This window comes from Paraburkholderia sp. UCT70, assembly GCF_050434085.1.
Taxonomy (GTDB): Bacteria; Pseudomonadota; Gammaproteobacteria; order Burkholderiales; family Burkholderiaceae; genus Paraburkholderia; species Paraburkholderia tuberum.
In genome coordinates this window covers 1839144-1953321 of record NZ_JBNPVZ010000004.1, presented here as the reverse complement: position 1 = coordinate 1953321, position 114178 = coordinate 1839144, and the positions used below count along the sequence as shown (strand labels likewise).

The following is a 114178-nucleotide window of genomic DNA, read 5'->3' as shown; positions in this document are numbered from 1 at the left end:
CTACGCGGGGCACATGGGCGACATCGACCGTATTTCCGGGGTGCAATTGCCGAACTCGGTGAAGTATCAAAGCCCGACCTACGGCGGCTTCAGCTTCGGCGGCATGTGGAGCTTCGGCAACGTGGCGGGCAACTTCAAGCAGAACAGCGCGTGGAGCGTAGGCGCGGGCTACAAGAACGGCGGCTTTAGTACGGCGGCGATCTACGAGCGCCTTTACGACGTCGACATCTATCCTTATGCGCAGTTCGGCGTGTTCAATTTCCTCGGCCAGACGGTCGCGACGCGCAACTCCGACGGCAGCGTGACCGATCTCTTCTACTCGTCGCCGTTTACGGTCGACAGGCAGTCGGAGTTCGGCGTCGGCGCGAGCTACACGCTCGACAGGCTCACGCTGTCGGCCAACTTCACGTCGACCCATCTGCAAAGCACCACCGGCAGCGCGACGATGAACGTCTACGAAGCCGGCGCGATGTATTTCGTGCGGCCCGATATCGCGCTGATCGGCGGCTATCAATACACGACCTGGGATCACACGCACTGGCATCAACCCACGCTGGGGGCGCAGTATTACTTGAGCAAGCGCACGAACTTCTACGTGAACGTGTCGTACCTGCATGCGCAGCCGGGCGTCGACGCGAACCAGGGGGCGGGCTTCTATTCGCTGCCGTCGAATTCAAACACCCAATTGACTTCCCGCATCGCCGTGATTCATCAGTTCTGACGCCGTCCGGCCCGCGTGCGAAAGGCAGAAATGCGTGCGCGCGCCGACAAGACAGCCTGGTTTTGTCCTCTTAATCTGATGCCATGCCGTGAGGTTTCACGGCTCTAGCGGCAACGAGGCGCTTCGCGCAAAGAACGGATTTCTCCATGACTACACGCAGAAACTTCATCCAGATACTGGGCGGTACGTTGGCGGGACTCGCCACGCCGGCCGCCGGCACCCTCGGCGGCCTCGGCGCACTGACGGCGAGCAGCGCCGCTCTCGCCGCGAACGCGCCACTCACCATCGCCTTTCCTACCGACGTGCCGTCATGGGACCCGCTCGTGCGCGTCGCGCCGAATCCCATCTCGATCTACCGCAGCGTCTACGACGCGGCGCTCGACATCGACGCGAAGGGCAAGCTCGGCCCGGGCGTCGTCACCGCGTGGCGCTGGAAGGACACGGCGGGCAAGGTGCTGGAGCTCGACTTTCGCAGCGACGTGCTGTTCCACAACGGCGACAAGTTGACCTCCGACGACTTCAAGTTCACGCTATTCGATCGCCTGCAGGCCGACAAGTCGCTGCAACTCGGCGGCATCTGGTGGGCGCTCGAAGCCATCGAAACGCCGACGCCCACGCGCGCGGTGATGCACTTCAAGGTGCCGATGGTCACCGCGCCCGCGTTCCTCGGCTACATGGGCAGCTACATCCTGCCCCGCAAGTACTTCGAGCAGGTCGGCGCGACCGGCTTCATCGCGAAGCCGGTGGGCTCGGGGCCGTACCGGCTCGTCGCGTATGAGCGCGATTCGCGTATGACGCTCGCCGCATTCGACAAGCACTGGCGCGGCACGCCGAAGATCCGCGATGTCGTGTTCCAGGTGGTGAAGGACCCGACCGCGCGCGTCGCGGCCGTGCAGGCGGCGCAAGCGGATGTCTCCGGGATGCTGCCGTTGCGCGAGGCGGTGCGTCTGTCGCAAGGCGGCACGCACGATAGCAAGATTACGCCTACCATCGATTCGTATCTGATCCATATGATCAACGGCGGCCCGACGCAGGACCGCAATGTCCGCCTCGCGATGCATCACGCGATCGACAAAGAGGCGTTGGTGCGCGCGTTCTTCAATAACGTGCCGGCGCCGATGTCGACCCCCGCCGCGCCCGGCACGCCTGCATTCGATCCGGACTACAAGTTCGCTTTCGACCCCGCGCGGGCGAAAGCGTTGCTCGCGAAGAGCGGCTATTCGACGGACAAGCCCGTGCGCGTGAAATTTCTCGCGACCAACGGTGCGTATCCGAGCGATTACGACATGGCCCGCGCGATCCAGCAGATGTGGAAGAAGGTGGGCATCGAAGCGGAGCTGAGTCCGATCGAAACCGCGCAGTTCTTCTCCCAGGCCGTCGCGGGCACGCTGCCCGGCCCGACCTTGTGGATGTGGCAGAACGGCAGCGGCGACCCGGAACTGTCGGCGGGCTCGTATCTGAATCCGAAGACGGGCTTCTCGGTGTGGCGCAGCGCCGACGTGTCGCCGCATCTCGATCCGCTGCTCGTCGAACTGGATGAAGCGAAGCGCATCGCGGGCTACAAGGAATTCCACCGGTGGGCGGTCGGCGAAGGTTACGCGCTGCCGCTGATGCAGGGTATCGCCACGGCGTCGTATCGCAAGGGCGTGCGGTACACGCCGTTCCTGAGCGGCTGGATGCTGCCCGCTTACTGGAGCGCGTGAGCGCGCGCCGTGGATCCATCAGAGAGATCAAGAGAATTGGCAATGGTCAACAAACCCTTCAATCCGAAGTTTGACGCCGCTTTCTTTGCCGCGCTGGAGCGCTCCGCCGTGCATGTCAGCCAGGCGGAAACGCTGCCGCCTTCGTGCTATACGGACCCCGACTTCTTCGAGTTCGAGAAGGAAGCGCTATTCAATCACGAATGGCTGTGCGTCGGACGCGAAGATTGGATCAGCAATCCAGGCGACTACTTCACGACCTCGATCGTCGGCGAGCCGCTCGTCATCACGCGTAATGCGAAGCGAGAGATCAAGGCGATGTCGTCGGTGTGCCAGCATCGCGCGATGGTCATCGCCGAGGGTTTCGGTAATGCGCGCGCGCTGCTGTGCCCATATCACCATTGGGCCTACTCGCTCGACGGCGAACTGATCGCCGCGCCCGCGATGGACGAGACCAAAGGCTTCGACAGGAAGGACTTCTGCCTGCCGACGATGCAGGTGGAGTGCTGGCAAGGCTTCATCTTCATCAACTTCGATCACGCCGCGCCGCCGCTCGCGCCGCGCCTCACCGCGCTCGACGCCGTGCTCGGCAACTTCGACCTGAAAAGCGCAGAAGGCCCGCGCCCCGAGCGGCCGTTTCACTTTAAGTGGAACTGGAAGGTGATGTTCGAAAACAATAACGACGGCTATCACGCGAACCGTCTGCATCACGGGCCGTTGCACGACTTCGTGCCGAGCGCGCTCGCGACTTTCCCGCCAGAACTGCCGCAGGACACGGCAGGTTATTACCGCTTCAACGGCACACTGCACGTCGACGCCGCGTTCAACCCGACGCAAAAGGCGTTGTTTCCGCGCTTTCCCAAGCTCACGGACGAAGAGCGCAAGCGCATGCTGTTCGCTAATCTCCCGCCGACGCTCTCACTCGTCGTGACCGTCGATAGTGTGATCTACATGATCCTGCGCGCCGATTCCGCGGGCACGCACTATCTCGATCAGGGCGTGCTGTACGCGCCCGGCACGATGAAGGATCCGCTTTTTGCCAAGCGTGTCGAGATGAGCACGAGCGCAGTATCGGACATCATTGCGCAAGATCTGCATGTCGACGAGATGGTGCAGGTGGGCCTGCAATCGCGCTATGCCGTGCGCGGGCGCTACTCATGGCAGGAGCGAGCGCAGCAGGAACTCAACGCGTGGCTCGTGCCGCGTTATCGGGCCACGTTCCAGCGCATGAGCGAGACTGCCGCCAGCGCGCAGGGCCGGCTCGCCGCGATCGACGTGGTCGTCGCGGACTGACGAAGAGACGCCTATGAGCACGTCCATCGAAGTGAGCACGCCGCGTGAGCGTGAATCGTTCGTACAGCATCGAGCCGTGAAGTTCTCGCGGCGCGTCGCACGCCGGGTCGTCATATTGCTGGCGGTGTCCGTTGTGATTTTCGCCGCGCTGCGGCTGTTGCGCTCGGACCCGGCGGCGATGCTGCTGCCGCCGAACGCGAGCATCGCGCAGATCGCCGAAGTCAGACACACGCTCGGGCTCGATCAGCCGCTTGCCGTGCAGTACCTGCACTGGGTCGCGGGCATGCTGAGCGGCGACTTCGGCCGCTCGGTGCAGAACGGGCAGCCGGTCGGCGCGCTGATCGCGAGTGCATTGCCGACGACGTTGCAACTACTCTTTGGCGGTCTGCTGCTCGGCGTCCTCGCAGGCATCGTGAGCGCGGTGTATGCGTTCAGCCGGCGCGATACGCTTGCCGAGCGCCTCTGCGAAATGCTCAACGGCCTGGCGATGGCGGTGCCCGATTTCCTGTGGGGCATCCTGCTCGTCTTACTGTTCGGCATCGCGCTGCGATGGCTGCCGTTCCTCGGGCCGATCGATAACGCGTATACCGTCGCGCGTCACACGGGCTTCCTGCTCGTCGATACGCTGCTCGACGGTCAGTGGGCCGCGTTCGGCAATGCGCTCCAGCATCTCGTGCTGCCGTGCGTGGCGCTCGGCATGGGCATCGCGCCGCCGCTCATGCGCATCCTGCGCTCGAGCCTGCTCGATACCTACGCCGAGGAATACATCCACGCGGCGCGTTTGCGCGGCCTCACCGAAGCACAGATTCTGCGTCAGCACGCGTGGCGCAACGCGGCCCTACCGACGCTGAACATTCTCGCGATGCAAGTGAGTCTCTTGATTGGGGGCACGCTGCTCGTCGAAAAAGTATTCGGTATGCCAGGCATCGGCACGCTGATGATCAACGCGATCGGCGCGCGCGATTTGCCGGTGATCGAAGCCCTGGCGCTCATCTACGCCGTCGTCGTCCAATGCTCGAACGCCGCCGCCGATGCGCTCGAAGTCCTGCTCAATCCGCGTCTGAGGGTCGCATGAATACACCTTGTGTTTCTCAGGCGGCCGTGCAGCCATCGTCGCTTTCGCGCGCCACACTGCGGCGCATCGCACGCGAGCCACGGGTGCTGTTCGGGGCGTGCGTGCTTGTGATGCTCGTGCTCGCCGCACTGCTCGCGCCCGCCATCGCGCCGTTTCGTCCGGACGATCAGGATCTGCTCAGCACCTTGCTGCCGCCCGCGTGGGCGCCGGGCGGTTCGAGCGAACACCTGTTCGGCACCGATTCGCTCGGTCGCGATGTGCTCAGCCTCGCGCTGTACGGCGCCCGCATCGCGGTGCTGGTGGGCTTCATCGCGCCGCTCGGGACCGCGCTGATTGGCGGCGCGCTCGCGCTTCTCGCGGGCTGGTGCGGCGGCAGGATCGACTGGGCGGTGCTGCGCGTGGTGGAAGTCTGGATGTCGTTCCCGGCGGTGGTGCTCGCGCTCGTGCTGGTGGTCGCGCTGTCGACGAGCATCGCCAACGTGATCATCGCGCTGATTTTCGTCGACTGGACGCGCTTTTGCCGCGTGCTGCGCGCGGAGGTCGTCGTGATCCGACGGCGCGATTACGTGGCGGCGGCGCGCATCGCGGGCGCCGGGCCGCTCGCGACGATTCTGCGCGACGTGCTGCCCGCGCTGCTGCCGACGCTCATCACGCTGATGAGTCTCGAAGTCGGCATCGCGATCGTCGCGGAGTGCAGCCTGTCGTTCGTCGGGCTCTCGGCGGACGCGAGCCAGCCGAGCTGGGGCAGCATGATTTCCGATGGTCTTGCCAACGTGTTCAGCTCGCCGTGGGGCCTGATCTTGCCGATCGTCTGCATGGGCCTCTCGGTCCTCGCGACGACCTTCCTCGGCGAAGGCTTGCGGCGCTCGACCGACGCTCGTCTTCTCGAACGCTCGGAGCAACGCGCATGATCGGGCTGTTCAAGACTTCATCGCGACCGGCGGCCGTCGCGACTAGTGCGGGCGCCATCGACGATGCGCTGCTCACGCTCGTCGCGCTCAATGTCGAGCGCGACGGCGTCGCGTTGCTGCGCGATATCGCGCTCACGGTGCGGCGCGCCCGTATGCTGGGCCTCGTTGGCGAATCCGGGGCGGGCAAGAGCATGCTCGGCCGCGTGCTCGCGCGCAGCCTGCCGCGCGGTTTCGAATTGAACGCGCAGACGCTGCGTTTCGCGGGCATCGATCTGCTCGGCGCGAGCGCGTCGCAACAGCGTGCGCTGCTCGGCAAGCGGATCGCCTACATTCCGCAGGAGCCGATGAGCGCGCTCGATCCGATGCTGTCCATCGGCAAGCAGTTCGCGCTGCATCTCACGCGGCTCGGCGTCGCGGGGCACGAGCGCCGTCAGCGCAGCATCGACGCGCTCGCGGAAGTGCTGCTGCCCGACCCGGCGAGTTTGCTCGCGCGCTATCCGTTCGAGCTGTCGGGCGGCATGTGCCAGCGCGTGTGCATCGCGATGGCATTCGCGAGCAATCCGGAACTCGTCATCTCCGACGAAGCCACCACCGCGCTCGACGTGACTACGCAACGCCACGTCGTCGAATTGATGCGCGAGATGCAGGCGCGGCGCGGCACCAGCGTGATTTTCGTGACGCACGATATCGGTCTCGCACTGCACGCGTGCGACGACATCGCTGTGCTGTACGCGGGCGATCTGGTGGAGTGCGGTCCGGCTCGGGAAGTGGTTGCCTCGCCGAGCCATCCCTATACGCGGGCGCTGTTGCGCGCCGATCCGATGCTCAAGGGCGAACGCGTGCGCGTAGAGCCACTGAACGGCCACATGCCGGGTTTCGAGGAACTGGCCGCGTTGCGCGGCTGCCGCTTCGCCGCGCGCTGCGCCGCTGTCACGCCCGCCTGCGAGAGCGCGCCGATCGCGTTGCGTGACGACACGCGCGCCGGCGACGCGCGCGCCGTGCGCTGCCTGCGCGCCGGTGCACTACCTGACGACCCCGTGCGCGCGCCGCTCGTCGAGCGCACGGTGATGTCGGCCGCCCCGTTCCTTGAGTTGCGCGGCGTCGGCAAGCGCTATGAGAAGTCGTCGGCGGCCGCGTTGCGACCGCTCGATCTGAGCGTCGCGCCGGGGGAATTCATCGGCGTGGTCGGTGAAAGCGGCAGCGGCAAGAGCACGCTCGGGCGCCTCGTCATGGGTCTCGAAATGCCGAGCGAAGGACAGATTGTGCTGGACGGCACGCCGCTCGACGCGAGCCGCGCGATGTGGCGCAAGCGCATCGACGCGATCCAGATGATCTTTCAGGACGCTCGCGCCGCGCTCAATCCGCGCCGGCGGCTCGCGAGCATCGTCACGCAGCCGATGGAGAGCCGTCCGCATCTACACGTGGACCGCGCGCGCCGCGCGCTCGATCTGCTGGACGAAGTCGGGCTCGCGCAGAGCTACGCCGCTCGGTTCCCGTCGCAACTATCGGGCGGGCAGCGACAGCGCGTGAACATCGCGCGCGCGTTGTGCGAAGTGCCGCGTCTCCTGGTTGCCGATGAAATCGTGTCGGGGCTCGACGTCTCCGTGCAGGCCCAGATCATGGAGCTGCTGCTCGCGCTGCGCGAGTCGCACAAGATCGCGCTGATGCTGATCTCGCACGACCTCGCCGTCGTCCGCTACCTGTGCTCGCGCGTGATCGTGATGCAGCGCGGCGTTGTGGTCGAGGCCGGGCCGACCGAATCCGTGCTCGCGAATCCGCAGCATCCATACACCCGCAGCCTGATCGACGCGGCGCCGCACGTCGCGCAGGCTGCTTCACTGTTCCGGCTCGAACGCCTGAACGTATAAGCGCATAACGACCATGTCCCTGAACCCGACCCGCATGCCCGTGATGTTCTTCGGCCACGGCAGCCCGATGAATGCACTCGACGACAATCGCGCCACCCGCGCGTGGGCGTCGATGGGCACCGCCGCGGGTACGCCGCGCGCGATCCTGATGATTTCCGCGCACTGGCTCACCCACGGCACGGCCGTCACCGCGATGCCACAACCGCGCACGATCCACGATTTCGGCGCGTTTCCGCCCGCGCTGTTCGCGCAGCGCTATCCCGCGCCCGGCGATCCCGAACTAGCGCAGCGCATCGTGAAGTTGCTCGCGCCGCTGCCGGTGGCGCTCGACGAGCGCTGGGGTCTGGACCACGGCGCGTGGTCCGTGCTGCTCAAGGCGTTTCCCGCTGCGCAAATTCCGGTCGTGCAACTGAGCATGGACCGCAATCGCGATGCGCGTTACCACTACGAACTGGGCCGCGCGCTGCGGCCGCTGCGCGACGAGGGCGTGCTGATCGCGGCGAGCGGCAATATCGTGCACAACCTGTCGGCGATGGACTGGGGCACGCCCAACTCGGGCTACGGCTGGGCGCAGACGTTTCACGATCACATCGCGAGCGCGATTGCCGAAGACCGGCCGGCCGACGTGATCGACTACGAGCGCATGGGCGCGCCCGCGCTGCGCTCGGTGCCGACGCCCGATCACTACTGGCCGGTGCTGTACGCGCTCGGCGCACGTCACGCGGGGGAGGCCGTGAACTTCGCCAGCAACTTCCTCGAATACGGCTCGCTCAGCATGCTGAGCTTCACGCTCGACGAGTCGGCCGACGCACGTCTGCGGGGGACCGCATGAACCTGCACGAGGCACCGCATCTGCAGGTCGCGGCGCGCCTGAAGTTGCGCGTCGTGAGCCGCGCGAAGATCGCGCGCAACATCGTCGCGTTCGAGTTCGAAGCGGCCGACTATCTGTCGCTGCCGGCCTTCGAGGCGGGCGCGCACCTCGAGATCGACTGCGACGGCCTCGCGCGGCAATACTCGCTGTGCAGCGATCCCGCCGACGCGAAGCGCTATCGCGTCGCCGTCCAGCACGACGAGGAGGGCCGGGGCGGCTCGCGTTTCATGTGCGAACGGGTGCAGGTCGGCGACACGCTCGACGCGCTCGGCCCTCGCAATCATTTCCCGATGACAATGGCGCCGCTGCCGCCTTTGCTGATTTCGGGGGGCATCGGCATCACGCCGATGCTGTCCATGGCGTGGTCGCTGCACGCTGCGGGCGCGCGCTTCGCGCTGCACGATTTCGCGGCCGCGCCCGAGCGCCAGGCCTTCGTCGACGAGATCGCGCGGGCGCCGTGGAGCGCCAATGTCACGCGTCACCTCGGGCGTTGCGACGACTTCGCGCCGCTGATCGGCGGTTTCGAAGCGGGACGGCATCTATACGTCTGCGGACCGTTCGCGATGATCGATGCCGTGCTCGACACGGCGCGCGCGCTCGGCTGGTCCGACGATCATCTGCACTGCGAACGCTTCGCCGCTCCGTCCTCAACGGGGCGCGAAGCGCCTGCACGCGCCCGCCTTCCGTTCGACGTGGAACTCGCTTCGACCGGACGACGCGTGAGCGTTGCGGTAGGGCAGAGCGTGTGCGCCGCGCTCGCGGACGCCGGCGTGCATGTGCCAATGTCTTGCGAGCAGGGCGTGTGCGGCTCGTGCATTACGCGCGTGCTCGACGGCGTGCCCGATCATCGTGACTGGATATTGAGCACAGAAGAGCAGGCCTCCGGCAAGGTGTTCACGCCGTGCTGCTCGCGCTCGAAGACTCCGCTTCTCGTACTCGACCTCTAACTTTCGACGAGCAATTCCATGGCATTGATTCCGACCGAAGGCGCAGCCCGTGCCCATATTGAACCCAGCGCGCTGCACACCTTGCGTGCGACGCGCGAGAACGTCCACTGGGGCTATTTCGACGCATCGCTCGCGCCCGCATTGACAGTGCGAAGCGGCGATCTCGTGTATGCCGAAGCGCTCACGCATCACGCGGGCGACGCGCCCGATCTGATGATGGACGAGGCGATGCGCGCACTCTGGCGGGCTATTCCCGAACACGACCGCAATCCGGGCGTGCACATCATGACCGGCCCGATTCATGTCGAAGGCGCGCAGCCGGGCGACATGCTCGAAGTGCGCTTTCTGCATATGACGCCGCGCTGCCGCTACGGCTCGAACCTCGCGGCGAATTGGGGCTATCTCTACAAGGAGATGGGCGAGAAAGAGCGCGTGACCATCTATGAACTGGACGAAGGCGCGAACCATGCGTCCGCCTTGTACGCCTACGATTTCAAGGGCAAGTATCTGACGCCTGGCGCCATCACCGATTGCCCGGTCTGCGACCGTCAGCCAGCGCTCGACGGCGTGCGCATTCCCGCGCGCCCGCATCTGGGCACGGCCGGCGTCGCACCCGCCGTCGATGGCCGGGTGAGCACCATTCCGCCCGGACGCCACGGCGGCAATATCGACAACTGGCGCATCGGCGCCGGCGCGACGATGTATTACCCGGTGCAGGTGGCGGGCGCGTTGTTCTCGATCGGCGATCCGCACGTCTCGCAGGGCGATGGCGAAATCAGCGGCACGGCCATCGAGTCGTCGCTGAACGTGACGATGCAGATCGTCGTGCGCAAGGACTTTTCGTTTCCGACGCCGCTGCTGGAAACCGCCGACAGCTGGATCGTGCACGGCTTCGATCCGCAGCTCGAGCGCGCCTTGCGCAATGCGTCGCTCGATACGATGCTGCTGCTCGAAGAACATGTTGGGCTGTCGCGCAACGACGCGTATTCGCTGATGAGCGTGGCGGGCGATGTCGGCATCACACAGGTCGTCGATTCGACGCTCGGCGCGCACGTGCGGCTGCCGCGCGGTATCTTCCCGAAGCTTGGCAAGAAGTGAACCGACTGCGTGAGATCGAATCGTTCGTGAGCGTCGTCGATGCGGGCGGTTTCGCCGCGGCGGCGGATGCGAGCGGCGTGTCGCGCGCGCTGGTGTCACGGACCATTCAGGGCCTCGAAGCACGCCTCGGCGCGCGGCTCCTGCATCGGACCACGCGCAAGGTCGCGTTGACCGCGGCGGGCGAGGCCTACTATCGCTCGTGCCGCGACATCCTTGAGCAGCTCGATACCGCCGAGCGGGCCGCGCAGGACGAGCGCAGCCGCGCGTCGGGCGAGCTGCGCATCAGCGCGCCGGTCAGTTTCGGCATCGCGCATCTCGCACCGTTGTGGGCCGGGCTGTTGCTGCGCGCGCCCGACGTGCGGCCGGTCATTGCGCTGTCCGACGCGCTGGTCGATATCGTCGCCGAAGGATTCGATCTGGCCATTCGCATCGCCCGGCCGGTGGCGTCGTCGCTCGTGCATCGCCGGCTGGCGAGCACGCCGCTCGTGATGTGCGCGTCGCCTTCGTATCTGGAACGGCATGGCGTGCCCGGCACGCCGGCTGATCTGTCGGCGCATCAGTCGGTCGCATATGGCTACTTCAGCGAGCGGCACGAATGGCGCATGCGCGAGCGCGCGACGGGGCGCGAGCATACCGGCCGGCCGCGTCCAGTGATGAGCGCCAACAACGGCGAGACCTGCGTCGCCGCAGCCGAAGCGGGCGTCGGGCTGGTGCTGCAACCTGCGTTTCTCGTTATGGACAGCGTCGCGCGCGGGCGCCTCGTGCCGGTTCTCGACGAATTCACGCCGCCGCCCATCGGCATCTATGCCGTCTATCCCAGCCGGGTGCAATTGCCCGCGAAGACGCGTGTGGCGGTGGATTACCTCGCCGAGCAATGGCGCGATGCGCCGTGGACCGCTGCGCCTGCGCGCGATTGATCACGACGGTGCAGCGTGCACAAACAAGAGTCAGACGGATCGTTCGCGGGGCAGGAATCGCGGCAAACGGGCCTGCTTATCATTCATCTGACATGGTGCGGCAATTGCATACGTTGACGAAGATCAATGAATGTCGGAGAGCAGGGTATGTCGCTGAAATCCTGGCACTTTTCCACGCAGGCGATCTCGACCGAAGAGCGTCCTCAGGTCTGGCGTGACGCGATGAACGCGGCGTGTCTGCCACACGACGCCGCGCCGATCAATGAGGGCTTCGAGGGCGACGTGGTTGGCATCGTCTCGCCGACGGGCATCGAGTTCTCGCGCGTGCGGGCCACGCCGCTGACCATTTCTGGCAGCTTTCGCAATCAGCAGGCGGCGCTGTGGCTCGCGTTGCTGCTCGAAGGGCGCTCGATGTTTCTCGGTTCCAACGAGCGGGTGCCCGTCGCACGCGGAGACATGCTCTACGGACCGTGCGGCAGGGAATCGACGCTCGAGTTGCGCGCGGATTTTCGCCTGCTTTACGTGCGCGTGCCGACCACTTTACTGCACCCTGGGCTCGTCGATCCGCGCCGACTTACGTGCGGCGTGCTGCCGGGCGACTCGAGCCTGACGCGCGTGCTGGCGGCGATGCTGCGGGCCGTCGGCGACGAGCTGGAGGACCTGGACGCCGAGGACATTCACCCGATCGAGGTGGCGCTGTCGGAGTTTCTGGTCGCGAGTCTCGCGAACCATCACGCGGTGCACACGCTCGGTGACCGCAAGCGCTCGGAGCATTTTCTGCGCATCTGTCAGTCGATCGATCAGCAGCTCGGCGATGTGGAGCTGTCGCTGAACACGATCACGGAGCAGCAGCGCGTTTCCTCGCGCTACGTTCAGAAGCTCTTCGAGGATGCGGGCATGAGCTTTACGGGCTATGTGCGCGACCGGCGGCTCGAGCGTTGCCGGCAGGAGTTGATGAGCCCGGCGCATCGGGGCCTGTCGGTGTCGGAGATCTGCTTTCGCTGGGGTTTCAACGATGCCGCGCATTTCAGCCGCAGCTTTCGCGCGAAGTTCGATATGACGCCGCGTAGTTGCCGCAAGGAGAGCGCGGTGAGCGGTGACGTGTGAGGCGTGAAGCGTGAGCCCTCGGCCGTGAGACCGACGGCCTGACAAAAACGCAAAACCGCCTCTGCCGGTCAGGCAGAGGCGGTCCGCATCGACAGAGTAAGTGGCTGGATCAGCGTTTGATCCACGTCGGCGAGATCTGCACACCGAGACCTGCCCCATAGCCAAGATAGATGTTCAGTCCCGCGACGGCTTCGAGATAACGCGCGTTCTTGAGGCGACCTGCATCGACGCTCGAAAAGCCCATCGACTCGGCAACGGCGGCGACTTTCTGCTTTGCGTCCGGTATGTCGCTCGCGACGAACACCGAAGCCGGCTGCGACGGGAACGCCGCGCCGCCGTCGAGCACTTGAGCGAACAGCGTGTTGAACGCCTTGACGACCGACGCGCCGGTGAGCTTCGCGATTTCCTCGGCGGCCGACGTGGTGTGACCGATGGTGAGGCCCATGTAGTCGTCGGTCAGCGGGTTCGTCACATCAACCAGCACCTTGCCTTCGAGCGATCCCAGTTCGGCGAGCGCGGCGGCGGCATTGCCGTACGGCACGGCGAGCACGACGAGTTCGGCCTCTTTCGCGGCACCAGCCAGCGACGCGCTTTTGGCGCCAAATTGCGCGGCCACTTTTTCTGCGCCTTCGGGCTTGCGGCCGGTGACTTCAACCTGGTGACCGGCAGCGCTCAACTGCTTGACCATCGCCGCGCCGACATTCCCATATCCGACTACCGTGATTTGCATTTCGCTTCTCCTTGTTGAGTTTCGTTGGAGAAGAATTTACGTGAGGTGTCCGATACGATAAATGCCGAGGATGTTGACAATGTGTTGACCGGTGAGTCGTTCGGGAGCACGAATATTCTTGAGCATTGCTGTGCTGTGCTGCGCCGTGACGAGATCGCTTTTGCGGGCGGGACTTTCCATTGACTTTGGTTCGCACCGCATGTGTGCCTACGTCCTCACGTTCCTGGTCCTAATGCTCGAGCAGCATGCGCGACGGCTTTGTCACCCATTGAAAGGCCGTTGCAAAGCGGTACAACGCTATCCACAAGGCGCGGCCTTGCGTTGTTGCGAAGCGGTCGCAGGCCCCATGCGAAGCGAAGCGTCGCGGCGCATCCGGTATTTCGTTCATCTGATTGCGGAACTGATCCGCACCAGTCACCCATCGGGTTCACGGCGGGTGCCGGTGTTCTGGCCTTCGCCCCTGGCTCACGTGGAGCCCTCACCAACTAGAGAAATGACGCAGCAGGTGTCGTTTGAGTCCGGCCATTGGATCGCCGAAGCCGGGCAGGGTAGGACAGCGCGATACCCACACACCTTGCCGGAGCGGGCGTCAACCCGGCGGTTTTTGACGACATTATGGTCCGGCGACGCAACGAGCATTTGCGAGATTTGGCGCGTTCATTGCCGGGCAGCGCCGGCCGATGCAAGCCGTACACCTGGCCGGATGGCGGCGGCGCGTGTCTGAGCGCGGCCATGTGTGGTTGTCGATCACGCTGGTTGAAGCAAGCGGCTGCGCCGTGCACAGCCGCCGTGAATCAGTGCACCGAAGCACACCGCGAAACGGTCCACGATGAAGCGCGCCTAGTTCTGCGCCGCGCGACCGCGCCGTCAGGAAATAGTCGTCGATAGTCGCAAAGCCTTTCCGGATAAGCATTTGCGGTCAATGCCAGCAAATCTGGCACGAAGCCTGCATTCCATCGCTCAACTTGTATTCAAGATTGAACTCATGGAACGCAATGCTCCGTTCAAGGTTCGCGCGCTGCTAGACGCTTATCACCAAGGCGAAACATCGCCATGCGACACGGTCGCCACAGTGCTGCAACGTCTTGCCACCACGCATCGTCCAGAAGCGTGGATCCTTCGCGTGTCCGAAGCCTCGCTCGTCGCGCGCGCCACCGAACTCGAACGTCTGCTCGCCGACGAAGGCCCGGCGCTCTTCGCCCGCATGCCGCTCTTCGGCGTGCCGTTCGCGGTGAAGGACAACGTCGACGTCGCAGGGCTGCCGACCACCGCCGCATGCGATGCCTTCGCCTACACGCCGGACGAAACGGCGTTCGCGGTGGCGCGTCTGCTGGACGCGGGCGCGATTCTCGTCGGCAAGACCAATCTCGATCAGTTCGCGACGGGTCTCGTCGGCACGCGTTCGCCGTACGGCGCGGTGCGTCAGATCACGCGCGATGAATACGTGTCGGGCGGATCGAGCTCCGGTTCGGCGATTGCGGTCGCGACGGGCATCGTCGCGTTCTCGCTCGGCACCGATACCGCGGGTTCGGGACGCGTGCCTGCGGGCTTCAACGGGCTGGTGGGGCTCAAGCCGTCTCTCGGGCTCGTCAGCAAGCGCGGCGTCGTGCCGGCGTGCCGCACGCTCGATACGCTGTCGGTGTTCGCGCACGACGTCGCCGATGCTTGGCAAGTGCTCGACCGGCTCGCGTTCTACGACCCGCACGACGGTTACTCCAGGCCGCTGCCCTCGCGCGGTTTGCAGCACGCGCCATTGCGCATCGCGATTCCCGACACGCTCACGTTCTTCGACGACCACCACGCATCGGCCGCCTTCGCCGCGACCATGGATGGCATCGCCAGGCATCTCGCGTTGACGCCGTCGACATTCGCCTTCGCGCCGTTGCAGCAGGTCGCCGCGCTTCTTTACGACGGCCCGTGGGTGGCCGAGCGCCGCGCCGCGCTCGGGACGTTTTTTATCACGCATCACCACGATATCGACACAACCGTCGCGAAGGTAATCGGCCAGGCGGAGCGTTTCGATGCGGCCGCCGCGTTCGACGGGCAGTACGCGCTTGCGAGGCTGGGGCGCCAAGCCGCAGCGCTTTTCGAGCACGCCGACGTGCTGATCGTGCCGACCACGCCGACGCACCCGACCATCGCCGACGTGCAGGCCAATCCGGTGGAGGTGAACAGCCGTCTGGGCGTCTATACGAACTTCGTCAATCTGCTCGATCTGTGTGCGCTCGCCGTGCCCGGCGTGCCGCGCGCCGACGGTCTGCCTGCGGGCGTGACGCTGATCGGCCCATCGGGCGCGGACCAGCAGCTCGCGTTGCTCGGCGCGCGTATTCAGGCGCTGTTCAGCGAAGCCGTCGAGCAACGCGATGCCGACGCGATCGCGAGCCAGCCGCTGCCGATCCAGGAACCGGTCGTCATGCTCGCGGTGGTCGGTGCGCACCTGCGGGGCGAGCCGTTGAACTGGCAACTGCTGCAGGCCGGCGCACGCTTCGTCGAAGCCACGACGACCGCGCCTCGCTACCGGCTCTATGCACTCGCCGGCACGTTGCCGCCGAAACCCGGCCTCGTGCGCCGGACGGGCGACGCCGCAGGAGGCGAAGCCATCGCTATCGAACTGTGGGAAGTGCCGCTGCGCACCTTGGGCGCGTTCGTCGCCGCCGTGCCCGCGCCGCTCGCCATCGGCACGCTCGAGACCATCGACGGACGCAGCGTGAAGGGCTTCGTCTGTGAGCCCTCGGCGATCGCGCACGACGCGGGCGCCCTCGACATTACCGCTTACCGCGGCTGGCGCGCGTATCTCGCGCACCGCGCGCCGCAGCCGAACGCCTGATGCCCGTCATCGGAAATCCAGCATTCAGAACGCAGTGAACGGCCAACTCAAGGAAACCACACCATGACTCAACGTCGCGACTTCATCAAGCAGGCGGGCGCGCTTGCGCTCGGCAGCCTGCTGCCGCTCGAAAGCGTGTTCGCTGCCGAAAAGCTCACCGTCGGCGTGATCTACGTCGGCTCGAAGGGCGACTATGGCTACAACCAGGCGCAGGCCCAGGCCGCCGCGGTCATCAAAAAGATGCCGAACGTGAAGGTGGTCGAAGAAGAAAATGTGCCGGAAACGGTGGCCGCGCAGAAGTCGATGGAAGCCATGATCGAGCAGGACGGCGCGACGCTCGTTTTCGCCACCTCGTTCGGCTACTTCGATCCGCACGTGCTGAAGATGGCGGCCAGGTATCCGAAGGTGCGTTTCGCACATTGCGGCGGCCTCTGGAAGCAGGGCAACCCGTCGAACATCGCGAGCTACTTCGGCTACATCGACGAATGCCAGTACCTGAACGGCGTCGTCGCGGGCCACATGAGCAAGAGCAAAAAGCTCGGTTTCGTCGCGGCCAAACCGATTCCGCAAGTGCTGCGCAACATCAACGCGTTCACGCTCGGCGCGCAGTCGGTCGATCCGTCCATCACGACACACGTCATTTTCACGGGCGACTGGTCGATGCCGGTCAAGGAAGCCGAAGCGACCAACAGTCTCGTCGATCAGGGTTGCGACGTGCTGACCTGCCACGTCGACGGTCCGAAGGTCGTGATCGAAACGGCGGAGAAGCGCGGCGCGATGAGCTGTGGTTACCACGCGAGCCAGGCGGCGCTCGCGCCGAAGGGCTATCTGACGGGCGCCGAGTGGGACTGGGCGACACCGTACAAAACGCTCGTCACTGACGCGCAGACCGGCACGCCGCAGCCGAACATTCTGCGCGGCGGCCTCAAGGAAGGTTTCGTGAAGATGTCGCCCTATGGCGCCATGGTGACGGCCGCCGCGAAGACCAAAGCCGACGCCGTCAAGGCGCAGATGATGGCCGGCCAGTTCGTCATCTTCAAGGGCCCGCTGAAGGACAACAAGGGCGGCACCGCGATCGCGTCCGGCACGGCCTACGCTCAGACCGACATCACGCTCGAAAGCATGAATTATCTCGTCACGGGTGTGGTGGGCCAGATCTGATCCAGCGTGCTGACAGCGCAATTCGCGCAACTGAAGGAGAGACCATGCGTGCTCATGCTTCCACGGTGACGTCGCCCGGCATTGCCCGCGCGCTGCTCGGCGTGCTGCCCGCACTGCCGACGCTCGCGGCGGTCGCCGGCACGCTGCTGCTGTTCGCGATCTTTCTGCTCGTGCAGGGCCAGCCCGCGGGCGACGCGATCGTGCTGATCGCGCAAGGCGCATTCGGCTCGGCGTTCGCGTGGCAGAGCACGCTGCTGCGCGCCGCGCCGTTGATGCTCACCGCGCTGTGCGTGGCACTGCCTGCGCAGGTCGGCCTGATCGTGATCGGCGGCGAGGGCGCGCTCGCGCTCGGCGGACTCGCTGCGGCCGTCACGCCGCAACTGCTGCCGCACGGCACGCCGTGGTTCGTCGCGACGCCCGCGATGGCGCTGGCGGGCATGATCGTCGGCGGTGCGTGGATCGGCACGGTCGGCGCGTTGCGGCAGTGGCGCGGCGTGAACGAGACCATCAGCTCGCTGCTGATGTCGTATATCGCGATTGCGTTGTTCAAGCATCTGGTCGAAGGGCCGTTGCGCGATCCGGCGAGCCTGAACAAGCCGTCGACGCTGCCGCTGCCCGCTGCGTTCACGGTCGGCTCGCTGCCGGGACTCGATGTGCATTGGGGACTCTTCTGGGGCGCGCTCGCGTGCGTCGGCGCGTGGATCTTCGTGCGTCACAGCACCAAGGGTTTCGCGATGCGCGTGACGGGCGGCAACGCGCGCGCCGCGCGCCTCGTCGGCCTGCCAGTCAACTCGCTCGCGTTGACCGCATGCGTGCTCGGCGGCGCCGCCGCGGGACTCGCCGGCATGTTCGAAGTCTCGGCGGTGCAGGGCAGCGCGAACGCGTCGTTGCTCGCGGGGTACGGCTACGCGGGCATCCTCGTCGCATTCGCTGCACGGCAGAATCCGCTCGCGATCATCGCGTGCGCGCTGATGATCGGCGGCATCGAGGCGAGTGGCAGTCTGCTGCAACGCCGCCTCGATCTGCCCGACGCAACGACGCTCGTCTTGCAAGGCCTGCTGTTCGCAAACCTGCTCGCGTGGGAAGCGCTCGGCGGTCGGCTCGCCGCGTGGCGCGTGAAGTTGCAGGCGGTCGCGCAATCCGGACTGCCGCATCCGCTGGAGCAAACTCATGCCTGATCTGCACTCGCCCGTTGCCGTGCTGCTGCTCTCGCTCTTTGCGGGCGCGATTCGCGTCAGCACGCCGTATCTTTTCGTGAGCCTCGGTGAATGCCTGACCGAGAAGGGCGGTCGCGTGAATCTCGGGCTCGAAGGCATTCTCGTGTCGGGCGCGATGAGCGGTTACGCAGGCTCGTACCTGACCGGTTCGCCGTGGCTGGGCGTGCTGCTTGCCGGATGCGCGGGCCTGCTGCTCGGCTGCCTGCACGGACTCGTCTGCTCGCTGCCGCGCGTGTCCGACATCGCGTTCGGTATCGCGTTGATGCTGTTCGGCACCGGCCTCGCGTTCTATCTCGGCAAGCCGTTCATCGAGCCGCAAGCGGCGATGCTGCGCTCGTTCGACTTCGGCGCGTGGAGCGCTTCGCCGCAATTGCATAACGCGCTGCACGTGAATCCACTTTTCCTGATCGGCGTCGTGCTTGCGTTCGTTCTGCAATGGGGTTTGCGCTCCACACGCTGGGGCATGACGCTGCGGCTCGTCGGCGAAAACGCGGAGAGCGCGCGGGCGATGGGCTATCCGATCACGCGCGTACGCATCGCGGCGACGGCGGTCGGCGGATTTTTCGCGGGCGTCGGTGGCGCGTATCTGTCGCTCGTTTATCCGGGCAGCTGGAACGAAGGTCTGTCAAGCGGTCAGGGGTTGATGGCCGTCGCGCTCGTGATCTTCGCGCGCTGGCAGCCACTGCGCTGTCTGTGGGCGGCGCTGCTGTTCGGCGCGGCCGGCGCACTCGGCCCCGCGCTGCAGGCGATCGGCGTGACGAGCGGCTACTACCTGTTCAACGCCGCGCCGTACATGCTCACGCTCGCAATCATGATCGTCAACTGCCGGCCGGATCGCACGCTCGCAGGTGCGCCCGGCGAACTGAGTCTCACGCGCTGAAACCGCCGAAGCGATCCACCTACTTTTCGTCTCTCCGGGAGTCCGACATGGCCCGTTTCATCGAAGCCCGACCGTATCCGTGGCCCTACGACGGCGCGCTGCGCGCCGACAATACGGCGCTCATCATCATCGACATGCAGACGGACTTCTGCGGCATCGGCGGCTATGTCGACAAGATGGGCTACGACCTGTCGCTGACGCGCGCGCCGATCGAACCGATCAGCCGCGTGCTGGCAACGATGCGCGAGCAGGGTTTCACCATCATCCATACCCGCGAAGGACACCGGCCCGATCTGTCGGATCTTCCTGCCAACAAGCGCTGGCGCAGCCGCCGCGCGGGCACGGACGGCATCGGCATCGGCGACGACGGTCCGTGCGGCAAGATCCTCGTGCGCGGCGAACCGGGCTGGGACATCATCGACGAGCTGGCGCCGCTGCCGGGCGAGATCGTCATCGACAAGCCGGGCAAGGGCTCGTTCTGCGCCACCGATCTCGAACTCATTCTGCGCACGCGCGGCATCGTCAATCTGGTGCTGACCGGCATCACGACCGACGTGTGCGTGCATACGACGATGCGCGAAGCGAACGACCGCGGCTTCGAATGCACGGTTCTCGCCGACTGCTGTGGCGCGACCGACAAGGGCAATCACGACGCGGCACTGAACATGGTGCTGATGCAGGGCGGCGTGTTCGGCACGGTGTCGGATTCCAGCGCGCTGATCGCGGCGCTCGGACGCTGATCATGTCGACGCTCGCCAGAATGAAACCGCTGCCGTCACACACCGGCGCGCTCGGCATCGAGGTGCTCGGCGCGAGCAAGCGCTTCGGTGCTTTCCGCGCGCTCGACGACGTGACGCTCAAGGTGCGCGCCGGCACGCTGCACGCGCTGCTCGGCGAGAACGGCGCGGGCAAGAGCACGCTCGTGAAAGGTCTGGTCGGTTATGGCGTGCTCGACAGCGGCCAGATCGCCGCGGACGGCCGCGAAGTGCGCATTGCTTCGCCCCGCGATGCGCAGGCGCTCGGCATCGGCATGGTGTACCAGCATTTCACGCTGGCGGCGGGTTTGTCGGTGGAAGAGAACCTGCTTCTCGCGCGTGGCCGGATGCCGTGGAAAATCGACTGGCAAGCCGAACGCAAGGCGCTCGGCGCGTTCATGCGCGGCATGCCGTTCCGGCTCGCACTCGACACGCCGGTGTCGAGTCTCGCGGCCGGCGAAAAGCAGAAGCTCGAAATATTGAAGCAACTGTATCTGCGTCAGCGCTTCCTGATTCTCGACGAACCGACCTCGGTGCTGACGCCGCAGGAAGCGGACGAAGTGCTCGGCCTCATGCGCGATCTCGCGACGCGCAGCGAACTCACCGTGCTGATGATCACGCACAAATTCCGCGAAGTGATGGCCTACGCGGACGACGTCACGGTCCTGCGCAAGGGCCGCTTAGTCGGCAGTTGCGCGGTGCGCGACACCGACCGCGACCGCCTCGCATCGTGGATGATGGGCAGCGACGCCGGTTTCGACGCGCGCGCGACAGCTGGCATCGACGACGTGCGTCCTGCGCGCCGGCCGCTTGTCGCCGATGCGCCGGTGGCGCTCGAACTGTCGGCGCTGACGGTGGTGGACGATCGCGGACACGTGGCGGTGCGCGATGCGTCGCTCGCGGTGCGCGCGGGCGAGATTCTCGGCCTGGCGGGCGTGTCGGGCAATGGCCAGAAGGAGCTGATCGAGGCGCTGGTCGGCCAGCGGAGCGTGCGATCGGGCGACATGCGCGTGAAGGGAGAAGCGTACCGCGCGACGCGCGAAGCAATGACGCGTCTGAAAGTCTTCGCGTTGCCCGAGGAGCCGCTGCGTAATGCGTGTGTCGCGAATCTGAGCGTCGCGGAAAATCTCGCGTTGCGCGACTTCGATCGCTCGCCGTTGCGCGCGGGCGGCTGGCGGCTCAACCGTCGCGCGTTACGCGAACGCGCCGAACAGCGCGTTGCCGAGTTCAACGTGCTGCCGCCGGTGCCGGAGCGCGCGATCGGCACGCTGTCGGGCGGTAACGTGCAGCGCGCGGTACTGGCTCGCGAACTCGGCCAGCCGGTCGATGTGCTGATCGTCGCCAATCCGGTGTTCGGCCTCGACTTCGCGTCGGTGGCCGATATCCACGCGCGCATTCTCGCGGCCCGCGACGCGGGCGCGGCGGTGCTGCTGGTGAGCGAAGACCTCGACGAATTGCTGGAACTGGCCGACCGCATCGCGGTAATCGCGGAAGGGCGGCTCGTTTTCGAAACCGCCGTGGAAAACGCGGACCGCGTGGTGCTCGGGCGCCACATGGCCGGCCACGGCGACGATCGGCAACCCGAAGCGGCGGAGACCGCCGCCGCCTTTCATGGAGCATGACAGATGAGTTCGAGTGGACTCGGCGGATTGAACCGCTCGCCCGCGGGCGTCGTAATCGGCCTCGTGCAATTGCAGAATCCCAATGTAGAAACGCCCGCGCAGCTCGCGGCGCAGACGCAGCGCGTGGTCGAAGTGATCGGCAAGGCGCGGCGCAACAACGCGGCGATGGATCTCGTCGTGTTTCCGGAATACGCGTTGCATGGCCTTTCCATGCGCATCGACGACGCGATCATGTGCAGCCTCGACGGCCCCGAAGTGGCCGCGTTCAAGGCGGCGTGCGTCGAGCACCGCATCTGGGGCTGCTTTTCGATCATGGAGCGCAATCCAGGCGGCAATCCGTACAACAGCGGACTGATCATCGACGACCAAGGCGTGATCCAGCTCTACTACCGCAAGCTGCATCCGTGGGTGCCGGTCGAACCGTGGGAGCCGGGCAATCTCGGCGTGCCGGTCTGCACCGGGCCGCGCGGCGTGAAGCTCGGCCTCATCATCTGCCACGACGGCATGTTTCCGGAGATGGCGCGCGAAGCCGCCTACAAGGGCGCAGAAGTGATTCTGCGCACGGCGGGATACACCGCGCCGATCCGCCACGCGTGGCGCATCACCAATCAGTCGAACGCGTTCCAGAATCTCGCGCAGACCGCGAGCGTCTGTCTGTGCGGCAGCGACGGCACGTTCGATTCGATGGGCGAGGGCATGTTCTGCGATTTCGACGGAACGGTGATGGTGGAGGGCAGTCATCGCCCGGACGAGGTCATCGTCTGCGAGATGCGGCCCGATCTCGTGCGCGAGGCGCGTATCCATTGGGGCGTCGAAAACAACATCTATCAGTTCGGACACCGCGGCTACGTTGCGGTGACGGGCGGCGCGCAGGATTGCCCCTATACGTTCATGCATGACATGGTGCGCGGCGAATATCGTTTGCCTTGGGAGGCCGAGGTGCGCGTGACCGATGGCACTCCTTGCGGCTTCGCACCGCCGGAACGCACTTACAAGGGTTGACTGCCATGCCGACCGTCAACCAGGCGTTACCGTCGCCGTTCGCGTTCGAGCCGTCGAAGACGGCGCTCGTCGTGATCGACATGCAACGCGATTTCATCGAGCTGGGCGGATTCGGCGCGGCGCTCGGCAACGACGTGTCGCTGCTCGCGGACATCGTGCCGGATGTCGCGCGGCTGATCGCGCATGCGCGCACGCACGGCTGGCACGTCGTGCACACGCGCGAATCGCACGTGCCTGATCTGTCCGATTGTCCGCCGGCGAAACGTCTGCGTGGGCAGCCGCGCGCGCGCATCGGCGACAAAGGGCCGATGGGACGCATACTCGTGCGAGGCGAACCGGGTAATGCAATCATCGAAGCGCTCGCGCCGATTGAAGGTGAACTCGTGATCGACAAGCCGGGCAAGGGTGCGTTCTACGCGACGCGGCTCGGCGAAGAGCTTGCGATGCGCGGCGTCACGCATCTCGTGTTTGCGGGCGTAACGACTGAAGTGTGCGTGCAGACCTCGATGCGCGAAGCGAATGATCGCGGTTACGACTGTCTCGTGATCGAAGGCGCGACCGCGAGCTACATTCCCGCGTTCAAGGAAGCAACGCTGGCGATGATCCGTTCGCAAGGCGGCATAGTCGGCTGGACTGCGACGCTCGAACAATTGCTGGAGGCCGACGCTTGACCACATCGCCAGTCATCAACGACCCGGCGATCGTCGCCGAAGTGACCGCCGTGTTCGAAGCCTACGAACGCGCGCTGGTCGATAACGACATCGGCACGATGAACGTGTTGTTCTGGGACGCACCGGAAACGGTACGCTATGGAATCGCCGAAATCCAGCACGGCGGCGAGGAGATTCGCGCGTGGCGGGAATCGTGCGTGCCGGTGCCGGCTTCGCGCAGACGGCATCGCACGGTCGTGACGACGTTCGGCCGCGACTATGCGACGGTCAGCACCACGTTCACCAGCGACGCGACGCCGCTCGTCGGCCGTCAGATGCAGTCGTGGGCGCGGCTTGGCGCGCACGATGCGCCGTTCGCCGGCTGGATCGTCGTTGCTGCGCACGTGAGCCTGATCAAAGCGCCCGATGTGCCCGACGTGCAAGCCGCCCACGGGAAACGCGGATAATGCGGGGACGATTTGCATGAGACTGGTCATCGAACCCAAACGGCTGACCGAAGCTAAAGACCCGCTCGACGAACCCGACGACGTGGCGCCTGATGCGTCGAGAGTCGTCTATGGCGCGAACCCGCTTGCCGAGCAGGTGTATCTGCAACTCAAGCAGGACATTTTCGACTTCCGGCTGTTTCCGGGCGATCGCTTCTCGGAGACTGACATCGCGCAGCATTACGGCGTGTCGCGCACACCGATGCGCGACGCGCTGTTCCGTCTGCTACGCGAAGGCTATCTGGAAGTCGGCTTCCGGCGCGGCTGGAAAGTGTGCAACATCGACTTCGAGCGGCTCGATCAGCTGTACGACCTGCGCATCGTGCTCGAACTGGCTGCTATAGAGCGTGTGACGAGCGGCTCGAACAATCGCGCGATCGACGCGCTCAAGGCCATCTGGTGCGTGCCGCGCGACGCACGCGAGACCGATCCGGCGCGCATGTTCCGGCTCGACGAAGGCTTTCATCGCGGGCTGGTGGAAGCGACGGGCAACGCCGAAATGCTACGCGTGCATAACGAAGTGACCGAGCGCATTCGCATCGTGCGACGACTCGATTTCCTGAAGCCGCATCGCACCGACGCAACCTATGACGAGCACGCCACGATGCTCACGCTGATCGAACGCGGAAAGCTCGCCGAAGCCGGCATTATGCTGCGCGCGCATGTCACGCAGAGCAAGCTCGAAGTCCGCAAGATCACTGTTTCGATGCTCGCGCAGGCGCGGGACAGCAAGTTGCCGTTTGTGAGTTGAGGTAGGACGGGGAGCCGGCAAGAGGCTTTATCGAAATGTCGTGTTCTGGCTACCTTGAAATGACCCGCCCCAGGCGCCGACCGGGGCAGCAACGTTGCATTTCGTGAAGGCTAACCAGTCCTTGAGAGGTCGCATGGTTATATCCTGGGATGATCACGATGACGATGACGATGGCGATGCGTGAGTTCGACCCTTGGGACGTTGTTGAGGACATCGCCGACGTCACCAAAGGAATTGTTGCCTCGTGGCCGGATGAGGGGTCACTGATCGAAGGTCTCGTATGTCGTTGGAACTCGAAGAGCAAGGTAACCAGGTCGTATGAACTGGAAGCCACATAGGCGCTTTCGAACATCCACACCGCGTGGCCCATTCTGGACCCCTGGTGCACTCGACGAATAACCAGACGTAGCAATGCGCCGACGAATCGTCGTCCATGGACGAGTGGCGGTAAACGGCGACCGTTCCAATTGATGACGGAATATCTCGCGCGCTGGAAGGCGACGGCTTCGGCTAGACGGATCATTTGACGACACTCGCTTGTCGCGCCGCGGCGCCCAAAACCGGCGCTAGCCTACACCGGTCGCCGCATTTCGTCATTGGTGCATCGGCCAAAGTGCGCAAGCGCGCCTATCCCGAAGGTGCAATTGTTCGCTACGTCGTTGTCGTAGCGAAGGACAGCGCCCTCGTGCATCCGCAATGCAGTCCATCCGGCATCGGTCAACTTTTTTGATTCGTTTGGCAGGCTCAGCTCCTCAAGAACAGGCGAGTGCAATCTAGCAGACTTGTCACCGGCACGCGGTCGCATTCGCAAGCGCACACGAATCACAGCCCTTGAGCCCCCAACGCCACAAACCGCTCCAGATGATGATCCTCATCCCCAAGCTGATGATCGATCATCACGAGCCGCTTCGCGTAATGCGCGAGCGGCAGTTCCCACGTCATACCGATCCCGCCGTGCAACTGGATGCATTCCTCCGCGACTCGCGTGCCGATCCGGCCGATGCTGTACTTCGCCGCCGACACCGCGCGCTCGCGCGCGTTTCGTTCCCCGTCGAGCGCCGCCGCCGCGTTGATCACCGCCGAGCGCGCCTGCTCGATTTCGAGCAGCAAATCGGCCATGCGATGCTGCAACGCCTGGAAGCTGCCGATCGGCACGCCGAACTGCTTGCGCGTGCGCAGATAGTCGAGCGTGTAGTCTTTCGCGACGTCCATTGCGCCGACCGCTTCCGCGCACAGCGCGAGCACGCTGCAACTCACCGCATATTCGAGCGTCGCAAAGCCGTGATCCACTGAGCCGAGCACGGTGTCCTCGCCGAGCGTGACGTCGTCGAACGTCACTTCGGCCGCGCGTCCTCCGTCGATCTTTCGGTAGCCGCGCACGCTCACACCTGTCGCGTCCCTCGGCACCAGGAACAGCGTGATGCCGGCTTCGGCATCGTCCTCGCCGCTCGTGCGTGCCGAGACGAGGAACACCTGAGCATGCTCGCCATGCTGAACGACGGCCTTTGCGCCGTGCAACGTCCACACGCCGCTGTTGCCATTTACGCTGCGGCGCGCGCGCGTCGTCGCGACCCGGGCAAGCTCGTAATGACTGTCCGGTTCGCCATGCGCGAGCGCAACGATCCGCGAGCCGTCGATCAACGAACCCAGCGCCTCATTCTGCACGCCGCTGCCGCTGCGAGCGATCGCCCGGCCGACGACCAGCGTATCGAGAAACGGTTCGACGACGAGCCCGCGGCCGATGCTCTCGAACACCACGGAAATATCGAACCCGCCGCCGCCAAAACCGCCGCTCGCTTCGTCGAACAGTGCGCCGATCACGCCAAGCTCCGCGAAGCGTGCCCACAATTCGGTGCTGAAGCCTTGCGTCGAGCGTGCGATTTCATCGCGCGTCGCGAAGCCGTACTGCTCGCTGATAAACCGATTCAGCGTATCCGCCAGCATGCGGCGGTCTTCGGTGTGCTGGAAATTCATGCCGTGCGCCTCTTACAGTCCGAGGATCATTCTGGAAATGATGTTCTTCTGGATTTCGTTCGAGCCGCCGAAGATCGACAGCTTGCGATTATTGAAGTACTGCGACGCGGCACTCGCGGCTTCGTCGGGGCCGACCGGCACGCCGTCGAAGCCTTCGTGCAGCGCTTCCTCGACGAATCGCTGCGCATAAGCGCCCATCGCACGCCGCGTCAGCGACGAGATCTCCTGACGGATCTCGGTGCCGCGAATCTTCAGCATCGAACTCTCGGCACCGGGCACGCCGCCGCCCGCCACGGCCGCGATCACCCGAAGGTTGGTCGTCTTCATGTTCTCGAGATCGATCTCGACGCGCGCCATGCGTGCCGCGAACGCCGGATCCTCGGCGAGCGGCCGGCCATTGCGCAGCTGTGTCGCGGCGATCTTGCGCAGACGGTTGAACGCGGCGACGGAAAAGCCGACGCCGGCGATATTGGTGCGCTCGTACGTAAGCAGATATTTCGCGTAGGTCCAGCCCTTGTTTTCTTCGCCGACGAGATTTCCGGCCGGCACGCGCACGTCGGTGAAGAACACTTCATTGACCTCGTGCTCGCCGTCGAGCGTGATGATCGGCCGGACTTCGACGCCCGGCGTGTTCATGTCGATCAGCAGAAAGCTGATGCCTTCCTGTTTGCGCACGTCGGTCGCGGTGCGCACGAGGCAGAAAATCATGTTCGCGTAATGACCGAGTGTGGTCCACGTCTTCTGGCCATTGACGAGGTAGTGCTCGCCCTGCGCGTCCTTGCCGTGCACTGCCGTCGTCTTGACCGACGCGAGATCGGAGCCCGCGCCCGGCTCCGAATAGCCCTGGCACCACCAGTCGGAACCATCGAGGATGCGCGGCAGCCAGTGACGCTTCTGCGCCTCGCTGCCGTACTTGATCAGCACCGGCCCGAGCATGTTGACGCCGAACGGCACGACGCGTGGCGCGCCGGCGAGTGCGCATTCGTTTTCGAAGATGAATTTCTGCACTGCGCTCCAACCCGGGCCGCCATACTCTTTCGGCCAGTGACTCGCGAGCCAGCCTTGCGCGTTCAGAATCGCGTGCCACTCGGCCATGTCGTCGCGCGTCAGACGCCGCCCGCCGTGCACCTTGCCGGCGAGACGTCGCGGGAGCTTGTCGCGCAGAAACGCCAGCACGCTGGCGCGAAAAGCTTCTTCCTCGGAGGTGAAGTTCGGATCCATCGCAGTCGTTCCGTCAGTGTTCGTGGTGGTTCAGGCCGTCGTGTTCAGGCTCGCGAAATCCGCGCCGCGCTCGACCAGATCGACGAGCAGCGGCGACGGCCGCCAGAACAGCGGGTCTTCCTTCGCGAACTCGCGGATGTCGGCGAGAATCGTCGGCAGGCCTACGCTATCCGCGTATTTCATCGGACCGCCGCGGTAGCGCGGAAAGCCGTAGCCGTGCAGCAGGGTCACGTCGACGTCGAGCGGGCGCAGCGCGATACCTTCGTGGACGACGTTCGCGCCTTCGTTGATCATCGCGGCCAGATAGCGGCGCATGATCTGCTCGTCGGTGAAGCTGCGCGGCGTGATGCCAGCGCGCGCACGCTCGGCGTCGATGATCGCCTCGACTTCGGGATCGGGCATGCCGCCGCGCGATCCTTCGGGGTACAGATAGAATCCGCGGCCGGTCTTCTGGCCGAACCAGCCGCGCTCGCACAGGCGGTCGGCGATCTGCACGTAGCGCGAGTTCGGGTCGCGCGTGGCCGCGCGGCGTTTGCGCGCCGCCCAGCCGATGTCGCCGCCCGCGAGGTCGACCACCTGAAACGGGCCCATCGGCAAGCCGAACGCGCGCACCGCCGCGTCGATCTGATACGGCGATGCACCGTCTTCCAGCAGCGCGTCCGCGGCGGCGCGGTACACGGCAAGCAGGCGATTGCCGATGAAGCCGTCGCACACGCCGGCGCGCACCGGCGTCTTGCGCAGCTTCTTCGCGAACTCGAACGCGGTCGCGACGACGTCGGCGCTGACCTGCTTCGGCACCACGACTTCGAGCAGCTTCATGATGTTGGCGGGCGAGAAGAAGTGCAGGCCGATTACGTCGGCGGGGCGCGAGATGCTGGCTGCGATCGCGTCGATGTCCAGATACGACGTGTTGGTCGCGAGCACCGCACCAGACTTGCAGACGCGATCGAGCTCGGCGAATACGGCCTTTTTGACGTCGAGATCTTCGAACACGGCTTCGATCACGAGGTCGGCGTGAGCAAGCGCATCGTACGACGTGCTGCCGCTCCAGCGCGCCATGGTCGCGGCTTTCTTCTCAGCGGTGAGGCGGCCCCTGGCGATCAGCCCGTCGTAGACCTTGTCGATGTGCGCGCGGCCACGCGCGAGCGCCGCTTCGTCGCGTTCGATCAGCGTGACGGGCAGCCCCGCGTCGAGCACTGCGACCGCAATGCCCGCGCCCATCGTCCCGCCGCCGATCACGCCGATCGCCTCGAGCGCGCGCGGTTTCGCGTCGCGCGTTTCGGGCGCCTTCAGCACTTCGCGCTCGGCGAAGAATGCGTGAACCAGGCCGGCGCGCTCCGGGCTGTCGAGGCATTGCAGGAACAGCTTGCGTTCGAGCTTCAAGCCCTCCTCGAAGGGCTGTTCGATCGCGGCTTCGACGGCATCGACGATTTTCAGCGGCGAGAACAGGCCGCGCGCTTTCTTCGCGGTTTCGTCACGCGCTTTCGCGACGGCGGCGCGGCTCGCGGCGCGATCGATCAATGCGGCGGCGTCGCGCGTGCGGCGTACCGGTGCGTGCGCGGCGAGCAGCTCGTGCGCGTAGGCGAGCCCTTCGGCGAGGATGTCGCTGCTGTCGCCGAGACGGTCGACGAGGCCCAGCGCGAGCGCCTCCTTCGCGTTCGCGTGACGGCCGCTCAGCATCAGGTCGAGCGCCGCCGGCGCGCCGATCAGACGCGGCGTGCGTTGCGTGCCGCCCGCGCCAGGCAGCAGACCCAGCTGCACTTCGGGCAGGCCGAGCTTCGCGCCGTCGACGGCGATCCGGTAATGCGCGGCGAGCGCCACTTCGAGCCCGCCGCCGAGCGCGGCGCCATGCAGCGCGGCAATCACGGGTTTCGTGCATGCCTCGATGCGGTGGCACACGTCCGGCAGCGAAGGCGGCACCGGCGGCTTGCCGAACTCGCGAATATCGGCACCGGCGATGAAGTTGCGCCCCGCGCCGACGATCAGCACGGCTTCGATCGCGCGGTCGTCGTCGGCGGCTTCGATCGCGGCCAGCAGGCCGCGCCGCACGTCGGCGGATAGCGCATTGACCGGCGCGTGGTCGATCGTGACGAGCAGGACCTGGCCGTCCAATTCGCGCGTGACGACGTCGGCTGAGGAGGAAAGGGTCATCGTAGGGGTCTCCGTTTGAGGATGGCGAGGCGCGCCGGATCGTCCCATTCTGGAGTCGTCAACGTTCATTGACAATTACACCGTTGATTGACAGACTGTCAAAATTATTTTGACAAAGACTGGGCGATGGACGTCAACTCGCTGACCCTGCTCGTCGACATCCTCGATGCCGGCAATCTGAGCGAAGCGGCACGCCGGCTCAAGATGAGCCGCGCGAACGTCAGCTATCACCTGAATCAGCTCGAGCGTTCGGTCGGCCTGCAATTGGTGCGACGCACCACGCGTCGCGTCGAGCCGACCGAGATCGGTCTGCGGCTCTACGAGCACGGCCGCACGATCCGCAACGCGCTGCTGGCCGCGCGCGAGTCGGTGACGACACTGGGCCAGAGCCTGCAGGGGCGCGTGCGGCTCAGCGTGCCGAGCGGCTATGGCCAGCTCGTGATGTCCGACTGGCTGATCGCGTTCAAGCGGCTGTATCCGGGTATCGTGCTCGATGTGATGTTCGAGAACCGTGTCGAGGATCTGATGCGCGAGGAGATCGACATCGCGGTGCGCGTGATGTCGGAGCCGCCGCAAAACCTCGTCGCGCGGGATATGGGGCCAGTCCGGTACGTGGCCTGCGCATCCCCCGAATTCGCGCGGACACACGGCATGCCCGCGACGCTCGACGACCTGCGCACCGCGCCGCTGATTACCGCGGCCGTGATCGGCAAGCAGTTGCGGCTCGCCGCGTATCTGCGCGACGAGCGTCATGAAGTCCTGCTCGAACCGACGATTATTTCGGAAAACTTTCTATTTTTGCGCCAGGCGGTGCTGGCCGGTCTCGGTGTCGGACTCGTGCCCGACTACGTGGTGCAGGACGATCTGAAGCTCGGCGCCGTGCTGACCGCGCTCGATGCCTGGCGGCTCAGCATCTTCGGCACGCACATGTACATGCTGTACATGCCGAATCGGCATCACACGCGCGCGGCGGCGACGTTCATCGACTTCGTGCTGGAGCAGGCGCAGGGCTCGGGCAGGGGCGGCGCGAACTGAAGCTGCGAACTCAGGCGCCGAGTCTGCGCGCGATGGCCGTCGTGACCATCGGCACGCCGACGCGCAGCAGCTTGCGCACACCTTCGTCGCTACCGACTTTGCCCACCGCGTTGTCGATCATCGCCTGCATCACGCTCGCCGGATAAAACTCGCGAAACAGCGTGTTGGCGCCGGTTTGCTCGAACACGTGGTGCAGGAACGACCCAACGGGGGGGCCGATGCGTTTGAACAGTCCCATCTTGACCACCCGGTTGTTCCACAGATGCAGCGTGTACGCATTGGAACAGAGCGCCGCGCACTCGTCGAAATAGCGCGGCAGGAACACCTTGTAGTAATCGTTGAAATGCACCGGATAGAACAGACTTTCGGGAAGACCCGCCTTCACGCCGTAGACGGCGGTCAACAGACGCGGGCCCGTGTCGCCCCACTTCAGTGCCGTGCCCTTCATTGCTTCGACACGTTCGATTAATTCGTGCAAGCGCGGCTGATCCGGGTCGAGTCGCAGCATCGCCGTGCAGATGCTCGATGAGGTCTCTCGCCCGATCAGGTCGCCCTTGGCGTTGAGATCGAAATCCCGCAACAGCAGCAGATCGGTATCGACCCAGATCTCGTCGGTCCTCGTGAACATCACGAAGCGGAAATAGTCGGTGAAATGCGCCATCGACGGTACGCCGTGAATCGGGAAATCGTGCAGCGAATCGCGCGGCAGTATTGTGGTCGCGTCCTTCGCGATCACGCCGGGCGGCAGAGTGTCGATCGGCTCATAGCTATAGAGCGCGACCTCGCTGCCATACAGCGTGAACGAATTCAGACAGGCGATCTCGTAGGGAGAAAGTTCCGGGCCATGCCAGAACGATGCAAATCTTGCCTTGCGCATATGTCATCCAGGGTAGCGATCGTGCGACGCAACATGCGCGCCGAACCTGTGTAACGATCCTAGACGGGCACGGCACAGGCCAGATGTAAAGGGCTTGAATCGCACAGGAGTTGTCGCAAAACGTTGAGTTCAGCGCAACGAGTCGGCGATTATGAGCGGGACTATGTCGTATCTGGCGAATTCAGTTGCGCACGGCAATGCATCAACTGAGTGCGCAAGGTCGTGGGCTAAACTGCGGAACACCGGCCATGCGCGCAGAAGTAGCAAGCGACGGACCATGCATCACGCCATGCAGCGGCAACGACGATATCCAGGAGACCCGATGAACCTCGACGGCGAGACTTACGATTCGCTCACGGCCAGATTCGCGTGGCGTATTCCACCGCGCTACAACATCGGCGTCGACACATGCGACAAGTGGGCCGATGGCTCGGGGCGTCTCGCGCTGATCTACGAAGACGCCGACGGCCGCGCGACCCGCTATACGTTCGACGAACTGAAAGCCCTGTCCGACCGCTTCGCCAATGCGCTGCTCGCGGCGGGCGCGCGGCGCGGCGAGCGCATCGGCATCTTTCTGTCGCAATCGATCGAAACGGCCATCGCGCATCTCGCGGCCTACAAGGCCGGCATGGTCGCGGTGCCGCTGTTCGCGCTGTTCGGGGTGGACGCGATCGAGCATCGGCTCGGCGACAGCGGCGCGCTCGCGCTGATCACCGATCACGCCGGCGTGCAAAAGATCGACGAAATTCGCGGCGCGCTGCCCGAGTTGCGACACGTGTTCAGTGTCGATATCGAGCAGGATGACGAAGCATCGGACGCGCCCGTGCGGTCGTTCTGGCAGGCGTTGAATGGCGCTTGCGCCGGGTTCACGCCGGCCGACACCGCCGCGGACGATCCGGCGATCATCATCTATACGTCGGGCACGACCGGAAAACCGAAGGGCGCGTTGCACGGGCATCGCGTTTTGCTCGGGCATCTGCCCGGCGTGGAGATGTCGCAGCAGGGCTTTCCCGCGCGCGCGACGCTGATGTGGACGCCCGCTGACTGGGCGTGGATCGGCGGGCTGTTCGACGTGCTGCTGCCATCGTGGCATCACGGTGTCGCGGTGCTGGCGCGCCGTTTTGCGAAATTCGACGGCCACGCCGCGTTCGATCTGCTCGCGCGTCACGCGGTCTCTCATGCGTTTCTACCGCCGACCGCGCTGAAGATGATGCGCGGCGTCGAGCGGCCCGCTCATCTGCGTCTCGCGTTGCAATCGGTCGCGAGCGGCGGCGAATCGCTGGGCGAGGAACTGATCGGCTGGGGGCGCGACGCACTCGGCGTGACGATCAACGAGTTCTACGGGCAGACCGAGTGCAACGTCGTGGTGTCGTCGTGCGCGGCGCTGTTCGAGCCGCGCTTCGGCGCGATCGGGCGCGCGGTGCCGGGGCACCATGTCGCGATCGTCGATGCCGCCGGCAACGAGCTGCCGCCCGGCGCGATCGGCGATATCGCGGTGGCCGCGCCCGATCCGGTGATGTTTCTCGGCTACTGGCGGAACGTCGCGGCCACCAACGACAAATTCCGCGGCAGGTTTCTGCTGACCGGCGATCTCGGCACGCGCGACGCGGACGGCTTCATTCGCTTCGTCGGCCGTGGCGACGACGTGATCACGAGCGCCGGTTACCGGATTGGGCCGGCGTCGATCGAGGATTCGCTGCTGCGTCATCCGGCCGTCGCGATGGCGGCCGTGGTCGGCGCCCCCGATCGCGAGCGCACCGAAATCGTGATGGCGTTCGTCGTGCTGAAAGCGGGTTTCGTCGGCGACGATGCACTCGTGCGCGAGATCCAGCAGCACGTGAAGACGCGTCTGGCCGCGCACGAATATCCGCGCGAGATTCGCTTCGTCGAAAGCCTGCCGATGACGGCCACCGGCAAGGTGATCCGCAAGACGCTGCGCGAGGCGGTGACGCACGGTCCGGACGCGATCTCACCGGCGAAAAACTGAGTCTGCTACGATGACCAACCCACGATGGGAATCACAGCGGAGAGATTGGATGCGCCCCGAGAGTGCAACGCGTTTCGACCAGGAGTTCGCGCCGCGCATTGCCGAGGCGATCGCCGCGTGTATCGCAAAGACCGTGCACACCGACGTGTTGCCGCATGGCGAACAGGGTCAGCCCACCCGCGTGCGGATTCACGCCACGCCGCTCGATGAGCTCGGTCAATACCCGCATCCATTGAATCTGTATCTGACCTGGGACAGCGACGAAATCGAAAGGCTGATGGGCGAGCAGGGAGCGACGCGTTTCGCCAGATATCTGGCCGCGCTGCCGCGCAAGCTCAATGCGTGGACCCAGGCGCGCGAACTCGATTTCTCCACGCACACGCAGGGCGAGCCGGTTACGTTGATCGGCGGGCTCGATTTCGAATCGTAGACGCTCGCGCGCGATTGCGGGCTTGCGTTCGGGAGCTGGATAAAAAACGGCCGCTGTGCCCGAAGAGCCAGCGGCCGCTGCTTTTGCAGCGTTGGGTTACAGCGACGCTCAGCCGCCCAGTGCCGGATCGCTCATGCTGTTGTTTGCCGTCTCGACATGGCCGGCGATGCGGCGCGCGAACGTCGGGTCCGTATCGACGGTGATCGCGAGATCGTACCAGCCGTATGCTTTGCGCAGATCGAGGTACAGATTGTCGGTGTCGCCGCCGCGTACCGAATGCTTGATCACATGGCTCGCGTCGTACGCGTTGACGATCGTGAACTGGCAACGCGCGCTGCCGACGTTATCGAGCCGCAGTTGCAGATTGCCGTTCGCGACATCGTAGCCTTCGGCGACGGCCGGCCGTGCGGTGTCCGAACCTTTCCACCAGTTCCGTGCGACCCCCTTGCCCGCGAAGCGGCGCAGGAAGCCGTTCGGCCCGTGCACGCTGAAGTCGTAGCTGCCGTCGGCGTTGAGCAGCAGCGTGTCCTGCAGATGCTTGCCCGCTTCGACGGTATAGCTGCGCGGCGCGTCGGCGCTGTTGGCCGCGTACACGAGGAACACCGCGCCCGCGCGGCCCGTGTTGAGGAAGCGCATCGTCAGCTTGCCGCTCGAGCCTTCGTCGACGCGCACGAAGAGTTCGTACGGCAACGCGCGCGCCGGGCGCACGCCCGCTTCCTGCTTCGGCACCGTCTGCACCGTCGGCGGTTGCGGCACGTAGTCCGGGTGACGGTTCTGGTCGGCCGGCACGTAGCCGCTCGTACCCGGCAGCGATGGCACCGACGCGTTCGGATTCGCGAAGTTGAACGCGGAGGTCAGATCGCCGCACACCGCGAGACGCCACGGCGTGATGTTCGATTCGCCGAGATTGTGCTGCTGGCCGAAGCGCTTTTCGATGAAGCGGATCACCGACGTATGGTCGAACACTTCCGAGCACACGTAGCCGCCTTTGGACCACGGCGAGACCACCAGCATCGGCACGCGCGGTCCGAGCCCGTACGGCCCGGCGACGTTCTTCGGATCGCCCGCATAGATTTCGTGCGTGATGTCGACGGTCGACAAACCGTTGGCGCTCGACGCGGCGGCGAACGGTGCGGCGATGTGATCGAAGAAGCCGTCGTTTTCGTCGTAGTTGATCAGCAACACGGTCTTGCTCCACACGTCCGGGTTCGACGTGAGGATCTGCAGCACCTGATCGATGTACCACGCGCCGTAGTTGGTCGGCCAGTTCGGATGCTCGCTGTACGCTTCGGGCGCGACGATCCACGACACCTGCGGCAGCGTGCCGTTCTGCACGTCGCGCTTCAGAATGTCGAAGTAGCCGTCGCCGTTGGCCGCGTTGGTGCCGGTCCGCGCGTTGTCGTACAGCGGGTTGCCCGGCTGCGCGTTGCGGTACTGATTGAAATAGAGCAGCGAGTTGTCACCGTAGTTGCCGATGTACGCGTTCTGCGTCCAGCCCCACGAGCCGTTCGCGTCGAGCCCGGTGCCGATGTCCTGATAGATCTTCCACGAGATGCCCGCGTTCTGCAGCACTTCGGGGTAGGTCGACCAGCCGTAGCCGAGTTCCGAATTGTCGATTACCGGACCGCCGCCGCTGCTGTCGTTGCCGACCCAGCCACTCCACATGTAGTAGCGATTCGGATCGGTCGGGCCCATCAGCGAGCAGTGGTAGGCGTCGCAGATCGTGAATGCGTCGGCGAGCTGATAGTGGAACGGGATGTCGTCGCGCGTCAGGTAGGCCATCGTGGTCGCGCCTTTCGACGGTACCCACTGATCGTTGCGGCCGCCGTTCCATGCGGCGTGCGTGGAGCCCCAGTCGTGCGCGAGATCCTGCAGGAATTGCAGGCCGAGGTTCGGCGCGCTCGGACGGAACGGCAGCACGTAGCTGGCGCCGCTGGCATCGGCGGCTTGCGGCTGATACCACACCGGCTGGCCGTTCGCGAGGTTGATCGCGCGCGTGTCGCCGAAGCCGCGCACGCCTTTGAGCGTGCCGAAGTAGTGGTCGAACGAACGGTTCTCCTGCATCAGCACGACGATGTGCTCGACGTCGCGGATCGTGCCGGTCCGGTTGTTGGCCGGAATCGCGAGCGCATTGCGGATGCCCGGCGGCAGCATGCTCAACGCGGTGAAGGAACCGGCGGCTTGCGCGGCCGAGCGCAGAAAATCACGACGATTGTTTGAGGTCATGGTTGGGGCGGTGGTGGCTTTGATCTTCGGTGGAGGAAAAAGGCACGGGGACGACAAATTGCGGTACTGAAACGGCGATGCTGCGTCGGACGCGAAGGCGGGCTAGCGGCCGCGCGCGGCGCGATTCTCAATCGACGGTATGGATGACGGGGCTGGCCAGCGGCGGCGAGGTGGCGGACAGCGCCGTGCCGGCTTCGGATGCGGGTGCCGCCGGTGTCTGGATCGTCAGCGTCGGCGGCGCCGAGTCGGCCGGCGGCGGGGCGATCGATGGGTCGCCGGGGTTAGCGGCGGAATGGTCGGTTGAACTGATCGTATTCGTGCTGGCGGGCGGGGCGTCGTCGCTGCACGCTCCTGCTAGCGCGCACAGCGCGATCACCGCGATGGCGTCCGTCAAACGTTTGCGACGGGGCGCACGAATCGGCTTCGACACGAAGGGCATGACACTGTCTCCGGGCGGGGAAGGGATGCCTCGCAATCGATGTGCCGAGGTCAGCGATGCAGCAGCATAATCGCCGATCCGTGTAATTTTTATGAAGTATCGGTAACAGGCGGACGCCGCTTATCGTTGTGCGCGCACGAATGCCGCGATGGCGTCGTTGAGCGCGGCGGGCGCGTCGCGATGCGGCGAGTGTCCGCATGCGTCGAGCTTCACGAGATGCGCGTGCGGCACGCGCGCGGCGATCGTGTCGATCTGCGCCATCGTGCCGTAGTTGTCGTCGTGGCCCTGGATCGCGAGCAGCGGTCGACGGATCGGCGCGAGCGCCTCGACGATCGACCACCGCCTGAACGCAGGGTCGAGCCAGATATCGTTCCAGCCGTAGAACGCGGAATCGACGTCCGCGTGATAGCGGGCGAGCTTCGCGCGAAGATCGGTGGTTTCGTAAAGCTGCTTCGTTTGGGCGATGCTTTGCACCGAGATGTCTTCGACGAATACGTGCGGCGCGATCACGACCGCGCCCGCGAGCGCATCGGGGTACAGCGCCGCATACAGCAGCGCGATCGTACCGCCGTCGCTATGACCGATCACCCACATGCGTTGGCGTTGGCGCAGGTCGATATCGAGCGCGTCGAGCAGGGTGGGGAGGATGTCGCGCGCCTGTGCGGTCATGAAATCGACCGGCCATTTGTCATCAGGCGCACGCGCTGTCGAGAGTCCGTAGCCTGGCCGCGAATAGACGAGCCCGCGCATGCCGAGTCGCGCGCACAATGTCTGCGGCCAGTCGCGCCACATCGCGATCGAGCCGAGACCTTCGTGCAGGAATACCGCGATCGGCGAATCGTCCTGCTGAGCATTCGCCTGCTCGTTGACCCAGCGATACTCGATGCGCAGCGATCCATGCGATGCGCTCGCCGGCAGTTCGGCAAAGCGGCTGGCGGCACTCGCGGAGGAAGTGGCAGGGGTGGTACCTCGGCGCTGCATCAATGAATTACCTATGACTGTTCGCGTAGCTTGAAGCGTTGAATCTTGCCGGTGGCGGTCTTCGGCAGATCGTCGGCGAACACGATATCGCGCGGGTACTTGTGCGGCGCGAGCCGCTCCTTGACGAAGGTCTTCAGTTCCTCAGCGAGCAGGTCGGACGGCGTGAAGTCGCGCTTGAGCACGACGAACGCGCGCGTTTTCACGAGCCCGCCATGATCGACGCCGACCACCGCCGCTTCGAGCACCGCCGGATGCGCGACGAGCACCATCTCGACCTCGACCGGCGACACATATTGGCCGCTCACTTTCAGCATGTCGTCGCTGCGGCCCGCGTAAACGTAGCAGCCGCTCGTGAGACGCCGATATTTGTCGCCGCTTCTGATCCATTCGCCGAGAAACGTCGCGCGCGTTTTCTCGCGATTGCTCCAGTACATCAGCGCCGCGCTCGGCCCCCTTGATGAACAGATCGCCGACTTCGCCATCGGGCACCGGCCGCCCGGCTTCGTCGCGCAACTCGACTTCGTAGCCCGGCACGGGGCGCCCGGTCGTGCCGTATTCGACTTCGCCCGCGCGATTCGACAGGAAGATGTGCAGCATTTCCGTCGAGCCGATGCCATCGAGAATCTCGGCGCCGAAGTGCGCGGTGAAGCGTTCGCCGACGTCGCGTGGCAACGCCTCGCCGGCCGACGCGCACACGCGGATCGCGACGTCGGCGCGCGCGGGCAGGTTGGGCGACACCAGCATGTTCGCGTACAAGGTCGGCACGCCGTAGAACACGGTCGGGCGGTGCTGCACGAGGCGCGCGAAAATCGCCTCGGCGGTCGGGCGCTCGGCCATCAGGATCGCGGTCGCGCCGACCGACAGCGGAAACGTCAGCGCGTTGCCGAGCCCATATGCAAAGAACAGTTTCGCCGCCGAAAACACCACGTCGCTCTCGACGATGCCGAGCACCGGCTTCGCATACAGCTCGGCGGTCCAGTACAGATTCGCGTGCGTATGGACGGTGCCTTTCGGCTTGCCGGTCGAGCCCGACGAATAGAGCCAGAACGCGATGTCGTCCGCGTTGCTTGCGCAGCCTTTGACCGCGGGTAGCGCGGTGTCGACCAGCGTTTCGAAGCGGGGCGCCGCGAGCGGCGCTTCGGTGGAGGCGTGAGGCTGCGAGACGATCGGTTGGCAGCCGTCGTCGTCGATGCTGCTCAGCGCCTCCGTCACGTTAGGTAGCAACGGTTCCGATACGATCACCGCTCGCGCGTGGCTGTGCGTCAGCATGTACGTATAGTCGGCGGCGGTCAGCAAGGTGTTCGCGACGACCGGCACGATGCCGGCGTAAAGCGCGCCGAGAAATGCGACCGGCAGCGATACGGTGTCGAGCATCACGAGCAGCACGCGTTCCTCGGGATGTACGCCGAGCGCACGTAGTGCGCTGGCGCAGCGCCGCGCGCGCTGTTCGAGTTCGCCGTAGGTCATCGCGCCGTAGTCGTCGATATAGGCGACTTTGCTCGCGCGCGCTTCGTTCAACTGGAACAGATGCCTCGCGAAGTTGAACAGCGGGGGCGGCGGCGCAACCGGCTCGCGTGCGCTCGTTTCCAGCAGGGCTTCCATATGTCTCCTCCATCCGTGGACACGGTCCGGCTCTTGTGTGATCGTGATCTGCTCGCGGCTCACGCGCGCGTGAATTCGATCGCCCCTTGCGGCAGCAGATACAGCACCAGCGCCCGGCCGTCCGCGACGGTCGGACGATGCGCCGAGCCGGGGCCGTACACGCACCAGCCGGCCGGATGGCCGTCGAACGTCGCGCCGTCGGTGAGGGGCATGATCAGATCGATCTCGCCGTGCGGATGAACGTGGTGCGGACCGGCAATGTCCTGCATGTCGACGACGTCGACGGAAAAGCCGTCCGTGTCGGGCAGCGCCTTGAAGATGCGGCCGTAGCGGATGCCGCCGGCCTCGCGGTTGCACAGCCAGCCTTCGGCGACGCCGCTGCGGCATGCGTTCTCGAGTTCGTGAAAGGTGGGACTGCCGGCGGGCCAGGTGTCGTTCAGCCAGTCGGCGAGCGCGGCGTCGAGCGGTCGCCCGGCGAGTTGCCCAGTGACGCCTGCGATCAGGCGCTGGAATTCCTGTGGGGACATGCGAGCCTCCAGAAGCGCCTCACGCAGGCCGGATGTCCGGGTCCCAGCCGCCGGATCTTGGGTGCTTGCGTATTGCGGCGCCGTCTCCGTGACGCGGCCGGAATGCCAAAGCGGCGCGCGACTGTGTTTGTGATTGGATCTGCTTTTGGCGAAAATTAAACCGTTCACCTGGCGCGTGTCAAGCACTATAGTACATGTATCGTAGTCAAGAGGTCGCAAAACATGAATCAAAAATACCCTCCAGCACCGTTGGACGAAACCGACGACGACGCGGCCCGCGCCGAACGCACCGAGCGCGTGGGTGAACGCACGGCCGAACGTGGCGGCGAGCGCGAAGAACGCGATCCGTTCCTGACCGCGATGGGCGAGCGTGTGCGTTTGCTGCGCGCGCGCCGCGGCATGACACGCAAGACGCTGGCGGCCGAAACCGGTTTGTCGGAGCGGCATCTGGCGAACCTCGAATCGGGCGTCGGCAATGCGTCGGTGCTGGTGCTGCGGCAGCTCGCGGCCACGCTGAACTGCTCGCTCGCCGAGGTGATCGGCGACGAAACCACCGCGTCCGCCGAATGGCTGCTGATCCGCGAGCTGCTGCAGGGGCGCGACCAGGCGGCACTGCAGCGCGCGCGCATCGCGCTCGCCGAGATGTTCGCGCAGGCGCCGCGCGACCCGCACCGCAAGGACCGCATCGCGCTGATCGGCCTGCGCGGCGCGGGTAAGTCGACGCTCGGGCGCATGCTCGCGCAGGAGCGCAAGGTGCCGTTCATCGAGCTCACGCGCGTGATCGAACAGCTCGCGGGCTGTCCGCCGTCGGAGATTCATTCGCTGTACGGCGCGAGCGCGTATCGACGCTACGAGCAACGCGCGCTCGAGGCGGTGATCCACGAGCATCCGCACGCGGTGATCGCGTCGCCGGGCGGGCTCGTGTCGGAATCGGGCACGTTCAACGTGCTGCTGTCGCATTGCTTCACCGTGTGGTTGCAGGCGACGCCCGAGGAACATATGCGCCGCGTCGTCGCGCAAGGTGATCTGCGGCCGATGTCCGGCAACCGCGAGGCGATGGACGACCTGAAGCGCATCCTCGCCGGGCGCGCCGAGCTGTACGGACGCGCCGACATGACTTTCGACACCAGCGAAAAGACGCTCGCCGATGCGTACCTGCAGTTGCGCGACCATCTCGCCGCGCGTCTCGCGGCGGAAGCCCCCGACGAGGCGCACGTGAACTGACCGATCGCGGGCGCCAGGGTTTCCCCGTAAAAATGCACTAAAGTGCTTTACGCTGGTGTGACGATGCACTATTGTTCAAAAAACAGATTGAATCGTCCAGCCAGGAGACGCCCCATGTCCACAGCACCCACCGCCGTTGCTCAGGCCGCGCCGGTCGACTATCGCACCGACCCGTCGCAGTACAGGCATTGGAAGCTCAGCTTCAACGGTCCGGTCGCGACGCTCGGCATCGACATCGCCGAGGACGGCGGCATTCGCGACGGCTACAAGCTGAAGCTCAATTCGTATGATCTCGGCGTCGACATCGAGCTTCACGACGCGATTCAGCGCATTCGCTTCGAGCATCCGGAAGTCCGCACGGTGGTGGTGACGAGCCTGAAGGACCGGGTGTTCTGCTCGGGCGCGAATATCTTCATGCTGGGGCTGTCATCGCACGCGTGGAAGGTCAACTTCTGCAAATTCACGAATGAAACGCGCAACGGGCTCGAAGATTCGTCGCGCCATTCGGGGCTCAAGTTTCTCGCCGCGGTGAACGGCGCGTGCGCGGGCGGCGGTTATGAACTCGCGCTCGCCTGCGATGAAATCTATCTGATCGACGATCGTTCCTCTTCGGTGTCGCTGCCGGAAGTGCCGCTGCTCGGCGTGCTGCCCGGCACCGGCGGACTCACGCGCGTGACCGATAAGCGCAAGGTGCGCCACGATCGCGCGGATATCTTCTGCACGGTGGTCGAGGGCGTGCGCGGCGAACGCGCGAAGGCCTGGCGTCTCGTCGACGAAGTCGTGAAGCCGAACCAGTTCGAGCAGGCCATTCAGGCGCGCGCGCTCGAACTCGGCGCGCACAGCGATCGTCCGGCCGGAGTGCCGGGCGTCGCGCTCACGCGCATCGAACGCACGGATCGCGAAGCTGGCCTCAGCTATCAGACGGTCGACGTCACGATCGATCGCGCAAAACGTATGGCGACCTTCACCGCGCGCGCGCCACAGACCGAGCAACCGACCGACCTCGCCGCGATCGTCGCGGCCGGCGCCAACTGGTGGCCGCTGCAATTCGCCCGCGAACTCGACGACGCGATCCTCTCGATGCGCACCAACGCGCTCGACATCGGCACCTGGGTGTTCAAGTCCGAAGGCGACGCGCGCCACCTGCTCGCGGTCGATGCGACGCTGCTGCAGCACCGGGATCACTGGTTCGTGCGCGAAACGATCGGCATGCTGCGCCGCACGCTCGCGCGCCTCGACGTGTCGTCGCGCTCCATCTTCACGCTGATCGAGCCGGGTTCATGCTTCGCCGGCACGTTCGCGGAACTCGCGTTCGCCGCCGATCGCACCTACATGGCCGCGCTGCCCGACAACGAGGACGAGGAGCCGGCGATCACGCTGTCGGAAGTCAACTTCGGCCTGTATCCGATGGTGACGCATCAGTCGCGGCTCGCGCGGCGCTTCTACGAGGAAGCCGAGCCGCTCGACGCGGCGCGCGCGCTGATCGGCCAGCCGGTCAAGGCGCTCGACGCGGAGCGCCTCGGTCTCGTTACCGCGTCGCCTGACGATATCGATTGGGCCGACGAAATCCGCATCGCGCTCGAAGAACGCGCGGCGATGTCGCCCGATGCCTTGACCGGCCTCGAAGCAAATCTGCGCTTCAATGGGCCGGAGACGATGGAGACGCGCATTTTCGGCCGTCTCACCGCCTGGCAGAACTGGATCTTCAACCGGCCGAACGCAGTGGGCGAGAAGGGTGCGCTCAAGGTGTACGGCAAGGGCAGCAAGGCGCAATTCGATGTGTCGCGCGTGTGAGATGCGCCGCGCTCACTCCGACTAAACGACGCCGCCTGCCGATACGCGCCTCTCGCCACTGCAGCTTCCGAACAGGGAATTGACCCAGGGAACCGACCATGTCCTCGATCAACTACAGCGAAAAGATTCCGAACAACGTCAACCTCGCCGACGACCGCGCGCTGCAACGCGCGCTCGAACAATGGCAGCCGAACTTTCTGTCATGGTGGGGCGACATGGGCCCGGAAGGCTCGCACGGTTACGACGTGTATCTGCGCACCGCGGTCAGCGTCGATGCGGGCGGCTGGGCGCACTTCGACCACGTGAAGATGCCCGAGTACCGCTGGGGCATTTTCCTCACGCCGGGCGAGCAGGATCGCAAGATCCACTTCGGCGAGCACAAGGGCGAAGCCGCGTGGCAGGACGTGCCCGGCGAGCATCGCGCGAACCTGCGCCGCATCATCGTCACGCAGGGCGATACGGAACCGGCCTCGGTCGAGCAGCAGCGTCACCTCGGTTTGACCGCGCCGTCGCTGTACGATCTGCGCAACCTGTTCCAGGTCAACGTCGAGGAAGGCCGTCATCTGTGGGCGATGGTGTATCTGCTGCATCGCTACTTCGGCCGCGACGGTCGTGAGGAAGCCGAAGCCTTGCTCGGCCGTCGCTCGGGCGACGAGGACAACCCGCGCATTCTCGGCGCGTTCAACGAGAAAACGCCGGACTGGCTCGCGTTCTACATGTTCACGTACTTCACCGACCGCGACGGCAAGTTCCAGTTGTCGGCGCTCGCGGAGTCGGGCTTCGATCCGCTCGCGCGCACGACGAAGTTCATGCTGACCGAGGAAGCGCATCATATGTTCGTCGGCGAATCGGGCGTGTCGCGCGTGATCCAGCGCACCGCTCAGGTGATGAACGAACTCGGCACCGACGACGTCGCGAAGATCCGCGCGGCCGGCGTGATCGATCTGCCGACCATCCAGCGCTATCTGAACTTCCATTACTCGGTCACGATCGACCTGTTCGGCGCCGATCATTCGTCGAACGCGGCGACGTTCTATAGCTCGGGTCTGAAGGGCCGCTACGAGGAAGGCAAGCGCGACGACGATCATCGCCTGAACGAACATGCTTACAAGCTGCTCGACGTGCGGGACGGCAAGCTCGTCGAGCGCGAAGTGCCGATGCTCAACGCGATGAACGAAGTGCTGCGCGACGATTACATCAAGGACTCGGTTGCGGGCGTTGGGCGCTGGAACAAGGTGCTCGAGAAGGCCGGCATCGACTTTCGCATGACGGTGCCGCACAAGGCGTTCAACCGGCAGATCGGCACGTTCGCCGGCACGCGGGTGTCGCCGGACGGCCGCGTGCTCAGCGAAGCCGAATGGGCCGCCAACGAAGCGAACTGGCTCGCCACGCCGGAAGACCGCGCGTTCGTCGCTTCGCTGATGGGCCGCGTCGCCGAGCCGGGCAAGTTCGCGAACTGGATCGCGCCGCCCGCGATTGGCGTGAACCGTCAGCCGGTCGATTTCGAATACGTGCGCTTCAACTGAAGCAGGCGAAGCACGAAAGGCGCGCTACGCGCTCGCCGTATCCAGGTGGAGGAAGTCATGAACGGCCCAGTATCGGTCGAAGTTCTGCGGCAGCATCTGATCGATCCGGAAATCTGCATTCGCTGCAATACCTGCGAAGAGACCTGTCCGATCGACGCGATCACGCACGACGACAACAACTACGTCGTGAAGGCCGACGTCTGCAACGGCTGCATGGCCTGCGTGCCGCCGTGCCCGACCGGCGCGATCGACAACTGGCGCACGGTGCTGAAGGCCGACGCGTATTCGATCGACGAGCAGTTTACGTGGGACGTGTTGCCGGAGCAGAACACGATGGCGGTGCCGGCTGAAGAACCGGTGGCCGCGTCCACCGCGGGCGACAGCGCCGCCGAAGCGGACGGCATCGAAGTGGATACCGTGCGCGGCGCGGTCGTGCCGCCCTGGTCGGCCGCGAAGCCGTACGTGAATCTCTACACGCATAAGGCGCCGACCACCGCGACGGTGGTCGGCAACTACCGGCTCACCGACAGCGCGACGTCGAGCGACATCCATCACATCGTGCTCGATTTCGGCTCGATGCCGTTTCCGGTGCTCGAAGGCCAGTCGATCGGCATTCTGCCGCCGGGTGCTGCCGCCGACGGCCGCGTGCATCACGCGCGCCAGTACTCGATCGCGAGTCCGCGCGATGGCGAGCGGCCCGGCTATAACAACGTGTCGCTGACGGTCAAGCGGGTGTCGCAGCAGCACGGCGACGCGATCGATGGCGTGTGCTCGAACTATCTGTGCGATCTGAAGAAGGGCGACGTGGTCAACGTGATCGGTCCGTTCGGCAGCACCTTCCTGATGCCGAATCATCCGAACTCGCATCTGCTGATGATCTGCACGGGCACCGGTTCCGCGCCGATGCGCGCGATGACCGAGTATCGCCGCCGCAAGCGCCTCAAAGGCGCGACCGGCAAGCTGATGCTGTTCTTCGGCGCGCGTACCAAGGAGGAGCTGCCGTACTTTGGACCGCTGACGAATCTGCCGAAGGATTTCATCGACACCACGCTCGCGTTTTCGCGCACCCCGGGACAGGCGAAGCGCTACGTGCAGGACGCAATGCGCGAACGTTCGGCCGACGTCGCGAACCTGCTGAAGGACGACAACACCTATATCTACGTGTGCGGCCTCAAGGGCATGGAGGACGGTGTGCTGCAGGCGCTCAAGGATATCGGCGAGCAGCATCAGCTCGATTGGGAAGCGTTGTGGGCGAAGCTGAAGCGGGAAGGGCGGCTGCATCTGGAGACGTACTGAGCGGCGCGCCGACACGCCGACCCACACCGAAAGCTCCGCGAAAAGGCTCCGCAAAGGCTCGTGAAAGCATGAGCGCTTGCGGGGCCTTTTTGCCTGCGCCATATGCTTGACAGAGCGCAGCGGCTGACCTGTGCGGATCGACGCACCGCGCGCGAAGCGCTTTGAAAATCGCGGACGGTTTGCTACAGTCGGCCCAGACAGCCGGCCGCCCGCCGGCACTCCCCGCCAAACGCGGCAGTCCGCCACCTGCGCAGGCACTCAGACGGAGCCGTCCGATGAAGCCGATTCGATCACTTGCGATGATTGCGCTGTTGCAGGCAGCACTGGCGCATCCGGCGAGCGCCGACGATCTCGCGCGGATCAAGGCATCGGGCGTGTTCCGGATCGGCACTGAAGGTACGTACGCCCCGTTCACCTACCACGACGACGCGGGCAAGCTGACCGGCTTCGACGTCGAGCTTGGGGGCGCGATCGCGCGGCGTCTCGGCGTCAAGCCGCAATTCATCGAAGGCAAATGGGAAGGACTGATCGCCGGTCTCGACGTCAATCGCTACGACGCGGTGATCAACGAGGTCGCGATCACCGACGAGCGCAAGCTCAAATACGATTACTCGGCCCCGTACATCACGTCGCACGCGGTGCTGATCGTCGCATCGGACAACACGACGATCAAATCTTTCGACGACCTGAAGGGCCGCAAATCGGCCAATACGCTGACCAGCAACGTCGGCAGGATCGCGGCCGCGCACGGCGCGCAGGTGATTCCGGCGCAGGGCTTCGACGAATCGATCGATCTGCTCGTCGCGGGCCGCGTCGATGCGACCGTCAACGATTCATTGTCGTTTCTCGACTACAGGAAGCGCGAGCCCGAGGCGAGGATCAAGGTCGTCGCGGTCGATACGTCGCCCGATAGCAGCGACAAGTCGGCCGTACTGATCCGCAAGGGCAATCCGAAGCTGCGCCTGGCGATCGACGACGCGCTCGCCGGCATGAGAAAAGACGGTACGTATCAGCGGATTTCGCTGAAGTACTTCGGCCGGGACGTGTTTCATTGACCGTCGGCCGAAACGTTGACGCGGATAAATCCAGATTAAAAAAGAAGGGGCGTCGAAACGCCCCTTCTTCGTTGTCATCAGCCCGTCGAACATACGGCGTGCCGCACGTTCAACGCGGCAGACGCTGGCCTCACACCGTCGCGTCGCTCAGCGCGGCGTCGAAGAAGCGCTCCTGGGCATCCGTGTTCACGCGTGCATACGCGCGGTTCACGCCGCTGATCACCGCGCGGATCGACGCGGTGATCAGGTTCGCATCGACACCGACGCCAAACGCGCTGCCGGCCACATCGGCGCCGGCCATTTCCGCGATCGCGATCGCGCGCGCATCGGCGCCCTGAGTGAGCGCGCGTTCCTCGTAGTGCTGGATGCGCACGGGCACGTCGAAGGCGTGCATCAGCGCGTCGAGCGGGCCGTTGCCGGAGCCGCTCAGCACGCGCGGCGTGCCGTTGATTTCGACGTTGAGCTTGATGTGCTCGCGGCCGTCATGCTCGGACAGGCTGTGGCTGATATAGCGGACCGGCTCGGCCGTGCGCACGTATTCCTGCTGGAACAGTTCCCAGATCTGCGCAGGCGTGACTTCCTGGCCGCTCTGGTCTGTGAAGCGCTGCACGGCCGAGCTGAAGTCGACCTGCAGACGGCGCGGCAACACGACGCCGTAGCTCTGCTCGAGCAGGTACGCGATGCCGCCCTTGCCCGACTGGCTGTTCACGCGAATCACGGAGTCGTAGGTGCGGCCGAGGTCGTTCGGATCGATCGGCATGTACGGCACTTCCCAGATCGCGTCCGGCTTCTGCGCGGCGAAGCCCTTCTTGATCGCGTCCTGGTGCGAGCCCGAGAACGCGGTGAAGACGAGATCGCCGACATACGGGTGACGCGGATGCACCGGCAACTGCGTGCATTCCTCGGCCGTGCGCGCGACTTCGTTGATGTTCGAGAAATCGAGCTCGGGGTCGACGCCCTGCGTGTACAGGTTCAACGCGAGCGTGACGAGGTCGACGTTGCCGGTGCGCTCGCCGTTGCCGAACAGACAACCTTCGACGCGATCCGCACCCGCCATCACCGCGAGCTCCGCGGCCGCGACGGCCGTGCCGCGGTCGTTATGCGGGTGGACGGAGACGATCAGCGAGTCGCGGCGCGCGAGATTGCGGTGCATCCATTCGATCTGGTCCGCGTAGACGTTCGGCGTGGCCATTTCGACGGTGGCCGGCAGATTGACGATCGCCTTGTGCTCGGGCGTCGGTTGCCAGATGTCGAACACCGCGTCGCAGACTTCCTTCGCGAATTCGAGTTCGGTGCCGCTGAACACTTCCGGGCTGTATTGCAGCGTGAAGTGCGTGTCCGGTTGCGCGTCGGCGAGGCGCTTCATCGTGCGCGCGGTTTTCTGCGCGAGTTCGATCACGCCGCTCTTTTCGAGGCCGAACACGATCTTGCGGAATTCCGGCGCGGTCGCGTTGTACAGATGGACGATCGCGCGCGGGGCGCCGCGCAACGATTCGAAAGTACGCTCGATCAGATCGTCGCGCGCCTGCGTGAGCACTTCGATCGTCACGTCGTCGGGAATATGGCCGCCCTCGATCAGCTCGCGCACGAAGTTGAAATCGGTCTGCGACGCCGACGGAAACGCGACTTCGATTTCCTTGAAGCCGATCTGCACCAGCGTCTTGAACATGCGCATCTTGCGCTCGGCGTTCATCGGCTCGAACAGCGCCTGGTTGCCGTCGCGCAGGTCGGTGCTCATCCAGATCGGCGCGCGCGTGATGGTGCGCGACGGCCACTGGCGATCCGTCAAATTGATCGGCTTGAACGAACGGTACTTGGTAGCAGGATTTTTCAACATTTTCATCATCCGGGGGAGAGACCGTGGAACGGGTGTCGACCGGACGACGAAAACGCGATACTGGGCCGCCGGTCGGAAACCGGGGCTGGGTCAGTTACTGGGGATTCAAGCGATGCTTCGGTGTATCAGAGAGAAGCGGACGCGCGCAGCAGCAGACCTAGCCCGGTAGAGCGGGCTAGTAGTAGCGATAGGGTGGTCTGGGCGCGGTACATAGTGCGCAATGGGAACATATTATTGAGAAAGCGTCAAGGGCCGAGGTGGAGTGGGCCGCGGCCTGCTCGGCTGCAGAAGGGGGCGAGCGGCCGCTCGCAGGGAAGGTGCCGTGGGACGCTCGCGCGGCACCCGATTCAGGGGTGAGCTCACGAGGCGTCGTCAATTCACAGAGCAGGAGGTGAACATGAAAGGGGTAGCGAAGATATCCAGCCTCGCGAGAATCTGCGCGTGCGCGGCGTTGGCATGTGGGTTCGTCGGGCAGGCGGGCGCGCAGGGGCTCAGCGCGCAGAACGACATGAACGCGCCGCAGAACAGTACGCGTCTGATGCCGCAGGCGGCGCGCGGCAGCGAGTATCCGACGCATGGCAACCAGCAGGCGGGCGAGCTGAATCTGAATCCGACCGATCCGCGTGCGCAACTGGTCAACGGCTTGCCGAACAACGCGAGCGCGGGCGGCTATGGCGCGCCGCTGGCGGGCGTGCGTATTTACGTGCAACCGCCCCAGCCGGCGAATTGAGACTGGCGAAGCAGGATCGGCAGACGAGGACTACGACGCTGAAGGCGGCAAGCTGAAGCGGTTGCGTGCCGCGCAGTCTTCGTCGACGCCCCGCGTTGATCACGCGCCGGACAAAAGTCGCAACGTATCGCTGCTCACAATCACCGATACGCCTATCGCGAGCAGGATCAGCGGCAGCAGCGCCGAGCCGTAGCGCCGGATCGGCGCGCCGAGCAACGGGTGGTCGACCAGCCATGCCGCGCCCGCGCACCAGAGCCCGATCATCACGACGAACACGAGCGAAACCAGCGCGTTCTCGGCGGGCGTACGACTCGCGTACAGCGGCACGTAGACGGCGAGGTTGTCCGAGCCGTTGGCGATGGCGACGCTCGCGACGGTCCAACTCGATGAGCCGCGAACGGATGGCGGAGCGCTTGCGCGGCTGTCCTCGCTATCTTCGCTGGCGTTGCGCCGCGCGTGGCCGGGACCGAAGCGCTGCCAGGCCTTGTGCAGGCCCACGACGATCGGCAGCAAGCCGAGCAGGCCCACATAACCGGCCGGCAGGCGCGTGAGCAAGGCCGCGAGCACGAGCGCCGCGGCGACGAGGATCAAAGAGCCCGCGTACTGTCCCGCGACCACGCGGCGCCGCTCCACGCCCGTTTCGGTCAGAAAGCCGAGCAGCACGAACAGGTTGTCGATATTGGTCGCGGCGTAGGCGACGATCGCGAGCAGGACGAGGCTGAGCATGAAGAAGCCGAGATCGTTACCGGGAGTAGAGTCGTTTTGAATTCGCCGTGCAATGTGGGCAACCGGGCTGCCGGCTGCGCCATCGAGGACGCGGCCGGTCAACACGATGCCGATGCGCCGCGTCAAGGTCAAGCGGCAGGCGGCCGCGAAGTCGGGCGACGGGGTCGTAAGCTACAATGACCGAGGCCTGGAACAACGGAACATCGATGAAGATTCGCCTTCTCTCTATCGCCTGTGTCGCGAGCGCCGCGGCGCTGCTGGCGGCCTGCACGATCGGTACCCGCAACTCGAGCGCGTGCGAACAATTGATGCGCAGCAAGCTGGCCGAGGCGTCGTCGGGGATGTCGTCGGATACGCTGCGGGTCACGCATCGCGGGGCCGCGATTCGCGGCTCGCGCGTCGTGGTGGAGGGGACGATCGACCATCGGGTAAGCGCGTCCGAGGTGGCGGTCTCCGCGCCGCTCGCGGCATCGGCATCGCAAGCGGCGACGGACGTCAATGTGGCCGCGAAGCAGGCCGAGCCGAAGAGGGTCAGCACGCCGGCCGCCGCCGAGTGCACGTTCCACGGCGAAGAGCTGGACGTATTCCGCTGGCTCGCGCCGGCAAAGCTGGCCGCGCCGGCCGCGCAACCGGCCAGCACGGCGGGCTGAGTTCCCGTCCGCGTCTCGCGGCATCGCTGCGCATCCAACCCAATCAATCTCAGAACGCGTAATACGGCCCCTGGCCGGCCGACGTATTGCGGGCCGCAATCGCCGTGTAAATGCGTTTGCCGTAAAAGAACGGCAAGCCCCAGCCGAAGCCCTGACTCGAATTGCCGGCGAGATTGTCGAAAGCGTTGTTCGACGATGAGAACAGCGTGCTCGAATTGGCTATGTCGAATGACACCGTGCTCGACACGCCATCGATGCCGGTGATCGACGCGCTCGCCGACTGCGTCGAAGTCGGGCAGTACCAGAAGCCGCACAACGGGAACTGCGTCGAGTGGAAGAACAGGCCGTTCGAGCCGCTGTCGAGATAGCTCACCGCATAGGTCTGACCGCCCGAGTTCGTCGTCACGTAGCCGGTCGCGGCGTTCGCCTTCAGGACGTTCGGGCTCGTCAGCGTGTTGTTCGACTGGGTGCCGATGCCGAAGATCTACGAGCCCGACACGCTGGCCGCGCCCGCATCGGCGACGGCCGGCAGGTCGATCACGACGCCGTTGTTGTCGAGCGGGAAGCTGCTGACCGGGTTGGTCACCTGCTGTGCGAGCGGCTGCGCGGTTGCGGTGCAGCCGCTCGTCGTGCAGCTGTAGTACCAGCGCGGCAATGCGGAGTTCGAGCAGCCGTTGCCGCAGTCGACCGGGAACAGGCCCACGCCGAGGATCCCGTTCGAGTGCAGGCTCGACACCGTCAGCAGCGACGCGCCGGAGTTCGCGCAGTCGGTGGGTGCGGCGGGCAGTGCACTGTCGGCGATTACCTGGATCGGAATCGACGACGCCTGTTGGCCAGCCATGCGTACGTCCGCGTTGCGGATCGTGCCCCACGCATAACCGCTGCCGAACACCGCGCATTCGGCGCTCACGCCGCCGCCCGCGGCGATGGTCGGCAGCGACAGGGTCGTCGGCAGCGCCGATGCGAGGATGCGCAGGCCATTCGAGCCGGTGTCGACCTGGATGTCGTCGATCGTCGCGCAGTTGCTGGTGCCGGCCTGGCAGACGGTGACGCTCGTCGTCAGCATGTTGCGCGTATTGCCGGGCGATACGCCGACCGTGACCAGCTGCACGTTGGGCGTGGTCGATTGCGGCACGTTCGCGCTCTGCGTCGTGTTCGACGCGCTCGTGGAACTGGCCGACGAGGTCGGCGCGGTCGCGGACGGCGTCGAGCCCGAGCCGGACGAGCTGGACGAGGAACTGCCGCCTCCGCCGCCGCAGCCGACGAGGGCCGCGCAGACGATCAGAAGCAGGGCATGGAAACGCAAGGCGGATTTCATGGCGTGGCGATCCGTCGGGTGGAACTCAGGCGTGAAGGGGGCGCGAGCGACGCGTGCGGGGCGCACGCGTTACTGGATGTCGTCGGAGGTGACGCCGGCGGGCAAAGCCGCCGGCAGCCACGCGCGGCCGACGTAGCCGCGCATCGGTCCGCCGGACTCGACGATCACGTCGGCGCGCGTGACCCGCGACGAATGCAGATTGCCGCTGCCGGCCGCCGCCGCGGCGCCTGTCTTGTACGAGTCGCCGTATTTGCCGAGTAGCGCGTGCAGATCCGGCATCGTCGGGCCTTGCCATGCGTAGGCGACGATCAGGCCGGTGCTGGTCGCGTATTCGTTGATTGTCGTATTGCCAGCGTCGGTCCACGTGCGCTCGCGCAGTGCGCCATTGAGCAGCGTGCGCGGCGCGCTCGCGCCCGAAACCGCCTGGCTCGGCATCGTGCCGCCCAATTCGGCATGCGCGCCGAAGCTCGCGCAGCACGCGACGACGGCGATCGCCGAGGCGATCGCGGATGGATTGAGACAGGACTGGGACATGAGGCCTTCCTCGTTTGGCGCCGGATTTTTTATTGAGATAACTCGATTAACCTGGCGCCGGTTTTTTCTGGTCTTTGCACATCGCGGCGGACAGGACCGCGCGCCATGTTTAAAAACAAGCCGCATGCAGACCGGAAGCCCTTATTCGGCGGGCCTCCGGCAAAGACTTGGGAATACTCCCAATGTCAACTCGAAAGTGTTATTGAGTGTTAAATTTACCTCATAAGAAGGCAAATAGCATGATGGGCGCGGACTTTTTTCCCGTGGTCGCTTCGTAGCCGTGGCATGCGGCGATTCGCGGGCAAACCCCAGTTTTTGCACAGGCCTCGCCGGGACCGGTAAAATGTTGGGTTGATCCACGGAAACTTGCCGTGGCGTAGCGGAAGGATTCCCTGAACATGACTGATTTTCGTCTCACCAAGCGGTTCGCAGTAATGCTCATGGCAGGCGGGCTGGTCGCCGGCTGCGGCACCTCGTCGCCGACCAAAATCGACTATAGGAGCGACTCCCGTTCGAAGCAGGTATCGCTTGCCGTACCGCCGAACATGATCGACGAGACGGCCGATCAGCGTTCGCTGCCGCCGCAGGGCGGCGAAACCTCGCTGTCCGCGCTGAAACAGGTGCAGGCACAGGCGCCGGCCGGCGACGCGGTCGCGGTCGTGCCGCCCGTCCAGGGCATCCACATCCAGCGCGACGGCACCGAGAGCTGGCTCGTGATCGACAATAAAACGCCCGATCAGGCCTGGCCGCAAATCCGCCGCTTCTGGCAGGAGCAGGGCTTCCTGCTCGTCGTCGACCAGCGCGACAAGGGCGTGATGGAAACCGACTGGAACGAAACCCACGCGCAGATCAACGACGGCTTTATCCGCAACACGCTGTCGAAGGCCATGGGCAACAGCTACGTGAGTTCGGAGCGCAACAAGTTCCGCACGCGTCTCGAAGCGGCGCCGAAGGGCGGCACCTATGTGTTCGTCAGCCAGAAAGGCATGCGTGAGGCGATCACCGGTACGAACAACGAGTCGACCCAGTGGCAACCCAAGCCGAACGACCCGGCGCTCGAGCAGGAATATCTGAAGCGCCTGATGGCCTCGCTCGCGCGGGCCGATTCGGGTAGCAACGCGGGTGGCACACAGAACGCCGAGCTGTCGCCCGCGGGCACGCAGATCGCGCCGAACGCGGCGACGGCGGGTGCGAAGTCGGCGACGGCCGCCGTTGTCGCGCAGAACGTCGCGCTCGCGGCGCAACCGCCTATGCCGGACGCGGATTCGGCCAACAACACGTCGGCGCAGCTTTCATCGACCGAACTCACGCTCGCCGAGCCGTATGACCGCGCGTGGCTGCGCGTGGGCCTCGCGCTCGATCGCAGCAATTTCACGGTCGACGATCGCGACCTGAGCCGCGGCCTCTATTTCGTGCGCTACGTCGATCCGAAGGATATGTCGTCGGCCGAGCAGGGCTTCTGGAGCCAGGTTTTCCACGGCAAGAAGGAGAAGGTCGCCAGGCAGTATCGCGTGAACGTGCGCGCGGTGACGCCGAACCAGACCCGCGTGGCCGTGGTCGACGACAAGGGTCAGCTCGACGAAAGCTCGCAGGCCAAGCAGATCATGAGCCTGATGGCCGACCAGCTGCACTGATACGAGGGCCTCGCGGCCGACGCCGCCGGTTCGACGAAACCGCCCGGAGAAATCCGGGCGGTTTTTTTTGACTATGCATTTGACGCGCGAAGGGCGCGCGCGTGAGCCGATGTAACGTGACCGGATCGGCAAGCCGCGACCCGGCGCGGTTGCCGACTGACTCCGTGCGCTCAGGTATCCGCGCGCCGCGTCCCCATCCACGGCAAGCGCTTGACTACGCCCGTCGCCAACGCGGTGCCGACCAGAATCACCGCGCACCCTTCGAGCATGCCCGGCGACACCGTCTCGCCGAGAAACAACGCGCCCCACAGAATGCCGAAGATCGGAATCACGAAGGTCACGGTGATCGCGCGCGTCGGCCCGGCGACCGCGATCAGATGGAAGAAAAGCATGTACGCGATGCCGGTACAGGCGACGCCGAGCGCGATCACCGCGCCCCACGCGCGCAGCGAGATCGGCGCGGCGGGCCAGTAGATGACCGCGAGCGGCAGCAGCACGATCGTCGCGCCGATCATCGTGCCGGTCGCGACGGTCAGCGCGTCGACACCAGTCAGGTGACGCTTCGTGTAGTTGGCGGCGATGCCGTAGAGCAGCGTCGCGCCGAGCGCGGCGCCGGCCGCGAGCGCGACGCTCAGCGGCGAGGCGGCCGAGCCGGCCGGCGCCGCGATCTGATCCCACACGAGCATCAGCACGCCGAGAAAGCCGACCACGAGACCGAGCGTGCGCAGTACGCTGAGCCGGTCGCGCAGCCACAGGAAGCCGACCAGCGCGCCCCACAGCGGCGCGCACGCATTGATCACCGACGTGACGCCCGCCGACAGCGTCAGCTCGGCATACGCGAACAGGCAGAATGGTGCCGCCGAATTGAGGATACCGACCACGAGCAGCGGCACTGCGCGCGTGCGCAACACGGTGGCGGACTGTTGCAGCGGCCGTCGCGCGATCAGCACGATCGCGAGAAAGAGTGCGCCGATGCCGACGCGCAGCGCCATCAGCGGCGCGACGCCGAAGTCGGTCACGCCGACGCGGATGAACAGGAACGATGCGCCCCACAGGGCAGCGAGGATCAGCAGTTGCAGCAGGTTTCTGGTTTTCATTGGAATGGCGCCACGCGCAGTTGAGTCGGGACGCCAGCTCATCGTAACAGTGCGATCGCGCGAATCGTTTCAGTACAGGATGAAACGGCAAGATCCGGGAGACCGCCGCGTCCGGTGAGGTCGATGGTAAGCGCTGCGAGGGCGCGCGCCAAACGAGCAATTCTCACCGATATGTGAGAAAAATTGCGATCAGGCGGAACGGCAGTGGGGAGGGATCGGAAACGGCGCCCGCGATGCGCGGGCGGCCGTCCGAAAAGATGTGAATTGCATTGCGCCGTTACTGGCGCGGCCTCAATGCGGAATCATCCATTGCAGGACGTTCTGCTGCGCCCAGACGAGCACGCCAAGCAGCACCGTCAGCAGAATCGAATGTTTGAAGGTCTTGGCGAACACGACGCCTTCCTTGCCCTTCAACTCGGTGGTCGCGACGCCGGTCGCGATGTTCTGCGGCGAGATCATCTTGCCCATCACGCCGCCCGACGAGTTGGTCGCCGCCATCAGCACCGGATTCAGATTGAGCTGGTTGGCCGCGACCACCTGCAGATTGCCGAACAGCGCATTGCCCGACGTATCGCTGCCCGACAGGAACACCGCCACCCAGCCGAGAAATGCCGACACGAGCGGAAACAGCGGCCCGACCGACGCAACGCCGAGACCGAGCGTGTAGGTGAGTCCCGAGTAGTTCATCAGGTAAGCGAGGCCGACGATCGTTGCCACGGTCAGGATCGCGATGCGCGTTTGCACCCACGTATCGGAGATCGCCTTGCCGAACTCGGCGGGCGAGAGCCGTACGACGAACGCCGTGATGAGCGCGGCGACGAGGATCGCGGTACCGGTCGCGAGCGGCTGGAAGTCCCAGATCGCGCCGTACGGCGTGTTGTAGAGCGTGATGAACACGGCCTTGTCGAGACCGGGCCACGACACCTTGATGTCGCCGATCGTGAAGATCCTCGCGATCGTCCAGATGATCACGACGACCGACACGATGATCCACGGATACCAGCCCTGTGCGCCGCCGATCTTGCCGCGCACCTCGCTGACGCGATCGACGTTGACCGCGAATTTCGGATCGACGGCGGGCTTCCAGACGCGCAGGAACGCAACGGTGAGGATCAGAGAAACCAGCGAAGACAGCACGTCGGTCAGGCTGTAGTTCACGAAGTTCGAGACGACGAACTGGGTCAGCGCGAAGCTCAGGCCCGAGACCAGCAGCACCGGCCAGATTCGCAGCATGTTGCGAAAACCCGCGTACACGCCAATCACATAGAAGGGCAGCAGGACCGCGAAGAAAGGCAATTGCCGCCCGACCATTTTCGCGAGCACGTCGGACGGCAGATGCGTGACCGCGCCGAGCACCGTGATCGGCACGCCGAGCGCGCCGAACGCGACCGGCGCGGTGTTGAAGATCAGCGTGAAGGTCAGCGCTTCGAGCGTCGGAAAGCCGAGCATGATCAGCAGCGAGCTCGTGATCGCGACCGGCGTGCCGAAACCCGAAATGCCCTCGAGCAGCGCGCCGAACGAAAAGCCGACCACGACGAGCACGATGCGCCGGTCGTTCGGCAGGTTGTCGATCATCCACAGGCGGAAGGCCTCGAAGCGTCCCGAGCGCTGCGCGATGTTGTACAGCAGGATCGCGGTGAACACGATCCACATCACTGGCCAGATCGCGAACACGACGCCAGCCGCGACCGAGTTGAACGCGAGCCCGACCGGAAACTGCCAGACGAAAATCGCCACGATCAAACCAATGATCAGTCCCGCGAGCGACGCTTGCCACGCGGGCCTGCGCGCCCAGCCGAGCAACGCGAGCACGACGATGATCGGCAGCGCGGCGACGATGAACGACGGAAAAAGCGAATTGCCAACCGGAGTGAGTAGTTGATGAAACATCACGTCTCCTTCGTTGTTGTGTAATTCGACGCGGGGGATTGCGCATGACGGCGCGTCGCTCTGACACGGCGGACGCTCGCAAGTGGCCTCGACAAAGCGGCGTCGCCCGATTTAAGCGGGTGCTGCATGAAACCTTCCAAGGATAGAGCGCCCTATCGGCGCGTCAAGCCGGGAAAGTACGGGCGGGGTATGCGCGGCGGAGGGCGATACGCGCGGAAAAACGACTCATGAAGAAGCGCGCGCGCCGGCAGTTGAAGCGCCGGCGCGTGCGCGCTCCGCGACGAAAGAGGACAGGTCAATGCGAGTGGCCGCCCCCATGGCCGCCCCCATGGCCGCCCCAATGGCCGCCCCAATGACCGCCCCAATAACCGCCAATGCCGATCGCAATCGACGGTCCGTAGTAGGCGGGGTAGCCGTAATAAGCGGGATAAGGATAAGCCGGCGGCGGATAGTAGGCGGGATAAACCGGCGGCGCCGCATACACGGGCGCGGGGACCGCATAACCGGGCGGCATGTCTTGCGGTGCGACCTGCGTTTGCGCCTGGGCTTGAGGCGGCTGCTGTTGATCGGTCGCCGGCGCGGTCTGGTCGGCCGTGGTCGTGGGCGCGGTCGAATAGTACGACGGGTAATAGCCGGCGGGATAGTAGCCGGCGGGGTAATAGCAGCCTGCAAAAAAGAGACTCGAGGCGAGCACGCAAATCGCGGTGGCGGGCCGCGCGAAGCTCGCGGAAAAACTGGACGAATCGCATGGCGTCGAGAGGCGCACCACGCAAAGATGGGTGACGACGCGGGACTTCATGGCGCGCTCCTCGATGAACCGATGCCGCCTTGCGCGACGTCGTTATGAGGAGCTTACGCTCTTGCCGCGGCAGCGCTGTGGCAAAACCGCAACCGCATATTTCAGTCTATTTCCACGCGCGTCGTCGGGACGAGGGCGGACCGCATCCGCCGCACTCGGCAGTCCGGATCGTGGTTCGAAAAAATCGTTTGCTGTCCTGTATGAATCGTTAGACACGTCATCGGACGCAACGCTCACTTGCCGACCTGGTTACCGATGACGCCGCCTACCGCCGCGCCGCCCAGCGTCGACCAGCCATTGCCGCCGATCGCCGCGCCGGCCGCGCCGCCGACACCCGCGCCGATCGCGGTATCGCGTGTGCGTGGGGACATGTCGCCGCATGCCGCGAGACCCGCGACAAGTGAAAGGGCGGCTGCGACCGTACCGAGACGAGTACAGAGATCACGGATCGATTTCATGATGCTGACTCCGCTCGTTGTTGGAAACAGATGTTTCCTTCAGTGAGCACGCAACGTGCCTGCTCGATGCGGTGGAATAAAAAAGCCCGCCATGCCGGCGGGCTTCGATACTGCAGTGCTGGTTAGCGCGAATCGCGCAACCCGCTCATTGCCGTTGATAAATCTCCGCGCCTTGCTTCATGAACTCGATCGACTTTACTTCCATGCCTTTCTTCAGCGCTTCGTCGTCGGTGACGCCTTGTTGCGCGGCGAACTCGCGTACGTCCTGGGTGATCTTCATCGAGCAGAAGTGCGGGCCGCACATCGAGCAGAAATGCGCGACCTTGGCCGAATCCTTCGGCAGCGTTTCGTCGTGGAATTCGCGCGCCTTGTCCGGGTCGAGACCGAGATTGAACTGGTCTTCCCAGCGGAATTCGAAGCGCGCCTTCGACAGCGCGTTGTCGCGCACCTGCGCACCCGGATGACCCTTCGCGAGATCGGCAGCATGCGCGGCGAGCTTGTACGTGATGATGCCGGTCTTCACGTCGTCCTTGTTCGGCAGACCGAGGTGTTCCTTCGGCGTCACGTAGCACAGCATCGCGGTGCCGAACCAGCCGATCATCGCGGCGCCAATGCCCGACGTGATGTGGTCGTAGCCCGGCGCGATGTCGGTGGTCAGCGGCCCGAGCGTGTAGAACGGCGCCTCGTCGCACCAGTCGAGCTGCAGGTCCATGTTTTCCTTGATCAGCTGCATCGGTACATGGCCCGGACCTTCGATCATCACCTGCACGTCGTGCTTCCACGCGATCTGCGTGAGTTCGCCGAGCGTCTTCAGCTCGCCCAGTTGCGCTTCGTCGTTCGCGTCGTAGATCGAGCCGGGACGCAGGCCGTCGCCGAGTGAGAAGGCCACGTCGTAGGCCTTCATGATTTCGCAGATCTCTTCGAAATGCTCGTACAGGAAGCTTTCCTTGTGATGCGCGAGACACCACTTCGCCATGATCGAGCCGCCGCGCGACACGATGCCGGTCATCCGGTTCGCCGTGAGCGGCACATATTGCAGACGCACGCCCGCGTGGATCGTGAAGTAGTCGACGCCTTGCTCGGCCTGCTCGATCAGCGTGTCGCGGAAGATTTCCCAGGTGAGGTCTTCAGCCTTGCCGTTGACCTTTTCGAGGGCCTGATAGATCGGCACCGTGCCGATCGGCACCGGGCTATTGCGGATGATCCATTCGCGCGTTTCATGAATGTGCTTGCCGGTCGACAGATCCATCACCGTGTCGCCGCCCCAGCGGATCGCCCACGTCATCTTGTCGACTTCCTCGCCGATCGACGATGTCACCGCCGAGTTGCCGATGTTCGCATTGACCTTCACGAGGAAGTTCCGGCCGATGATCATCGGCTCGCTTTCCGGGTGATTGATGTTGTTCGGGATGATCGCGCGGCCGCGCGCGATTTCCTCGCGCACGAATTCCGCGGTGATTTCGGTGAGGCCGTTCGGACCGAACGCGCTCGCGCCGAATGCCTGGCCGGGGTGCTGACGCCCCATCATCGCGGCGAGCTTCGCGCCGTTCGGGCCGCTCGTCTTCAGGGTCTCGAGGTATTCGGCACGGCGCTGGTTTTCGCGAATCGCGATGTATTCCATTTCCGGCGTGATGATGCCTTGCTTCGCGTAGTGCATCTGCGTCACGTTCCTGCCGGCGATCGCGCGGCGCGGCGTGCGATGCAGTCCCGGAAAACGCAGCTGCGCGGTGGCCGGATCGGCGGCGCGCTCGCGGCTGAAGCTGCTCGACAGACCGGTCAGCGGCTCGGTGTCGCCGCGCTCCTCGATCCACGCCTGGCGCAGCGCGGGTAGACCCGCGCGGATGTCGATCTCCGCGTCCGGGTCGGAGTAGGGGCCCGACGTGTCGTACACGTAGATCGGCGGATTCTTTTCGCCGCCGAAGCTGTCGGGCGTGTCGGCCTGCGAGATTTCGCGCATCGGCACGCGGATGTCGGGGCGCGAGCCGCTCACGTAGACCTTGCGCGAATTCGGCAACGGCGCGACGGCGGCCTCGTCCACGTGGGCTTCGGCGGAAATAAACTTCGGATTGGCGTTCATGCAAGTCTCCGTACAAAGTGGGGCGGCTAAGCAGGAGACCGAGATGGAAGTAGTCGGAAATCGCGGAGAGGTGAGGCCCTTGAGGCTGGAGCGAAATCCGTACGCTTCCCTGCGCTGGCATTATCCAGATCAGGTTCAAAGGGTATTTCTCACCCACGCAACACGGACCTCCAGCTCCGCGCTACGCAGGACCCCCGCGTTAGCAGCGCACACGATACACCGCCCGCCGGCGGTTTGGCAACCTGTCTGAATGATTCAAAAACTGGTCCGGATGAAACCAGACATCTCCTATGCTTGATTCGAGATCGCATCAGACAGGGCAACTTACAGCGAGGGAACGGTCGGCTTACAGTGAAAAATCGTCGGCGGCTTCAGGCTGATACAGGATTTTGTCGAGCTTGAGCACTTTCTGATCGCCGCTGGGTGGCGTGAAGCGGATGCTCTCGCCGCGGCGCGCGCCGAGCAGCGCGAGGCCAGCCGGCGAGAACACGTTCAGGCGCCCTTGCCCGAAATCGGCGTTGGGCGGATAGACGACGGTCCATGTCATCTGTTCGCCGCTCGCCGTGTCGATCAGCGTCGCTTGCGAGTTCATCGTGACGACGTCGGCGGGGATGTCGTGCGAGTCGACGATCACCGCGCGTTCGAGCACATCGTCGAGCATGTGCTGCAACTTGGCGTCGGCAGCCGCGTATTTCTCGAGGCGGGTCACGTCGAGTTCGGTCAGGTAGCAGGTTTTGATCTTCTTCATCATCAGGACTCCGGATAAGGCGGTCATGGAAGGCGGCGTGCAACGACCCATGGGGTGGTCGGCGGATGAGTGGACGAATGGGAGAGCCCGGTGCCCGGCGACGCGGCCCTGGGTATTGGCGGGCTGCGTCAGCGAGGGCGCCGGGCGGCGTGAAGCGGGACCGTTCGGGACGTCTCGCCGGGGCCGTGCGACGCGACGTCCGCGCGCGCGCACTCGCCTGCGCGGCATGGGCGCAAGCGGGCGAGAGCACGGAAAGTCGGACGACGCAGAGAAGTCACGGGCAAAACGACCAGGTGTTGGGGAAGAGCGATCGAGAGGTGCCGGGCGACAAAGCGTGAGGCCGCGCGGCAGCAGCGAGACGAAAGTTTGATGTTAGCACGCTGTCTCACGCAGCTCCGTTTGCGACGTCGCGCCCGACGATTGACCGTTTTTGTGCGGTGCGAGAAGAAAGCGGTGTGGTCCGCATTGCGTTCAAGCCAGTCAGAGGATTGCCGTTAAACAAAGTGCAGCGAAGGCCGCACTCCAGCGAAGCGATTCGCGGGATGGCGCGTGAATGGCGCGAGGCGACTCGCGCCGATTGACAAAGAGGTGCACATGAAAGCGGAAAGCAGGCGGTGGCGAACGTTCGGTCGCACAGTCGCGGTGGTGGCATTGCTTGCCGCGCCGCTGGCGGCGCCGGCGGCATCGACGGTGACGGGCGGCGTGATCCGGTTCGAGGGGATGATCGTTGCACCGCCGATGCAGATCAGCGTGGATACGGCGCCCCCTGGCGTCGCCGTCGGTAGCGCGAGCGTCGCGGGTCAGCGCTTCTCGCGCACGGTGACGTTCAGCGCGCCGCCGGGCGTCGTCAGCGGGGCCGATGTCGCGCTCGAAGTGAACGGCGGCACGCAGTCGCGCGATCTGGTGGCGGCGCGGTTCGTCGATGGCACCGGGCGCGTCGCGACGGCCCGCGACGGCCACTACGCGGTCGATCGCGCGGGCGGCGTGCTGTCGCTGAACGCGAAGCGCACCGATACGGACACGCGCGTGACGGTGGTGGTCAGTTACGACTGAGTCGCGGGCGAGTTTTGGCTGGCTCATCCCATGCCGGAAAAAAAATTAAAAGAGGCTTGTCATAACCGGCCGCGCGGCTCGACAAACGTGCAGATTACGATCGGAGCACGTCATGTCGACCGCGCACAATCGCTCGATACTTCAGCGCTTTACGACTTTTTCGACGCCCACCGTCGGCCTCGCGCTTTTTCTGCTGAGCGCTTCTGGCATCAGTGCGGCCGACGCGGCCGGGCCCCTATGCGCCACGCACAGCCCCGCGCACCGCGTCGCGCTCGTCGAGCTGTACAGCAGCGAGGGCTGCGATAGCTGCCCGCCCGCCGACCGCTGGCTCAGTCAATGGAAAAGCGACGGTGCCGCGCACGGCATCGTGCCGCTCGCGCTGCACGTCGACTACTGGAACAGCCTCGGCTGGACCGACCGCTTTTCCCAGCATCGCTTCACCGAACGTCAGCAAACGCTGACGCGTCTCGCGGGCGCGCACACGCTCTATACGCCGGAAGTGTTCGTCGCGGGCCGCGAGCTGCGCAACTGGTCGCAACGCGACAGTTTCGAGCGCCGCATCGACGAGCTCGTCGCCGAACCCGCCCAGGCGAGCGTCGCACTTGCGCTGAGCCCGCGTGCGCCCGGCGCGTTCGATGTCGATGCGCAGTTCAGCACGACGGCAGCCGCCGCCGCGGGTGCGTTGAGCGCCTATCTCGCGATCTATGAGAACGCGCTGACGACGCAGGTCGGCGCGGGCGAAAACCGCGGCGCGACGCTGCATCACGAGCGCGTCGTGCGCGCCTGGTTCGGGCCGGTGCCGCTCGTCTCCGGTCACGCGCGGATTCATCAGGACATCGATGTACACGCTGCGAGCGTCGATGCGCAAGCCGATCCGAGCGCCAACGCCGCCGACCGCTTCGGCGTGGTCGCGTTCGTCGAAAGCGACGCGAGCGGCGACGTGCTACAAGCGACCGACCTTCCCGCGTGCCGTTGATCGACCTCGCGCGCGCCGCATTCACTACCGCTGCTCGAGGAGAGCCCCATGTCCACACCCCACGCCTTGCGCCCCAGCGCACCCGCCGCGCCCACCGCGCCGAAGCGCGGCGTCATTCATCCGCTGTGGCTGCGCATCACGCATTGGCTGAACGCGCTCGCGGCGATCGTGATGATGCTGTCTGGCTGGCGCATCTACGACGCGTCGCCGATCTTTCCAGCGTTCACCTTCCCGACCGCGATCACGCTGGGCGGCTGGCTCGGCGGCGCGCTGCAATGGCACTTCGCGGCGATGTGGCTGCTGGTGTTCAACGGTCTCGTGTATGTCGCGCTGAATCTCGCGAGCGGGCGCTTCGTGCGCAAGTTCCTGCCGCTGACGCCGCGCGCGGTACTGCGCGATTTCGTCGCCGCGTTGCGCGGGAAGCTGTCGCATGGCGATCTGCGCGTCTACAACGCGGTGCAGAAATTCGCTTACCTGTTCGCGATCGCCGATCTGATCGTGCTCGTGCTATCGGGGCTCGCGATCTGGAAGTCGGTGCAGTTTCCGCTGCTGCGCGAACTGATGGGCGGCTACGACAACGCGCGCATCGTGCACTTCAGCGCGATGTCGCTGCTGGCCGCGTTTCTCGCCGTGCATCTGGCGATGGTCGCGCTCGTGCCGCGCTCGTTGCTCGCGATGTTGCGCGGACGTTGAGCCCGCGGCTACCCACGCGCATGCTTACGCTCATGAAATCGCAACGCGAATTCCCTACGGATACCGAATCATGAACAAGCCGATCGAAAATCCAGCCGACCAAACCACGCAGCGTGTGAGCCACAAGCTCGACCGCGCATCGATCCTGATCGATGCGAAGCGCGAACTGGCGATGCCGTCGCGACGCCTGTTCGGCAAGCAGCTCTTGACGCTCGGAGGCCTGTCGATGCTGACCGGCTGCTCGCTGACCGACGACGCTTCCGTGAACCGTTTTCTCACCGCCGTGTCGCGGCTGAACGATCGCGCGCAGGCCGCGCTGTTCGATCCGAAGCAGCTCGCGCCGACCTACACCGAAGCGCAGATCACGCGGCCGTTTCCATTCAACGCGTACTACGGCATCGACGAGGTGCCGCACGTTGACGGCTCAGATTATCAATTGAAACTGAGCGGCCTCGTCACCGGCCAGCGCGTGTGGACGCTGCCCGAGCTGTACGCGCTGCCTCACGCGGAGCAGATCACGCGACATATCTGTGTCGAAGGCTGGAGCGCGATCGGCCGCTGGGGCGGCACGCCATTCGGCGATTTTCTGCGGCGCGTCGGCGCGGACACGACGGCGAAGTACGTCGGCTTCAAATGCGCGGACGACTACTTCGAAAGCATCGACATGCCGACCGCTTTGCATCCGCAAACGCTGCTGACGTTTTCCTACGACGGCGAACGGCTGCCCGCGAAATACGGCTACCCGATGAAGCTGCGCATGCCCACCAAGCTCGGCTACAAGAATCCGAAGCACATCGTCGAAATATTCGTCACCAACACGTATCCCGGCGGCTATTGGGTCGACCAGGGCTACAACTGGTTCGGAGGCTCCTGACGCATGCGGGCGCACGCGCGCTTGCGGCAGCGGCTTCGGAAGCACGCCGGCTCTCGCCGGCTTCGATTCAACCACCACCAAGGAGTCATCCCATGAAGAAGATTGCAGTTACGACGATCGCGTTGTTGATGCTGGCAAGCGGCGGCACGGCCTTCGCGCAGGCGAGCGGCGCGATGTCCAACGATGAGATGTCGAAGGACGCGATGTCGAAAGATTCGATGTCCAAAGACAGCATGTCGAAGGACGGCACGAAAAAGGACACGATGAAGCACGACTCGATGAAAAAGGGCGGCGACGCGATGAAGCACGAGGCGTCGGGCGCGATGGGCAACTGAGTCGGCGCCGAGCGTGCTTAGCGATCCTGCCGATGCGCGGCCGCGCATCGAAAGGATCCGACACTGACCGCAAGCCGGGGATGCGTCCCCGGCTTTTCTGTTGCGGGAAACCAAAAAGTTACGATTCTGTCGCGTGGCGTTCTCGGCGCTTACTGCATAATGCGGTGCGCGCCGCGGCTTTGCCAACCTTGCCGCCGCGCAGCGCGGCCGCGTTGCATCGCGTCGTTTTGACCGACGCGGCCGCCACCGCCGTTTCTGGCGCTTCCGGCGCCGCCCATCGTCTTACCGTTCCACCGACATGTCCGCCAGCCTCGCCCATCCGACCGCATCGCCGATGCGGTGCCCGCCATCCCGCCCGAAAGGTATCGACGCAGGCTCGGCGCCTCGCGGGCATCGAGCGCATCGCGCGGGTCGAGTGGCGACGGCGGGCTGAAGCATGTCGCTGCAACGTTCAGCTTTTTCTCCGCGTGGCTGGCCGCCGCGCCTGCCGCAGTCGCGCAACGGGCGGATCGTGCTCGCGCTTGCCGTCGTTTATCTGGTGTGGGGCTCGACGTACCTCGGCGTGCACGTCGCGCTCGGCTCGTTCCCGCCGCTGCTGATGTCGGGCTTGCGCAACCTGTTCGCCGGCATCGGTCTGTTCGTGTTCGCCGCGCGCCGCAAGCCGATCTGGCCGAGCTTCGCCGAAATCCGCAACGCGGGCCTCGTCGGCACGATGCTGGTGGGTCTGTCGAGCGGCATGCTCGCCTACGGCATGCGCACGGTCGGCACCGGCACCGCGGCCGTGATGGTCGCGACCGTGCCGCTGTTCGCGACCGTGATCGCGGCCGTCGCCGGACGCAAGATCGGCCGCGGCGAATGGTTCGCGGTCGGGCTGGGGCTCGCCGGCATCGTGATTCTGAGTCACGGCGACAGCACGCCGGGCTCGACGGGCGGCAGTCTCGCGATTCTGTGCGGCGCACTGTTCTGGGCCGGCGGCGCGCATCTGGCCGGGCAGCTGAAGCTGCCGTCGGACCTGTTTCTGTCGACCTCGCTGCAGATCGGCCTCGGCGGCGCGATCTCGACGCTGGTCGCGTGGGCGTCGGGCGAGCGGATGCTCGAGCTGCATTTTCTGCCTCTCGCCGCGTTCCTGTATCTGATGTTGATTGGGACGATGGCGGCGTACGTCGCCTACGGTTATCTGATTCGCCACACGAGCCCGATCATCGCGAGCAGCTGCATGTATGTGAATCCGGTCGTCGCGGTCGCGCTGGGCGCGCTGCTGCTCGGCGAGCCGGTCACCCGCTCGACGGTAATCGCGACGATCGTGATTCTGATCAGCGTCGGCATGTCTTTCTGGTTCGATTACCGAAAGAAGCGCAGCGCCTGATAGCGGCGCGGTTCTCGTCGAACCGCGCGCCCGCTATCAAAGCCTTGCCGCCAGCTCCGCGCCCTCGCGGATCGCGCGCTTCGCATCGAGCTCGGTCGCGAGCTTCGCGCCGCCGATCACATGAAAACGCGGGCCGCCGCTGCCGTGGTTGCCGTCGACCGTCGACGGCAACAGCTCGCGCAACGACTCCTGCCCCGCGCACACGACGATCGTATCGACGTCGAGCCATGCGTCGGCACCGTCTCGCGCGATTCTGAGACCGCGCGCGCTGATCTCCCGATACTCGACGCCGCCGAGCATTTGCACGCCGTTGCGCGCGAGCGTCGCGCGATGAACCCAGCCCGACGTCTTGCCGAGGTCCGCGCCGAGCTTGCCGGCCTTGCGCTGCAATAGCCAGATCTGCCGCACCGGTTGCGCGGCAACAGGCGGCTTCAAGCCGCCGCGCTCGCGCACCGCGAGGTCGACGCCCCATTCGTCGAGCCATGTATCGCGAGGCACCGGCAACGGCTCGCCCACGCGATGCAGCAGATACTCGCTGACGTCGAAGCCGATGCCGCCCGCGCCGATCACGGCGACGCGCGCGCCGACCGGCGCACCGCGCAGCACGTCGACATACGACAGCACGTTGGGCCCATCGATGCCGGCAATCGCCGGCCGCCGCGGCACGATGCCGGTCGCGACGTTGGCAAGACATGCAGGGACCGTGTAAGTGGGGGCCGCACGAACGATACACCGCGCGCCGGGGGGACGGCACGGCGATCCGCGAGGGTGGGTCGCCGTGCCGTTTCATCGCGTTCTGAAAACGCGTCGCGTCGAGTGCCAGCCAGCACGCGATCATTCACGAAAAGAAAGCCCGCCGCGGCATCCCGCGACGGGCTTTGCAAATCCTGCTGCCATGTGCCGGCTTATTTCGCCTTATCCGCCTCGTTCGTGATGGCGTGGCCGCCCTTCGAAATATCCTCGCCAGCGCCCGCCATCGTGTTGCAGCCGGTGACAAGCATGGCGGTTCCTGCGAGCACAAGCAAAGCGATCAGTCGAGTCATGAAACTTCTCCTTGTCGAGAATGCATCGGTTGATGTCGTCCGACCGGGGCCATGCCAGTCGATCAGGTCTCGATCCGGTTTCGAACCGGCCTGATTGCATGGTAAAAAAAGGGCGGGGGCGGCGCTGTCGGCCGTGCCGCGATTTTGTTGTAGGCGTGCTCCGGTGTTTGCGTCGGCGCACTCCTACAACGGCTTGGGGGCGCTGCGGCGAGCATCTGTCAGACGGGGCTTTGCGACGAAGTGGGCGGCGTGGCCGGCGACGTCGGCGGCTGATCGACCGAAGGCGTCGCGGCGCTCGCGCTCGGCATCACGACGTCGATGTCGGTGCCGTTTTGCGCGCCACGGCGGATGTCGAAGCGCCCGCCATGCGCGGCCACGCGCTGACGCATGCCGAGCAGGCCGTGCGTATGTGTGCGCTTCAGGTCGGCCGGCATGATACCGACGCCGTTGTCCGCGATATGCAGCGCGACCTCGCCGTCGCCGACCCGCAATGCGATTCCGACCTTCGAGGCCCGCGCGTACTTGGCGGCGTTCGTCAGCGATTCCTGCGCGACCCGAAACAGCGCGATTTCGGTCTGCTCGTCGAGCTGGATATCATCGGCGGGCAGGTGCAGCTCGAGCGTCCAGTTGTTGCGCTGCGCGGCTTCGTCGGCGAGCGTGCGCAGCGCGGTAACGAGCCCGAAATTGGCCAGCACGGTCGGCCGCATGTCCTCGATGATGCGCCGCTTCAAGGCGATGCCCTGGTCGAGATTGGCGAGCGCGCGCTGCAGCTTGTCGGCGATGTCCGGCTCGCTGTCCTTCAGCTTGCGGCGCGCCCATGCGACGTCCATCCGGCATGCGGTCAGAATCGCGCCGAGTTCGTCGTGCAACTCGCGCGCGAGCTGGGTCTTTTCGTTTTCGCTGACCGCCTGCAGATGCCAGCCGAGCGCTTCGAGCTGCCGCGTGCGCTCGTTGACGAGCTGGTCGAGTTCCTCCTGCTGCGTGATCAACTGACGCTGCGCGCGCGCCTGCCGGTCGATCTGGATGCCGAGATTGCGAAACAGCAGAATGAACAGCACGATGTTCAGCGCCGACAGACCCGCCGCGCGCACAGCGTCGACAGCCGCTGGTCGGCGCGGCTCGCGGCCAGCGCGTGCTGAGCGCGGCGCTCCTCATTGTCGCGCAGCAGCGCGAGCGTACTGTCGATCAGCGACGCGTCCGCCGGGTTGACGTCGCTCGCGGGCCCGCATGCGCCGAGATCGAGCGGATGCGGCGCGGCGTGCTGCATCGCGGCGGCGCCCGCGCCGATGCGCGCGTCGATCAGAGCGAGAATCTGCGTGAAGCTCGCGAGTTCCGCGCTGTCCGCGTGGCCGCCGCGATAGAAGTGGTCCAACTGCTGCGTGGTGTCGCGGATGCGCGCGGCGCTCGCGCAGAACGCGTGGGCGGATGCGTCGTCCTTCGTTAGAAGAAACTGGTTTTGTTGCGCGGTGAGGCGCGACAGCTCGCTCGCGAGTGTGCTCAGTCGCACGGTGACGTCGCGCGCTTCAAGCGCGGTTTCATACTCGGCGGTGATGCGCTGACGCGCGGTCTCCAGAATCACTAGGCCTCCCACCGTGATCACGATCGCCACCGTCATCGCGATCGCCCAGCTGCGATTGCGCATCCAGTCGGCGAGCCGCGCCGTGGCGCGCGCGCCAGGTTGTTCCGGTGGGTTCTGCAGATTCGACACGTTCGGCTCCAGAAAGAGGGGGCATCGACACCGGCATCGACTCCGGCATCGCGCGAAGCCAAGCGCGTAATGTCGTCGTAATCCAATGTAAGCGGATTCTCACACGAAAAACGGCGAGCGTCGGAATGCGCGTGGCGCCGCGCATCGATAGCATGGACCCGATCGTTCATGCAATGTTTCGGGAGGAAGCCATCATGTTGAAGTGGGCACTATTCTTCGCGATCGTCGCGGTGATCGCCGGTCTTCTCGGTTTCACCGGCATCGCGGCCGGCGCGGCGGCGATCGCGAAGTTCCTGTTCTTCGTCTTTGTCGTGCTGTGCGTGGTGTTCCTCGTGCTGGGCTTCGTCGTGACGAAGAAAACGATCGATTAGCGCGGCCATCGCAGTGGCGGCAAGCCGCGCCCTCACAGCAGGCGAGCGATTTGCTGGTAGTCGATTGGAAGGCCAACAAAAGGGAGAAATGCCATGCTTCACTATGCTCTCGTCTTCTTCGTGATTGCGATCATCGCAGCCGTGTTCGGCTTTACCGGCATCGCGGCCGGCGCGGCCGAAATCGCGAAGATCCTGTTCTACATCTTCCTCGTCGTGTTCGTGGTCACGTTGCTGCTCGGCGTGTTTCGAACCTAGCCGCGCGAGCCGGATGAACGCAACATGAGGTAGGCAGCGAAGGACGCAATGTAGGAACAGGTAGTCAACAAGGCGCGTGAACGCGCGGCGTTTGAATCCCCGATCGAGGCGCCCGCGTTCGAAGCGCGCCGTCATTCCACCCTCGGCGCATCAGGCGCGATTCGTGCTGATGCGCGATTCCCCCAATACCGGATAAAGGAGAAGTTCGATGGCGAAGCAATCTGACGACACGTTCGTGATGGACATCAAGAAGATCCGCGAGGACGCGCGCAAGCATATGTCGGATGGTCCGGTCACGCAGAGCTATGGCGCGAATCGCGAGACGGTGCTCAAGCTGCTCAACGACGCGCTCGCCACCGAGATCGTCTGCACGCTGCGCTACAAGCGCCATTACTTCATGGCGAAGGGCATCAATTCCGAAGCGGTCGCGAGGGAATTCGCCGAGCACGCGACCGAGGAGCAGGAGCACGCCGATCGCATCGCCGAGCGCATCGTGCAGCTTGGCGGCGAACCGGATTTCGCGCCGGACGGCATCAAGGCACGCGCGCATTCGGAATACAAGGAAGGCACCGATCTGACCGACATGATTCGCGAGAACCTGATCGCGGAGCGCATCGCGATCGACACGTACCGCGAGATCGTTCGGTATCTCGGCGAGAAGGACGTGACCACGCGCCGGCTGTTCGAGGAGATTCTCGCGGTCGAAGAAGAGCATGCCGACGATATGGCGGATCTGCTCGCGGGGCGCGAGTAGCGCACCAGGCGACAAGGGAAGCGTCGAAGGACCGGGTCGCGGGCGAACTCGGGAATGCCGGCGGCTGCGGTGCGATGCCGCCCTCGCATTCCGCGTCCAGCCGTGGCCCCGGATCATTACAATGTCCGCATCGGAGCGACTCCCTTTGCACGGAACCCAACCGATGATTCGAGTGCTGATAGCTGACGATCATGCGATCGTTCGAGGTGGTTTCAGACAGTTCGTCGCCGACGAGCCGGACATGTGCGTCGCCGCCGAGGCCGCCACCGGCGAGGAAGCGATCGGCCTCGTGCGCGAGCAGGCATTCGACGTCGTGCTGCTCGACATCGCGATGCCGGACAAGAACGGCATCGATACGTTGCGTGTGATCAAGCAGATGCGTCCCGAGCAGGGCGTGCTGATTCTATCGGGCTATCCCGAGAGCCAGTACGCGATCAATCTGCTGCGCGCGGGCGCAAACGGCTATCTGAACAAGGACTGCGAGCCGGAAGAAATCGTGCGCGCGATCCGCTCGGTCGCGCGCGGGCATCGCTATCTGTCGGAGGCGGTCGCCGATACGCTTGCCGACAATCTCGACAAGCCTGCCGCCGGGCGTCCGCATGAAGCGCTGTCGGAGCGCGAATTCCAGATCTTCTGCAAGCTCGCGGCCGGCCAGTTGCCGACCGAGATTGCTGAAGAGCTGCATCTGTCGGTCAAAACGGTGAGCACGTATCGCGCGCGGGTGCTCGAGAAGATGCGTCTCGCGAACAACGCGGACCTCACGTATTACGCGATCAAGAATGGCCTGATCGAATGACGGACGATCGAGATATTCCGATGAACAGCGAACCGAACCCCGCTACCGAGTCAGCCAGCCGCGCGCCGTTGCGCGTGCTGCTGATCGAGGATTCGCCGCTGATCCGCCGCAGCCTCGTGGAGGCGATCGATGCGTCGGGCCTGCTGCGCGTGGCCGCCTATGCCGATTCCGCCGATCAGGCGATCGCGCTGCTCGGCGACGAAGCGTTCGACGCGGTGATCGTCGATTTGCAGCTGAAGCTGGGCTCGGGCGTGCCGGTGCTTGCGTATCTGCAGCGCGAGGGGCTGATCGATTCGATGTTCGCGGCGGTGCTGACCAATCACGCGTTGCCCGCGTACCGCGAGCGCTGCGAGCAGTATGGCGTGCGACACTTTTACGACAAATCGTTCGAGTTCGATCGCGTGCTCGATGCGCTGCATGAGTATGCGTTGGGGAGGGGTGGGGGAGTGTAACGACTCGACCGTAGTTGGCGTTTCTAGTCCTGTTTCCACGCTCCGCGCTTCATCGCTTCTTCGAGCATCCCAAGGGTAAGCGAACGTCCGCCGAGTGATTCTCGCGCGCTGGAACTGAACGGGGACTTCAACGCGGCCACGACGATGTCGCGCTTTCGCATGTTGGCGGATGGAACGTGGTAAGCGACGTCGAAATCGCGCAGGTCCACGTGGAAGCGGTCAGCCCATGCCTGCATCACCTCGACGATTTTCGCCGGCTCCCAATCCAGATCGTGATACAGATCCATGTCACGGGTCAGCTTGTCGTCGAGAGGCAGCCCGGCGGGAGTGCGCATTTCGCGGATGAACCGAGCGAGATCGAGCCATACGTCGTTCATTACAGACGATCCTCCGGTTTCACCAGGCGGTTATATGCATTAACCGTCTTGTAGCCGATTATTGCCACGTCAGATGCGGTGATTATCCACCCCACTCCGGGAATTGCTCGACCGACGAATACGCCCAGATGGCTCGTCAACTTCACGCGCAGTAGTTCAGACTTGATCGGGCTGGGGACGACGCTTAACACGTCTATGAAAAATGGTTCAAGTCTTCGACTCGTGCCAAACCAGTCCGTTAAGCTATCCAGTAACGACGAATTATGAAATGGGCGCAAAATGATTCCGCGCGACGGAATGCGACAGGCGTTGCCAGGCTGCCCCCAGCGGTGGCAAATCGACAAGACGGTTCTTATCCGGCTCTGGTCAGCCTTATATCAATGCCCAGCCCGCGCCGGCAACCGCAAATGATTCCACGCGCCGAGCCCGGCAAACGCGATCCCCGCGATAGTCACGCCGACCCACCCGAACACCGGCCACACGATCGCGCCGACACCCGAGCCCAGCGCCCCGCCGATGAAATACGCAACCATGTACACGGTATTCACGCGGCTGCGCGCATCGGGCTTCAAGGCGTAGATGCGCGACTGATTCGAAATCTGCGCGGCCTGCACGCCGATGTCGAGAATGATCACGCCGACCACGAGTCCCGCGATGCTCTTCGCCGACGCACCGAAGATCACGAACGCGATCACGACCAGCACGAGCGACATGGTGATGATGGCGCGCGGTCCACGCCGGTCGGCGAACTTGCCCGCGAGCGGCGCGGCCAGCGCGCCGGCCGCGCCGACGATACCGAACAGCCCTGCCGCCTGCGGCCCGAGATGAAACGGCGCGCCCGCGAGCAGCAGCGCGAGCACCGACCAGAAAATGCTGAACGCGCCGAACAACGCCGCACCGGTCAGCGATGCCTCGCGCAGCGCGCGATGCTCGGTTACCAGGTGCCACATCGACACGAGCAGCTTGCCGTACGGCAACGTCGAGGTCGGCTGACTCTTCGGCAAACGCAAAATGATGACGACCGCGAGTGCGAGCAGCGCGACGACGGATGCGCCAAACACCGCGCGCCAGCCGAAGTATTCGGCGACGATGCCCGCCGCGGTCCGGGCGAGCAGGATGCCGAGCAGCAGGCCGCTCATCACGGTGCCGACCGCGTGGCCGCGCTCGGACGGCGGCGCGAGTTCGGCCGCGAACGGCACCGCCTGTTGCGCGATCGTCGCGAGCACGCCGATCGCGAGACTCGTGACGATCAGCACCGCGAGCGTCGGTGCCGACGCCGCAATGACGAGCGCGACGCACATGCCGGCGATCTGCAGCAGGATCAACAGACGCCGGTCGAAGCGATCGCCGAGCGGCGCGAGCAACAGCATGCCGGCGGCGTAGCCGAGCTGCGTGACGGCCGGCACCGCGCCGACCCATGACGCGCTGCCCGGAAACGACTGGCGGAAGTTACCGAGCAGCGGCTGGTTGAAATAGATGTTTGCGACCGAGACACCGGCGATCGTCGCGAGCAGCAGCAACACGCCGCGCAACGACCGGGCGGAGGAAGCGGAAGCGGAAGCGTCGGAAGTGGACATGACAGGGGCGGATCGACGGACCGGCCCATGCGCGGTCCTCAAGCGTGCCGATCATACCGGAGCGGCGGGGTTCGTGCTGACGGCCGCGCGAGGCTCGACCGCGCAGCCGGTATCAGGCGGTTGCGAAGCGTGTCCGGCGGTTCAGTCGATCAACGCGCCAGCGTCGTAGAACGGATACGGGCCGTCGGCCGGGTCGACATACGCATGATGCGTGACGATGCCCGTCGCCGGATCGTAGTAATGGAGCGCATACGCGGGCGGCTCCATCACGAACGCCGACGGTCCGTCCTCGCGAAAATCGAGCGCCACCTGGTGCGCGGGCGCTGGAATCGCGCTCGCGATCGTGCCGCCGAAGCGCACGAACATCGACCGATGCACGTGCCCGCAGAGCACGCGCTCGACGTTGGGATGCTGTGCGATCAACGCCGCGAGCTTGTGCGACGCCGCCCGGTCGAGCCGGATCTCGTCCATATGCCCGATGCCGCACGCGAACGGCGGGTGATGCAGCGCGACCACGACCGGCTTGCCGCGCGCCGCATCGAGCTGCCGCTCGAGCCACGCGAGCCGCGTGTCGCACAGCATGCCGGCGCTCGAACCGGGCACCAGCGAATCGAGCGCGATCACGCGCAGCGAGCCGACGTCGAGCGCGTACTGCACGAACTCGCCGCCGCTCAGCAATTCCTCGCGCTCGGGAAACGCCGCGCGCAGCGCGTCGCGTTCGTCGTGATTGCCGACCATCAGGAAGTAGGGGATCGCGAGCGGCGCGAGCAGTGTTTTCAGGCGCGCGTACTGCTGGGGGTCGCCCTGATCGACGAGGTCGCCGGTGATCAACACCGCGTCGGGGCGCGGTGTGAGCGCGTTGAGCGCGTCGACGCAGCGCGCGAGGTAGGGGGCGGTATCGACGCGGCGATACGCGAGTGCGCCGGGTTGCTTGATATGCAGGTCGCTAATTTGAGCCAGCAGCATGACAGAGGTCCTTCGGGTTGCTTCGGGTCGGGCGCCAGGATGCGGCGCTGTTTTTACCTACGATAGCGCAATCAGTGCGTCCGGCTCGATCGAGATGCCGACCGGCGTGCCGCGCGCAAGCTCGATGCGGCCCGCGACGTCGACGAAGAGCGGCTCGGGCGCGGCACCGCCAATCGTCAGACGCGTGCGTTCGCCGAGGAACGCGGTGCTTTCGATCTGGCCGCGCAGCTGCGCGAGCGCGGGGTCGGTGAGCCGAGCATCCTCGGGGCGAAAGAAGATTTCGTGCGCGCTGCGTGCGTTCGACGCATGCGCGGGCAACGGCACGGCGCCGCCGCTCGTCGCCAGCATGCCGTCGCGCGGCTCGCCCGCGACGCGGTTGATCGTGCCGACGAACTGCGCGACCGTGCGATTGGCCGGACGATAGTAGATGTCGCGCGGCGAACCGATCTGCTCGATGCGTCCCGCGCTCATCACGACGATGCGATCGCCAAGCTCCATTGCTTCGGCCTGATCGTGCGTCACGTAGACGGTCGTGATGCCGAGTTCGCGCAACAGCGCGTTCATCTCGCTGCGCAATGCGTCGCGCAGACGCGCGTCGAGCGCGGTCAGCGGTTCGTCGAGCAGCAGCACGCGCGGCTGCACCGCGAGTGCGCGGGCGAGCGCCACACGTTGACGCTGGCCGCCCGACAGTTGATCGATCGGTTTGTCGGCGTGCGCGATGAGCCGCATCATGCCGAGCAGTTCGTCGACGCGTTGTCGCGCGACTGCGGCCGGCACGCGTTTGATCTTCAGACCGTAGCCGATGTTGCCGCGCACGGTCAGGTTCGGAAACAGCGCGTAGCTCTGGAACACCATGCCGACCGCGCGTTTTTCGATCGGCAGCGTGGTCACGTCGTCGTCGCCGAATGCGATGCGGCCGCCCGCGTCAGGTGTTTCCAGGCCCGCGATCAGGCGCAGCGTCGTCGTCTTGCCGCAGCCCGACGGTCCGAGCAGCACGAGGGTTTCGCCCGCGCCGATCGTCAGGTCGAGCGGTTCGAGCACGCGCGTGCCGCGAAACGTTTTGGCGCACTGCGTGAGCGTGATGGGAACCGAGGTCAGTTTCATGGCGTGTCGATGGGCTTCGCGGAAGAGGCGGCGCCGCGCTTTTTCGATGCGCTGCGCTGGCCGGTCGCATCGACGCCGAGCCATTGCATCGCGACGAGCAGCGGCATCGTCATGGTGAAGAACAGGATCGTGTACGCGCTGCCGATCTCGATGCGCATCGACGCGTAGGTGTCGGCGAGGCCGACCGGCAGCGTCTTCGTGTCGGGCGTGTGCAGCATCCACGTGAGGTTGAATTCGCCGATCGACAGCGTGAGCACCGCGAGCGCGCCCGCGACGATGCCCGGCCGCGCGTTCGGCAGCACGATCGTGACGAAGCGCGTGAAGAAGCTCGCGCCGAGGCTCGCCGCGCCTTCTTCGAGCGTGCGCAGATCGCTGCTCGCGCAGACCGCCGCGACCGCGCGTACCATGAACGGCAGCGTGAACACCACATGCCCGACGACGATGAATGCCGCGCTCATCCGAAACGCCGTGAAGCCGCCGTAGATCACCAGCAGCGCGAGTGCCGATGCGAGGCCGGGCAGCGCGATCGGCAGCACCAGAAACTCTTCGACGATGCGTGCGAAGCGCGTCTTGCTGCGCGCGAGCACATAGCCCGCGGGCACGCCGGTCAGCAGCGTGACGACGAGCGTCGCCGCGGCCACTTCGAGCGACAGCCACACCGAGTCGTGATACTGGGTCCACACTTCGACGAGCCAGCGCAGCGTGAGTCCGCTCGACACGCCCTTGAAGTAGTTGACCGTCAGCCCGGCGACGATCGACATGACGACCGGCACGATCAGGAACGCGCACAGCAGCAGTGTGACGAACCATTGACCCGCGGCGAGCCATGTTCGCGTGGAAGGCCACGCGCGTCGCGCGCGCGGTCCCGCTGCCGGTTGCGAAGACGGCGAAGGGGCGGTGATTGAGTTCATAGGTAGGTAGTCGTTGCGTTCGCGAACGCGCGGCTCCGGCGACGCGCCGTTCACGCGCTCGCCGCCACGCCCGAACCGCTCGCGCTGCGCGCGATCGCCAGCACTGCCCACGTGACGATGCCCAGCACGATCGACAGGCCCGCGGCCGTCACCATGTTCGCGTTCAGCGTGAACTCGGTATAGATGGTCATCGGCAGCACGTCGATGTCGGTGGCGAGCGTGAACGCCGTGCCGAACGCGCCCATCGCGGTCGCGAAGCACACGGCGCCCGCCGCGATCAGTCCGGGCGACAGCGCCGGCAACACGATGTCGCGCATGATGCGCCACGGCGATGCGCCGAGCGAGCGCGCGGCCTCTTCGAGCGATGCATCGAGCTTGGTCGCCGATGCCATCACGGTGACGATCACGCGCGGAATCGAGAAGTACAGATAGCCCAGAAACAGGCCGCTCATCGAATACGCGAACACCCAGCGATCGCCCGCGAGTTTCAGCGACAGCGCGCCGATCAACCCCTGACGTCCGGCGAGCATGATGACCATGAAGCCCACGACGACGCCCGGAAACGCGAGCGGAAACGTCAGCAGCGCGAGCAGCGTGCGCTTGCCGGCGAACTCTCGACGCGCGAGCAGCAGCCCCGCGATCACCGACAGCACCAGCGTGGCCGCCGTGACCCCCGCCGACAGCACGACGGTCGCGCCAAGGCTCGACATGTAACGCGCATTCGTCAGCATTGCGCGATACGTCGCGAACGCATGGCCGCCGCCGGAGAGCTGCGCGAGCGCGACCATCGGCAGCAGCCAGAACGCGATGAAGACCGCGAGCGCGGGCGCGAGCAACGCGATGCGCCAGCGCAGCGGGAACGTGACGTCGTTCAATGCATCACCTGTAGATAGCGCTCGCCGAAGCTCGACTGCTTGTCGGCCATCTTCGCGAAGTCGACCGGCTTTGCGCGCGCGTATTCGCTGGCGGGGAGGAACTGCGCGGCGGTCTGGGCGTTCATCGCGCTCGCGCGCACCGGCCGCAGATACGCCTGCGCCCACAGCTTCTGGCCTTCGTCGGACAGCACGAAATCGAGCACCTTCTTGCCGTTCGTTTCGTGCGGCGCACCCTTCACGAGACTCATCACGTACGGCACCGAGATCGTGCCTTCCTGCGGAATCACGAACTCGACATTCGCGTGATCCTTGTACTTCGCGCGGTACGCGTCGAAGTCGTAGTCGAGCAGGATCGGAATTTCGCCGGACAGCACGCGCGCGTACGCGGTTTGCTTCGGCACGATCGGCGCATTCGCCTTGAGCTTTCTGAACCAGTCGAGACCCGGCTCGAAGTTGTCGAGCGTGCCGCCGAGCGCCTGGTTCACCGCGACCGCGCCCGCATAGCCGACGAACGCGCTCGACGGATCGAGATAACCGATCATGCCTTTGTATTCGGGCTTCAGCAGATCGGCCCACGAGCGCGGCACCGGCTTGCCTTCGAGCGCGTCCTTGTTGACGAAGAAACCGAGCGTGCCCGAGTGGATCGTGAACCAGTAGCCTTGCGGGTCTTTCAGGCCGGCGGGAATGTCATCCCAGTGCGCGGGCTTGTACGGCTGGATCACGCCCTTGTCCTTGGCCTGGAACGCCGACGATACGCCGAGATACACGACGTCGGCGACCGGACTTTTCTGCTCGGCCATCAGCTGCGCGATCGATTGTCCTGAGTTCTTGTTGTCGAACGGGACGCGAATGCCGGTCTTTTGCTGGATCGCCTTGATCTGGCTCGCCCAGTCGGCCCATTCGGGCGGGCAGTTGTAGCAGATCGCGGTTTCGTCGGCGCGCGCGGCTTGCGGCGCGAGCGCGACGAGCGCCGCGCCGGCGACGAGCAGGCTCGCCGGCAGTGCGGTCGCGGCGGAGCGCGAGAGTTTCTGCCACAGCGGTATGAGCGAGGATGCGAAGCGTGAGGTTGAGCGGGGCACTGCGGGTCTCCCTGTGTCGGATGGGTTGCGCGGGTTGGGGATGACAGCCAGGGCGCGCGTATGCGCGTGCCTTCATTGGGCTTCTTATGCGAGCGGCTTTTCGATGGCGGCCGCAGCGCTCGGGACGTGGGTCGGCGACGCTCCGTCGAGATTCGCGTGCGATCCGAGCGCCGCGATCGTCGCGCCTTCGCGCAAGCTGTGCGGCAGCGTCAACGCGCGCGAGGTTGCGCAGAACGCCCGCTCGTCGCGCGCGCCGCCGATGCGTGCGAGCAAGCGCTGCCACGCCGCACAGCCGATTTCGCGATTCGGCGCGCAGACGCTCGCGAGCGCCGGCGACAGCAGTTCGCCCATTGCGAGGCCGTCGAAGCCGAGAATCGACATGTCCTGCGGAATCCTCAGACGCGCGCGACGCAGGCCGCGCATCACGACCATCGCGAGCAGATCGTTGCTGCAGAAGAGGGCGGTCGGACGGTTTGCGCCGTGCGTCAGGTGCGCGAGCACGGACGGCGCGAGTTCGTCGGCGTTGAAATCGACTTCGAGCGCGGGCGCGGCCGTGAGGCCGGCCTGCTGCATCGCCTGCGTGTAGCCGAGATGACGCTGACGCGCGCGATCCGACGCCGCGAACGAGCCGGCCAGCATCAGGATGCGGCGATGGCCGTGCGCGATGAGCCGGCGCACGCCGTCGTAGGCGGCGAGGCGATTGTCGACCGACACCGACGGGCGGCGCACCGTGTCGTTGTGCATCAGTACGTATAGCAGGCCGTCGCGGTCGAGTTCGTCGAGCAGCGGATGGGTATCGGCATCGGCGACGGTCAGGATCAGTCCTTCGACGCGATGCTCGCGCAGTGTTTCGATTGCGTGACGTTCACGGTCCACGTCGTACTGCGTGGTCATCAGCATCAGCCGATAGCCTTGCGCTGACGCGAGATCGTCGATGCCTTGCAGGCATTCGGCGAACACCGGGTTCGCGAGCGTCGGCAGGATGACGCCGACGAGGCGCGTGCGCTCGCCGCGCAATTGCCGGCCGAGCGGGCTCGGGCGGAAGTTCAGCGCGTCGATCGACTGACGTACCTTGTCGAGCGTGACGGGGTTCACGGTGTGCGGCGCGTTGATCGCGCGCGATACCGTGGCGATGGAAAAGCCCGCGTGGGCGGCGACATCCTTGATCGTCGGCGTCATCGGTTTTCGGCCCGCTGTAATCGTTTTCGTGAGCGGATTATCGGCAACTTTTGTGACTTGGGGATGAATGCGGGTGTCGGGCGCTTTTTTGGGGCGGCCGCGAGGCGATGGTAGAATTCGCGACCACGCGCGATTGCCACCTCTGCCGGGGTGATGAAATTGGTAAACATAGCGGACTTAAAATCCGCCGCCTTCGGGCTTGCCGGTTCAAGTCCGGTCCCCGGCACCAAGAAGTATTCCACCTGATTCCTGTAAATTCCTTGAACCCTTGATGCAGCAATGCTTCGAGGGTTTTTTGTTTTCCAGAAAATTCGCGGAGTTCCATTGACATCCGGGGGCATGTGGGGACATCTTAGGGGGAATGTTGGTGAGTAGCCGACGTCCTTGCAAAAAATGCCCCCAGGAGGTCTTCATGCCCCTGACTGACATTGCTGTGCGTAGCGCAGCCCCTCGCGAGAGGGCCTATCGACTGACTGACGGTGGCGGGATGTATCTGGAGATTGCGCCGTCGGGAGGGAAATACTGGCGCCTCAAATACCGATTCGGTGGTAGAGAACGACGTTTAGCGCTAGGCGTGTACCCTGACGTATCGCTCGCGGCAGCGCGCAGGAAGCGAAGTGCGGCGCGTGAACAACTGGCGGCCGGGATCGACCCGAGCGACGTAAAAAAGGCTGATAAGCGCGCCGCAAGGCTCAACGCCAACAATTCATTTGAGGGTGTAGCCCGCGACTGGCTGGAGGAGCGCAAGTCGGTTGTGCAGATCGGTCAGCACGAAAAGACACTCGCCCGTCTGCAAAATGACGTATTCCCCTGGCTGGGCAAGCGTCCTATCACCGGGGTCGACGCGCCCGAGATTCTGGTGGTGCTCAAGCGGATCGATAGTAGGGGTGCGCGATATTCAGCGCACCGGGTACGCAGTGAAATCAGCCGCGTTTTCCGATATGCGATCAAGGAAGGCAAGGCAAAAAGCGATCCGGCAAAAGACCTGATCGGGGCGATTCCGCCTCCAATAGAAAAGCACTTTGCTGCGCTGACCGAACCCGCGAAGGTGGCGGAAATGCTCAGGGCCTTCGATGGCTTCTCGGGGACGTTTCCCGTGCTCTGCGCGCTCAAGCTTGCGCCGATGCTGTTCGTGCGGCCTGGCGAGCTTCGCCGGGCCGAGTGGGTGCAATTCGACCTGGATAAGGGGGAGTGGCGCTATCTAGTGACAAAGACGCGGACTCAACATTTGGTGCCACTTGCAACCCAAGCTGTGGCTCTCCTGCGAGAGTTGCAGGCACTGACCGGTAAAGGGCGTTTTGTTTTTCCCGGCGCTCGTTCGACGTTGCGTCCAATGAGCGAAGCGGCGATAAATGCCGCACTCAGACGACTGGGTTACGACACCCGAACGGAAATTACCGGCCACGGTTTTCGCGCGATGGCCCGTACCATCCTGCACGAGGAACTGGAGCAGAAACCAGAGGTGATCGAGCACCAACTCGCACATGCCGTACCGGACAATCTTGGCTCGGCGTATAACCGGACTAAGTTCATCAGGGAGCGCCGAGTGATGATGCAGTTGTGGGCGGACTATCTAGACAAGCTGAAGGCGGGCGCAAAGATAATTCGTATTGGTGGCGTGGCAGGCTGACTCCGAATCGGTGTAAGTTCGAGCGACAGTATGGGGTGCAGGTGGTCGGAGGTTCAAATCCTCTCGCCCCGACCAATAGATATAAGCAACTGGTTGCTAGTTTCGTGACTGTGCGGCTCGCAGGACGCCGGCGACATTCACGAAACTAGCAACCAGTTGTATACGAACCTGATCTCCTCGGGTATCGGCTTGACCGCGGCGCGCATCGAGCGGCTCAAACTCGCGGGACTCGACCATATCCAGCTGTCGTTGCAGGACTCGACGCGCGAGCTCAACGACTTCGTGACGAGCACGCGCGCGTTCGAGCTTAAGCGCGCGGTCGCGCGGCTGATCAAGTCGCACGATTATCCGATGGTGCTCAACTGCGTTCTGCATCGGTTCAACCTGCCGCATGTCGGGCAGATCATCGAGATGGCGCTCGATCTCGGCGCCGACTACCTCGAACTCGCCAACACGCAGTACTACGGCTGGGCCATGCTCAACCGCGACCAGTTGATGCCGACCGCGGAGCAGGTTGCCGAAGCGGAGGACACGGTGAACCGCTATCGCAAGCTGGTTGGCGAGCGCTGCCGGATCCTGTTCGTCGTCCCCGACTATTTCGAGCAGCGTCCGAAGGCGTGCATGAACGGCTGGGGCTCGGTGTTTCTCGGTGTCGCGCCGGATGGAACCGCGCTGCCGTGTCATGCGGCGCGCTCGCTGCCGGGGCTTGCGTTGCCCAACCTGCGTGACATGTCGCTCCGGCAGATCTGGTATGAAAGCGACGCGTTCAACGCGTTTCGCGGCGAAGGCTGGATGCGCGAGCCATGTCGCGACTGTGACGAACGGCATGGCGATCACGGCGGTTGCCGCTGCCAGGCCTGGATGTTGACCGGCGACCCGGCCGCGGCCGATCCGGTCTGCGCAAAGTCGGCGCATCACGGACAAGTCGTGCAAGCGGTGCAGGTGGCGCGCCATCCCAAACCCGTGGACGAGCGGCCGTTGATCTTTCGCAGCAACGAGAATTCGCTGGCGCGTTGAGGGGAGGGGCTGACGCGCCAGCTGGAGGGCATGGGGTACGACTCAAGCGACCGGATCGTGATCGACGAGATGCAGGCCTGCTTGCTGCACACGCCTGCATCGTATATGCCGCTTGTCGATACGCCGGGCGCGGGAAGGATCAACGTGGCGAAGGTTAAGCGCGGCCTGGAGGAGAGTGTCGCGAAGGAGCAGCGATAGGAACGGGAAAAATGCGTCTCTGGCGGCTTGGGAGTCGACGAGACCCAAACGTCTGATCTTGTTGATTGGGCGGTGCAGTTTACCTATCCTTTTATCCGGGCTTAAGTGCGGCCCGTGTGCTACTCAGCGGAAGGGGCGGACATGTCTACACCCAACAAACTTGGGCTAACCATCACCATTCCAAAGACAGTCTTCAGTTATCCCTGCAACTACAGTTTTGATCACTTTGTGCCGCTTACGGTGATGAAGGATAAATGCGGAATGGATGTGAAGATGGTTTGGGAATCTGCCGATGGCAATCTTTTGCATCTCGCGGGGGTGTATAGCAACGAGCTCATATCCGCGCCGATAAAGGCCACAGGCTGTTTCGCCAATCGAGGTTTTCATGTTTCCAGCAAGGTGGATACATACCTGGGACAAAGCAACGATGAGCACGGCTTTCCTGCCGAGATCGCACTAACCGGCCCGGGTGAAATGGTTCTATACCAGGTCTTCGTCTATGGCACGAAACCGTGGACGGTTGCGCCATGCTCAGGATTTCAGATTACCCATTCCGTGACAGATATCGGTGACGGAAAATTCAAGGTGACCACCACCAAGGAAGGCAAGGCGGTGCGCTTTCGTCACAGTATCGATGCTAGCGAAGGGGTCGTCGTGGAGGAGCCCGTTGAATATTCGTCGGAGGCGGGGCGGGGGCGTGCAATCGTGGTTCAGATCGTCCAGAGTGGCGGGATCAACCCGGCGATTCTGGTCAAGGCCGATCTCTGCATACGATGACGGTGCCTCTGCAATTCAGGTACCCAGTTCAGGCACACATTCCGCAACAGCAACGGCCGCTCTGATCAGCCGATCGAGATATGGACTTTTCCCCCGGCGACATCATTATCGAGTACGACGACAGTACCGACGAAGCGAAGCATGCGCTGATCTGGGTGGCTGACGCCAAGGGAAAAACCGTCATCCACAGCAAGGACGTCGGGAACCTGCAGGGAGTCGTGCAGCAGTCCGTCGGCGCGCTAGCGGTCACCGACGACGACATCAAGTACTTCGTCTATCGTTACGGGAACTCCGCCGTGGCCGAGGCGGCAGCGTGGTTCGCCGCAAGATGGACCACGCGCAGCGACGATCCCATGGTGGTTGGGATGGTGAAATATGCCGAAACGAAACAACAGGTCGTGAAGGCGACCGTTCCCTTCGGACGGCGCGGAGATGAATACCAGACCAATGAAGCCTGGACTGCCGACTCTTTGGTCCGCGCGGTGCGAGCCTGGCACCGCGGGATCACGGGCGTGAAGCTTTCCAGTCGCAAGGGAATCAGCTGCTCGCAGTTCGTCACGTACTGTTTTCAGGCAGCCAGCCTGCACGCCGCGCTGCACAACATGTCCCTGCAATCACAGAAGGCGAAGGACTTTCTGTTGGGCCCGCAAAATTTCGTGGCCTTGAAAAAGGGAAACCGCTACAGCCTCATCTACGAAGCCCTGAAACCCGTGGTTCAGGATCTGAATGGCTGCATCCCGCCCGGCATGCTGGTCGATGCGAAGACGACGGACGCCGAAAATCTGCAGAATTGCCTCGAACGTGAGAACAGCAAGTTCAAATGCGTGGGTGTAGTGGCGACGGATAACCGGACCAGACCCACTAAAGCCTGGATCGAGGAGGAAGAGAAGTCGGATTGACGCAGCGAGCGGCCCCGCGGCGATGCCGGCCTGACAGGGGCTGCTTCAGCATGTCTTGGAGGCGTGGCATGAGTGACGGGAGCAGGCCGTGGCATCTGCGGGAGCGCCAGTGGCCCGGGCTACGTGAGATTACCGGCCGGTCAGATACCGAAGACAGCAGGGGGAATTCAGGAGAATGTCATGCCGGTTACCAGGACCGTGATGTCGATTCACGATGATCAGACGGGAGAGGGTACAGCGCTCGCATTTCCCACGATGTCGACCTGTTCTGCGATTATCTGCGTACTCGTCGACCGGCTCGTGGGCGTCCACAAAACCCAGGGCTGGCGCGGCAGCACAAACACTTTGTTCGCGCGCGCCGTCGCGTTGATCGGTGGTGACAGGGTCTACGAGCTCTATATCGCCGGCTGGAACGTGGGAAGTAAGGAATATCACAACATCAGTCAGATTCAGAATGCGCTGGGATGCGCCGATGTGGCGACCTATGTGCTCGACTACCACAACGCTGACGTCATCATCAAAAACAAACACAGCGGGGATCTGGTCAACCAGCAGGCTTTCCAGGCGCGAAAGGGGAAAGTCTTCACCCCCAGCCCAACCTCCGATCTGTGCACTTTTGCGTTTCATACCGGCAAGCGCAATCCCACCATCGGGATCAAGCGGTCGTCGAAGGTAAACATTACCGCCAGTGACAATGACGCCGTTCGCGAAAACCTCAAGCGAGAGGGGAGGGACGGGATGATGATCGCCGTGACAGAAGATATCCAGACGCCGAGCGATCATCTTCACATCCTGGACAAGCACCTGGATTTCGTTCACGTGGTTTGAATCACCGTGGCGTCCAGGCACGCAAAATTACACGAGGATCCGCGAGGGTGGCGATATGCGTCCCGGATTACTCATCCTCTGCCCGAGCGATCTGGACGCGAAAACCAGGTCGAGATGGGAAGTTGATATCAACGATCTTGTGGTTTTTGGGTTCAAGAGGAGTCGGGCTGTTACGCCACTCGCGTCAAAGATGCATGAGAGCGGACGGATCGGTGCGAGACCATTGCTGCGGCACACGACACTTTGGGAATAGCCATGAAAGACGTGACTGTCAGGATCAACGACACGCTTGGATTCATTCAAACCTCGGCAATCGGGACCTTCGCCGAGAAGGCCTGCGCGCACGCTCTGGCCAGTTCCTATATTCAGAACCACTATCCCCCGGCCAACGCGCACCAGGCCGGCTACGTGAATTTCTCAAACGGGATGTCGATGAAGAATCTGCACAACGCGGGTAACGAGGCCCAGCGCGAAATGCGACGCGTCATTTATCTCCTGTGGCATGCCATTGGAAACAATGCGCTCGCAAATCGGGCCACGACGCTCGGTGCCGGATTGTTGGCAGCTGAGTATCGCCGCCTGTTGCAGAAAGCCAGGATAGTAGAGGATGCACATCATGCGCGCGACCACGGCAGCAGAAATCTGCTGACGACCGTTATCCCGGCCGCGCCACTGCAGTTTCTCACAGACAACAAGATTATGGTTCGCGGTTCGACGGGCTATGCGCCAGATGCGCTAGACCGCAATCTCGTGAACTTTTACTTCACCTACGACGCGGCCCAGGATCGCTACATGTTCGTGCCTGTCGCGGGGGTTCCGGTTCCTGCAGGCGCGTACGGCTTTTCAGCAGCAAGCGTGCGCGCCGTGCACTGGACCGCCGTCCCCGGTAGAGGAATCGTGGTAATTCCGGGGCCACCGCCGGGCGCTGCCAGCTTTGGCGCCATCGACGGTATACGTCTCGATGGCTCCGACGTGATGGTCACCACACAGTTCACCGGCTGCAGTTTTTGCATGAAGGACGTGGGAGGGGTGATCTATGGCGCTCATATTTCGCCCAGCATTCCGGGGCATCCGAACCCGCACGTCGGCACTACCATGGCCCAGCAGCTCTGCGGAATGAATGCTAACGTTGGCGCCGGCGATTTCGCGAATCATGCAGGTGCCGCCCCTTTCATGGTCTATGGCGCAGGGCACAGCAACATCGCCGGCTTTCCAAATGGCTACCCGGAGCCGGGCGTTGGCGCAAATCCACTCCAATACATGTGCATGATTGGCGTGCGAGTGGGCGGGCTTTGGCAGATCTTCTCCCAGCAAGTGTTCGTGGGCGGCGCATTCACCGCCTTTCAGGTTCTGTAGTGCAACGGTATCCGCTCGATCAGCCCGGCGCGCCTGCCTGCCTCTGCTGCTGCTCGAATTCTTACTCTTGTCGCGCTCGACGCCTCCGAAGATTGCGTGCCTCCGGGCGTCGATATCTGTCCAGGCGACGCGAACTGCACCAGGCCCGGTCAGTTCCTTACACAATCGAAGAGCCGACGACCGGTTGGGATGCCGAAAGATATGGACGGCCTGGAGGTATCGCTGACGGTATGGGCGGGCGCGATGGGACCCGAGTCGGGCCCAGCGTTGGGTTTGCGGCGGGGGGTGTCAATCGAGTGGGGATGACAAAAGGGGCGGCCCAGTAGTTGACGAGCGCAGAAAAGATGGGACACTCCAAGCCGCGACGACGAGGCCGAAGGCCGCCGAGAACCAGGCCTTTAGATCGCAAAGCCGGTCAATGTAATCAGCCCACTCCTGCATAACGCGGCAACGATCTTCGTCGAACGTTGTCCGGTCATAAGCCTTCTGGACGTCGCCGCGTTTTGCGTGCGCAAATTGCGCCTCTAGAACGTCGATGTCAATGCCCAAGCGTTCCCTCCCCACCGTGCGAAGCATGCCGCGGAATCCATGTGCCGCGTGCTTTCCCTGAAAGCCCATCTCTCGAAGCGCTTTGCTCTGGGGGGCGGTGCAAATGCGGCGTTTTCTGCCGCGCAGGCGAGGGAAAGACGTAGTCGCCGCGGCCCGTGAGCGTCTGAAGTTCTTTCAACAGCGCAACCGCTTGCTTTGGCAGTGGCACGATGTGTTCGTGTTGCATCTTCATCCGGAGTGCTGGCACACGCCATTCGGCGCCGTCGAGGTCCATTTCGTCCCACGGGACGCCTACGACCACGCCCGGGCGCAAACCAGTGAGCATCGTCAATTTCAGAGCGGCCCGCGTAATCGGCGAGTTATAGCCATTAATCGCTCTTACTAGCGGCGCGATCTCGGAGGGTTTCGTGATCGCCGGAATATGGCCTTTCTTGTGACGAGGGATCACTCCACGCAGCGACAGCGGAACGTCTTCCCTAAGGCCGTGTTGAATTGCATAGCTCACGATGCCGCCGACATACTGTCGCGATTTGGTGGTGAGATTCGGTGCATGCGCCGCAATGCCCTCGAGCACTGGTTTCACCTCAGGAATAGCCAGCGTCGAGATCGGCTTATTGCCGAGGGCCGGTATCAGGTAGTCGTGCACAACGAACTCGACCTTTCGGTATGTCTCATCGGCCCATTCCTTGTGCTTGAAGGCGAGCCACCTCTTTGCCACGAGCCGAAAGGCGCCCTCGGCGGCACGCCTGCGAGCCGCCGCCTGTTCGACTGGATCCATTCCGTCGCGAACCAGGCTGCGCGCAATGGCGGCCGCGTTGCGTGCATCGACAAGTGAGACGTCAGGATTGGGGCCCAGACTAAGGAAATTTTCCTTTCCGGTGCTCGGTCGTCGATATCGCAATAACCACGTTCGGGCGCCGTTCGGCCGTACTCTCAATGCAAGGACGTTTCCGTCAGCGAGCAGGTAGGGCTTAGCGCGTGGCTTGGCGCTACGGAAGACCAGTTCCGACTTCGGATCGACACGTTTGGGCATGGAAGTGCCCCCACTCTGGTATACGCAAAAAGAGCCGACGTCAGCGGAACGTAACGGAGCTGCGAAAAAAAAGCCCCGTAAGACCAGAGTCTTACGGGGTTTCTCGAACTACTTCGGCTTACGCCGGAACAACTTGTGGTGCCAGGAGAGACTCGAATGTAAAGTTCAAGTGTTTGATTTTAAATTAAAAAAATAGTTGATTTATGGCACATATGCGCACTTGTATACGCAAAAATGTTGGATCCCACAGGACGCTATTCCGTGCCGGATGGCTCCGCACGCCGCGACGGCGAACAGACTCTTCAGCTCGGGGAGATTTGTTCCTTTCATGGGGCGCAGGTGGTCGGAGGTTCAAATCCTCTCGCCCCGACCAATAGATATAAGGCTCTCATGGCTTCGGCTCTGAGAGCCTTTTTCGTTTGGGGCCGATTTTGCCCCCACGTTTGCCCCCACAGGACGGACGGCTCTCGCGGGAACAAAGCGGAATTTTCGGGGACGGGTAGCGGACGCGTTCGTTGCTCAGTTCGGGACGGCTTTGCTCGCGCGTTTACCGGTGTGTGCTATGTCCACGGCAACCGCACACACCGGTAACGACATGCCGTTTTCTGACGGTTTCGGAGGGGGCTGGCATTTTGCCGAACATTCCCGATGCCGTCGCGTCGCTGACGACAAACGCTACGTAGCGCCCACAGACGGCACAACGGACCCTCGCGGCGGGACGTGGCGCCGAATATGAAGGCCGGCGCGGCGGCAACTGCCCGCTGAATGAAGCGGACTGGGTCGTGACGAAGCACGGCGTGTCGCTCGTCGGCTACACAAACGTCCCGTCGATGGTCGCGGCCGACGCATCGTCGCTCTACGCGCACAATCTGCTCGACTTCCTGAATCTGATCGTCACGAAGGAAGGCGCGCTGAACATTGATCTCTCCGACGATATCGTCGCGGTCACGTTTCTGTCCCGCGACGGCGAAGTCGCGCGCAGGTCATAAAGGAGAGCAGGGATGGCTCCACAACTTTCGTCGTCTTCGCATACGCTTCGATCGTCGAGCGGACATTCACGAAGCATTCTTGAAATTCGGCTGCGCCCTCGTCTGCTGGAGCATCTTCAGGCGTGCAGAGCAGCCTTTTTGAACTGGCCTCTAAGACGCTTCGTTAGTTCGCATCCGGTGCTGCGATCGCCGTTGACGCGTCTTTGGCCGCCTCTTCCAGCAATGCATCGCTCTCGTCTTTAAGTCCCACGCCAGTGAGGCCCAAGCGGCGCGCATGCGTCAGCAGATAGTGCAGCTTGTGCGCGGCTGCGCCGTGATTCAATCCCTCGGGGCGCACGTTCGAAATGCAATTGCGTTGCGCATCGGCGCACCCTACTTTAGGCGCGTACGTCAGGTAGATGCCGAGGCTATCCGGCGAGCTCAGCCCGGGACGTTCGCCGATCAGCATCACGACGAGCCTGGTCCGCAGAATTTCGCCGATCTCATCGCCAAGCGCCACCCGTGCTTGCCGAGCGACCACCACCGGACCGATTTTCCAATCCGCAAGGCGTAAAGAGACGGCCCTCAAAAGCGGAATGGATTGCTTTGCAGCAGCACAGGCCGACAGCCCATCGGCAATCACGAACACCACTTCCGGCGCTTCGATGGAGGCTTGCGCAAGCGCCTCGCGGCTCTCCTCCGACAGGCGTCTCCCCAGATCCGGACGCCGCAAGTAATGCTGACGGTCCGGCGCAGCACTATGCACATCGAGCGTGGTGAAGCCGTTCGCGCGCAACTGCTCATGCAGCGAATCAGCGTCGAGCGGATGATGCACCGCATCGCGTGCCTGCGCGTGCGATAGATTGAACGCGAGCAGCGGCCCAGTCGGCAGGCTGTTGCCGGCACGCCCTAATGCGATACGCGCATTGGTGAACTGACGCAATGCGCTCCAGGGGTTCTTTTCGAGGAAGTCGTTGCTCATGCGATCCCCATCCATTCGCGCGCACCTTCCAGCAAAGGTTGCCGTATCGCGCCATTGAGCAACACGCCGAGCGCGTCGGCGACCTGCATCGACTCCAGCCACTCTTCGAATTCCGGCGCACGCCTTAGGCCCAATACGTCGCGCACATAAAGCGCATCGTGGAATGAGGTGCTCTGGTAGTTCAGCATCACATCGTCCGCGCCGGGGACGCCCATGATGAAGTTGATTCCCGCGACGCCGAGCAGCGTCAACAGGTTGTCCATATCGTCCTGATCGGCTTCCGCGTGGTTCGTGTAGCAAATGTCGCAACCCATCGGCACGCCGAGCAGCTTGCCGCAGAAGTGATCTTCGAGACCCGCGCGCGTGATCTGCTTGCCGTCATAGAGGTATTCCGGGCCGATGAAACCGACCACCGTATTGACGAGAAACGGATTGAACTTTCGTGCCACCGCATAGGCGCGCACTTCGCAGGTCTGCTGGTCGACGCCATGATGCGCATTCGCCGACAACGCGCTGCCCTGCCCCGTTTCGAAATACATCACGTTGTTGCCGACTGTGCCGCGATTGAGCGAGAGCGCCGCTTCATAGGCTTCCTGCAGCAAAGCAAGCGAAACGCCGAAGCCGGCATTCGCTTTTTCCGTACCGGCAATCGACTGAAACACCAGATCGACCGGCGCGCCCTTGCCGATTGCGGCAATCGTGTTGGTGACGTGCGTCAGTACGCATGATTGCGTCGGCACCTGATAGCGTTGCCGGAAATCGTCGACCATCAGCAGCAGCGTGGTGATCGCGGCCAGGCTGTCGGTAGCCGGATTGATGCCGATCATCGCGTCACCGCAACCGTACATCAGGCCGTCGAGCATCGAGGCGGCGATGCCCTTGACATCGTCGGTCGGATGATTCGGTTGCAAGCGCACTGACATGTGGCCAGACAATCCCACGGTGTTGCGAAAGCGTGTGATCACCGGACGCTTGCGCGCCGCCGCGATCAGGTCCTGGTTACGCATCAGCTTCGACACCGCGGCGACCATCTCCGGTGTGAGGCCGGCGGAGATACGCGTGAGTGCATCGGCATCCGTCTCGCTGCTGAGTAGCCAGTTGCGGAAATCGCCGACCGTCAGATGGGATATCTCGGCGAAAGCTTCGGGCGAGTGATCGTCTATGACAAGGCGCGTGACTTCATCGCTTTCGTACGGAATCAATGCCTCGTTGAGGAAGGTGCGCAACGGCACCTGCGCGAGTGCCATCTTGGCTGCGACGCGTTCTTCCTCACTGGCCGCCGCGGTGCCGGCGAGCTGATCGCCCGAGCGCAGCGGGCTCGCCTTCGCCAGCAACGTTTTGAGATCGTCGAACCGGTAGGTGCGTGTGCCGATCGCTTCGGTATAGCTCATCTCGCGTTGCTCCAGAGTGCCGCGCACGTTAGTGCCATGTCAACACAGGCCACCCACACTCCTTCGCATGCGCTGCCAGCACCCGGTCCGGATTGACCACATGCGGCCTGTCGACCTCGCACAGCAGAGGTAAATCGTTTCGCGAGTCGGAATAGAAGCTGGCACCGGCCAGGCTTTCGTCGTGCGCCTTTAGCCATGCGCGCAGCCGAACTACCTTGCCTTCCCGATACGTCAGTACGCCGGAGGTGCGTCCCGTATAGACACCGTCCTCCGTCTGGATATCAATCGCCAGAACATGATTGATACTGACTCGCGCCGCAATTGGCTCGACCAGATGCGCGCTCGACGCCGAGATAACCAGCAGGGTGTCGCCACGCTGGCGATGGGCGTCGATCACATTCCGCGCGTCGGCCCGAATCCTCGGCTCGATCACCTGTTCAACAAACGCATCGATCTGATGGCGCACATCAACGACGCGGCGACGGGCGAGCGGTGCGAGTGTTGCTTTCATGTAATCGTCCATCGTAAGCAACCCTTCGCCGTAGGCACGCATCATCTCGTCGTTTTGCCGTACAAATGCATCGGCGTCGCCGACCCAACCTAGGCGGGCCATCTCGCTGCTCCACAAATTCGCGCAATCACCATTGATAATCGTGTCGTCAAGATCGAAAATCGCTAAAGTCATCCGGCCTCCGTTGAGTCAAATTCTCGACGCCGCGGCAGCATCAAAATGCGAGATCCATGCCGGCCGCCGCGGCCGCTTTTCCTTAATGTGTTACCGGTACGGCGACCGTCGAAGGTGCGCGGCCGCGCACAGGCTTCGTGAACAGCCGGTCGAGCCGGGCGATCTCGTCGGTCGACGGTTTGATCGCTAACGCAAACACGACGAACACGACGAAGTTCGCTGCGAGCCCGACAATCCCGCTGGTCAGCGAGCCGAGCGCGCGGATGTCGTCCGGATAGACGGAAGTCAGCACGATCGCGATTGCAATGCCCACCAGCATTCCCGCAATCGCGCCCTGCTTGTTGCCACGCCGCGTGAAGATGCCGAAGAACAGCGGGACCGCAAGCTGGATGATCCCTTGATATGAAATCTGCGCGAGTAATTGCAGTCGGCTGTAGTCGAAAGTCAGATATGCAAGGATCGCCGCTGCGACGATGAACACGACCATACCCGCCTTGGACAACACCATCAACTGGCGATCGCTGCGCGGCGTATTCCACGTCGCGAGGTCGTTGGCGAACTGCGTGCCGCAGACCTGCACACAACCGTCGACATGGCCGATGCTCGCCGCAAGCACAATCACGATTGCCACCGCGAGAAGCCATGGGCCGCCGATATCGGCGAGTGCGACGAACCAACCGTGCTGCGGCTGAGCGGCTACGTTCGGGTCCTGACTCGCGGCAGCCGCGAACAGCATCAGGATGCAATAGAAGCCGCCGACCAGCAGCATCGTCAGCAGCGTGCCCTTCTTGACGGCCCTTACGCCGCTCGCCGTATAGATCCGCTGGAAGCTCATCGGCCAGCACATTGAGCCGATCACACCGGTGAAGATCAGGCTGAACATGTACCAAGGACCGTAACCGGTACGCGCGTCGCCGGGAATCAGCAGCATCTTCGCCGGCAGTTGCGACAGGTTGGAGAATGACGCGTGGTTGCCGAACAGCAGCAGGATGCACAGCACCGCGCACAGCACGTACGCAATCAGCCCCTGGAACATATCGGTCATGATCAGCCCCCGCATCCCCATGCTGACGGTCCAGTACTGGCGGATCAGTACAATGACAACACCAGCAGTCAGGCAGGCCGTCACGGTCCACTGGCCGAACGTTGCGAACTGGAATAACGTCGCGAGCGCCTGGATGCCCATCACGACCCACGGAAACACCGAGATGATCCCGATGATCGACGCGATTCGCTTGACGACCGGGCTGTTGTAGCGCATGCCGAGGAGGTCCGGCTGCGTCGTCAGATTGAACTGCCGGCCCCACGACCACGCCCGGTTTGCCATCAGATACATCGCGGTCACGCCGAGCGTCGCGTAGACCATCCCGTAGAAACCGAGCACGCCGCCGACCGACAGCGCGAAGAACGCGGTGAACGTCGAGCCGGGCCACCACGAGTTCGTGTAGCTCATCGCGACGAACCACGGGCCGTACGAGCGGCCGCCGACGGCATAGTCGGAGAAGCTTGTGCTCCGGCGGTTGGTCGCATACAGCACCGCGATCATCGCAACGAGAAACACGACGATCATGCCGAACGTGACGGCCGGGTTGCCGGGATTCGTGAAGTGGATCATGTCGGTTCTCCTTCGTTGGCGAGTTCGCCGGACACGCCTTCGGCCACGTACAGCGCCCATACGCCGAGCCCGACCAGGACCGCGTTCGCGATCCAGTAGAAGATCGGCAGCGGTACGCCGAGCACGAGTTGCTTACTGCCGCTGACGCCTAGATACAACGGCGGACACAGCGCCATCAGAAGAAGCAGGAAGAAATAGATGCCGAATACAATCTTCTTCGAATTCGGCATCGAGCTTTGGATCGATTCAGCCATGATCGGCTCCTCGCTAGCGGCGGGTTGAAGGACACGAATGGAACGCGCTGTCATCTCGCGCGCCCAGCCGATAGGCACCGCCTTCGGGGTGCCGGGCCGAAGGTGGCGTCAGATCCGCCCGGACGCGGCCAATCGCTTTTAATTTCGCTCTGGATTCCTTAATAACCATAGTGCCTTCCCATCCTGAAAATGAAATCGGGTTCTCAATAGGTCGTCAAGCTCAAGCGTCGGCGCAGAACCAGTTTATGCACGGAGCTGTTTTCAAGCGCCTAGTTTCTTCACGCCTGTCTCAGCCATGTCTCCCACTGCGGATCCTGAAAGACGATGCGAGCGCGCATCTGTTTCCAGAACCCGTACTTATAGAAATCGAAATCGAGCCGCGACACCGCACGCTGCACCATCGCCCACGTCGACCATTTCAGATCGGCGAGCGCCTTGTTCAACTGCACACGCGCGACGACCTGGGGCGTCACGCGACCGAAATAGTCCTCGAGCAGCGCGAGTTCCATCCCAGGCGCGAAGAACATCTCGCCAAACCACAGGGCGAGCTCGTAATGCCGGTCGTTGTTCGACGCGTACTCGAAATCGACCAGGCGAATCTCGCGCGCATCGTTCAGCATGAAGTTGCCGGCGAGGGTATCGTTCATGCAGGGCGCGAGATCCAGGCCCGACGCTTCGAGCGCCGCACGGGCACGACGGTATTGCTGGCACAGCCAGTCGTGATCCGGGGGTTTAACCGCGTGCAACGCTTCGACCTGCTGCTGATGTTCGTCGATCATGTCAAACATGGTCTTCGTCTGAGCGAGCACCGGCTGATCATTGAACGCCTTCAGTGCACGCAATGCGTTGTGCCGGACCTCACGCTCGAGGAAGTCGAGGTTTGACGACGCGCGCCAGCCTTCCATGAACTCGAACACCTCGACGCCCAGGTCCTCGAGGAACGCGAACACCGGCGCGCCGTAGCCGGTTATCGCGGCCTTCACGCTCGCTTCGTGTGCAGTGCGGCGGTCGATAAACATCTCTGTGCCCTGACCCGGCACCTTGAAAAAATACGCAGTCTGCGCGCCGTCGACTTCGACGCGCCAGTTCGTGTTCGAGATGCCGCCACCTACCGGTGCGTAGCGAATGTCGTACCCTTTCCATGCAGGCATTTCACGAATCGCCGCTTCAATCTCGTGTTCATGATGGGTCTGAGCCTGACCGAGTGCTTTCATCGAATCATCCCTTCAGCAGACGAAGCCAGCCTTCGAAGCGCGCGTCCTGAATGCCTTGTCGGCAGCGCAACGAAGTCCATTGAGCGAGTTTCGTGAATTCGACACGGCGCGGTGACGTCGTGCCTAGCCACAATCCCCACAGTGTCCAGTACCAGTCGTTGACAAGCGCATACAGACGGCAACGCGCGTAGTCGGCTTCGTCGCAACGGCCAGCCCAGCGCACGATGCCCTCCCGCCATTGCGGCTCGAACTGATACAACTCGTTCAGCGTGATAGCCACGTCGTACCAGGGGTCGCCGCAGCCACCGTAATCGAAATCGATCAGCTTGAGTTCGCCTTGCGGGCCAACCATCACGTTGCTCGCAAGGCCGTCACCGTGCAGTGGCACGACCTCTACGTCCGATGCCTGCAACGCATTCCATGCACGATCTATGCAGTCGTCGGTCCGCAACCCGTCGATCGGCAATTCCACCGCATCACGTCGACACAGCGCCCGAAGTCGGGCGATGTCGTCCATCGGAGACGAGACAAACATGGGCGCTGGACCGTCATGCACTTGCCGCTTCGCCGCCCACAGCGCGTCGAGACGCTCGGGTGACGCCAGATCGTCAACGCGCGCCCAGCGCCATTCGGAGGCCTCCAATCGATCGAACAGCAGCACGCCGCGCTGCATATCAACGATGCGCAGCGCGACCGTTGCTTCCGCTTGTGCCGCACAGCGGCTCGCGTCGACGGTCCGCGCAACGTCGATCAATTCTTTCATATCGTCGTGCAGCACTTTCGCATACCACGATTGAGCGCCCACCGCGACGACGAAGCCGGCCCATTCGGTCGCGAGCCGCGTCGGCGACGCGACTGCTCCGGTGCCGTGCCCAACCTGCGCGTCGTTGCCTAGCCCTACTGCATGCAGCGCGTCGAGCAATCGAAGGGACTCAGGCGATTCCGTCAGCATTGTCGTCCTCAAAGGTAGCTCGACGATTCGGTGCAGATGCGCTCCAGCAACGCGCTCAACAGACGCAGGCCGTTATGCAGATCGGCATCAGCGGTGTACTCGGCTTCGTTGTGCGAGACGCCTCCGCGGCTAGGTACGAACAGCAGGCACGTCGGCGTGACGCGACTCATGCTAATCGCATCGTGGCCGGCGACGGTGACGCTATCGCCCGCTGGCAGGTCGAGTTCGAGGCTGACGTCGTGGGCAAGTCGCGACAAGCCATCATGCAGCTTCAGCGGGGCGCGAAGCTGACGGCTTTCGATCTCGATGCGCGTGCCGGTCTGTTCAGCGATATTCCGCAACGTCGCCTCGAAGCATGTTGCAGTGCCGTCCAGCAGCGCAGTGGACGGCGAACGGAATTCAATGTGTAGTATCGTCCTCGACGGCACGACGTTCGGCGAATTCGGATATACGTCGAGGCGGCCAACCGAACTGTGCATTTGCGCGCCGTGCCGCACGGCTTCCGCATGGACCGCGGCGATCGTGTGCGCTGCCGCCAGCAATGCATCGCGCCGGTCGGCCATCGGTGTAGGGCCGGTGTGATTCTGCTCGCCGTCGAAGCGCACTCGCCATTTCAATGCGGCCCACGTCTCGCGGACCACGCCAATTGCGAGCCCCTCGCGCTCGAGATTCGACGCCTGCTCGACGTGCATCTCGACATATGCGGCAACAGGCAGATCGAGCATCGCATCGCCGAGATAGCCAATCTGCTCCAACGCACTCTTCAGCGTGACGCCTTGCCGGTCCTCGCATGCCCACGCGTCGTCGAGCGACATCGCGCCGGTGAACACGCTGCTACCCGTCAGGCTCGGCTGGAAACGCGCGCCTTCTTCGTTGGTCCAGTCAACGACCGCCAGATTGCATGGCGCACGGTGACCACTCGCGCGAAGCCTCTGCGCGATGCCGACGATCGCAGTCGCGCCGGCAAGCACGCCGTATACACCGTCAAAGCGGCCGGCGCTCGGCTGGCTGTCGAGATGCGACCCGCACAACACGTACGGCGCGCCCGGCGTCAAAGTCACCAGCCCGAAGACGTTGCCGATTGCATCGATGTGCACATCGAAACCGTGCTCGTCGAGCCAGATGCGGAACAGATCACGAACCTGTCCGTCCTGGGCCGACGCCGCGAGCCGATGCAGACCGCCGGCCGGCGTCGCGCCGATCGCGGAGCTTGCGCTGAACAGCGCGTCGAACGCGCGCAACTCATCGGCGTTGGGTTGAACCAGTTCAGGGATGGACGATATCGACATGAGCTTGTTCCAGGCGGTCTATGTAGTCGGCCGACAGCGGGCGGTTTGTGACGAGCGTCGCGATCGCGTCGAACGGTAGTGTGTTGATGAACGTGCGATGGCCAAACTTGCCATCGTCGGCGAGCACGACGCTACGCACGCAATGCACAACAAGCGTTCTGCGCAGCATGGCTTCGGATTCTTCGTAATCCATCAGCCCGAGCTTCAGATCGACCGCGCCAATGCCCATAAAGGCGATGTCGTAATGGAACTGACGGGCGAATTCGAGCGTGTGCGGGCCGATCAATGCGTTGTCGTTGCGACGGACGTCGCCTGGTGTGACGAGCACGTGGTTGTCGCTCTGCTGCGTCAGCAGTTGCGCAATGTCGAGCGAGTTCGTGACGACTCGCAACTGGCTGAAGCTTGTCAGCTGATGCGCGAGTGCGAGTGTTGTCGTGCCGGTGTCGAGGAACAGCGCCATTCCCTCCTGCACGAGGCCGCTTGCGCATTCGGCAATCTTCGCTTTCGCCTGTGTCCTGATCCGGTTGCGGACCTGCAGCGGTTGCTCCTCGTTAAGCCGCGGCAGGATCGCGCCGCCGTGAACGCGACGCAACTTGCCGAGTTCTTCGAGATATTTGAAGTCGCGGCGAATCGTTTCTTCGGAGACGACCAGCTGCGTAGCGAGGTCGGTGGCCTTCACGCGTTTCTGCTGGCTCAGAAAACGCATGATTTCTTCGAGGCGAGGCTGATTCAGCATAGGTAGATGAGTCCGGCGGACAGGGAAGCAACCAGTGTAACGAGGTTTGCCGCGCGTTCGGATCACGCGGTGGCAGCGCCCGGATTGTGCCAACAGGCGGTGGTGCGTCGGCGTGGCCTCGTCCGCGTCGAGACGTTGCGCCGCTTGCAACTTCGTCTGTTGCTGGAGCACAGGTCTCGGCGGTGCCATCAGTGCGCGCCGTTCTGGCCCGGCACCGACTTGATGAGCGTCGAAATGGCAGATCGTCACGGTGCGCTCCTAGCCGACGAGCAACGGCGGCAGCCGATGTTCCCACGGCGCAATTGCCTCGAACGCCGCGCAGAACTGCAGCACGTCGCCATCTGCGAAGCGCGGCCCGACGACCTGCAAGCCGATTGGCAACCCTGACGGACTCCAGCCGCACGGCACGCTCGCCGCTGGGTTGCCGGACAGATTGAATGGGTACGTGAACGGTGTCCAGCGCGCCCACGGCACCGCGGTGTCGTCGACGCCATCGAGGTCAGATGGCGCAATCCGGTCCGCGTCGAACGGAAGAATTGGCAGCGTTGGCGTCAGCAGCAGATCGAAGCGCTCGAACAGCTTGTGGACCTTGCAAGCGAACGCCGCGCGCTGCTGGACTGCGGTCAGATAGCCGGCCAGATCGTAGTCCGCAGAACGTTCGATTAGCGTCGCGAAGCCCGGTTCGAGCTCCTCCTTGCGATTGGCAAGCGACTTGCCGTACACGATTCCGCGGCCGCCGACCCATAGGGCCTCGAACGTCGGCAACGGGTCATGCCATTCGAGCGCGGGCATATCAATCGTGACTGGCAGCGTCCGCGCAATCTGATTGACCGCCGCTTCAACTGCTGCCGCAACAGCCGGATCGACGTCAACGTTGAACAGCGTCGGACAAAACGCGACGCGCAGCGGCCGCAGCGGCGAATCGCAACGCGCGAGGAACGTTTCAGTCGGTGCTGGCAACGCCTGGTGATCGCGTGGGTCGGGACCGGATAGCACGTCGAACAGCAGCGCGCTGTCGCGCACCGTCCGTGTGATCGGGCCGGCATGGCTGAGCATTTCGGTCGCCGACCAAGGCCACGTCGGAATCCGGCCGAGCGAGCCCTTGAGCGCGAACGTGCCACAAAACGCACTGGGAATCCTTACCGAACCGCCACCGTCCGAACCGAGCGACGCGGGCACCATCCGTGCGGCGACCGCGATCGCCGAACCCGAACTGGAGCCGCCGCTCGTGAGTTGTGGGTTCCAGGGATTGCGGCCGTTGCCGAATACGCGCGACAGGCTCGCGCCGCTCCAACCGACTCGAACTCGGTCGTCGCGGTCTTGCCGAGGATGATCGCCCCTGCATCCTTCAGGCGTCGGATAATCGGCGCATCATCCGACGGTACATAGTCGAGTGCGGTCAGCGAACCCCGCGTCGTCCGCAGTCCAGCGGTCGAAAACAGGTCCTTGACGCCGAACGGAATGCCATGCAGTGGCCCTCTAAAACAGCCGCGGGAGGCTTCGCGCGTCAACGTTTCGGCCTCAGCCGCCGCCGTTTCGGCGTAGATGTCGCCGAATGCGTTCAATGTGGGATTGTGGGTTTCTATCGCTTTCAGACTGTGCGCTATCAACTCGGCCGGCGTCAGGCAGCCGTTCCGGATCCGATCAGCGGCATCAAGAACCGTTGGTGCAGAGACACATTTTGACCCGTATTTCATCCTAAATCCTGAATGGGACAGCGCATTGGCTGGTTGGATGCATTACAGGTTGGACAAAAACTGGTGTCAAGCGCGTTTTATTGGTTTTGTTGGCTTTGTTGGATATGTGGGGTTCCACCATCCACTCTAATCAAGCGCTCTCGCTGGCAAATCAGGCGCTCGAGAATTTGCGTCGACTAGGCAGGAACAGTCTCACGAGTTCGCAACCGGAATCCGCCCAGCCCAACTATGCCCGCCCAAGGCCGCGTCGTCAGCCACAGAATTGGCGGGCAGGGTATTGTCAAGTTGGCGCCGGGGTCGACGAATATAATGGGGCATGAAGAAAGCTTCCGTTTCCGTCTTGCTGTCGGCCTAGGCGCCGATTTCGTTCAAGGGCTATCGATTTCCGCCGGACATCATCTGTTACGCGGTGTGGCTGTACTACAGGTTCCCGTCAGCCTGCGCATGGTTGAGGAGATGCTGGCGGCACGGGGAATCGAGCTTACGTACGAAAAGGTGCGGTGCTGGGCGACGAAGTTCGGTCTGGCGGTCGCGAAGCGTATCCGTTCGACAGCGCCGGGTCGCGGCGACAAGTGGCACCTGGATGAGGCGGTCGTGACGATCCACGGCAGGAAGCATTGGCTGTGGCGGGCTGTCGTTCAGCACGGCGCAGTGCTCGATGTGCTGGTGCAGAGCCGCCGCGACAAGGCGGCGGCCAAACGGCTGATGCGCAAGCTGCTCAGGCGCCACGGCTGCCCACGCGTGATCGTCACGGACAAGCTGCGCAGCTACGCGGCGGCGAACAACGAACTGGGCCTGAACGTCGAGCATCGGCAACACAAAGGACTGAACAACCGGGCGGAGGCTTCAAGTCGGCGCGCCATCTACAACGATTCACGTCGGTCCATGCTCAGGTAAGCAACCTCTTCATGCACTGCCGCTACAACGCGAACGCGCAACAGAAACGGCAGGCCCGCAAGTATGCGTTCAAGGCGTGGGAAACCGTAACGGGCAATCCGATGCTGGATCGCATTGCCGCATAAATTAGTGATCCTTATGTTGAGTGATTTCGCCTGCGCGCGCCCTTCAACAAGTTGACAATACCCACCGGACATGTGAACCCGAAGTATGGCGCTGAACCAGGCCGGATGTTCTACACGCACATCTCCGACCAGTACGCGCCGTTCTACCCGAACCTCGTGAACGTCGGCGTGCGCGATTCGACCTACGTGCTCGATGGCTTGCTGTACCACGAGTCGGATCTGCGCATTCAGGAACATTACACCGACACCAACGGTTTCACCGACCACGTTTTTGCACTGATGCACCTGCTGGGCTTCCGGTTCGCGCCCCGCATCCGCGATCTCCACGACATGAAGCTGTACGTGACTGGCAGCGTGAAGGATTATCCGGCGCTCCAGCCGATGATTGGCGACGCGTACAACGAGAAGGCAATCCGGCGGAACTGGGACGAAATCCTGCGCCTGGCGACGTCGATCCGGCAGGGTACCGTCACCGCTTCGCTGATGCTGCGCAAGCTCGGCGGCTATCCGCGGCAGAACGGCCTCGCCGTTGCGTTACGCGAGATCGGTCGGGTCGAGCGTACGCTGTTCATCCTCGACTGGCTGCAGAACGTCGAACTGCGCCGCCGCGTTCACGTCAGCTTGAACAAGGGCGAGGCCCGCAATGCGCTTGCACGTTCGGTCTTCTTCTACCGCCTCGGGGAAATCCGCGATCGCAGCTTTGAGTCGCAGCGCTATCGCGCCAGCGGCCTGAATCTGGTGACCGCCGCGATCGTATTGTGGAACACCGTCTACCTCGAACGGGCTGTCCACGCGATGGCCGCACGCGGTGCCCCGCCCGATGCAGTTTTGCTACCGTATCTTTCGCCGCTTGGCTGGGAACACATCAACCTGACGGGCGATTACGTGTGGCGTGAGGACCAGCACGTGCGGCGCGGTGGATTCCGGCCACTGCGTCCGGCCCGGGGTCACCAGCTTTAGCCTTTCCTGGTGGGGGGCGATACAGTCCCGTTCAACGTCCCGGTGTGGGGAATCGAGGACGGCTTCCTGGTTCAACCAGGAAACCCCAAAGCGCTCAAAAGTTATTCCTCAATCGCCAAATGTCCTGATGTGCGCCTCGGCATCATTGCCGGGCAGGTTCAGCATGATTCGGCGGTAGCCTCAGGCGTGACCAAGGAGCAAATCGTTATCTTTGAGCAACAAGCCGACGCGATCGCGGCCGTTCTCTCGGGGCGATTGCCGCTTATGCGAGTACGGCCTTGGGAAATCGGATCGTCGCGAGTCGGATCGGCAGTTCAGTGATCGAAGCCGTCGCGCACGAGCCGGAAACGAACGGAGGACGGCGGACGCCTCCGCTGGGAGCGTTTTCATTCAACCGGGAGAACGGAGGTCTTCTAAAAGCAGTGAATCAGCGACTCGGTTCATATCTTGGCTCGCCGGACCATCGCGCTCGCATGGCAAGATTTGGGCTGACTGACAGTGAAATCGACCCAGCTGCCATGAAAGCAGGATAGGTCGGCGCTCGGCCGACTACGGACGTTCGACACGGCCACCCGGATCATCCGACAATCTGTGTGGCCAGAGGCGGTGCCCGTGTCGCCGCGGTTCTCACTATTTCTCTGACAGCGCAGGCGGTGTATGCAGCTGGCGCCCTCCCAATTAAATGTTATCTATTACACAAACAACGCCGCCGTTACCCTGAACTGTGAATATCTCGTTGAGCAATTCTCTTACGAGACCGGCCTGACCACTGCGCAGATGGCGATGCCGGCGAGCTTCGGTCCAACCTATGACTTCAGCCCGAACGGACCGTGGATCATGTTCCCCGGCGACACCCCGCCCCTGCTTGCGTTGGCAACAGTTCGGGCCGTGAGTGCGGATGTGTGGACGCCACGCACGAGAGCACTCAAGCAATGACGCTATGGAGGATAGCGCGCTGGCGCGCGTCTCGAAACAGGGTCGAGGTTATTTCAAGCCGCATGCCCTTTGACGACGTGCGCTCCGCGGAGGCCTCGAGAAAGTATCGGACATTACGCCTGATCGCTTCCATATCGATTCCATAGATGTTGTAGCAGCATCTTCTGCCAGGCGGAAGTGACGCGCGCGATTTACAGGTTCCACATGGTCTCATGTATGGAGTGGGCGCTGTCTCTCGCAGTGAAAAACCTCTCCCTTTAATATTTTCATTTGATGGGGCATTGTCTGGCTTGATGAACGTATAAACACGATCTGGAAGCGATTCCGGGTGGAAGAGGAAACCGAAGCAAAAACGTGCCGAAGTGAATATATCCTGAAGATCGAAGCCTCTGAACGGGCGCGTCACGATCGTGCCGCCATATTCGAAGTACAGTTCTTCCCTGAAATGTATTGCGAACGCGCCTGAAGCGGCCACGATCTGATTACGCTCCAAAAACAGAAAGATGGCGCCAAGATCGACGGCATTGGCAACTTCACGCGCGCTGCGCCGAAGGATATTAGGATCGCTTTCCCGTTCGTAGAACGCAACAATGCCTGGAATGTCGCTGTGTTCTGCGCGTCGCAATGAGATGTCCATCATATGCGCTTTGTTGCGCCCTCCGCAATGTAATAACGGATCAGCCTTGGAACAGGGCACACACGTCTTCAGTTGACTAAAGGCGACGTCTCGCGAGCGGGTTGGAAATATAGCGAACCGCGAAATCGGAAAGCGGTGAGTAAGGCAACAGGCAAAGACTGGACAGCGCGAGCGTGCCTATCTTCTTCTTGTAGCTCCAGAACGGATTGGCGACTATCGAGCGCAAATAACAATGCGACTGCCGGCTGACCCATCCCCAGCGCTTCGCGAACGAAGCCTGATAAACAGCAGAGCAAAAATACGCTTTCTCGAGTGAGAAGTCGTGAAACGATGGCGGAAGCTCTATGCCGAGCCGCGAGCGCGCCATCTGCCGAAGGATCGACCAACGCTTGGTCAGCGCCTTGGGCGCCTTGTCGGTGCTGTACGAATTGGCGAAATCGATTCCTGTGTTTTCGGTCCGATGCACGCGGTATGCGCCTAACGATTTCGGGATCGTCGCGATTGCTCCCAACAATGCGACCCCGTAGATCGCGTAGAAGTCTGCGCCGTAGCGATTACTGCTTGCTTCCGGCACGGGAAAGATTTTCTTTAATGCGCTGGTCCGGTAGGCGTTGCCTGACGCTGGCGGCGACGGATAGAGCCAACCCCGGCGCAGCAGGCTACCGCAGTCGACTGGCGCGGCGGAGTGAGGTACGTATGTACCCGTGGGCTTCCCGGCTGAATCCACAACGTCGAGACGGAACTGAACCTTGACGGAGTCGCCGGCCTCGAATGCTTGCATGACCTCGGACACCGCACCCTTGTACAGTAGATCGTCGGAATCGAGCAGGATCACGAATTCCGTGTCGATCATATTGACTGCATCGTTATATGCGGAGACCTGGCCGCCGTTCTCCTTATAGAGCGCCTGGATGCGGCCGGCATAACATTCTGCGATTTCGCGCGAGCCGTCCGTCGATCCGTCGTCGATCACCAGAACACGCGTTTCCGGGTAGTCCTGAGAAAGAGATGAGTCAATTGCGTCGGCCAGAAAGCGACCGTGGTTGTAATTGCAGATCACGATTGTGATTTTTTGCATGGCGCTTCACCACTGTCGTTACCGCTAATGGAGAGTTCGCGAAAAACATCGGCAGGAAACTACCGTGCCCCGGGCGAAGTTGCTCGCAAGGAAGGCCTTATCGACAGGTAAGCGTCTGGTATCAGGCTTCCCCACTCGTAGTCGATCCTGTCCGGCATGAATGGCAGAACGCCCGCACCCGGCGTGAAAGTAAGTTCACCAAAATAAACCTGGTTATTGGGCGAATACATGTCCACGCGGACATAGTCGAAGTCCGCCGAGAGCTTGATCCCAGCGTCCACGATCGCGTCGAGATTGTCCGGGCGAGGCGGCGGGTTTTCACTGGGTTTGTACTCGCCAATGACTACGTCCAGATGGTTCCAGTTGACGTCGTACAGATCGCCGCGCGTATCAGCGCCGAATCTGTCCGAGATGACGAGAATGTAGATGACCAGCCGGCCTGATTTGGCACCAAAGCACTGCAGCTTATAGTCGGGGGGAACGTTGCCGCTCTCATCGAGCAGCAGTTGCTCGAAGAAGATACGCGGCTTGATGGGGCGATAGTGCTTTTCCCGACCCATCTTGTAGAAGTCGAGGGACAACCAATGGTTCGCGAGATCCCGCAATTCCTCGAATGAGGTTGCCGATTTGTTTCTGACCACCTTGACATAAGTGCTGCCGTGATTCGCCTTCATCACGAACGAGTCCGGCAACGCATCGAATACCTCTTTCGTGAAGGTCTCGGGGGCGGCAAGCAACGGTATAAGATGGCTCTCGCCAAGCTTTCTCGCAACATAGTCCCTGACCGTAAGCTTGTCGGTCAACTCGGTGAGCCACGGATCCGGCCGCAGGCTTTTCTGCAGAATTTTCTCGTTGAATGTTGTCGGACGAAGCAGGTTCGGATAACGGCCAATGTACTTGTGATGCAACAGGCTCAAGAACAATGGCGCAGGCAGCATCGACTTGGCCGCGTCTTTCAGCTTGCGCAGAGTTGGGTTGGTCGTCGTCATGGTTCCCATCCCGTCAGATAGTCTTGCCGTATGTGAGGCCAGGCCAGCCTTCCAGGTACGTCACTGCGGAGGTTAGCGCACAGAGTCCGTCGTGATTGACGGCGTCGTTAAAGGAAGGTATTTTGGCCCATTTTCGCGAAAACGGCCGCTTTTGCAGGGCACTTTCGGCATGAAAAGGTCCGAGCCTTCTCAACGGCCAGAGATGGAAACTACATTAAGGGAAAACACCACACTTGCCCATAGGCTACCGGCTGTCGTAGCCAACCGATTCCAGCGTTTGACGAACTCCGGCGTGTAGCGCTTCACCCAACGCAGGATCGTAGTGTGGGCGAGGGACAGGCCGCGCTCCGCCATCATCTCGACAAGATCACGCAGACTGAGCTTGTAGCGCAGATACCAACGCACGCAAAGGACGATGACTTCGCGGTCGAAATGACGCCCGTTGAACAACCGTTCGAGATTCTTTCAGCTTGCTCATTGGCTCGTGGTCGTCAAAAGCTCAAGAGTAACAGACCGACGCACCGGAATTGCACCACAACCAAATCGATGAGGATGTGAACGTGTCTGCGCTGCTTGCCCTTCTGTCTGATACGGCACGTCGCTAGCGCCTTTCAAAGACTTTGCGGCTCCTGCGTGGCACCGGAGCAGTGTCGCCATACATCGCGTGAGCGGACGTTCAATTATTTGTTGGGGATGCCATGGAACGAATCGGAAACACCGGAATTCTGTTCATGGCGGGCTTTGGTCCAATCGTTCGTGATGTGGGGCAAGCCGCCAGCTCTACGGCGAGAACCTCGGCATCCCCTTCAAGGAGGAGAGTGGTGGCTAACTTCATACGGAAGCTCTGAAGGGCGCAAAAAGTTTTGCCCTGTGGCCACTTTCTCAGGCGGCGCAGTCGTGTTTTGGCAAGGACTCCTCGCCCGACGGCATTCGTGCTCCGCAAGCCTGGCTCGAGTTTGATGTTGATAGTGTCGAAAAGGCAACGGCGGAGCTTGAATCGCGAGGACATCGAATGCCCGTCAAGAGCAGGAAAGAGCCTTGGGGCAGACGGTGAGTCGTTTCATATCACCCGAAGGACTACTGGTCGGTATCACTTTCACGCCGGGGATGCGAGAAGAAAAGTAGCGTCGATTGTGCACAAATGAAGCAGCAAGGCGTCCGGCACGACGGGGCTCGTGTTGCGCAGTTCAGCATCTTCCCTCCGGCGACGGCCGCGACTCGCTTGCTTCCGTCAGCGAACGCCTTCGGAAGCCGCGCGTCGTCGGCGTGGTCGGCCGGCCCGGAAAATACTGAACCAGGACTTTTCCTTTAATAACGCATCCCACCGTCCGCCGGTGCGAGGAAATCCGAAAGATAGCGGTTGTCAGCGGAAACCGACGGTTCGTCGCGTGAAGTTTCCATGACGTGAAAGGCGTGTTATCAGTTTTACCGGGCGGCTAAATAGTGCTGGCTACGGATGTGGGTCAACGTACATACATAATGATTTTGGCAGTGCCGTCGCCAAACTCACGGACGTTCGTGCTGCTATTTTTAAACTAAACACCTAGTCGAGTCGGGCGTAACCATTTAACATACGTAAGCCATCCAAAACATTAGGATAATATAATAATACGAATCAATGTTAACCCGAGTTTTTGGCATTTAAGGACACGTTGAATGGACGTGCTGGTCGTCGAAGATAATGAGGTGGTTGCGGACAGTCTGGCTTTCCTGCTTGACTGCTATGGTCACCGCGCCACCGTGGTGGAAGACGGAGAAAGCACGCTCTCGCTGCTGTGCTGCCGCGCTTTCGAACTGGTCCTGCTTGACGAGAACCTGCCCGGAATCAAAGGAAGTGCCGTCGCACTGTCGATTGTCAATACGCCTTTCGCTGACCGGCCCTTCATTGTCTCCATGACTGGAGACAGTGAGGATGGCGGACTCACGCGGCTTTTCGATGTCTGTCTGCAGAAGCCGTTCTGCCTCGAGGCACTTTTGCAAGTGATTGAAGAGGCTCAAAGCTGTGGTGATGCGAGCGCTCGCCTGGCCGCCTAGGCATTGCTTGGCTGTCAGATGCGGTCACCCCAAGGCCGAGCTAAACGCAAGCCAGGGGTGTCTCGTCCGGATGGTTCGGACGACCTTTTGGTCGTATGTGTGCAACGGCAAATGTGAACATTTACTTATTGGTTGGCGCCACGGCACACGCGAAGGAATAGTTGTTCTCGCAACTATAACGCCAACCACAGTGGCACCCGGCGTGCCGGCGAAAAGGCAACATGGCGTCATGAGGCCGTCATGACAAATACGTAGATTCGGCCGGCACCGAAATAACCGGTGTTGAGTTGCAAAAAATATAATCTGAGAGAAGTTAGACAAATGAATCGACATACCCAAAGTATCGGTCATCTCGAGCGCAGTGCCGGGAATGACCGCCTGAAGCGCGCCCTGGCCGCACGCCTCGACAGGGCGTTGACACGCGCCGGCATCAGTTCGGCACGCGCAGCGAAGGGGCTGGGTGTGAGCGAATATGACGTGCAATATTGGCGACGCGGAATCACCGTGCCGCCGCTGAACGCTTGTACGCGTCTTGCCGCCGTCCTCCAACTCGATGTTCACTGGCTTTGCACGGGGCAGCCTCCGGTCGCCTGATTTCGCAGTTCGCGGGAATCGCGGGCCGGGGAGTTTGTGCTCCGTGGATTCCCGTACGTTCTGAAGTTCGCAGCCCGGTCGGCATCGCACTCGCAATGATGCAGTGGTACGCATTTCGGATGCGGCACAGCAGGCGTCTCTTCCGCAAACCCGGAGGGAATCAATGTGAAGGCAGTTAAACAGGATGCGGCGTTCGACCAGGCGCCGCGTCTCAATAAGTACGAGATGGAGTTGTCGCGAGGCGCCTCGCATATCGCGAGCACGCTGTACGAGGAAAGCATGCTTGCGGCGACGACCTGATGGCATTTGCGCACGCCCTTCTCAGAAGACTGGAGCAGCGCGGGAAGCCGCTGGCGGGCAAGGTGCTCCAGCACTTTATTGAGGGCGGCCGTTTGCCAGAGGAGGTATCCAGCGCGCCGCCAGTACCTGTGTCTGCTCGCAAACCTGTTGCCCGAAGCTGAAAGGTACGGCCTCGCGGACGCGCCAACGCGCCAACGCGCGCCAAGCAGCGTGAGCCGCATACATGCAGGCGAACTACAAGTTTCAATTCTTAACCGCAACAACCGAGGGAAGAACATGTCAAAGCGAATCGCTTATGTCACCGGCGGCATGGGTGGAATTGGTACAGAAATCTGTCAGCGGTTGTTCAAGGACGGATTCACGGTCGTCGCCGGTTGTGGGCCCAACTCTCCCCGGCGCGAAAGATGGCTGAAGGAGCAGGAGGTGCTTGGATTTTCCTTCACCGCATCCGAAGGGAATGTCGGTGACTGGGAGTCTACGGTGGCGGCATTTGCCAGGGTGACGAAGGACGTCGGCGAGATTGACGTGCTGGTGAATAACGCCGGCATTACGCGGGATGGCACGTTTCGCAAGATGTCGATGGAGAACTGGAACGATGTCATTGATACAAACCTGACCAGCCTCTTCAATGTCACCAAGCAGGTCATCGAGGGGATGGTTAGCAGGGAGTGGGGGCGAATCATCAACATCTCGTCGGTGAACGGGCAGAAAGGGCAGTTTGGCCAGACCAACTATGCGACTGCGAAGGCGGGCATTCACGGCTTCACGATGTCGCTTGCCCAGGAAGTGGCAACGAAGGGCATCACGGTGAATACGGTTTCCCCCGGATACATCGGCACGGATATGGTTCGTGCGGTGCCTCCTGAAGTACTGGACGCAATTATTCAGGGCATTCCGGTGCGCCGTCTCGGAGAAGCGTCGGAAATTGCTTCAATTGTCTCGTGGCTCGCCAGCAATGAGTCCGGCTTTGCGACCGGTGCTGATTTTTCGCTCAACGGTGGACTTCACATGGGTTGAGACCTCGATGGACGCGTGCTTTACGCGTGCCGCTAGCAGTCCAGGCCCGCATTCCCGTCGAAGTGACGACGAGATGCAAGCCGCTTTGCGGCACGCACATCGACGGCTCAATACAGGACCATTCGCGACACCTTAACGACCGATGTGACGCGCAGAAACAATGTCAGCGTGGTAATACTCTTCCTCCTGATTCGCTGCGCTGTGAGATCCAGCAAACGCGAATGCGACATTAAACTGTTGTGGAATGAATATGGCAACCGGAACAGTAAAGTGGTTTAACGATGCCAAGGGCTTTTGCTTTATCACGCCGGACGACGGCGGAGAAGACCTGTTCGCCCATTTCTCTGAGGTTTCAGGGCAGCGGCTTCAAATCATCGCAAGAGAATCAGAAGGTCAGCTTCGAAGTGAAGCACGGGCCGAAGGGCAAGCAGGTTGCCAACATCAAGCCGCTGTAACAAGCCCGACGCTCGCCTCGTCGCGACGAATGGGCCGTTATGCGGTCCATTTCGCAAAACGTACGGACAACCAGCTGGAGACCCGCATGCACGATGTGTCGCATATCGAACGCTCGTCCTACCAGGGTACCCGCAGGACGTTGCGATTTCTCGCACGCGACGCCCGAAATCCTGGCGCAGCCCTGGTTTACTGGCTGGGTGTGAGAGAACCTTCATTGGAGTCCAGCTTCTTCCACGCCATGCAAAAGTACGGTCCGCTGATGCAGCTGGTTCTGCCCGATGAACGTCCAGGCGTCTTCGTGAAACGGGACGCCGTTCAAAAAGTCCAGGATTCCGGAGTTGTAAAGCGACTCGTTTTCAAGGACGAGTCATCGCTCGACGTTCGATATGACGGGCCGTGCCGCGACCTCTTTAACGAGTGAATGACGCTGGCGTGCCTCTGTTGTCGCGGGAGACGGATAGCGTCCGTGAATACGGCAACGGAACGGTGATGCGACTTCGCAGCTAGCGGCGCCATTGTTCCAGGCGAGCCTTCGCTGCACGGCTGGACATGACCATCAAGCGCGCAAAGGTGATTTCCAGTCGGGTGGCCAGGTCGCTCGGCGTACCGGAACGCGACGTGACCCTTTGGCGCGCCGGAGTTATCGTTCCGAAGAGTACGGATTGTGCGCCGCGCCTGTCTGACCTTCCCGACGTGGACGTCGCCTGGCTATGCGCAGGCCAGGCGTAGACCCCAACATGTCATGACAGCTCTCATCGGACGCGAACTCACAAGTTGTTCGACTTGTCCCGATTCACCGCCGCGCCGGAACCGCGTGCCGGGGCCCTGCCATTGACCGGCATCACGGTCGAAATGGCATGTTTGTAGACAAGTTGCACGCCTGCGCCAGACTCCAGCAGCACTGCAAACTGGTCAAAGCCGGCCAGTTGGCCACTCAGTCTGATACCGTTCACGAGGAACACGTTTACGGTGGTCTTGTCCTTTGCGAGCGTCTGCAGAAAATCGTCCTGTACGCATGGGCGTGCGGTCATGTTCTGGGCCAAAGCGATAGGTCCTTTGATTGTACGGACGATACCTGAAGCCGCGAGCCAGTCCAGAGGAAGTGTGTTACCGCGACTCGAGGGCGTCGAGGCATGCCTGCTCCGTATCGTTCGGATGCAGGTCGCGGTATGCGTCGAACAATTGTGAGCACAGGGTTGCCAATGCAGTGAGATTCACAGCCTGGTCTGCATACTCGACCTCGCCTGCGTTAATGACGTCGTCGAGGACGGGAGCCAAGCGACGCAATTGCCGGAAAGTGGCGGCGTCAAGTTTCATATCGGAACTCCTCAGCGGGCAGAGCTCACCCTAAGCTGACTGCCTCAAGGCGCTGCCCGGCCCCTCCAACTTGCGGGCGTCCCCGCCAGTTCAGTTAAGCACCCGCTTCGGCCTCCGACGGACACGAGTCTCCGTTGACGGCTCATGTGACCTCGCGGTGCTGGACGTCGTGTGGCAAGGCGCCCTCGGTGGTGCCTTCCGTTGCTGCCAGGCGCATTGTATTCCGGGTCGCGACCGCACTCAGCACCGCGCAGGTGCGGGCGCGGTTGACGCCACCCAATGTCCTTTCAGCACGTCGTGTCCTGGCTCTCATCGGTTGCCTCCTGCGGCAGTGCACAGATTTACTGTCAGCTGGCCGAACAGATGTGCACCTCGCCGCCATGTCAGTGCCCGTGGTGACGCCAACGTTTGGTATCCGGGTCCCGGACGTGGTCTGGATGGCGCCCGAAAAATGGGAAGGTCTTGACGGGGACACCCCGTGCCGTTTGTACCCGACCTTTGCGTAGAAGTGCTGCTCGATAGCGACCGGCAGCGCGAGATGAACCATAGGGTCGCGTCGTACCTGGAAGGCGGCGCGAAGGAGGTGATTGTGGTCAGACAGAATGGGGGACTTGAATTTTGGGGAGCCGAGGGCCGACGCCAGGCTTCCGCGTTCGCGATAGCACTCTCGCTCGAGCCCCTCTATTGCCAGGTCAGTGCGTCGGTCAGCACCATCGGCAGCCTGGTCTGCGACGATATACACCATCGAGTTGCGGAAATGACCTGGGCTCGGGATGTCAGCCATGACTCGGTGCAGTGGGAGGCGAAGCAGGCCAACGCTAATGCGCCGCTGCTGAATCGCGCGACATCGGCGCAGTCATAATCCGTGTGCGTCAATTCATCCTGATGTCGGCCCGGGTACGTGTCGCAACCACGTCGGCGCAGAACTGTCGTTCCTCGATGCGGACTTCCGCTTTGTAGCCATCGCCAACGCCAACCTCTGCGGCGTCCGCATTTCTTGCCTGTGACGGGCCGCTATGGGACGTATTGTTGCTGAAGCCCGCCCCTATGGGCCGGCTGATAAAGGCGATTCATAATCTGCTCGACAACGGCTCGGCGTGGTGCCCCCAATCTACTCCGCTTCTGCAAAAGCTAATGTGGAATCGATGAACGTCTCGTTGGCGCCTGGCCGCCAGCGTGTCGGCGTTTCGCTGTGCAATCGAACATGGCTTCCCCATTGGAAATTGGCCCGCGTCCTGGCGGGACTATGGCAACGCGCGTTGCTACTTCAAGCGACGCGTGGCACGCAGGCCGGCCTATGATGAAATCATTGAGGTGCGGAAACCGTGCCTCCTAACCCAGAGGAGCGAGAATCATGGCCAAGCAAGACACCGAATCCAGCGTCTACAGCGTCACGGAAATTATCGGCACCAGCCCAACCTCCTGGGAGGATGCGGCGAAAAATGCTGTGGAAATTGCAGCGAACTCGCTGCGTGATTTGCGAGTCGCCGAAGTCTGCAAGCTCGACATGAGGGTCGATAGCGGCAAGGTCGTTGAATACCGGGCGCGAGTATCTTTGTCGTTCAAGTACGAAGCATGAAACGGCGACCCCGAACCACGGCAGAGAAGAGGCTTACGACACTGCAAGTTTGCGGCATCGAGCTTGTACGGCAGTTGCGGACGGCGCAACTCCCAGAATGCTCACGCTAGCGTGCAGTTCAGCCGGGCGGTATGACTGCGTCGCAGCGGGCTTCGGTCCGTCCTGCGCCCCTTGTCGCTGCGAGCTGGCGCGACGCGCTCGCCTTCAATGCACGTAAATTCGACCACGTTCGTCGCATCGCAGATAGCGCAGTCCATCCGGGCCCGGCTACTGTCGCGCCACGGTCAAACCGCCGCTGGCCGATGGGGCAGGAGTATTTTTTACATTGGCGCCTGCAGCGCTACAACCACTCGCACGTGCGAAGAGCGTTCGGGCAACCACGGTCCGTGCCAGACTGAGACGGTGAGTCGCCGACGACCAGCGGCATCAAGCAGGCGCCTTGCTACCATCGACTAGCCGTAATTAGCCCGCCCGCCCGGGAGACTTTCTTTAAGGAGGTTGAGATGGACGTGCCAGTCACTGAAGAACAAATCCGAACACTTGCTTTCTATCTGTGGGAGAAGGACGGCTCTCCCGAAGGACGCGCGGACGAATACTGGGAGAAGGCTCGACAGCAGTTGGATGCGGACGAGTCACCGGCAGCATCTGAGGGCGACACAGTAGCCTGAGCGGCGCGCGCCAAAGGCAATGCGGGCGCCTGAGCAAGGGCCCTCACGCGCCTGTCTTGGCGATTTGACCGGACTGGTCTCAGTACTCCGACCGTCCGGTTGTCGCCTTGCTCCTTACCAGTTCGAGTGCTTTATCCGCCAGTGAGCCAAAATCGGCGCCGCTAGCAGTTAGCACACCTGGATACCCTGCGAAAACAACTGGCGGTTCGCGCATGACCGAGCGCAAGGCGCGCGACGTCTCGGAGTTGGACTGACTCTGCGAAAGCTCTGGACGAACAGAAAGCTCAGTTCGCGTGCAAACGGCGGGTCTGTGCAACTGAAGGCG

The 114178-nt window shown here is 63.5% G+C and carries 103 protein-coding genes, 1 tRNA gene, 14 pseudogenes and 1 riboswitch (1 of these 119 running past the window's edge); of the genes and pseudogenes, 68 read left to right on the top strand and 50 right to left on the bottom strand.

The genetic code is table 11. The features are described from left to right. The 11 genes from OKW41_RS34560 to OKW41_RS34510 form a co-directional block, all read left to right on the top strand. On the top strand, positions 1 to 721 hold the 3' portion of the coding sequence (locus OKW41_RS34560; protein WP_429575394.1) for a porin. It extends 395 nt beyond the left edge of the window; 721 of the gene's 1116 nt are visible here — the last part of the coding sequence; the start codon falls outside the window, past its left edge; the stop codon is at positions 719 to 721. A 146-nt stretch (positions 722 to 867) separates the two neighbouring features. After that, the gene (locus OKW41_RS34555; protein ID WP_429575393.1) at positions 868 to 2424 is read left to right on the top strand and encodes an ABC transporter substrate-binding protein; all 1557 of its coding nucleotides are present in this window, start codon (positions 868 to 870) and stop codon (positions 2422 to 2424) included. A 42-nt stretch (positions 2425 to 2466) separates the two neighbouring features. After that, entirely contained in the window at positions 2467 to 3714 is a 1248-nt protein-coding gene (locus OKW41_RS34550; RefSeq protein ID WP_429575392.1) for an aromatic ring-hydroxylating oxygenase subunit alpha, read from the top strand. Between the two features lie 13 nt (positions 3715 to 3727). After that, positions 3728 to 4789 carry an ABC transporter permease gene (locus tag OKW41_RS34545; protein ID WP_429575391.1) on the top strand — a complete coding sequence of 354 codons (1062 nt, stop codon included), beginning with the start codon at positions 3728 to 3730 and terminating at the stop codon, positions 4787 to 4789. Next, entirely contained in the window at positions 4786 to 5700 is a 915-nt protein-coding gene (locus tag OKW41_RS34540; RefSeq protein WP_429575390.1) for an ABC transporter permease, read from the top strand. The genes OKW41_RS34545 and OKW41_RS34540 overlap by 4 nt, the downstream gene beginning before the upstream one ends. Beyond that, the gene (locus OKW41_RS34535) at positions 5697 to 7568 is read left to right on the top strand and encodes a dipeptide ABC transporter ATP-binding protein (RefSeq protein WP_429575389.1); all 1872 of its coding nucleotides are present in this window, start codon (positions 5697 to 5699) and stop codon (positions 7566 to 7568) included. The genes OKW41_RS34540 and OKW41_RS34535 overlap by 4 nt, the downstream gene beginning before the upstream one ends. A 13-nt stretch (positions 7569 to 7581) precedes the next feature. Continuing rightward, positions 7582 to 8400, top strand: coding sequence for a 4,5-DOPA dioxygenase extradiol (ygiD, locus tag OKW41_RS34530; RefSeq protein ID WP_429575388.1), 819 nt, complete (start codon positions 7582 to 7584; stop codon positions 8398 to 8400). Beyond that, complete coding sequence (locus tag OKW41_RS34525; RefSeq protein ID WP_429575387.1) at positions 8397 to 9386, top strand: PDR/VanB family oxidoreductase; 990 nt, start codon at positions 8397 to 8399, stop codon at positions 9384 to 9386. The genes ygiD and OKW41_RS34525 overlap by 4 nt, the downstream gene beginning before the upstream one ends. 18 nt (positions 9387 to 9404) lie before the next feature. Beyond that, positions 9405 to 10484 carry an acetamidase/formamidase family protein gene (locus OKW41_RS34520; protein WP_429575386.1) on the top strand — a complete coding sequence of 360 codons (1080 nt, stop codon included), beginning with the start codon at positions 9405 to 9407 and terminating at the stop codon, positions 10482 to 10484. Then, on the top strand, positions 10481 to 11401 hold the full coding sequence (locus tag OKW41_RS34515; protein WP_429575385.1) for a LysR substrate-binding domain-containing protein: 921 nt from the start codon (positions 10481 to 10483) through the stop codon (positions 11399 to 11401). Before OKW41_RS34520 ends, OKW41_RS34515 begins: the two co-directional genes overlap by 4 nt. Positions 11402 to 11548: 147 nt before the next feature. Then, entirely contained in the window at positions 11549 to 12508 is a 960-nt protein-coding gene (locus OKW41_RS34510) for a helix-turn-helix domain-containing protein (protein ID WP_429575384.1), read from the top strand. Positions 12509 to 12617: 109 nt separating this feature from the next. Here the strand turns inward: OKW41_RS34510 and OKW41_RS34505 are convergent, their stop codons facing one another. Next, complete coding sequence (locus OKW41_RS34505; protein WP_429576530.1) at positions 12618 to 13274, bottom strand: NADPH-dependent F420 reductase; 657 nt, start codon at positions 13272 to 13274, stop codon at positions 12618 to 12620. A gap of 949 nt (positions 13275 to 14223) precedes the next feature. On the opposite strand from OKW41_RS34505, the gene atzF reads away from it, so the two are divergent. The 11 genes from atzF to OKW41_RS34450 all read left to right on the top strand — a co-directional run bounded on the left by atzF (position 14224) and on the right by OKW41_RS34450 (position 24947). After that, positions 14224 to 16065 (top strand): allophanate hydrolase, encoded by a 1842-nt coding sequence (atzF, locus tag OKW41_RS34500; RefSeq protein WP_429575383.1) that lies wholly within the window; start codon positions 14224 to 14226, stop codon positions 16063 to 16065. 63 nt (positions 16066 to 16128) lie between these two features. Further along, positions 16129 to 17226 (top strand): BMP family ABC transporter substrate-binding protein, encoded by a 1098-nt coding sequence (locus tag OKW41_RS34495; RefSeq protein ID WP_429454031.1) that lies wholly within the window; start codon positions 16129 to 16131, stop codon positions 17224 to 17226. Between the two features lie 44 nt (positions 17227 to 17270). Further along, complete coding sequence (locus OKW41_RS34490; RefSeq protein ID WP_429450831.1) at positions 17271 to 18404, top strand: ABC transporter permease; 1134 nt, start codon at positions 17271 to 17273, stop codon at positions 18402 to 18404. Further along, positions 18397 to 19323: an ABC transporter permease gene (locus OKW41_RS34485; RefSeq protein ID WP_429450829.1), complete on the top strand. Its 927-nt coding sequence runs from the start codon at positions 18397 to 18399 to the stop codon at positions 19321 to 19323. The genes OKW41_RS34490 and OKW41_RS34485 overlap by 8 nt, the downstream gene beginning before the upstream one ends. Positions 19324 to 19370: 47 nt before the next feature. Further along, positions 19371 to 20063, top strand: coding sequence for a biuret amidohydrolase (gene biuH, locus OKW41_RS34480; RefSeq protein ID WP_018424443.1), 693 nt, complete (start codon positions 19371 to 19373; stop codon positions 20061 to 20063). A 2-nt stretch (positions 20064 to 20065) separates the two neighbouring features. After that, positions 20066 to 21700: an ABC transporter ATP-binding protein gene (locus OKW41_RS34475; protein ID WP_429575382.1), complete on the top strand. Its 1635-nt coding sequence runs from the start codon at positions 20066 to 20068 to the stop codon at positions 21698 to 21700. A gap of 3 nt (positions 21701 to 21703) precedes the next feature. After that, positions 21704 to 22702: a formamidase gene (locus OKW41_RS34470; protein WP_429575381.1), complete on the top strand. Its 999-nt coding sequence runs from the start codon at positions 21704 to 21706 to the stop codon at positions 22700 to 22702. Positions 22703 to 22707: 5 nt separating this feature from the next. Beyond that, complete coding sequence (locus OKW41_RS34465; protein WP_429450823.1) at positions 22708 to 23373, top strand: cysteine hydrolase family protein; 666 nt, start codon at positions 22708 to 22710, stop codon at positions 23371 to 23373. Beyond that, positions 23370 to 23819 (top strand): oxalurate catabolism protein HpxZ, encoded by a 450-nt coding sequence (gene hpxZ / locus OKW41_RS34460; protein WP_429575380.1) that lies wholly within the window; start codon positions 23370 to 23372, stop codon positions 23817 to 23819. The genes OKW41_RS34465 and hpxZ overlap by 4 nt, the downstream gene beginning before the upstream one ends. A gap of 16 nt (positions 23820 to 23835) precedes the next feature. Beyond that, on the top strand, positions 23836 to 24609 hold the full coding sequence (locus tag OKW41_RS34455) for a GntR family transcriptional regulator (protein ID WP_429575379.1): 774 nt from the start codon (positions 23836 to 23838) through the stop codon (positions 24607 to 24609). 149 nt (positions 24610 to 24758) lie between these two features. Continuing rightward, the gene (locus OKW41_RS34450) at positions 24759 to 24947 is read left to right on the top strand and encodes a hypothetical protein (protein ID WP_429575378.1); all 189 of its coding nucleotides are present in this window, start codon (positions 24759 to 24761) and stop codon (positions 24945 to 24947) included. Between the two features lie 484 nt (positions 24948 to 25431). On the opposite strand, the gene OKW41_RS34445 is transcribed toward OKW41_RS34450, so the two are convergent. Genes OKW41_RS34445 through OKW41_RS34435 form a run of 3 tightly spaced genes read right to left on the bottom strand, consistent with a single transcriptional unit; the run spans position 25432 to position 29955 of the window. After that, a complete protein-coding gene (locus OKW41_RS34445) occupies positions 25432 to 26583 on the bottom strand; it encodes an acyl-CoA dehydrogenase family protein (protein WP_429575377.1) in 1152 nt (383 codons plus the stop codon). A 12-nt stretch (positions 26584 to 26595) separates the two neighbouring features. Next, complete coding sequence (locus tag OKW41_RS34440) at positions 26596 to 27804, bottom strand: acyl-CoA dehydrogenase family protein (protein WP_429575376.1); 1209 nt, start codon at positions 27802 to 27804, stop codon at positions 26596 to 26598. A 30-nt stretch (positions 27805 to 27834) separates the two neighbouring features. Then, positions 27835 to 29955 (bottom strand): 3-hydroxyacyl-CoA dehydrogenase NAD-binding domain-containing protein, encoded by a 2121-nt coding sequence (locus tag OKW41_RS34435; protein WP_429575375.1) that lies wholly within the window; start codon positions 29953 to 29955, stop codon positions 27835 to 27837. 126 nt (positions 29956 to 30081) lie between these two features. Here OKW41_RS34435 and OKW41_RS34430 point away from each other — a divergent pair, with 126 nt between their 5' ends. Next, positions 30082 to 30990: a LysR family transcriptional regulator gene (locus tag OKW41_RS34430; RefSeq protein ID WP_429575374.1), complete on the top strand. Its 909-nt coding sequence runs from the start codon at positions 30082 to 30084 to the stop codon at positions 30988 to 30990. Between the two features lie 10 nt (positions 30991 to 31000). Here OKW41_RS34430 and OKW41_RS34425 read toward each other — a convergent pair whose 3' ends face one another. Beyond that, positions 31001 to 31867: a hypothetical protein gene (locus tag OKW41_RS34425; RefSeq protein WP_429450811.1), complete on the bottom strand. Its 867-nt coding sequence runs from the start codon at positions 31865 to 31867 to the stop codon at positions 31001 to 31003. Positions 31868 to 32189: 322 nt separating this feature from the next. Here OKW41_RS34425 and OKW41_RS34420 point away from each other — a divergent pair, with 322 nt between their 5' ends. Beyond that, complete coding sequence (locus OKW41_RS34420; RefSeq protein ID WP_429575373.1) at positions 32190 to 33854, top strand: acyl-CoA synthetase; 1665 nt, start codon at positions 32190 to 32192, stop codon at positions 33852 to 33854. Between the two features lie 49 nt (positions 33855 to 33903). After that, positions 33904 to 34284 carry a DUF5594 family protein gene (locus OKW41_RS34415; RefSeq protein ID WP_429575372.1) on the top strand — a complete coding sequence of 127 codons (381 nt, stop codon included), beginning with the start codon at positions 33904 to 33906 and terminating at the stop codon, positions 34282 to 34284. A 108-nt stretch (positions 34285 to 34392) separates the two neighbouring features. Here OKW41_RS34415 and OKW41_RS34410 read toward each other — a convergent pair whose 3' ends face one another. From OKW41_RS34410 to OKW41_RS34390, 5 genes and pseudogenes are all read right to left on the bottom strand, one after another. Further along, a complete protein-coding gene (locus tag OKW41_RS34410; protein ID WP_429575371.1) occupies positions 34393 to 36510 on the bottom strand; it encodes a phosphocholine-specific phospholipase C in 2118 nt (705 codons plus the stop codon). Positions 36511 to 36637: 127 nt separating this feature from the next. Further along, positions 36638 to 36949: a hypothetical protein gene (locus tag OKW41_RS34405; protein WP_429575370.1), complete on the bottom strand. Its 312-nt coding sequence runs from the start codon at positions 36947 to 36949 to the stop codon at positions 36638 to 36640. A gap of 120 nt (positions 36950 to 37069) precedes the next feature. Then, entirely contained in the window at positions 37070 to 37930 is an 861-nt protein-coding gene (locus tag OKW41_RS34400; protein ID WP_429575369.1) for an alpha/beta fold hydrolase, read from the bottom strand. A gap of 11 nt (positions 37931 to 37941) precedes the next feature. Then, positions 37942 to 39532: pseudogene (locus tag OKW41_RS34395) on the bottom strand (benzoate-CoA ligase family protein). A 59-nt stretch (positions 39533 to 39591) separates the two neighbouring features. Further along, the gene (locus OKW41_RS34390) at positions 39592 to 40059 is read right to left on the bottom strand and encodes a DUF4863 family protein (RefSeq protein WP_429575368.1); all 468 of its coding nucleotides are present in this window, start codon (positions 40057 to 40059) and stop codon (positions 39592 to 39594) included. 222 nt (positions 40060 to 40281) lie between these two features. Here OKW41_RS34390 and OKW41_RS34385 point away from each other — a divergent pair, with 222 nt between their 5' ends. The 5 genes from OKW41_RS34385 to OKW41_RS34365 all read left to right on the top strand — a co-directional run bounded on the left by OKW41_RS34385 (position 40282) and on the right by OKW41_RS34365 (position 46954). Further along, positions 40282 to 41283 carry a helix-turn-helix transcriptional regulator gene (locus OKW41_RS34385; RefSeq protein ID WP_429575367.1) on the top strand — a complete coding sequence of 334 codons (1002 nt, stop codon included), beginning with the start codon at positions 40282 to 40284 and terminating at the stop codon, positions 41281 to 41283. A 114-nt stretch (positions 41284 to 41397) separates the two neighbouring features. Continuing rightward, entirely contained in the window at positions 41398 to 43077 is a 1680-nt protein-coding gene (boxC, locus tag OKW41_RS34380) for a 2,3-epoxybenzoyl-CoA dihydrolase (RefSeq protein WP_429575366.1), read from the top strand. A 98-nt stretch (positions 43078 to 43175) separates the two neighbouring features. Further along, a complete protein-coding gene (boxB, locus tag OKW41_RS34375; RefSeq protein WP_429575365.1) occupies positions 43176 to 44603 on the top strand; it encodes a benzoyl-CoA 2,3-epoxidase subunit BoxB in 1428 nt (475 codons plus the stop codon). A 57-nt stretch (positions 44604 to 44660) separates the two neighbouring features. Beyond that, a complete protein-coding gene (boxA, locus tag OKW41_RS34370; RefSeq protein ID WP_429450793.1) occupies positions 44661 to 45899 on the top strand; it encodes a benzoyl-CoA 2,3-epoxidase subunit BoxA in 1239 nt (412 codons plus the stop codon). Positions 45900 to 46174: 275 nt separating this feature from the next. Then, complete coding sequence (locus tag OKW41_RS34365; RefSeq protein WP_429575364.1) at positions 46175 to 46954, top strand: amino acid ABC transporter substrate-binding protein; 780 nt, start codon at positions 46175 to 46177, stop codon at positions 46952 to 46954. 130 nt (positions 46955 to 47084) lie between these two features. On the opposite strand, the gene leuA is transcribed toward OKW41_RS34365, so the two are convergent. Then, positions 47085 to 48791: a 2-isopropylmalate synthase gene (gene leuA, locus OKW41_RS34360; protein WP_429575363.1), complete on the bottom strand. Its 1707-nt coding sequence runs from the start codon at positions 48789 to 48791 to the stop codon at positions 47085 to 47087. A gap of 397 nt (positions 48792 to 49188) precedes the next feature. Between leuA and OKW41_RS34355 the strand changes: the two genes are divergently transcribed. Beyond that, a complete protein-coding gene (locus tag OKW41_RS34355) occupies positions 49189 to 49521 on the top strand; it encodes a hypothetical protein (RefSeq protein WP_429575362.1) in 333 nt (110 codons plus the stop codon). 99 nt (positions 49522 to 49620) lie between these two features. Here the strand turns inward: OKW41_RS34355 and OKW41_RS34350 are convergent, their stop codons facing one another. Next, positions 49621 to 50373: a cadmium resistance transporter gene (locus OKW41_RS34350; RefSeq protein ID WP_429450787.1), complete on the bottom strand. Its 753-nt coding sequence runs from the start codon at positions 50371 to 50373 to the stop codon at positions 49621 to 49623. Positions 50374 to 50453: 80 nt separating this feature from the next. Between OKW41_RS34350 and OKW41_RS34345 the strand changes: the two genes are divergently transcribed. Then, positions 50454 to 50897, top strand: a complete 444-nt coding sequence (locus tag OKW41_RS34345; RefSeq protein ID WP_429450786.1) for a hypothetical protein — start codon at positions 50454 to 50456, stop codon at positions 50895 to 50897. Positions 50898 to 50946: 49 nt separating this feature from the next. Here the strand turns inward: OKW41_RS34345 and OKW41_RS34340 are convergent. Next, positions 50947 to 52215, bottom strand: a pseudogene (locus tag OKW41_RS34340) (DUF3443 domain-containing protein). Positions 52216 to 52284: 69 nt separating this feature from the next. Next, positions 52285 to 52749: a DUF2844 domain-containing protein gene (locus tag OKW41_RS34335; RefSeq protein WP_018421123.1), complete on the bottom strand. Its 465-nt coding sequence runs from the start codon at positions 52747 to 52749 to the stop codon at positions 52285 to 52287. 398 nt (positions 52750 to 53147) lie between these two features. Here OKW41_RS34335 and bamC point away from each other — a divergent pair, with 398 nt between their 5' ends. Beyond that, positions 53148 to 54383: an outer membrane protein assembly factor BamC gene (gene bamC, locus OKW41_RS34330; RefSeq protein ID WP_429575361.1), complete on the top strand. Its 1236-nt coding sequence runs from the start codon at positions 53148 to 53150 to the stop codon at positions 54381 to 54383. 170 nt (positions 54384 to 54553) lie between these two features. Here the strand turns inward: bamC and OKW41_RS34325 are convergent, their stop codons facing one another. The 6 genes from OKW41_RS34325 to OKW41_RS34300 form a co-directional block, all read right to left on the bottom strand. Next, a complete protein-coding gene (locus OKW41_RS34325; RefSeq protein ID WP_429450781.1) occupies positions 54554 to 55480 on the bottom strand; it encodes a DMT family transporter in 927 nt (308 codons plus the stop codon). Positions 55481 to 55771: 291 nt separating this feature from the next. Next, positions 55772 to 57370 (bottom strand): L-lactate permease, encoded by a 1599-nt coding sequence (locus tag OKW41_RS34320; RefSeq protein WP_429450779.1) that lies wholly within the window; start codon positions 57368 to 57370, stop codon positions 55772 to 55774. A 295-nt stretch (positions 57371 to 57665) separates the two neighbouring features. After that, positions 57666 to 58169: a hypothetical protein gene (locus OKW41_RS34315; RefSeq protein ID WP_429575360.1), complete on the bottom strand. Its 504-nt coding sequence runs from the start codon at positions 58167 to 58169 to the stop codon at positions 57666 to 57668. 233 nt (positions 58170 to 58402) lie between these two features. Continuing rightward, positions 58403 to 58627 carry a glycine zipper 2TM domain-containing protein gene (locus OKW41_RS34310; protein ID WP_429575359.1) on the bottom strand — a complete coding sequence of 75 codons (225 nt, stop codon included), beginning with the start codon at positions 58625 to 58627 and terminating at the stop codon, positions 58403 to 58405. Between the two features lie 145 nt (positions 58628 to 58772). Then, complete coding sequence (gene thiC / locus OKW41_RS34305; RefSeq protein ID WP_018421117.1) at positions 58773 to 60704, bottom strand: phosphomethylpyrimidine synthase ThiC; 1932 nt, start codon at positions 60702 to 60704, stop codon at positions 58773 to 58775. 88 nt (positions 60705 to 60792) lie between these two features. Then, positions 60793 to 60910, bottom strand: a riboswitch (TPP riboswitch). Between the two features lie 140 nt (positions 60911 to 61050). After that, a complete protein-coding gene (locus OKW41_RS34300; protein ID WP_429450775.1) occupies positions 61051 to 61455 on the bottom strand; it encodes a GreA/GreB family elongation factor in 405 nt (134 codons plus the stop codon). 591 nt (positions 61456 to 62046) lie between these two features. Between OKW41_RS34300 and OKW41_RS34295 the strand changes: the two genes are divergently transcribed. From OKW41_RS34295 to OKW41_RS34270, 6 genes are all read left to right on the top strand, one after another. Then, positions 62047 to 62505, top strand: a complete 459-nt coding sequence (locus OKW41_RS34295; protein WP_429575358.1) for a hypothetical protein — start codon at positions 62047 to 62049, stop codon at positions 62503 to 62505. Positions 62506 to 62617: 112 nt separating this feature from the next. Then, positions 62618 to 63481 (top strand): DUF1223 domain-containing protein, encoded by an 864-nt coding sequence (locus tag OKW41_RS34290; protein ID WP_429575357.1) that lies wholly within the window; start codon positions 62618 to 62620, stop codon positions 63479 to 63481. A gap of 48 nt (positions 63482 to 63529) precedes the next feature. Then, the gene (locus tag OKW41_RS34285) at positions 63530 to 64174 is read left to right on the top strand and encodes a cytochrome b/b6 domain-containing protein (RefSeq protein ID WP_429450770.1); all 645 of its coding nucleotides are present in this window, start codon (positions 63530 to 63532) and stop codon (positions 64172 to 64174) included. A gap of 70 nt (positions 64175 to 64244) precedes the next feature. Continuing rightward, complete coding sequence (locus OKW41_RS34280; RefSeq protein WP_429575356.1) at positions 64245 to 65048, top strand: molybdopterin-dependent oxidoreductase; 804 nt, start codon at positions 64245 to 64247, stop codon at positions 65046 to 65048. 92 nt (positions 65049 to 65140) lie between these two features. Further along, positions 65141 to 65383 carry a pentapeptide MXKDX repeat protein gene (locus tag OKW41_RS34275; protein WP_429575355.1) on the top strand — a complete coding sequence of 81 codons (243 nt, stop codon included), beginning with the start codon at positions 65141 to 65143 and terminating at the stop codon, positions 65381 to 65383. 436 nt (positions 65384 to 65819) lie between these two features. Continuing rightward, on the top strand, positions 65820 to 66749 hold the full coding sequence (locus OKW41_RS34270) for an EamA family transporter (RefSeq protein WP_429450766.1): 930 nt from the start codon (positions 65820 to 65822) through the stop codon (positions 66747 to 66749). 36 nt (positions 66750 to 66785) lie between these two features. Here the strand turns inward: OKW41_RS34270 and OKW41_RS34265 are convergent. The 3 genes and pseudogenes from OKW41_RS34265 to OKW41_RS34255 all read right to left on the bottom strand — a co-directional run. After that, positions 66786 to 67430, bottom strand: a pseudogene (locus OKW41_RS34265) (FAD-dependent oxidoreductase); the annotation flags it as partial. 224 nt (positions 67431 to 67654) lie between these two features. Beyond that, entirely contained in the window at positions 67655 to 67792 is a 138-nt protein-coding gene (locus OKW41_RS34260) for an entericidin A/B family lipoprotein (RefSeq protein WP_018421109.1), read from the bottom strand. A gap of 218 nt (positions 67793 to 68010) precedes the next feature. Beyond that, a pseudogene (locus tag OKW41_RS34255) lies at positions 68011 to 69512 on the bottom strand (sensor histidine kinase). Positions 69513 to 69694: 182 nt separating this feature from the next. Between OKW41_RS34255 and OKW41_RS34250 the strand changes: the two are divergent. The 5 genes from OKW41_RS34250 (at position 69695) to OKW41_RS34230 (ending at position 72128) form a co-directional block, all read left to right on the top strand. Further along, entirely contained in the window at positions 69695 to 69871 is a 177-nt protein-coding gene (locus OKW41_RS34250) for a DUF1328 family protein (protein ID WP_026225929.1), read from the top strand. A 93-nt stretch (positions 69872 to 69964) separates the two neighbouring features. Further along, the gene (locus OKW41_RS34245) at positions 69965 to 70126 is read left to right on the top strand and encodes a DUF1328 domain-containing protein (RefSeq protein ID WP_012400904.1); all 162 of its coding nucleotides are present in this window, start codon (positions 69965 to 69967) and stop codon (positions 70124 to 70126) included. Between the two features lie 208 nt (positions 70127 to 70334). Further along, positions 70335 to 70880 (top strand): ferritin-like domain-containing protein, encoded by a 546-nt coding sequence (locus OKW41_RS34240; protein ID WP_429575354.1) that lies wholly within the window; start codon positions 70335 to 70337, stop codon positions 70878 to 70880. A gap of 163 nt (positions 70881 to 71043) precedes the next feature. Next, positions 71044 to 71676, top strand: a complete 633-nt coding sequence (locus OKW41_RS34235; protein ID WP_429575353.1) for a response regulator — start codon at positions 71044 to 71046, stop codon at positions 71674 to 71676. A gap of 20 nt (positions 71677 to 71696) precedes the next feature. After that, entirely contained in the window at positions 71697 to 72128 is a 432-nt protein-coding gene (locus tag OKW41_RS34230) for a response regulator (protein ID WP_090800917.1), read from the top strand. Positions 72129 to 72151: 23 nt separating this feature from the next. Here the strand turns inward: OKW41_RS34230 and OKW41_RS34225 are convergent, their stop codons facing one another. The 8 genes from OKW41_RS34225 to OKW41_RS34190 form a co-directional block, all read right to left on the bottom strand. Continuing rightward, positions 72152 to 72505 carry a DUF1493 family protein gene (locus OKW41_RS34225; RefSeq protein ID WP_429575352.1) on the bottom strand — a complete coding sequence of 118 codons (354 nt, stop codon included), beginning with the start codon at positions 72503 to 72505 and terminating at the stop codon, positions 72152 to 72154. Between the two features lie 377 nt (positions 72506 to 72882). Next, positions 72883 to 74082: an MFS transporter gene (locus OKW41_RS34220; protein WP_429450758.1), complete on the bottom strand. Its 1200-nt coding sequence runs from the start codon at positions 74080 to 74082 to the stop codon at positions 72883 to 72885. Positions 74083 to 74223: 141 nt separating this feature from the next. Continuing rightward, complete coding sequence (locus OKW41_RS34215) at positions 74224 to 75048, bottom strand: phosphodiesterase (RefSeq protein ID WP_429575351.1); 825 nt, start codon at positions 75046 to 75048, stop codon at positions 74224 to 74226. Between the two features lie 57 nt (positions 75049 to 75105). Next, on the bottom strand, positions 75106 to 76152 hold the full coding sequence (locus OKW41_RS34210; protein ID WP_429575350.1) for an ABC transporter ATP-binding protein: 1047 nt from the start codon (positions 76150 to 76152) through the stop codon (positions 75106 to 75108). Then, complete coding sequence (locus OKW41_RS34205; RefSeq protein ID WP_429575349.1) at positions 76149 to 77063, bottom strand: ABC transporter permease; 915 nt, start codon at positions 77061 to 77063, stop codon at positions 76149 to 76151. Before OKW41_RS34205 ends, OKW41_RS34210 begins: the two co-directional genes overlap by 4 nt. A 50-nt stretch (positions 77064 to 77113) precedes the next feature. Then, positions 77114 to 77938 (bottom strand): ABC transporter permease, encoded by an 825-nt coding sequence (locus OKW41_RS34200; RefSeq protein WP_429450751.1) that lies wholly within the window; start codon positions 77936 to 77938, stop codon positions 77114 to 77116. Further along, positions 77935 to 79017: an ABC transporter substrate-binding protein gene (locus tag OKW41_RS34195; protein WP_429575348.1), complete on the bottom strand. Its 1083-nt coding sequence runs from the start codon at positions 79015 to 79017 to the stop codon at positions 77935 to 77937. The genes OKW41_RS34200 and OKW41_RS34195 overlap by 4 nt, the downstream gene beginning before the upstream one ends. Positions 79018 to 79101: 84 nt before the next feature. Then, on the bottom strand, positions 79102 to 80196 hold the full coding sequence (locus OKW41_RS34190; RefSeq protein ID WP_429575347.1) for a LacI family DNA-binding transcriptional regulator: 1095 nt from the start codon (positions 80194 to 80196) through the stop codon (positions 79102 to 79104). Positions 80197 to 80340: 144 nt separating this feature from the next. Between OKW41_RS34190 and OKW41_RS34185 the strand changes: the two genes are divergently transcribed. The 8 genes and pseudogenes from OKW41_RS34185 to OKW41_RS34150 all read left to right on the top strand — a co-directional run bounded on the left by OKW41_RS34185 (position 80341) and on the right by OKW41_RS34150 (position 86901). Continuing rightward, a tRNA-Leu gene (locus tag OKW41_RS34185) sits at positions 80341 to 80425 on the top strand. A gap of 183 nt (positions 80426 to 80608) precedes the next feature. Continuing rightward, the gene (locus OKW41_RS34180) at positions 80609 to 81826 is read left to right on the top strand and encodes a tyrosine-type recombinase/integrase (protein WP_429575346.1); all 1218 of its coding nucleotides are present in this window, start codon (positions 80609 to 80611) and stop codon (positions 81824 to 81826) included. Between the two features lie 156 nt (positions 81827 to 81982). Further along, positions 81983 to 82843, top strand: a pseudogene (gene pqqE / locus OKW41_RS34175) (pyrroloquinoline quinone biosynthesis protein PqqE); the annotation flags it as partial. A 30-nt stretch (positions 82844 to 82873) separates the two neighbouring features. Then, positions 82874 to 83041: a hypothetical protein gene (locus tag OKW41_RS34170; RefSeq protein ID WP_429293479.1), complete on the top strand. Its 168-nt coding sequence runs from the start codon at positions 82874 to 82876 to the stop codon at positions 83039 to 83041. Between the two features lie 141 nt (positions 83042 to 83182). Further along, positions 83183 to 83818, top strand: a complete 636-nt coding sequence (locus OKW41_RS34165; RefSeq protein ID WP_429293478.1) for a hypothetical protein — start codon at positions 83183 to 83185, stop codon at positions 83816 to 83818. A gap of 80 nt (positions 83819 to 83898) precedes the next feature. Then, positions 83899 to 84717: a hypothetical protein gene (locus tag OKW41_RS34160; RefSeq protein ID WP_429450734.1), complete on the top strand. Its 819-nt coding sequence runs from the start codon at positions 83899 to 83901 to the stop codon at positions 84715 to 84717. Positions 84718 to 84897: 180 nt separating this feature from the next. Then, positions 84898 to 85545 carry a hypothetical protein gene (locus OKW41_RS34155; protein ID WP_429293476.1) on the top strand — a complete coding sequence of 216 codons (648 nt, stop codon included), beginning with the start codon at positions 84898 to 84900 and terminating at the stop codon, positions 85543 to 85545. A gap of 255 nt (positions 85546 to 85800) precedes the next feature. Next, complete coding sequence (locus OKW41_RS34150) at positions 85801 to 86901, top strand: hypothetical protein (protein WP_429293475.1); 1101 nt, start codon at positions 85801 to 85803, stop codon at positions 86899 to 86901. A gap of 288 nt (positions 86902 to 87189) precedes the next feature. On the opposite strand, the gene OKW41_RS34145 is transcribed toward OKW41_RS34150, so the two are convergent. After that, positions 87190 to 87450: a hypothetical protein gene (locus tag OKW41_RS34145; protein ID WP_429450732.1), complete on the bottom strand. Its 261-nt coding sequence runs from the start codon at positions 87448 to 87450 to the stop codon at positions 87190 to 87192. Further along, positions 87440 to 88483 (bottom strand): tyrosine-type recombinase/integrase, encoded by a 1044-nt coding sequence (locus OKW41_RS34140; protein ID WP_429575345.1) that lies wholly within the window; start codon positions 88481 to 88483, stop codon positions 87440 to 87442. Before OKW41_RS34140 ends, OKW41_RS34145 begins: the two co-directional genes overlap by 11 nt. Positions 88484 to 89187: 704 nt before the next feature. Here OKW41_RS34140 and OKW41_RS34135 point away from each other — a divergent pair. Further along, positions 89188 to 89472, top strand: a pseudogene (locus tag OKW41_RS34135) (NAD(P)(+) transhydrogenase (Re/Si-specific) subunit alpha); the annotation flags it as partial. Next, positions 89441 to 89614 (top strand): annotated as a pseudogene (locus OKW41_RS34130) (IS5/IS1182 family transposase); the annotation flags it as partial. The pseudogenes OKW41_RS34135 and OKW41_RS34130, both read left to right, overlap by 32 nt. A gap of 21 nt (positions 89615 to 89635) precedes the next feature. On the opposite strand, the gene eutC reads toward OKW41_RS34130, so the two are convergent. From eutC to OKW41_RS34075, 11 genes and pseudogenes are all read right to left on the bottom strand, one after another. Further along, positions 89636 to 90433 carry an ethanolamine ammonia-lyase subunit EutC gene (gene eutC / locus OKW41_RS34125; RefSeq protein WP_429575344.1) on the bottom strand — a complete coding sequence of 266 codons (798 nt, stop codon included), beginning with the start codon at positions 90431 to 90433 and terminating at the stop codon, positions 89636 to 89638. Next, positions 90430 to 91824: an ethanolamine ammonia-lyase subunit EutB gene (locus tag OKW41_RS34120; RefSeq protein WP_429575343.1), complete on the bottom strand. Its 1395-nt coding sequence runs from the start codon at positions 91822 to 91824 to the stop codon at positions 90430 to 90432. The genes eutC and OKW41_RS34120 overlap by 4 nt, the downstream gene beginning before the upstream one ends. A gap of 28 nt (positions 91825 to 91852) precedes the next feature. Next, on the bottom strand, positions 91853 to 92509 hold the full coding sequence (locus OKW41_RS34115) for an HAD family hydrolase (protein ID WP_184068813.1): 657 nt from the start codon (positions 92507 to 92509) through the stop codon (positions 91853 to 91855). Positions 92510 to 92591: 82 nt separating this feature from the next. Beyond that, complete coding sequence (locus tag OKW41_RS34110; protein WP_429575342.1) at positions 92592 to 94124, bottom strand: sodium:solute symporter family protein; 1533 nt, start codon at positions 94122 to 94124, stop codon at positions 92592 to 92594. Then, a complete protein-coding gene (locus OKW41_RS34105; protein ID WP_429575341.1) occupies positions 94121 to 94378 on the bottom strand; it encodes a hypothetical protein in 258 nt (85 codons plus the stop codon). Before OKW41_RS34105 ends, OKW41_RS34110 begins: the two co-directional genes overlap by 4 nt. A gap of 278 nt (positions 94379 to 94656) precedes the next feature. Then, positions 94657 to 95592, bottom strand: a complete 936-nt coding sequence (locus OKW41_RS34100; RefSeq protein ID WP_429452195.1) for a phosphotransferase — start codon at positions 95590 to 95592, stop codon at positions 94657 to 94659. Between the two features lie 4 nt (positions 95593 to 95596). Then, complete coding sequence (locus OKW41_RS34095) at positions 95597 to 96544, bottom strand: phosphotransferase (RefSeq protein ID WP_429575340.1); 948 nt, start codon at positions 96542 to 96544, stop codon at positions 95597 to 95599. 8 nt (positions 96545 to 96552) lie between these two features. Next, positions 96553 to 97833: a Zn-dependent hydrolase gene (locus tag OKW41_RS34090; RefSeq protein ID WP_429575339.1), complete on the bottom strand. Its 1281-nt coding sequence runs from the start codon at positions 97831 to 97833 to the stop codon at positions 96553 to 96555. Then, a complete protein-coding gene (locus tag OKW41_RS34085) occupies positions 97811 to 98569 on the bottom strand; it encodes a DeoR/GlpR family DNA-binding transcription regulator (RefSeq protein ID WP_187617094.1) in 759 nt (252 codons plus the stop codon). The genes OKW41_RS34090 and OKW41_RS34085 overlap by 23 nt, the downstream gene beginning before the upstream one ends. Before the next feature lie 258 nt (positions 98570 to 98827). Then, positions 98828 to 99847, bottom strand: a complete 1020-nt coding sequence (locus OKW41_RS34080) for an amidase family protein (protein ID WP_429576529.1) — start codon at positions 99845 to 99847, stop codon at positions 98828 to 98830. A 74-nt stretch (positions 99848 to 99921) separates the two neighbouring features. After that, a pseudogene (locus OKW41_RS34075) lies at positions 99922 to 100266 on the bottom strand (amidase family protein); the annotation flags it as partial. A gap of 361 nt (positions 100267 to 100627) precedes the next feature. Between OKW41_RS34075 and OKW41_RS34070 the strand changes: the two are divergent. From OKW41_RS34070 to OKW41_RS34055, 4 genes and pseudogenes are all read left to right on the top strand, one after another. Next, a pseudogene (locus tag OKW41_RS34070) lies at positions 100628 to 101288 on the top strand (IS6 family transposase). A 63-nt stretch (positions 101289 to 101351) separates the two neighbouring features. After that, positions 101352 to 102248 (top strand): annotated as a pseudogene (locus tag OKW41_RS34065) (Tn3 family transposase); the annotation flags it as partial. Positions 102249 to 102269: 21 nt separating this feature from the next. Then, positions 102270 to 102781 (top strand): annotated as a pseudogene (locus OKW41_RS34060) (transporter substrate-binding domain-containing protein); the annotation flags it as partial. Between the two features lie 124 nt (positions 102782 to 102905). Next, on the top strand, positions 102906 to 103184 hold the full coding sequence (locus OKW41_RS34055; RefSeq protein WP_429575338.1) for a hypothetical protein: 279 nt from the start codon (positions 102906 to 102908) through the stop codon (positions 103182 to 103184). Here OKW41_RS34055 and OKW41_RS34050 read toward each other — a convergent pair. The 4 genes and pseudogenes from OKW41_RS34050 to OKW41_RS34035 all read right to left on the bottom strand — a co-directional run. Beyond that, complete coding sequence (locus OKW41_RS34050; RefSeq protein WP_429575337.1) at positions 103174 to 103824, bottom strand: hypothetical protein; 651 nt, start codon at positions 103822 to 103824, stop codon at positions 103174 to 103176. The genes OKW41_RS34055 and OKW41_RS34050 overlap by 11 nt on opposite strands. A 73-nt stretch (positions 103825 to 103897) precedes the next feature. Next, positions 103898 to 104899 carry a glycosyltransferase family 2 protein gene (locus tag OKW41_RS34045; protein WP_429575336.1) on the bottom strand — a complete coding sequence of 334 codons (1002 nt, stop codon included), beginning with the start codon at positions 104897 to 104899 and terminating at the stop codon, positions 103898 to 103900. 59 nt (positions 104900 to 104958) lie between these two features. Beyond that, the gene (locus tag OKW41_RS34040) at positions 104959 to 105897 is read right to left on the bottom strand and encodes an ATP-grasp fold amidoligase family protein (protein ID WP_429575335.1); all 939 of its coding nucleotides are present in this window, start codon (positions 105895 to 105897) and stop codon (positions 104959 to 104961) included. A gap of 264 nt (positions 105898 to 106161) precedes the next feature. Next, positions 106162 to 106338: pseudogene (locus OKW41_RS34035) on the bottom strand (IS6 family transposase); the annotation flags it as partial. Between the two features lie 248 nt (positions 106339 to 106586). Here OKW41_RS34035 and OKW41_RS34030 point away from each other — a divergent pair. The 7 genes and pseudogenes from OKW41_RS34030 to OKW41_RS34000 all read left to right on the top strand — a co-directional run bounded on the left by OKW41_RS34030 (position 106587) and on the right by OKW41_RS34000 (position 110710). Next, positions 106587 to 107013, top strand: a pseudogene (locus tag OKW41_RS34030) (VOC family protein). Positions 107014 to 107544: 531 nt separating this feature from the next. Next, positions 107545 to 107922, top strand: a complete 378-nt coding sequence (locus tag OKW41_RS34025) for a response regulator (RefSeq protein ID WP_429575334.1) — start codon at positions 107545 to 107547, stop codon at positions 107920 to 107922. A gap of 321 nt (positions 107923 to 108243) precedes the next feature. Further along, entirely contained in the window at positions 108244 to 108516 is a 273-nt protein-coding gene (locus OKW41_RS34020; RefSeq protein WP_429470800.1) for an XRE family transcriptional regulator, read from the top strand. Between the two features lie 165 nt (positions 108517 to 108681). Then, entirely contained in the window at positions 108682 to 108816 is a 135-nt protein-coding gene (locus OKW41_RS34015) for a hypothetical protein (protein WP_429575333.1), read from the top strand. A 276-nt stretch (positions 108817 to 109092) separates the two neighbouring features. Beyond that, on the top strand, positions 109093 to 109833 hold the full coding sequence (locus OKW41_RS34010; protein ID WP_429575332.1) for a 3-ketoacyl-ACP reductase: 741 nt from the start codon (positions 109093 to 109095) through the stop codon (positions 109831 to 109833). Between the two features lie 250 nt (positions 109834 to 110083). Then, positions 110084 to 110288 (top strand): annotated as a pseudogene (locus tag OKW41_RS34005) (cold-shock protein). 86 nt (positions 110289 to 110374) lie between these two features. Further along, positions 110375 to 110710, top strand: a complete 336-nt coding sequence (locus OKW41_RS34000) for a hypothetical protein (RefSeq protein WP_429575331.1) — start codon at positions 110375 to 110377, stop codon at positions 110708 to 110710. A 346-nt stretch (positions 110711 to 111056) separates the two neighbouring features. Here the strand turns inward: OKW41_RS34000 and hfq are convergent, their stop codons facing one another. Next, positions 111057 to 111320, bottom strand: a complete 264-nt coding sequence (gene hfq / locus OKW41_RS33995) for an RNA chaperone Hfq (RefSeq protein ID WP_429576528.1) — start codon at positions 111318 to 111320, stop codon at positions 111057 to 111059. Positions 111321 to 111396: 76 nt separating this feature from the next. Beyond that, positions 111397 to 111606 (bottom strand): hypothetical protein, encoded by a 210-nt coding sequence (locus OKW41_RS33990; RefSeq protein WP_429575330.1) that lies wholly within the window; start codon positions 111604 to 111606, stop codon positions 111397 to 111399. A 478-nt stretch (positions 111607 to 112084) separates the two neighbouring features. Between OKW41_RS33990 and OKW41_RS33985 the strand changes: the two genes are divergently transcribed. The 3 genes from OKW41_RS33985 to OKW41_RS33975 all read left to right on the top strand — a co-directional run bounded on the left by OKW41_RS33985 (position 112085) and on the right by OKW41_RS33975 (position 113853). After that, positions 112085 to 112468 (top strand): hypothetical protein, encoded by a 384-nt coding sequence (locus OKW41_RS33985; RefSeq protein WP_429575329.1) that lies wholly within the window; start codon positions 112085 to 112087, stop codon positions 112466 to 112468. A 492-nt stretch (positions 112469 to 112960) separates the two neighbouring features. Further along, positions 112961 to 113185, top strand: a complete 225-nt coding sequence (locus tag OKW41_RS33980; protein WP_018419043.1) for a dodecin family protein — start codon at positions 112961 to 112963, stop codon at positions 113183 to 113185. Between the two features lie 503 nt (positions 113186 to 113688). Beyond that, positions 113689 to 113853: a DUF2934 domain-containing protein gene (locus tag OKW41_RS33975; RefSeq protein ID WP_429470810.1), complete on the top strand. Its 165-nt coding sequence runs from the start codon at positions 113689 to 113691 to the stop codon at positions 113851 to 113853. The last annotated feature ends 325 nt before the right edge of the window (positions 113854 to 114178 follow it).

Coding starts and splice junctions, on each gene's coding strand:
- OKW41_RS34555 (WP_429575393.1), top strand. CDS start 868: ATGACTACACGCAGAAACTTCATCCAGATACTGGGCGGTACGTTGGCG.
- OKW41_RS34550 (WP_429575392.1), top strand. CDS start 2,467: ATGGTCAACAAACCCTTCAATCCGAAGTTTGACGCCGCTTTCTTTGCC.
- OKW41_RS34545 (WP_429575391.1), top strand. CDS start 3,728: ATGAGCACGTCCATCGAAGTGAGCACGCCGCGTGAGCGTGAATCGTTC.
- OKW41_RS34540 (WP_429575390.1), top strand. CDS start 4,786: ATGAATACACCTTGTGTTTCTCAGGCGGCCGTGCAGCCATCGTCGCTT.
- OKW41_RS34535 (WP_429575389.1), top strand. CDS start 5,697: ATGATCGGGCTGTTCAAGACTTCATCGCGACCGGCGGCCGTCGCGACT.
- ygiD (WP_429575388.1), top strand. CDS start 7,582: ATGTCCCTGAACCCGACCCGCATGCCCGTGATGTTCTTCGGCCACGGC.
- OKW41_RS34525 (WP_429575387.1), top strand. CDS start 8,397: ATGAACCTGCACGAGGCACCGCATCTGCAGGTCGCGGCGCGCCTGAAG.
- OKW41_RS34520 (WP_429575386.1), top strand. CDS start 9,405: ATGGCATTGATTCCGACCGAAGGCGCAGCCCGTGCCCATATTGAACCC.
- OKW41_RS34510 (WP_429575384.1), top strand. CDS start 11,549: ATGTCGCTGAAATCCTGGCACTTTTCCACGCAGGCGATCTCGACCGAA.
- atzF (WP_429575383.1), top strand. CDS start 14,224: ATGGAACGCAATGCTCCGTTCAAGGTTCGCGCGCTGCTAGACGCTTAT.
- OKW41_RS34495 (WP_429454031.1), top strand. CDS start 16,129: ATGACTCAACGTCGCGACTTCATCAAGCAGGCGGGCGCGCTTGCGCTC.
- OKW41_RS34490 (WP_429450831.1), top strand. CDS start 17,271: ATGCGTGCTCATGCTTCCACGGTGACGTCGCCCGGCATTGCCCGCGCG.
- OKW41_RS34485 (WP_429450829.1), top strand. CDS start 18,397: ATGCCTGATCTGCACTCGCCCGTTGCCGTGCTGCTGCTCTCGCTCTTT.
- biuH (WP_018424443.1), top strand. CDS start 19,371: ATGGCCCGTTTCATCGAAGCCCGACCGTATCCGTGGCCCTACGACGGC.
- OKW41_RS34475 (WP_429575382.1), top strand. CDS start 20,066: ATGTCGACGCTCGCCAGAATGAAACCGCTGCCGTCACACACCGGCGCG.
- OKW41_RS34470 (WP_429575381.1), top strand. CDS start 21,704: ATGAGTTCGAGTGGACTCGGCGGATTGAACCGCTCGCCCGCGGGCGTC.
- OKW41_RS34465 (WP_429450823.1), top strand. CDS start 22,708: ATGCCGACCGTCAACCAGGCGTTACCGTCGCCGTTCGCGTTCGAGCCG.
- OKW41_RS34455 (WP_429575379.1), top strand. CDS start 23,836: ATGAGACTGGTCATCGAACCCAAACGGCTGACCGAAGCTAAAGACCCG.
- OKW41_RS34450 (WP_429575378.1), top strand. CDS start 24,759: ATGATCACGATGACGATGACGATGGCGATGCGTGAGTTCGACCCTTGG.
- OKW41_RS34445 (WP_429575377.1), bottom strand. CDS start 26,583: ATGAATTTCCAGCACACCGAAGACCGCCGCATGCTGGCGGATACGCTG.
- OKW41_RS34440 (WP_429575376.1), bottom strand. CDS start 27,804: ATGGATCCGAACTTCACCTCCGAGGAAGAAGCTTTTCGCGCCAGCGTG.
- OKW41_RS34435 (WP_429575375.1), bottom strand. CDS start 29,955: ATGACCCTTTCCTCCTCAGCCGACGTCGTCACGCGCGAATTGGACGGC.
- OKW41_RS34430 (WP_429575374.1), top strand. CDS start 30,082: ATGGACGTCAACTCGCTGACCCTGCTCGTCGACATCCTCGATGCCGGC.
- OKW41_RS34425 (WP_429450811.1), bottom strand. CDS start 31,867: ATGCGCAAGGCAAGATTTGCATCGTTCTGGCATGGCCCGGAACTTTCT.
- OKW41_RS34420 (WP_429575373.1), top strand. CDS start 32,190: ATGAACCTCGACGGCGAGACTTACGATTCGCTCACGGCCAGATTCGCG.
- OKW41_RS34415 (WP_429575372.1), top strand. CDS start 33,904: ATGCGCCCCGAGAGTGCAACGCGTTTCGACCAGGAGTTCGCGCCGCGC.
- OKW41_RS34410 (WP_429575371.1), bottom strand. CDS start 36,510: ATGACCTCAAACAATCGTCGTGATTTTCTGCGCTCGGCCGCGCAAGCC.
- OKW41_RS34405 (WP_429575370.1), bottom strand. CDS start 36,949: ATGCCCTTCGTGTCGAAGCCGATTCGTGCGCCCCGTCGCAAACGTTTG.
- OKW41_RS34400 (WP_429575369.1), bottom strand. CDS start 37,930: ATGCAGCGCCGAGGTACCACCCCTGCCACTTCCTCCGCGAGTGCCGCC.
- OKW41_RS34390 (WP_429575368.1), bottom strand. CDS start 40,059: ATGTCCCCACAGGAATTCCAGCGCCTGATCGCAGGCGTCACTGGGCAA.
- OKW41_RS34385 (WP_429575367.1), top strand. CDS start 40,282: ATGAATCAAAAATACCCTCCAGCACCGTTGGACGAAACCGACGACGAC.
- boxC (WP_429575366.1), top strand. CDS start 41,398: ATGTCCACAGCACCCACCGCCGTTGCTCAGGCCGCGCCGGTCGACTAT.
- boxB (WP_429575365.1), top strand. CDS start 43,176: ATGTCCTCGATCAACTACAGCGAAAAGATTCCGAACAACGTCAACCTC.
- boxA (WP_429450793.1), top strand. CDS start 44,661: ATGAACGGCCCAGTATCGGTCGAAGTTCTGCGGCAGCATCTGATCGAT.
- OKW41_RS34365 (WP_429575364.1), top strand. CDS start 46,175: ATGAAGCCGATTCGATCACTTGCGATGATTGCGCTGTTGCAGGCAGCA.
- leuA (WP_429575363.1), bottom strand. CDS start 48,791: ATGTTGAAAAATCCTGCTACCAAGTACCGTTCGTTCAAGCCGATCAAT.
- OKW41_RS34355 (WP_429575362.1), top strand. CDS start 49,189: ATGAAAGGGGTAGCGAAGATATCCAGCCTCGCGAGAATCTGCGCGTGC.
- OKW41_RS34345 (WP_429450786.1), top strand. CDS start 50,454: ATGAAGATTCGCCTTCTCTCTATCGCCTGTGTCGCGAGCGCCGCGGCG.
- OKW41_RS34335 (WP_018421123.1), bottom strand. CDS start 52,749: ATGTCCCAGTCCTGTCTCAATCCATCCGCGATCGCCTCGGCGATCGCC.
- bamC (WP_429575361.1), top strand. CDS start 53,148: ATGACTGATTTTCGTCTCACCAAGCGGTTCGCAGTAATGCTCATGGCA.
- OKW41_RS34325 (WP_429450781.1), bottom strand. CDS start 55,480: ATGAAAACCAGAAACCTGCTGCAACTGCTGATCCTCGCTGCCCTGTGG.
- OKW41_RS34320 (WP_429450779.1), bottom strand. CDS start 57,370: ATGTTTCATCAACTACTCACTCCGGTTGGCAATTCGCTTTTTCCGTCG.
- OKW41_RS34315 (WP_429575360.1), bottom strand. CDS start 58,169: ATGAAGTCCCGCGTCGTCACCCATCTTTGCGTGGTGCGCCTCTCGACG.
- OKW41_RS34310 (WP_429575359.1), bottom strand. CDS start 58,627: ATGAAATCGATCCGTGATCTCTGTACTCGTCTCGGTACGGTCGCAGCC.
- thiC (WP_018421117.1), bottom strand. CDS start 60,704: ATGAACGCCAATCCGAAGTTTATTTCCGCCGAAGCCCACGTGGACGAG.
- OKW41_RS34300 (WP_429450775.1), bottom strand. CDS start 61,455: ATGATGAAGAAGATCAAAACCTGCTACCTGACCGAACTCGACGTGACC.
- OKW41_RS34295 (WP_429575358.1), top strand. CDS start 62,047: ATGAAAGCGGAAAGCAGGCGGTGGCGAACGTTCGGTCGCACAGTCGCG.
- OKW41_RS34290 (WP_429575357.1), top strand. CDS start 62,618: ATGTCGACCGCGCACAATCGCTCGATACTTCAGCGCTTTACGACTTTT.
- OKW41_RS34285 (WP_429450770.1), top strand. CDS start 63,530: ATGTCCACACCCCACGCCTTGCGCCCCAGCGCACCCGCCGCGCCCACC.
- OKW41_RS34280 (WP_429575356.1), top strand. CDS start 64,245: ATGAACAAGCCGATCGAAAATCCAGCCGACCAAACCACGCAGCGTGTG.
- OKW41_RS34275 (WP_429575355.1), top strand. CDS start 65,141: ATGAAGAAGATTGCAGTTACGACGATCGCGTTGTTGATGCTGGCAAGC.
- OKW41_RS34270 (WP_429450766.1), top strand. CDS start 65,820: ATGTCGCTGCAACGTTCAGCTTTTTCTCCGCGTGGCTGGCCGCCGCGC.
- OKW41_RS34260 (WP_018421109.1), bottom strand. CDS start 67,792: ATGACTCGACTGATCGCTTTGCTTGTGCTCGCAGGAACCGCCATGCTT.
- OKW41_RS34250 (WP_026225929.1), top strand. CDS start 69,695: ATGTTGAAGTGGGCACTATTCTTCGCGATCGTCGCGGTGATCGCCGGT.
- OKW41_RS34245 (WP_012400904.1), top strand. CDS start 69,965: ATGCTTCACTATGCTCTCGTCTTCTTCGTGATTGCGATCATCGCAGCC.
- OKW41_RS34240 (WP_429575354.1), top strand. CDS start 70,335: ATGGCGAAGCAATCTGACGACACGTTCGTGATGGACATCAAGAAGATC.
- OKW41_RS34235 (WP_429575353.1), top strand. CDS start 71,044: ATGATTCGAGTGCTGATAGCTGACGATCATGCGATCGTTCGAGGTGGT.
- OKW41_RS34230 (WP_090800917.1), top strand. CDS start 71,697: ATGAACAGCGAACCGAACCCCGCTACCGAGTCAGCCAGCCGCGCGCCG.
- OKW41_RS34225 (WP_429575352.1), bottom strand. CDS start 72,505: ATGAACGACGTATGGCTCGATCTCGCTCGGTTCATCCGCGAAATGCGC.
- OKW41_RS34220 (WP_429450758.1), bottom strand. CDS start 74,082: ATGTCCACTTCCGACGCTTCCGCTTCCGCTTCCTCCGCCCGGTCGTTG.
- OKW41_RS34215 (WP_429575351.1), bottom strand. CDS start 75,048: ATGCTGCTGGCTCAAATTAGCGACCTGCATATCAAGCAACCCGGCGCA.
- OKW41_RS34210 (WP_429575350.1), bottom strand. CDS start 76,152: ATGAAACTGACCTCGGTTCCCATCACGCTCACGCAGTGCGCCAAAACG.
- OKW41_RS34205 (WP_429575349.1), bottom strand. CDS start 77,063: ATGAACTCAATCACCGCCCCTTCGCCGTCTTCGCAACCGGCAGCGGGA.
- OKW41_RS34190 (WP_429575347.1), bottom strand. CDS start 80,196: ATGACGCCGACGATCAAGGATGTCGCCGCCCACGCGGGCTTTTCCATC.
- OKW41_RS34180 (WP_429575346.1), top strand. CDS start 80,609: ATGCCCCTGACTGACATTGCTGTGCGTAGCGCAGCCCCTCGCGAGAGG.
- OKW41_RS34170 (WP_429293479.1), top strand. CDS start 82,874: ATGGGGTACGACTCAAGCGACCGGATCGTGATCGACGAGATGCAGGCC.
- OKW41_RS34165 (WP_429293478.1), top strand. CDS start 83,183: ATGTCTACACCCAACAAACTTGGGCTAACCATCACCATTCCAAAGACA.
- OKW41_RS34160 (WP_429450734.1), top strand. CDS start 83,899: ATGGACTTTTCCCCCGGCGACATCATTATCGAGTACGACGACAGTACC.
- OKW41_RS34155 (WP_429293476.1), top strand. CDS start 84,898: ATGCCGGTTACCAGGACCGTGATGTCGATTCACGATGATCAGACGGGA.
- OKW41_RS34150 (WP_429293475.1), top strand. CDS start 85,801: ATGAAAGACGTGACTGTCAGGATCAACGACACGCTTGGATTCATTCAA.
- OKW41_RS34140 (WP_429575345.1), bottom strand. CDS start 88,483: ATGCCCAAACGTGTCGATCCGAAGTCGGAACTGGTCTTCCGTAGCGCC.
- eutC (WP_429575344.1), bottom strand. CDS start 90,433: ATGAGCAACGACTTCCTCGAAAAGAACCCCTGGAGCGCATTGCGTCAG.
- OKW41_RS34120 (WP_429575343.1), bottom strand. CDS start 91,824: ATGAGCTATACCGAAGCGATCGGCACACGCACCTACCGGTTCGACGAT.
- OKW41_RS34115 (WP_184068813.1), bottom strand. CDS start 92,509: ATGACTTTAGCGATTTTCGATCTTGACGACACGATTATCAATGGTGAT.
- OKW41_RS34110 (WP_429575342.1), bottom strand. CDS start 94,124: ATGATCCACTTCACGAATCCCGGCAACCCGGCCGTCACGTTCGGCATG.
- OKW41_RS34105 (WP_429575341.1), bottom strand. CDS start 94,378: ATGGCTGAATCGATCCAAAGCTCGATGCCGAATTCGAAGAAGATTGTA.
- OKW41_RS34100 (WP_429452195.1), bottom strand. CDS start 95,592: ATGAAAGCACTCGGTCAGGCTCAGACCCATCATGAACACGAGATTGAA.
- OKW41_RS34095 (WP_429575340.1), bottom strand. CDS start 96,544: ATGCTGACGGAATCGCCTGAGTCCCTTCGATTGCTCGACGCGCTGCAT.
- OKW41_RS34090 (WP_429575339.1), bottom strand. CDS start 97,833: ATGTCGATATCGTCCATCCCTGAACTGGTTCAACCCAACGCCGATGAG.
- OKW41_RS34085 (WP_187617094.1), bottom strand. CDS start 98,569: ATGCTGAATCAGCCTCGCCTCGAAGAAATCATGCGTTTTCTGAGCCAG.
- OKW41_RS34055 (WP_429575338.1), top strand. CDS start 102,906: ATGCAGCTGGCGCCCTCCCAATTAAATGTTATCTATTACACAAACAAC.
- OKW41_RS34050 (WP_429575337.1), bottom strand. CDS start 103,824: ATGATGGACATCTCATTGCGACGCGCAGAACACAGCGACATTCCAGGC.
- OKW41_RS34045 (WP_429575336.1), bottom strand. CDS start 104,899: ATGCAAAAAATCACAATCGTGATCTGCAATTACAACCACGGTCGCTTT.
- OKW41_RS34040 (WP_429575335.1), bottom strand. CDS start 105,897: ATGGGAACCATGACGACGACCAACCCAACTCTGCGCAAGCTGAAAGAC.
- OKW41_RS34025 (WP_429575334.1), top strand. CDS start 107,545: ATGGACGTGCTGGTCGTCGAAGATAATGAGGTGGTTGCGGACAGTCTG.
- OKW41_RS34020 (WP_429470800.1), top strand. CDS start 108,244: ATGAATCGACATACCCAAAGTATCGGTCATCTCGAGCGCAGTGCCGGG.
- OKW41_RS34010 (WP_429575332.1), top strand. CDS start 109,093: ATGTCAAAGCGAATCGCTTATGTCACCGGCGGCATGGGTGGAATTGGT.
- OKW41_RS34000 (WP_429575331.1), top strand. CDS start 110,375: ATGCACGATGTGTCGCATATCGAACGCTCGTCCTACCAGGGTACCCGC.
- hfq (WP_429576528.1), bottom strand. CDS start 111,320: ATGACCGCACGCCCATGCGTACAGGACGATTTTCTGCAGACGCTCGCA.
- OKW41_RS33990 (WP_429575330.1), bottom strand. CDS start 111,606: ATGAAACTTGACGCCGCCACTTTCCGGCAATTGCGTCGCTTGGCTCCC.
- OKW41_RS33980 (WP_018419043.1), top strand. CDS start 112,961: ATGGCCAAGCAAGACACCGAATCCAGCGTCTACAGCGTCACGGAAATT.
- OKW41_RS33975 (WP_429470810.1), top strand. CDS start 113,689: ATGGACGTGCCAGTCACTGAAGAACAAATCCGAACACTTGCTTTCTAT.